The organism is Shewanella hanedai, from assembly GCF_007197645.1.
GTDB classification, from domain to species: domain Bacteria; phylum Pseudomonadota; class Gammaproteobacteria; order Enterobacterales; family Shewanellaceae; genus Shewanella; species Shewanella hanedai.
The window spans coordinates 1-115,343 of record NZ_VKGK01000016.1; the positions used below are offsets into that span (position 1 = coordinate 1).

Below are 115,343 nucleotides of genomic sequence, written 5' to 3' on the forward strand. Positions count from 1 at the left end.
ACTCGTGGTAATTTTTGTTTGGCGATAAATTTGATCACCAAATGCCATGAATGTTCCTCACTATTTCACCTATCTCATTATTTATTCATCTCTTTTTGTGGGGATTCGTCAGACTCAGAGTAGATCAACTTCTTATACTGATTGGTATAAGACTCGTAATACTGCGTTTTGTTTAGCTTATCTAAGTCACTCCTTTCAACTATCACTCCAACAAACCTATTTTATTACAGTTAAAACCAGTCTAAATAGCACGTTACCGATATATGACCATATTAGACAAACCGTGATGTAGATTAGACTATGGTAAAATATGTATGACAGAAGCATTTTGCTATGGTATCTATCGAACCCTAAAAATTTTCAATCGCCTTACAGGTAAATGAAATAAAACAATATCTTTAAAACAATTCTCAAACCTTTACTCCTCTCATTTTAATAGGAATAAAGAAGGGATGATTTTTGCTGGCAGCGTTTTATTACAGCAAATGACACATGGAGCAGGCTAAATGCCACTAGTGATAAACCGATTGAGTTTTAAAAATAAATTAATTTTATTTGCAGCTATTCCCATGCTGTCACTAACTCTCCTTGGTTCTATCATCATGATAGATCTATGGCACACCTATCAGGCCGCTCAAAACAATACGCTTATAATTGAATTCACCCAAGACATCGAAAACCTGGTCGATGAGCTACAAAAAGAGCGTGGACTCACCGCTGGTTTTATCAGTAGTAAAGGCGAGCAGTATCGCCAGCAGCTAAGCGAACAAGAGCAGCACACAGACAATCGACTGACGCAACTCCAGAGCAAGATCAACTTAGAAAAACTGTTTGATGCTAATACAGAGCAGATACTGTTGTTGACTGAAAATATGGACCGTATTCGGCATATCAATCAAGAACTGTTACTAGCTCGTCAAGACATCAAATCCTACAGCACAGATTCTTTCCAATTCTTTACTGAACTGATTAATCATCTTCTCATTCTCATTTCCCAGCTTCAGATACAGATCCAAGATGGCTCTCAAGCCAGTTCTTATCACACCCTTATCCACTTATTGCATATACAAGAGTTAGCGGGACAAGAAAGAGGCCTGGTCAATAGCTTACTTTCAGCAAAAGTAATCACAACCGATGCCTTTATCACTATGAATGCAGCAGAAGATGATTTGGAACTTGCGATAAATCAGACCCTATCAACCACGGAAGTGGCTTATAAGCTGTATGTAAAAGAATTATTGTCCAGCAGCACTAACCTAGAATACTTGTCGATGCGGGAGCAGATAAAATCTCAAATAGAGCTTATCAGACAGACAAAAGAGCTAACTTCTTTATTGGGCTATGGAGGCGTGATTCATCACTTTAAAAATTACCTTCTAAGAGGAGAACCTGAGTATGTTGAGCTCTTTAATAATAGTATTCAGCAGGCTGAGACTAAGCTATTACGGTTAAGGCAACATACGCTTACCGCTGAGCAGCTGTCAGCCATTGATCAAATATCCTATACCCTTAACCAATACCGTGAAAAGCTAACTCGACTTACCCAGCTCAAACATCAGGGAGTCGCGATCCAAATCCAAGCCCAAGATGCTCAAGTCCGCATCGATGATACGCCGATGCTCGAGTCACTCGCTCAACTGCAACACCAATCCCCCATCGTAAGCAGCGAAGAGTGGTGGAACACGGCGAGTCAACGAATCGAAAAACTTCATCAAATCAGCACTGACATTTCTTCTGATATTGCCCAGTTAGGCGAACTGCAAAAAAATAGAGCTCTAACTTATTTAGCTATAGGAGTAATATCCTCAATAATCAATGTATTACTAATGTTTCTCCTAGGCAGAGCTATGGTCAGAAACCTGGTTGGAAGCGTCTCAGCTATTGCCAGAGATATGCAGAGAATGACTCAAGACCCACACCTTGATTTAACGGTGACTGTAGAGGGAGATGACGAGATAGCCCAGATGTCCCAAGCACTCAATCAAATGTTAAAAGAGCGAGTTAAAGCCAACAGCCAGCTTAATTTAGCTGCTGCAGTATTTGAGTATTCAGCCGAAGGCATTGTCATTACCGATCACAATAACCTCATCGAATTGATCAACCCTTCATTTACTAAAATCACAGGTTACAGCTTAGACGAGGTCAAAGGTAAAGATCCATCGATACTGAAGTCTGACATGCACTCCAATGACCACTACCAAGCCATGTGGTCATCCCTGAATACAACGGATAAATGGGAAGGTGAGATCTGGAATAAGCGTAAGAATGGGCAAGTGTATCCTGAGTACCTCGCCATCACAGTGGTGCGAAACGATACTGGCAATATCACCCAACATATTGGCCTGTTTCTCGACATCAGTAATCATAAGAAATATGAGCAAGATATCTGGTATAAGACCAACTATGATGCGCTAACGAACTTACCTAACCATCACCTTTACTCGGCTCGATTACAGCAGGAACTCCTACTTACAAAGCAAAGGTCATCGCAACTCGCGATCCTGTTTATTGATCTCGACCGCTTTAAATATATTAATGATATCTACGGTCATACTCTCGGTAATGAGTTGCTTCATCAAGTCGCAACCAGACTTGAGCGCTTACTGGAGAAACATGACTTTATTGCCCGTTTTAGTGGAGATGAATTTGCCATTATTAAAACTAAGGTTGAGACATTAGATCAGATAAACACCTTAACCAATTCCATACTCAAGCATATCTCAGCTCCCTTTGAACTTGGCCATCACGAGCTAATGATCTCCGCCAGTATTGGCATCAGCCTCTACCCGAAAAATGGTGATGAGCCTGAACAATTAACACGCTATGCCGAAACTGCAATGTATAAAGCCAAGCGAGATGGTCGCAGTAGTTACCGTTACTTCTCACCAGAGATGAACGTCAGTATACTTGAACATATCCAACTAGAACAACGCCTCAGACGTGCAGTGCTTCAAGGTGAGTTCTTTCTCTGTTATCAACCTTTAGTTAATCTGAGTGATCGTAGCATTATCGGTGTCGAAGCATTAATACGTTGGCGAGACCCTAAATTTGGACTGATATCACCAGAACAGTTTATCCCGATGGCCGAGGAAACAGGCCTGATAGAACCTATTGGTGAATGGGTCATTGAGCAAGCGTTAATCGATCTTCATGTGTGGCATAGCATGGGATATATGATCAATATGGCAGTCAATGTCTCTGGTCGACAGCTTATCAATAACAATCAAACAGACTTTGATTTGGTTATTGATAAGCTATTGAAAAAATATGATATAAAGCCAAAGCATCTGCACATAGAGATCACTGAATCTATGCTAATGGACGACACTGAGCAGTGTCTGCACGCATTAAAAGCTATCCGTGACTTAGGCATGGATATCTACATCGATGACTTTGGTACTGGGTACTCTTCACTGAGTTATCTCAAACGTTTCCCTATCTCGGTGATCAAGATAGATAAGAGCTTTGTCGATAATATGTTGGACTGCCAATCCGACGCCAATCTGATTAAAGCCATTGTCATGATGGGCAAGAGTTTAGAGTTAAAGCTAGTCGCTGAAGGGATCGAAACCGAGGAGCAGTTACAGTTTTTGAAAAGTTTAGGCTGCGATTTCGGCCAAGGTTATTTGATATCTCACCCATTACCGAATCAGGAATTGACGGCTCTACTTGAAAAAAGCTATTTCCCTCAATTTCTGCACCATGACAATCTGGCAGAAATTCCGAATACCTAAACAGTAATAACTAGCTAAGAAGCGATACATTGCTTCTTAGCTAGCCAATGTTAGTGATACGGATTATTCGCTTGTCATCACACTTGCAGACTCTTTGATAGCCATCTGTGCTAGGTCTTTATCGACAAAGAATAACGCCTTACCATCTTCACCAACCAAACGAATCTTATCCACTACAGATTTGAATAATTTCTCCTCTTCGTGCTGCTCTGAAACGTACCATTGTAGGAAGTTAAACGTGGAATAATCTTGGTTCGTAAATGCTGCATGGGCTAATGCATTGATCTTACTTGTGATCATCTGCTCATGTTCATAGGTGTATTCGAACAATGCGAGTAAAGATGCAAACTCAGCTTGCGGCGCTTGAATCGTCCCTAACAGTGGCATTCCGCCAGTTTCGCTGACATAGGTAAATAAGCGATGCATATGCTGCATCTCTTCATCTGCGTGAACACGCATAAACTGAGCAGCACCTTCAAAGCCTTTGTCGTCACACCATGCACTCATCTGCAGGTAAAGATTTGAAGAGAAAAACTCAACATTAATCTGAGCGTTCAATTGATCAATCATAGTTTGTGCAAGCATGGTCCATCCTATCTACATATATTTAAACGATTAGAACCTGCAACTGACCGGTCAAATTCACTTAATCCGTGATTTTAAGGCCAACAAATTCATCAGTGGTACATTGTTATGAAGATAGACACAAAAATCAATGCAATTTACTTAAGCCACTGTTTTACAAATACAAATAATTCTCATTAAACGTTAAAAAACAAATAATCCGTTTGCATAAATTCTACTTATTCTTTGCATACGGGACAAAGATGACCGTTAAAATCAAAACTGCAGTTAAGATCATAGTCTTCTCCATTAGGCATGGCATAATGAAGCCCACGCTTGAATTTCTTAACCAAATTAGACTCCATTTTTAAAGGAAGCCAGATGCCAGCTAAAGCCGACCCCTGCTCTCAACCTAGTCTTATGCACCCAGATGAGGCGATAACACGACTTCTCGATCAAGTCACATCACTGGATGACTCCGAAGTCGTGCAACTTTCCCATTCACTAGGCCGTGTTCTAGCAGAAGACTTAGCATCAAGCATCGATCTCCCGCCTTTCAATAACTCGGCGATGGATGGCTATGCTTTTCGATTCGAAGATCTCGCCAATAATGAGAGCCTGACTCTCATCGGCCAATCTTTTGCTGGACACCCTTTCGAGGGAGAGCCAAAAACAAATACCTGCATTCGAATCATGACAGGTGCGCCAGTTCCTAATGGCTATGACACTGTGCAGATGCAGGAAAAAGTCCAAGCTAAAGAGAGCAAGATTTACATTGAAGCACCTAAAGAAAAAGGCGCTAACCTGCGTTATCAAGGCGAAGAAGTTAAGGTCGGTGGAAAAGTCCTGCTTTGCGGCACTCAAATTGGTGCAGCTGAGATGGGCGTGTTAGCCACTATCGGTATCAGCCAGCTTCGCGTGACTCGTCAGGTTAAAGTAGCCTTCTTTTCAACCGGTGATGAACTACGTCCAGTCGGCAGTGAGCTTGCGCCGGGTCAGATATATGATTCTAACCGCTATACGATTCAAGGTTTACTGAGCCGAGCGAATATCGAATGGATCGATCTCGGTGTGATTGAGGATGATCCAGAAGCAATCCGTCAGGCTTTCCGTAATGCTGCATCCTGTGCCGACATGGTACTGACCTCAGGTGGCGTATCGGTGGGCGATGCCGATTATACCAAACAGATTTTAGACGAAGAAGGTGAGATCACTTTCTGGAAGTTGGCCATCAAGCCGGGTAAACCATTCGCATTCGGTCATTTAGGAAAAGCCGTTTTCTGCGGCCTTCCCGGCAACCCGGTGTCATCGATGGTAACCTTCTACAAACTAGTGTGGCCACTGCTGCAAAAGATGCAGGGTTTACCACAAACTAAGCCATTAACCCTTAAAGCGAAACTCAAAGGCGATCTGCGTAAATTCCCCGGACGTGTTGAATATCAAAGAGGGATCTTAAGCTATAACGCCCAAGGCGAAGCTGAAGTCACCATGACGGGTGGGCAAGGTTCAGGTATGTTGACTTCCATGAGCCTAGCTAACTGTTTTGTTATCTTAGCCCAAGAGCAAGGCAACACACCTGACGGCAGCTTAGTCACCGTTGAGCCCTTTAACACCGTACTTTGCTAATCTATGCCTCAGGAAACAGACATGAGCTCGACCACAGATAACGATGAGATTTTATCCGACAGCGAAATTCTCAGATACAGCCGCCACATCTCCATTAAAGCCATGGATTTTGAGGGGCAAGAGAAATTAAAACTCGCCAAGGTACTCGTTATCGGTGCTGGCGGCCTCGGATGCGCAGCAACCCAATATATGGCGGTTGCTGGCGTCGGCATGATGACCTTGGTCGACTTCGATACCGTTGAATTATCAAACCTACAGCGTCAGGTATTACATCAAGATAAGAACATCGGACAGCCTAAGGTTGAATCAGCCAAGGAAACCTTAAGCGAGCTTAATCCGCACCTTCAGATAGACACCATCAATGGTGTGCTTGACGATCATGAGTTCGATAACTTAATCGCAAGCCACACTCTAGTGATGGATTGCACAGACAATGTCGCCGTGCGTGAACAACTGAATAAAAGCTGCTTCACCCACAAGGTGCCACTGGTTTCTGCTGCCGCTATCCGCATGGAAGGTACTGTTACAGTGTTTGACTATCAAGGTGAGACCCCTTGTTATCACTGCTTCAGCAAACTGTTTGGCGAGCAACACCTCACCTGTGTTGAATCAGGTATTCTCGCCCCTGTGGTTGGTATGATTGGTTGCTTACAAGCGGTCGAAGCGATAAAAGTGATCAGTCATATGGGTAAGCCACTCATAGGGAGAATATTGATGATCGATGCGATGACCATGGAGTTTCGTGAGATGAAACTCAGTCAACAAGCTAACTGTGAAGTGTGTAGCTCATGTTAAGCTAACAATCACCCTAGATCGAGTCAAGGTCAGTCATACAGGCGAATATGACTGACCAAGTGGGGTTAATTAATACACTGATAATCTTTAGTGATGATATACGTACGACACTCCTCATCACTACAGTGTTGAGTTTCAGTATCAAACGCTTTAGCACTTGAAAACCCCCAGTATCCACACCTTTGCTTAGCCAATGCTATTGCCTCAGGTTCGTCGGGTAAATAAGCCTTTGAAGCGACTAACTCATAGCGTAGAGTCACAACACCGTCACTCTTAGAGCCACTGACGGCCTCCCAATCACTTCGTGTAGCGCAACCTGAAACGACCAACATAACGCAGGTAGCAAATAGTAGTTTTGTTCTTTTTTTCATATCCAATGCCAATTTATCTTCATAAATAACGATTAGGGCATACTAAAGAAAGATGTGATGTAAACAACGACCCTTCTCAAAAAAGCAGCAAAAAATACAAATCCCCTCACAGATGTAACAAGTAGGTTTACATCACGTACCGACAAGCCATCACACTCGTTGATAAAATGTTATTTTTACTCAAGAAAACTCATCCCAAAGAAACGTTAACTCCAAAACGTGATCCTTAATCAGTATCAGAGAAAGTTATCAACCAGATAAAAAACCCTTTTTGCTGTTTAAGGCGTTATTATACAACCAGTATAAAGACCTGTTCACTGTCTTGTACCAAGTGATATTTATTCCACCTAGTTAATAACTCTACTCTTTTTTGGAGAATCGACGGATATGATTAAAATTACCTTTCTATCACTCATTTTCACAGCGACATTCGCACTCACCGGGTGTAACCCAAGCGAGCAAACGGCATCCTCTAACGCGGATAAGCAAGCCATGACCGAAGCTGTCGATATGGATAATCAAGCCACAAATTACTGTAAATCACTACAAGGGAAGCTGGCTCTAGACACTGGCGTCTGTACTCTTCCAAGTGGTGAAGCACTAGATCAATGGGCACTATTCAGACGTGATCATAAGCAGACTAAGCCAGCAATCGGCATGGCCAACCCAGCCGCTAAATATTGTGTATCTCTGCAAGGAAAACTCGCATTGGACACTGGCGTTTGTACCTTGCCTAGTGGTGAAGCGCTTGATCAATGGGAGCTATTCAAACGTGATAATAACAAGGCGACAACGGCTATCGGCATGGCCAGTCCAGCTGCTAAATATTGTGAGTCTCTGCAGGGTAAGCTAACACTCGACACCGGCGTTTGTACCTTGCCAAGTGGTGAGGCTCTTGATCAATGGGAACTGCTAAGACGCGATCATTAGTAGAGTCTATCTACTGTCGATTCCATGTCTTCAGTCACCAAATTGGGGAGCGTTACGCCTACGGCTAGGCTTCCCTGATTGATAAGATAATCAGCTAAAGGAATGGCTGATTTTGATTCTTTCAGCTGTCTCTGGCTTCAGCCATCAATAACCCCTTTTCCACCCATATCTTCACACTGATCCCCTTAACTTCAATAAATAGGGGCTGTTGGCCTTGAGATAACATCGGCAGTTCACCATATATTTTAGGATCATAGCCAACTTCATATAGAGTTACCTTCTTCCCTTCAGCAGTTAGAAAACGGATCTGCGCTGCCGTGACTCCCTGAATCGAACAGTACCGCCCTCCCAGCATCTTGTTATTCTGCTGAGTAAACAATGTTGAGTCGACGATGGAGAAATCCAGTTGAGTAAAGTAATCCTTTAAAGGCGATAGAGTCTCTGCTTTAAGCTCTAACGGCTTCATTTTTATATGATTCATTGCAACTTCATTGGCAATCAAATCAATCTTGGTTGGCTGCTGCAGATAAAAATTTAAGCTCACGATAAACAAGATCACCACACTGGCAGCCATCGCCATTAATCCTCCGACTCTTCTGGGTTGCTGTGGAAGCAGCTTTGAGTCTGGCTCGTGTCGCTCCGGCTCAACGTGCTCAGCAAAGCCACCGAGCAGATGTTCAAATCTATCTAGCTGTTCACTATCCAGTGTTTGTTGTTCAATAAAGCGTTTAGCCAAGCGCTTAAAAGAGCTTTGGTTTGACTCATGTTTTCTATTCATAAACTAACCTCAGAACCCTGCTCTTTCTTGTTGTCAGAGGCATTGGCAACCTTCTGCTTAATACGGTGTAATCGTGACAGAATGGTTCCTCTAGGTTGCATCAGATCCACCGATATCTCCGATGCTGTATACCCATAAACTGCCCATAAGTAGAGTACTTCACGTTCGGCAGTATTGAGTAAGCCAAACACATGCTCAATCAAATTATGCTGTATTTCAAGCTCCTCGATACAGATGTCATCTAGCAAAATAGGCGATCCCTCATCGATGGAATCAAAGGCAAGGATCTGATGTCGGCGGCAATCATCAACAAACTGATTACGGATAATTTTGCGGATATAGGCATGAGAGTGATCAGCGGTTTTATCAAGACGAAGCCATTTCTCCAGTGACGTTTGCAACAGATCTTCGGCATTCCTGCGATCAGTAGTAAGACAGTAGCAATAACGAAACAACCCCTGTAACTGCTCACGGCTCAACATATCTCGGCACCTTCACAATGAAAACCGCACACCCACCCTTGGCTAATCGCCCAGTTAAGTGACGTCATGTCAGCGCTCGACTCACTTATCTGAGCTAAGGTTTTGGATAAGCTTATATCACTCAAAATCTGGTACAAGGCCGAAGTGATACGTTGAACCTTAGGCTTAAATGGGTCTCGGTAGATGCAAAAGTGATAGGTTTCTGCGGGCTCACAGATATCCACAACCTCACTATCATCTTGATGTTTTACCCATAATTCATAAAGAGGATATCTGGAGCTAAGCACGTTGATATCGGGGCGCAATAGCATCACGACTTCAGCTTGCTGCTCTTCAGTGAGCAACTCAAGCAGTGAAAAAGGAGCACAAACCTGTGCATCCTCAGCGTAATAACTTCTTTGGAGTCGCCACTCAAGCTGTGCCAGATCGGCAAGGTATTCCAATCCCTCAAACTCTGAATGGGTTCCGATAGTCTCGACCAACAAATGAGGAAATGACTCACCATATTGGTTCAAATCACTCAAGGTTAAGGGATAGCATTGTTGATAATTCAAAGCTAACTGCTCAAAACAGCGCTCACCTAAAATGTTGTTACACATCGAAAAGGTCGTTCTCATGGCAGCGGTTAACGCTTGCTTACTGTTATTGCGGTAGACAGATAAACGACTCGCCTCCCTGGTATTCACCAGCGAAAGCAATGACTCCTCAGAACCATTCTCGCTAAGGGCGTTAACAAAAGCATCTTGCCATTCAGCTAAGCGCATGGTGCCCCTTTGAAATGGTGTTCTCGTGCAAGAGAGGAAGTAGAGACAGTCCCTTGGGTTGATAATAAAATCTCAGCGGCAATCGCTCTCTCTTGAAGTAAACGCTCCAGAGGAGGCAAATTGTTATCCCATTCAATCATGCTAGGAATGGGGCCATTTTGGGCCACAAAACACTCAAAAGCCTGCCACACTTTTTCATCGACAGGATGGTTATGGGCATCGAGTAAAAAGTCCCCTTTATCATGAAAGCCCGCTAGGTGTATCTGCTTAACCCGCTCAACGGGGATAACATCCATAAACGCCTGCATACTCTGATCAAGGTTCTTAGCCGTCACATAGGCATTATTAATATCGAGCAAGAGGTAGCAGTCAGCTTCTTTAGCAACAGCAGCGATAAATTCCCCCTCGGTCATTTCATTAAATTGGCAACTTAGATAGGTAGACACGTTTTCCAGCAGAATTCTTTCCCCCATAAAGTCCTGAACTTGAATGATGCGCTGACTCAGATGACTCACCGCTTCTTCTGTATAAGGTAAAGGCAGCAGATCTGGTACGGTTAACTGAGCATTCCCCGAAAAGCTAGCGTGCTCTGAATACCAGAGGGCTCCGGTCTCCTGTTTCAATATTTTAATTTGTTGAAGGTAATCGAAATCCAATAAGGGTTGGCCGCCTAATGAGAGCCCTACACTGTGGAGCACTAAGGGATATCGCTCACTCATCGCAAGCAGCATCTTCTTATTTAACCCTCCCTCGATCAACCAGTTATCCACTAAAACTTCGAACCAGGGAATATCCGTCTCACCCGCAGCTAAAATTTGCTGCACATGAGGGAGCCGCAGACCAATGCCTGCTCCCGCTAAACTCCCACCAGACATTAAGACTTCGCCGGTTTAACAGCTTTGACTTTTCCACCAGTGATCTTGTCGCAGGTACCCGCTGGCACATACACCCACTCATTAGGTGAGTTATTTTCCTTAGCTTGACCTGCGCACCCATGGCTAGCATCTAATGCACCACAGTCATTTGCACCAGCCTTGGCAATTCCGGCACATTTTTCCCACTGAGTAGGCTGTGCAGGCACCGCATTTGCTCCCACAGATAAACCCGCAGCCAAAATTCCCGCAACAGTTAAACCTAATGCTTTATTCGATGATTTCATTTCGTTTTATCCTTTATAGAAAGTGAAGTGTTCACCCCTATAACGAATGGCGCAGACGTTTGATTGCATTGATTGAAAAAAAGACGAAAAAAAACCAGCTGTAAAATGCAGCTGGTTTTTTAAATTAGGTCGGCAGACTAACCAATAACGCTCAAATAGCCTTTCAAGATAATCGCGTTAACGATATCGATAAAGAAAGCCCCCACGATAGGCACAACCATGAAAGCTTGCGGAGAAGGTCCAGTTTTAGCGACCAGCGCCCCCATGTTCATTACTGCCGTTGGCGTTGCACCTAAACCAAAACCACAATGGCCACCCGCCATCACTGCGGCGTCATAGTTACTGCCCATCATCCTAAAGGTAACAAAATAAGCGAATAGGGCTAATACCAAGGTTTGCACCAATAAAATGGCAAGTAGAGGTAAGGCAAGATCAAATATCTCCCACAGCTTTAAGTTCATCAAAGCCATAGCAAGAAAGAGTGACAAAGAAACCGTACCTAATACATCAACACTTTCACTCTTAATTTTATAGCCATGGGACAGCTCAGTAATATTGGAGATCACTACACCAAGGAAAAGAGCATAAACGAACTCAGGCATTCTTAGCCAACTAATCTCTGAATAAGCCACTAGAGCAGCAATCCACTTAGCACCTGCGACACATAGCAGCAGGATAAACAGGACTTCAAGAATACTCTTAGCCGTGACTCTGTCTTCCTCTAACTGATCATAAGTCACCAAATCAGGGTGATCTATATGGTGGTTACCACCGATACCATATGAAGAAACCAGGTTGTTTTTATTGATCAGTCTCTGGGCGACTGGACCACCAATGATGCCGCCCATCACCAGACCAAATGTCGCGGCAGCCATTGCAAACTCAAGCGTATTGACACCGTAGTCTTCCAGGAAGGTTTGCGCCCACGCAGCACCCGTTCCGTGGCCACCAGAAAGGGTGATAGAACCCGCTATCAATCCCATGAAAGGCTCTAAACCTAATGCGGTTGCCATACTCACGCCAACCGCATTTTGAACCAAAATAAACACTGAGGTGACTCCTAGAAATAGGAATACCTTAGACCCGCCTTTGAGCAGTAACTTATAACTAGCGGCAAGACCCACTGTACTGAAAAACATCAGCATTAAGGTATCTTGCATTGAAAGGGAGAACTTAAGAGATATCTGATTAAAATGCAGTATTGTGATGACTGCTGCAACGATAAGACCACCGACAATGGGCTCTGGAATATTATATTTTTTGAATAGCGAGACATGACGATTAATGGTGTGCCCGATAAACAGCACTAAAATAGCCACCAAAAATGACTCAAGCTCGCCTATTGAATAAACTGTGCTCATAAAACCTCTATTTAAAGACCCGCTGTTCACTAGTATCAATTTTTTATAGAACCGATCACCGATACTAAAACTCTGCCTTTCAGACGATCATAAAACAGCTCAACGTTAATGAGCTAATGATGAATATCGAGACAGCCCTAGATTCTGCCACAAGAGTTCAATTTTCCGATGATTCTAAATGGATAAAAAATAATAAGGTTCAACAAACAAGATCAAGATCACATATCCATAAGGTCGACATATATTGAATCGAATAATTTGTTGATATAAAAGATAAAAAAAACCAGCTACGCAACGTAACTGGTTTAATTTAACAACGAAATGAAGACAGATTTAACCAATAAAGCTCAAATAACCTTGAAGAATTATGGCGTTAACAATATCAATAAAGAAGGCGCCAACGATCGGCACTACCATAAAAGCTTGAGGTGAAGGTCCAGTTCTCGAGACCAGTGCCCCCATATTCATCACGGCAGTGGGTGTAGCTCCCATACCGAAGCCACAATGACCACCAGCGATAACCGCCGCATCATAGTTACTGCCCATCAACCTAAAGGTGATGAAATAAGCAAACAGCGCAAGGGTAATGGTTTGAACCAACAAAATAGCCAGTAGAGGCAGAGCAAGGTCAAATATCTCCCACAACTTGAGATTCATCAAAGCCATGGCTAAAAACAAAGATAAAGAGACGGTACCTAATACATCTACACTCTCACTTTTAATCTTATAGCCATGGGAAAGCTCAGTAATATTGGTGATCACCACACCAATAAATAGCGCATATACAAACTCAGGCATTTTCAACCAACTAACATCCAGAGTCGCGATAAGCGCCGCTACCCACTTGGCACCTGAGACACACAGAAGCAGAATGAACATCACCTCTAGAATGCTTTTAGCTGTGACTCTGTCTTCTTCAAGTTGATCGTAAGTCACAAGATCAGGGTGATCTTTATGGTGATTACCGCCCACACCGTATGAAGAAACCAAGTTATTCTTATTGATCAGTCTCTGAGCGACTGGGCCACCAATGATCCCTCCCATGACTAAACCAAATGTGGCCGCTGCCATCGCAAATTCTAAGGTGTTAATACCGTAATCTTCCTGGAAAGTATGTGCCCAAGCGACACCGGTTCCATGACCGCCAGAAAGAGTAATTGAACCAGCTATCAAGCCCATTAAAGGCTCTAAACCAAGCGCAGTCGCCATGCTGACACCCACCGCGTTCTGGATCAGAATAAACAGCGAGGCGATCCCGAGGAACAAAAAGACTTTCGAGCCCCCTTTAAGCAACAACTTATAGTTTGCAGCTAAACCTACCGTACTGAAAAACATCAACATTAATGTTTTCTGCATCGACAGAGTAAAATCAAGAGTGACATTATTGAAGTGTAGAATGGTAATAACCGCCGCGACGATAAGGCCGCCAACGATAGGCTCAGGAATATTATACTTTCTGAAAAAAGCGACATGACGATTGATTGAGTGCCCGATAAACAGCACTAAAATAGCCACTAAAAATGACTCAAGTTCGCCAATTGAATAAACTGTATTCATGAAACTCCTATTTGCAGAACCGCAGTTTTAACGTCACCATCACTATCGAATCAAAAAATCACCCGATAAATAGACACTAAAACTCCGCTCTCCATTCGGTGGTACCGAGCGTCCAACAGAAATCCTGCTCAGTACATGAGATGAGACAGCCGCACAAAGTGCAATAACTACTCGTGTTTACGATAATGCTCAAGCAGTAAATACTGCTCACTGCTTAATAGATTAAAATCATACAACTTAAGTAAGATGTCTAACCCCATAAAGGTTTAAGACAGGTATCTTACCGCTATTATCGTCATTGGATGTATTGATGCGAGGAGGGGTTAGCTCAGGCTCATATCTGAAATTGGGGCCATGTTGTTATCGGCCTCCATGATAAGAGCACGTTCAGCTTTAGAGATATATTTAGGTTTGTTACTCGAATGAAGTTTAGCGTTAGCTTTTTTAGCCTTGCCTTTCAATGTTTCGTTGATTTTCTTCTTTCTGTTCATCTCTAACCCACTCTATTTTGATATTTACTCAATCCATCAGGATAGAGTTAAAGGCCGCGTATTATAACGTATTTCAATCCCAGAATCGAAATTCAGAGCCTTTTTACCTTGGCCTTAAGTTGATTTAACACAATAAAATCAGAATTAAATATTAATGATTTAAAGCTAACCATTTAATAAACATCAGCAATGCCCTTTCAAGTACAAGGGAGAAACCAATATTATTAATCTAGATAAAAACCAATCTGACCAAAGTGGAAATCAGCGCTCAACAATAAAGATGAAAAAACACAGCTAAATTGCTGTGTTTTTAATCTACTTAAAGCCGCTTAAGCCCATTGAATCTGACAGCTATTTAGTCACAATCCAAAGCGCATGAAGCAAACCAGGGATAAAGAACAATAGACAGAGAATAATATTGATCAAAAGATCTTTGCCCACACCGGACTTCAAAAATACGGCCACGGGTGGCAGCAAGATGGCGATCACGACGAGTAACAGCTTATTGGTGTCCATTTACAATTTCCTTCTCAATTAATTAATTTTTGTTAGGCCAATCTAATCTCTCAGGCTCAGACCATATTTGCAACTGCTTTATTGTATCTTCAGCAGTAAAAAAAACGCCATCAGTAGGAGGAATCGTATATTTGTAGGCATGATCGCGAAAAACAAAGTCTAAACTAAAAGCGTGCAGGTAACCCCTATCGGCCTCCTCTCCACCATATAATTGGTCACCCAGAATTGGCACTCCAATACTCGCCAACGCCACTCTTAACTGATGCGTCTTACCACTGAGCGGTTTTAGCAGGTATAAACGCAATCCTTCAGCCACTGATTGAGAGAAAAATTGTGTCCTCGCGGGGTTTTCCATGGTTCGTAATAGCTTGTGCATACTGCGACGAGACTTAGCCATGTCACCCACAATCGAACCCTGTTTCTTTTTCGGCTTACCTTTAGCCAATGCGAGGTAGTATTTCTGCACTTTATGAGCGGTAAACAGTTGCGTGAATTCAGCAGCAGCCTGACTCGACTTTGCAAACAACAAAAGGCCAGATGTCAGCGTGTCGAGGCGGTGAACAGAGTAGAGTTTGATCGCTAAATCTTTCTCAACTGTCGCCATTACGCCAGCGGTGCCATCTTGGCTATGAAAATGAACATTATGGGACTTATCGATCACGATGAAATCAGTTTCATCGGCAATAATTTGATACATCGCTATCTCACTGGCTGTTAGCCTCAGCTCCAAATGATAAGGAGCTGGCTAATGTTAAACTGAGGAATGAAAAAACTAGAAAGTGATGCTGACAATTAACCCTGGCGTATTGTCCATCAAGTTAACCTTGGCATTGTGTCTCGCTAAAATCGCCTTCACCAACGACAAACCTAAGCCTGTTCCCTGATTGTGACGACTAGGGTCTAGCCGTACTAGACGCTCGAACACCCGCCCTTTCTCTTCATCGGGGATCCCTGGACCATTATCGCGGATCTGTATTTCATTGCCTTGCTGCACAATCTCAATCTTGGCGCCTTCGCCCGCATATTTAATCGCGTTATCGACCAGATTAAACAAAGCCTGAAACAACAGGTATTTATCGCCTGTCATCTGCACATCATCGGACGTGGTTAAAGTCAGCGTCTGCTCATTGCTTTCGGCCATGGCTTCCGCCATCTCATAGAGATCTTCACATAAGACTTTTAGACTAAAGTCTTGTAACTCTAATGTTTGCTGACCCTCTTCGATGCGCGTTAATGACAGCATGGCATCAAATGTCGCTAAGCAGTGATCTAACTTTTCAATCAAAATCGCGCAGGCTTCCGGTAGATCCTGTGAGGTTTTATCCGGTAACTGCTCTAAGCCAATTCTTAGGTGAGACAGAGGAGTTCTCAAGTCGTGAGCAATATTGTCTGTCGCGCCTCTTACGGCCAGTAAGTTGTTCTCTAAAGTGTCGAGCACTCGATTAAACTTACCCGCCAACATGTCAAACTCATCATGTCGCCAACTCACAGGGAGGCGCGTGGAGTATTCGCCCTTCTCAATCAATTGGCTAAGATGATTATATTGAACCAATCGACGTAAAATCGCTTTCGAAAAGAGATAACCTAGCGCCAGGGTTAAGATGATCGTTAACATTAACGCTGTAATGGCAGCATTCACAAAGCGGTCGATCAAAGTCGCAAGCTGATCGGTACGCGTCGCAATCAACACTGGACCGTAGCGCGTCATCACTAAACCGCCGGTCAGAATATGTAGCTTATCGGGACCTGCAGTTAAAATGGGAAAATCACGGGTTTTAGGTAACATCGGCATGTCATCGGGGATCAAGCTTAGTGCCCCGATAAGATCCAATGAGCTGCGCCAAACAATCAGAGCGGTCTTAGGATCTGCAGCCTTTACCTGAGCAGCAAAACTGCTCTTGTCTAAGGTCAGCGCCATCTGTTGATAGCGCGCTGTTTCTGCTGCTAAATGTTGGTTGGTTTGCAACTCCTGTTCGTTCATTAACTGTCGGTACATGCCAAGTAGCAAGGTACCAATAATGAGCGTAACCAGAGCTGAAAATATGATAGTAATGCGCCAAGCACTACTCTGATAGGGCTTAATTCCCTTGACGGAGACGATATCCAGCACCTCTGACCGTTTCGATCAGTTCTCCGAAACCAAGTTCTTCAAATTTACGTCGAAGCTTAGCGATATGAACATCAATCACGTTTGTGCGAGGATCAAAATGATAATCCCATACCGCTTCAAATAGCAGCGTACGGCTGATCACTTGGTTTGGATGCTCCATCAGATACTTCAATAACTGAAACTCTTTAGGCTGTAACATCAACTCATTACCGTTTAATGTCACTTTACGCGTGAGCAGCTCCATCATCAGGTTGCCAACGACTAGCCCGGTTTCTGCAGGTTGGGATAAACCACGCTGCATTAACTTTTCAGCTCTGACTAACAGCTCTGAAAAAGCAAAAGGCTTAGTCATGTAATCGTCGCCACCCGCTCTCAAACCTTTGACTCGTTCATCCACGTGGCTGAGTGCCGACAGGATTAACACGGGAGTTTGACTACCCGTCGCTCGCAATGCCGCTAATAACTTGAGTCCATCAAGTTGAGGTAACATACGATCCAGCAGGATAAGGTCATATTTCATGCTAGTTGCAAGCAATAAACCTTGGTGCCCATCTGAAGCGGTTTCAATATTATGTCCCTGCTCAGTAAAGCCTTTAACCACGTATTCAATAGTCGTGGCGTCATCTTCAACGAGTAATATCTTCATAAGTAACTTAATCCCAAGTTAGCAGTGGCAATGGACGTTGATTTTTTATATCGAAAGCCAGCCTGTGTTTGCCAGCTTCGTCGATAAGTTTAATTTCGAGATAACTGATCCCAAGATCATGATCGATTTGTGCTTCGACAATATGGCCATGACGACCATCCATAGCCTTGTGCACTAATGAATAGAAGCTCTGATTGATCTCTTCCATCAAGAGCACAGCTTGGAGACCATCTTTATCGTCAGCTTCTAGGGTTTCCACTTTTTGGTGGATCAGCTGACCATCTTTGGCTTTAAACTCGAATTCTGTGATGGTCTCATTCTCAGTATCAATAAGCGAGACTTCATAGATCAATTCACCTCTTTCGACGTCGATCTCAAATTCACTTATCACACCTGAATATTGCTTTTCGATCCTGAGCATTAAGGCCTGAGGAGAAAGGTTCTGCTTATCTAGTAACATGCCGAGAACCGACTGTTCAGCCAAAGTCTGCGCTGAAAAACCAACACTCGAAAAAAGCATTAAACCCACTAGCCAACGTGCCATGGCTCCCCCTTTAATCATCACTATAATCTTCATCTTATATCAATCGAAAAAAAACCGTTACTGTTCAAGCTATTCAGCTATATATTTTACGCAATTTGTCTGTACTAATGAAGCAAGCTACTTCACCTTTACCTTCTAAAGGTCTGAATTAAAGTCTGTATTTCAATTAACTCGTCACTAACGTCAAACTATCAATTTCAATTTCGATACCTTGCCAGTCATCATCGACTTCACCTCTAAGAATAACTTTATTCTCGCTGCTCACTTCAATGTTACGCCAAAGTGCATTATCAATCTCCACTTCAACATCACCCGTGTTATCACGGAACAAGTAATGCTCATCACCTAAACTTTTGACCAAGTAACCCGTCAACTCGACAGGCGCCTCATCTTTTGCGTTACTAGCATCTTTAGCGTTATTGACTAAGGTCTCAACACCAGGGCCTGTGTACGCAGCAAAAGCTGGCATGGTTAATACGCACGATAAAATAATTGAACCGGCTAACGCTTTAGACATCTGATGTCTCCATTGATAAGTAATCCCAAATTCTACGGGATTGACCATATTGTGGAGATGGAAATCAAATTAACCTTTGATCATTTATGTCCCAGCGTGCCATCAAGATTCTAAAATGTGAATCAACTCAGACTTAAGGGCGACTTCGGTCACGACACCAACAGCCAAGGCGATTTTATTGGCGTAATGTAGAGGTACCTCAGCATGTATTTGGTGTTTTACCCCTTTCACACTCGCGATTAGCCGGACGGTTTCTCCCATGGTTAACATGGAATCTATCGTGATCTCTAGCTTGTTAAAACTGCGACAGAGACGTCCTTGTTTGATCGAGTTAAAACGTATCCCTTGATTTGGGATCACCCAGCGCACTTTTGCACCGACCTCCAAACTCTCAAAGTAGGTACTGGCAATATGATGCTCGCCAAACTTGAGCCAAGTGATCTTACGCTCCTCTTCTTGAGCAATAACATGGGCGTCAAAGATATTCCTCAGACCCATTTGTTTAGCAACCGCTTCAGTACGTGGTCGCGTTAAGACTTCGTGTGGAACGCCTTGTTGCAACATCTTGCCTTGGCTAATCAAGATCATATTGTCAGCAAGCAGTAACGCTTCATTAAGATCGTGGGTCACCATGATAACCGGAATAGAGAGCTGTAATTTAAGGCGAGCAAGTTCTAAATAGAGTCGCTCTCGCGTTTCTCTGTCTACCGCAGAAAACGGTTCATCGAGTAATAACACCGAAGGTTCACGCGCCAATGCCCGTGCCAAAGCAACTCTTTGTCGCTGACCGCCAGATAAATTAGCAGGGAGTCGATCGGGCAGGCCATGAAGGTTCACTCGCTCCAGCCACTCTTTCGCTCTCGGCACTCGTTCAGCTTTGGGAATATGATCTAACGCAGCAACCACGTTGCCCAATGCGGTCAAATTAGGAAATAGACCAAAATGTTGCGGCACATAACCTAGATGACGTTGCTGCGGACTAAGGTGAACCTTACTTGAATCGTTAAACCAATCCCTTTCACCATAACGGATCACGCCGGACTCTGGATGACTCAATCCAGCAATCATGCGCAGCAGAGTCGACTTTCCTCCACCAGAAGGACCGACAACCGCAAGCACTTCACCCGCTTTACACACAAATTCGGCGTCTAGCTTGATATGTTTATCTTGTTTGATTTGACAATATAGATCACCGACGTCTTGAGACATGAGCGGCCCCCATACGTCGAGACAGACTGGTTGTGAAGGCCAATACGGTGACAGCAAAAATCAGTAAGACTAACGACATCTGTCCGGCACTGGCAAAATCGAACGCTTGCACGCTGTCGTAGATAGAAATCGCGATAGTCTTGGTCTCACCAGCAATGTTACCGCCCATCATCAACACCACGCCAAACTCGCCTAAAACATGTGAGAAACAGAGCACTAAAGCCGTTAATACACCAGGCCACACCATAGGTAATTCAATCTTAAACAGTACTTTCATTCGGCTCATGCCGCAGCAAGCTGCTGCATCCCGAACATCTTCAGGCACCGCTTCAAACGCACGCTGAATGGGCTGAATAGCAAAGGGAATATTCACCACAATCGAGGCTACAACTAAACCTGAGAAATTAAACACCAGTTGATGACCGAGTATTCCCTCTAACAGCTGCCCAAGCCAAGATTGACTGCCCAACCCCACGAGCAAGTAGTAACCGATCACGGTAGGAGGCAATACTAAAGGCACCATGATCAGGGCTTCAACCCATGACTTGCCTCTGAACTGACGATAGGCAAGAAAGCGGCTCACAATAATAGCAAAAGGGATCAAGAGCAGCACTGTGACACTACTGAGTTTCATCGATAACAGCAGGGCTTCCCAATCCATTAGTTACTCACCCGACTCAGTCAAGGTAGCTTTGGCAGGTAAACCAAAACCAAAGTCACTGAATACCTTACGCGCGGCATCGGTTTGCAGATAAGCATAAAACGCTTTGGCTGTCGCTCCCGCTTTATTGGTCAGCACCATACGCTGGTAAATGGGGGCGTGTAGTGATTCTGGTAACGCCTGATAATGCCCTATTTTTTGAAATTGTGGTGCGATGGCAAGTGACAACGCAATAATGCCGCCTTGCGTCGAGCCACTGACAGCAAATTGCGCTGCTTGAGCAACATTCTCGCCATAAATGAGGTGTGGGGTCAGTGACTCCCATAAACCAAATGTAGTTAAGAGAGCACGGGCTCGCTCTCCATAGGGCGCATGATCTGGATTGGCGATAGCGAAACGCTTTAACTCACCACTGTCGATTAAGGCCTTTAATCCCTTTAACTCAGGATCCAACTGCAGCGGTGAATTAATCGGAGCTGCAATCGCAAGTCGGCCCACAGCATAGAGCACACCATCGTCGACCGTCACACCTGATTTAGCCAACTGTTCAATGTACTTTTCGTCAGCTGACATAAACATCTGAAAAGGTGCACCATGTTTAATCTGCGCCACAAAATTTCCCGAAGAACCATAGGAAATCCGTACCTTCTCACCGGTATCTTGAGTAAATTGCTTCGCGAGTTCATCCAGTGCAAATTTAATATTTGATGCCGCAGCAATCACAGGCACATCACTCGCGTTAGCGTTGGTGACCGCCATGCTCAATACCAAGACAAGGCTCGCAACTGCCAGCGCGAATCCTCTTCTCAATCGAATCATGCTTTTCCCTTGTCACTCAAACTTAGGATTTATCCCACATTTTAGCTGCTTGCTCATCAGCATCTTTAGCTTCAACCCAATTTTTGCCTGTTTCACCGGCTTCCAGTTTCCAAAAAGGCGCTTTGGTTTTAAGAAAATCTATCAAGAATTCACAAGCTGCAAAAGCGGCTTTACGATGAGCACTGGTCACGCCGATAAAAACAATCTGTTCGCCTAAAGCCATCGTACCAACACGGTGTATTATGGTCACCTTGTTTAAAGGCCAACGCTCACGAGCCTCAACGGCTATTTGTTGCAGTACACCTTCGGTCATACCAGGGTAATGCTCTAAGGTCAGGTCCGTCACCACGCTGCCGTCATTAAAGTCTCTGACTTTGCCGACAAAAGTCACCACTGCGCCATCACTATTATCATCCGCGATTAGGGCGTATTCATCAGAAACACTAAAGTCCTGAGTTTGAACTACCACTTTACTCAACGTAGCCGACATGACTAACCCCCAGTGACTGGCGGGAAGAAAGCGACTTCATCGCCATCTTGAACTGGTGTGTCCCAACCACTGATGGTTTGATTGACCGCAACCAGCAATTTATCTGACACCAATACCTTGCCCCATTTGTCATCTTTCGATGCAAGAACAGCACGCAGTGCCTCGGCAGTTGTGGTCTCAGCTGTCGCTTCAACTTGTATAGAGCTCTCGCCGAGTAGTTCTCTCACCTGTGCAAAAAACAAAACATTAATCATAATTTATACCTTGAAATGACCTGACTTACCGCCGCGTTTTTCTAACAGGCGCGTCTGGGTGATCACCATATCTTTTTGAACCGCTTTACACATGTCATAAATGGTTAAGGCTGCAACCGAAGCGGCCGTTAATGCTTCCATCTCAACACCTGTTTTACCAGACAGTTTACATAAACTGGTGATACGCACTCGGCTATGTTCAGGTTGAGCCTCGAGCTCCACCTCAACTTTAGTCAACATAAGCGGATGACAAAGAGGAATGAGATCTGAGGTTTTCTTCGCAGCTTGAATACCAGCAATACGTGCGGTCGCAAATACATCACCTTTATGGTGACTGCCACTCATGATCATCTCAAGCGTTGCTGGAGCCATCTCAATAAAGGCTTCCGCGCGGGCTTCTCTTTCAGTGACTGCTTTTTCAGTCACATCAACCATATGGGCATTACCATCGGCATTGATATGGGTAAACTTATTGCTCATTTATTTAAACCTTATTGTTTCGGCAACGACTTTTCTAAATGTGTAGTTGCTCTTACGACTTAACGTTATTCAGACACGAGCTGCTTGAGATGCATGACGAAGTTGCAGGGACGATGCGTCGCATCCAATTGTTCTTTAATTAGCTTATTCCAACCCGTTCGACATGCGCCCGTTGAACCCGGCAAGCAGAAGACAGCGGTTTGGTTAGCGAAACCACCCAAGGCTCTAGATTGCACTGTCGATGTGCCGAGTTCGGTATACGTGATGTGGCGGAACAGCTCGCCAAAACCTTCAATCTCTCGATCAAACAAAGGTTTCACCGCTTCCGGCGTATTATCACGAACGGTAAAGCCTGTGCCACCAGTTGTTATAATGACTTGCACCTCTTTCGATGCAATCCATTCAGATATGACTGCACGGATCTGGTACTTATCATCTTTAATGAGCTTACGTTCAATAAGCTTATGTCCGGCTTCAATCAGATTATCTTCAAGGAACTGGCCTGAGGTATCTTGGCTTAAATTTCGGCTATCGGACAAGGTAAGAACAGCAATATTTAAAGGGATAAACTGGTTCGTGGTGCAATGGCCCATAATGGTTCTCTATTTAATCGTCACTTAAAGAATACTGAGAAATTATACCCATGAAATTCTGCAAAAAATTTGCACAAGATCATGGGACCGATTGAAATCAACCTCCGATAGAGGCTAAATGCTGAGTCACACCGGTAATGCCATCGTGGAGGAAATGCGTTTCTTTCTTCTGGGCAAGTTGTCCATGAAGACGCTGGATCAGTTCAGGTCTTTGGGATGAGTCTTGCAGCAAATCTCTGAGATCGACACCATTTTCAGTAAACAAACAGAGGTGTAGTTTACCGTTAGCAGATACGCGTAATCGATTGCAGCTGGCACAGAAATGCTTGTCATAAGGCATGATCAAACCAATACGCCCTTTATGATCGTCGCGGCTAAAGTTTTGCGCCGGGCCGTCATCCACAGCAGACTGGTCAAGTCCCCAACCATCAGCAATAAGCTGAGATCTGATATCTGAACCCGCTAAATGGTGTGCCTGGAAATAGTCACGACCCAGTCCAGTTTCCATCAATTCGATGAAACGCAGATCTATCGGGGTATTTTTAATCCAGTGCAGAAAACGTGGTAGGTCTTTATCGTTCAAACCTTTAAGCAACACGGCGTTGATCTTGACTCGTTCAAAACCGGCATCAAGAGCAGCATCAATACCACGCATTACTTCGTCGAACTTATTTTCACCCGTGATTTGATAGAACATCTTAGGATCTAAGCTGTCGACAGAGACATTGATACGTCTTAAGCCTGCGTCATACCACTCACGCGCATGCTTCTCTAAACGGTAACCGTTTGTCGTCGTCGCGATAGTTTTGATCTTATCGTTATCGGCAACAGCACGAATGATGTCAGTAAAGTCTTTGCGCAGCGTGGGCTCGCCACCAGTGATACGGATCTTTTGAGTACCGACTTCAGCAAAGGCAGCAATCAAATTTTCTATTTCACTGAGCGCCATAAACTTAGAACGACCATTTGGCCGGTATCCGTCAGGGAGGCAGTAAGTGCATTTGAAATTACACACGTCAGTCACTGACATGCGCAAATAGTGAAATCTTCGACCAAAATTGTCTTGTAGTTGAGACATGATCACCTTTCCAAGTAAGGGGAGGTGAGAGAATTTCTTATCACACCCCGGTGGCGTTATTGCCACGGCTTAGCGTCCATATCTGTTGACGTAGGACAAAAAGCTCGGAGAACCGTCAGGGAGCAATTATAGGCATATTTGCCCCCTGAACCCTAGCGTTAAAGCGCTATTTCTTACTCAGAAACCCTCAGACGTTAACATTTTGTGACACCGCTCACGCTCAAAAAGCACCTAACCTAGACTTAAGTTACTGTATAAACTCTGTGCCATTGTCTGATTTTGATGTAAGGTAGTTAGATGATTAAAACATCCGTTTAACGGGGAAATCTACCTAGAGGTGAAGTGATGGAACGCGAATCGATGGAGTTCGATGTTGTTATCGTTGGAGCAGGGCCAGCGGGCCTAGCGACAGCGTGTAGACTGATGCAAGTATCAAAAGACAGTGGACAAGAGATCGCCGTTTGTGTGGTAGAGAAAGGTTCAGAAGTTGGCGCCCATATTCTTTCTGGCGCAGTGTTTGAGCCGAAAGTTCTTGGAGAGTTATTTCCCGATTGGCGCGACACAGGTGCTCCGCTCCATACGTCTGTCGTGAGCGATGAAATTCACATGCTAAGCTCTCCATCATCGTCACGATTGATGCCCAACGCACTCCTTCCAAAAACCATGCATAACGAAGGCAACTACATTATCAGTGTCGGCAATCTTGCACGCTGGTTAGCCGAACGTGCTGAAGAACTCGGTGTCGAAATTTTCCCAGGCTTTCCAGCCAGTGGCCTGCTCTTCAATGAAGATCAAAGTGTTAAAGGCATACTCATCGGTGACATGGGCGTTGGGGCTGATGGTCAAGAAAAGAGTAGCTTTGAACCAGGCATGGAACTACACGCTAAATACACTATATTCAGTGAAGGTTGTCGCGGTCATCTCGGTAAGCAATTAATCGAAAAATATCACCTCGATAATGGTAAAACACCTCAACACTACGGCTTAGGCTTTAAAGAGATCTGGAAGGTTCCGAGCGAACAACATGAGCTAGGTAAAGTGGTACACACTGGCGGCTGGCCACTTAATGATGGCGCTTCAGGTGGCGGTTTCCTTTATCACCTTGAAGATAACCAGATAGCTGTTGGTTTAATTGTCGACCTCAATTATCAAAACCCTCATCTGAGTCCATTCGATGAGTTTCAGCGTTATAAGACACACCCTGTTATCGCCAAATATCTCGAAGGTGGTGAGCGCTTAAGTTATGGCGCACGAGCAATCACCAAAGGCGGATTAAACTCTTTGCCTAAAATGAGCTTCCCTGGCGGACTCATCATAGGGTGTAATGCAGGAACTCTTAACTTTGCCAAGATAAAAGGCACTCATACCGCGATGAAGAGCGGCATTCTCGCTGCGGAAACCATTGCACAAGCATTGTTAGCGGGTGTTGAAGGCGGTAAAGATCTCGATTGTTATGCTGAAAAGTTTGAGCAAAGCTGGCTGCAAGATGAACTTTATAAGTCACGCAACTTCGGCCCTGCCATGCACAAATTCGGAACGTACCTCGGTGGTGCATTTAACTTTATCGACCAAAATTGGTTTGGCGGTAAATTCCCTATTACCTTAAGGGATGAAAAACCTGACTATGCTCAGATGGCTGAAGTAGGGGCCTACAAGAAGATTGACTACCCTAAGCCAGACGGTAAGTTAAGTTTTGATAAAAACTCATCTGTTTATCTATCTAATACTTTCCATGAGGAAGATCAGCTTTGTCATCTCAAACTTAAAAATGACCGCATCCCTATCGATGTCAACTTAGTTAAGTTTGATGAACCTGCTCAACGATACTGCCCTGCAGGCGTTTATGAGGTGATAGAAGAGGAAGGCGAAAACAAGTTTGTCATTAATAGCCAAAACTGTATTCACTGCAAAACCTGTGATATCAAAGATCCAAGCCAGAATATCACTTGGGTCACCCCAGAAGGCGGCGGTGGACCTAACTACCCTAATATGTAGGGAATAGAACAGACAAAATGCGCTCTTAATGGGCGCAGTATTATTTTACAAGTGTGAATAAAACATTGCGATCATGTCAAAATATCACCATAATTGCAGCCTCTAATAAAGCGTGATTTCCATACCAACCGCTAGTTTCTATCGAAACACCAACACCCTACTTAACTCTCTACATAATGAGAGAAATTAATCGTCTACAGTCAGGGATTGCTAATTCCCCCCTTTATTTTGCCCACTGAGAGATAACATCAGCAGGTTGCTAACTATGAGATTAACTATGCTCACCATCAAACAAAAAATCATTCTTACTGTTACGCTTGCCGTACTCTTGTCGACTATTTTAGTCGGCGTGCTCAGCCAGCGTAGTGCAAAGCAAGTCATCGAACAGCGAATGCTGACTTCTGAAATGCCCAATATGCTGCAGCAAATCCGCAATAAGATTGAGCTTGATATCAATAGCTTAATGCATGCTGCTGAGCAACTCGCCAACAGTCCGATGCTGATTAATTGGTTAGAGAATGGTCGCCCTGCTGACACAGAAACCTTAGTGACCGACCAACTGACAAATATTAAAAACCAATACAAGCTTGCACAAGCCTCATTCGCAGACAGAGACACGGCAGCTTACTACACCCAAGATGGTTTTTTACGACTCTTGAATCCCTCTCAGGATGGCTGGTTCTTCGACTATAAAAACAGTGGTCAAGAACGCATGCTTAACGTGTTCACCGAAGATAATGGTGAGGTAAAACTGTTTATAAATTATCAACAACCAAGTGGCCGTGGACTGGTTGGATTAGCCAAATCTCTTGATGACATGGTCGCTCTATTAGCCTCATTTAAAATTGAAGAAACAGGCTTTGTCTATCTGGTTGATGCTGAAGGTGAGGTCAAATTACACCCTGATACCAATCAGATAGGTCGCGGAACACTGAACAACTTTTATCGCGACGGCAATACCAACGGCTTACTAAATCGTAGTGACTTTAGCATGCTAAAAACGGAAGTGGATGGTCAACAGATGTTAGTGGCCAGTAGTTATATTCCCTCTATGAATTGGTACCTTGTTGCTCAAGTGCCTGAATCTGAAATCTTCGCCCTACTGCAAGAATCCGCTTACCAGATCCTATTTTGGACTTTATTGATTGCCACAGCCTTTATTACATTATCCGTGTTTGTAGCAGGTTCGGTCAGTCGTCCTATCTCTGTGGTTGCATCAATGCTGCAGGATATTGGTGAAGGTGAAGGCGATCTACGTCAACGCCTCCCAGTAGAGGGCAACGATGAGCTCACTCTGCTGGCTAAAGGGTTTAATACCTTTATCAGTAAGATACAGAGTTCAATCATCGACGTCACTGAAGCCAGTGAACAGCTAAGTCTTTCTGCAAAAGATGTCGCAAATCAAGCACAACAAACACTGTCTGATAGTCAGCTGCAAAAAGATCAAACCATGATGGTGGTTGCCGCGATAAATGAAATGGGTGCAACAGTAAATGAGATTGCAGCCAATGCAGCCCAAGCCGCAGATACCGCAAGAGATGCCGACACAGGTTCTAGCTCTGGCCAAGTGGTGGTATTACGTGCGAGAGACACCATCAATCAACTCTCTGACGATGTCGATTCTGTTGGGGAAGTGATCGAATCCTTAGCGGTACACACTAAGTCCATTGGTGGGATTTTAGATGTCATACGCGCCGTATCAGAGCAGACAAATTTATTGGCGCTCAATGCAGCTATAGAAGCTGCACGAGCAGGTGAAGCGGGACGAGGCTTTGCCGTCGTTGCTGACGAGGTGAGAAACTTGGCATCACGTACAGCGACGTCGACCAATGAAGTACAGATAATGATAGATAAATTACAAGCCGAGGCCAGTAGAGCTGTCGGTGCCATGACCCAGAGCCGTTCACGCTCTCAAGAAGGCGTCATTGCCGTTGATGAAGCAAGTCAGTCATTATCGGGGATCAGTGAGCAGATAGGCCAGATCACAGACATGAACATTCAAGTGGCGGCGGCGACCGAAGAGCAGTCAACGGTTGTGGAAGACATCAATCGTAATGTCACTGAGATCAATGACATTACCCAGAGAACAGCGGACACCGCCGAAGCTGTCGCACAAGCGAGTCAATCACTGATCCATCTAGCACATCGTTTAGATACTTTAGTGGCAGGTTTTAAGGTTTAGATTTAAAGGCTTAATATGATTTGAGTCCTTAAGCATGAACGCTTAAGGACTTAAATAAGACGTTAACTACGCGGTTTTAAAAATTTAATCGTCATTGGGTATTTATAGCTTACCCCTTCACTGGCTTTCATCGCTGCAATGATAGTAAACACGATATCAACGATTGCCAGCACACCTATCAGAAGAAAGCCGATACCAACCAACATCAAAACCGCACTGATCATCATGTAGATCATTAAACTTATCTTGAAATTGATACAGTTACGGCCACACTCATCGACGAATGGCATCTCATCACGCTTCATCAACCATACGATGAATGGGCCGAGTATGCTGCCGAAAGGGATGTATACCCAAGCCACTTCAAAATGCTCATTTCAGAGCTCCCGTAGGATCGCTGAACAAGGCAGTGGTTGAGACAATGGTCATTCCATTAACGATACCGCTAACGCAGTGCAGCGGATCTACGGAAACTCCCGGAGGGCAAGGCGAGAAGTAACATGTTTCTGCGTTATAAAATATTGAATTAGAATAACTAGTCCAGCAATTTCATGCCTTGAACTCTGTCACTTCTCGACATGCTGAATTCTGCATTTAGAGGTTGTTTGGGTATAACTTAACCCGCAAAACTTGAGACTTGAACAGCGATGCCCATGTTGCGCTCATCTTGGCTCAGTGCTGGGTCCTGTTTTTGTATTAGTTCTTCTACTTGCACTTCTTCTGTCACTTTTCTCTCCTTGAATTAAAGACTTAAATTTTACTCGGACCAAACAAACGCATCTGCCAGTCCTCAATTTTCTGATGTTCTAATCTTCTCTGTAAGCTATTTACCCAAGCATTAGCCAGTCCCTCACAACTCGCGAGGCGATCATAAGCTTTAGCATCAAACTCAGGGGTAAAATAGATAACCATGGCATCTCTCACACTTATGTCAGTGCGACGCTCAATGAGGGATATACTATCATTTTGTTGAATTACACCTGGTTTGATCACTCGATAAAACCAACCACATAAGCCACTGGTTTGCATCGCCAGCGCAAACTCTTCATGACCAAACTGTCGATTTAATTTGAAACAGGGGGATCTTGGCTGAGTCACCTGCAGCACAACCTCGCCAATCGCAATGATATCTCCAATATTGACCTGAGTTTCATCCAAGCCAACGGTGCTGATATTCTCCCCCATAGAGGGCGCATCCCTAAAACCATTCATCATGTCCCAGCGACGATACTGACCATAATGCTCTCGGGGAAAGTGATGCAGTACTCGATCTAATCCACCATGATGTTTAGGATCAGCCTGTGCATCGCCTGAAACCGTTTCAAAATGAACTTCTAGTGTCGTGGCGGCTTTTTTATTGGCTATCCCGCTGGTAATGCCGGTCATTTGGCTGAGTTCTTCGCCCAAATATAAACCCGATAACTGTTTAACCAATAATTGCTCCGACATCAATCAACTCCTTAAGTCATTTCAAATTAACGATAAGCTAGTAGGCTAATACAAATCTTAGCCAGAGACTATCAACATCTTGTTGCTCTGTTTGTGTAAAACCTAACTTCTGTATAAGAGCTATTGATGCTAGATTTTCTCTCATCACATTGGCAACATAGTCAGTCACATTATATCTTTCAACACCAATTTTAAGGGCTGCACAAGCAGCCTCACTCGCAAAGCCTTTTCCCCATACGGATCTAAGCAATCTAAAGCCTAAATCAACTTCTTGAGTAACAGGATCTCTTCGTAGACCACAAAAACCGATATACTCCCCCGTCTCTCTATCAAGCAATGACCACCGTCCAAAACCATGTAAACGATATTCACAATAGGCATCAATAAAAGCGGCAGAGGCTTGCTCTGACTCGAAAGAAGTATCTCCGGTATATCGCATCACTTCAAGATCGGCATTAAGCCGATAGAAACCTTCAGCATCCTGCAGAGAAAACTCTCTCAGAATAAGCCTCTCTGTCTTAGTTACAATCAAATTAAGACCTCCTCTCTAATGAGACAAAACTACCTGATCTCGGCCTCTGTCTTTTGCCTGATAAAGCGCGACATCAACTCGGTTAATCAAATCGGCACTTGGCTCACCAGGGTTATACTGAGCAACACCAGAGCTTACCGTTATGCCAATCTCATGTTCATTGACGCTAATTTTACGTTGCGCAATCGTCTCTCGAATCCGCTCAGCCATATCGGCTGCATGACTAAGATCGACATTAGGCAGCAACAGTAAAAACTCCTCTCCACCCCAACGACACACAATATCTTGATCCCTCAACTGATGCTGGATCATATTGGCTACCGTCTTAATCACTAAATCCCCGATGCTATGACCAAAGCTATCATTGACCTTCTTAAAATAATCAATATCCAACAAGATGATCGAAACTGGAACGGCAGAGTTATCAGCGTTAAGCAGTGATTGAGTAAAATTAATTTCAAACATCTGCCGATTCGTAGCACCGGTAAGCTTATCAGTCGACGCCATCACCTCTAACTTTCTTTGGTATCGCCCTAACGTCAGATTCGCAATGACCAAGATAATGATGATCACCAACAAACCCAGCCCGATATTGACCCAGAAAGTATTTAATATCTTCTGCTCTCCCTCGGCCTCCTCCTGCTCAACCATCAAGTACCATTTAAACTCTGACACCATACGCGAGTTCAGGTAGACCGTTTTATTGTCTCTAACATAAGAGAGGGAAGCGCTTGGGCTAGTAAGAATACGGGTGGCAAGTTTTTCTAAACCAGGGGAGTCTTGTAATGTCTGACTGCCAGTGTATTGATCGCCGTGTAGCGTCACAACTCCCTCGGTATCGACAAAATAGACTCGACGGTTGTATCTCTTTTGGTAGAGTTTTATTAGTTTCTGGACACGTTCAACCGCTAATCCGACCCCAGTAACACCAATGAAGTTACCGTCGAAGTCATAGACTTTGTAATTGACGTAAACAACCGTTTGATTCTTGTTTGCGGTATCGGGATCGATATTCACTTCGTAGGGCTCTGAATCTGGTAGTGAGCGAACTCGGAAGTACCAGGCATCGATGGGGTCAGTCTCTTCGACCTTTTTCAGTACACCAGTAGAGTGATAGTAGTTTCGGCTTTTATCGGATATAAAAAAACTGGTCACGGTATCGTATTTATTCTGAATCTCTTTTAAATAACGGATCAGCAGTTTGGGATCTTGCTCATCATTAATGGTCCAATCCCTAACAAATGTGTCTTGGGCCATCAACGAAGAAATAAAAATAGGTTGCAACAAATCCTGCTGGATCTCTGAATAGATATTGTCACTGGTCAGGGGAAGGGTATTTTCTGAAATTTGCTCACTCAGAGAGTCATGAGCCACTTTATAGCTAATGCCACTGGTAAAAATAAACGCCGTTATCAGCAGAACCGACAGGATCCAGATAAACCGCTTTTTATCACTCCACACTCTATTTCCCATTAACAGCCACCCACATTATCAATTTAACCGGAAATAATTGCCATCAACCTAAGTTAACAACCTGTTAAATAATAACTTAAAAGTAGAAATGATGACATTGAATTTAAGTCACTAATGAAAAAAGAGCATAAAAAAGCCTCGCTGGGAGCAAGGCAAAGGCAAAACAGAGTAAGGATAGTGATTTACATTAAATCAGTATTGCCAATCTAACAGCCAAATATGAGGGTTTAATGACTGTTAGATAACAGATTTATGACACCAATTTAGTTACTCAAATATTGCTTTAATGCCTCTCCTGGAATGGAGCTGTGCGTAGCAACCGCAAAACCAGCCCATATTCCCGCTTCTTTCATCGACTCCACAATGCCTAACCCACTCGTCATCCCATGAATAAGGCCTGCAGCATAGGCATCACCCGCCCCCGTGGTATCGACGACCACAGATGGCACTGCATTCACATGCTGACAATCATCTCGAGTATAGAGATGAGCGCCATCTGAGCCATCAGTCACAATGAAATACTTAAGCGATGCTCCGGCGATTGTAAGCCCATATTCCCATGGAGATAATTGGCTACGTCCCTGCATATCGGTTTTAGATGCAATTAAAATGTCACAAGGTCTAGGGCGTTCATCTTTAGCCAACTGAGCTAACACTAAACAATTTTCCAGTGCGGTTTTAGCCCAACTCACACTGCCTTCGGCAGATGAATTAACATAGATCGCATCCCATTGACTCCAAACAGGAGGGGCTGCAAGTTCAAACACAGGTCTTTCGGGACGAATAATCGTACGCTCACCATTGGGGGTCATCACCAGCAACATCTCGCTGCTAATCTCTTCATGCCGTTGAATTAGCTGGCAATCGATTCCTTGAGCACTCGCTTCAGCAAGCAGCCAGTCTCCCACTTTATCGCTACCCACTTGGCTGACAAGTGCCACACGATGCTTGGCCCAAGCAAGTCCGATCCCGGTATTGGCACCACCGCCACCTAGGCGTCGACCACCATCTTTATAGTGAAATCGGCCTCCCATCTCTAACGGTTTATCAAGGTTTAGAATGCGATCACTGTTGAGATTAGCCACAAGAAGAATATTAGCCATAATAGCTCCGAAAAATAGGCGTCATGGTGTGAATAATAAAGGAATACTAACGAAACAGGTATTCACAAATTGACGCAAAAAGAGATTCAACTTAAGACTCCCTATTACCACTGCGCCATTCGGAGGCTAACATTGCATATTGATACTCGCAGCCCCAATCACCTTTAAAGAATACATTCTCAATAAAATGCGCTTCACGACGAAACCCAACTCGCTCCAGTAACAGCCAAGAGGGGAGATTGTCACAGTCAGTGGTTGCGATGACTCTATGTGGCTTCTGGTTAGAAAAAAGATAAGTTAATAAGCCTATTACAGCCTCGGATGCATACCCTTGCCCCTGAAAGTCTGGCGCAAATGTAAAGCCAATTTCAATCTGTGACTCATCGATAAAATGAACCGCAAGATCCCCCAGAAGTTGCTCCGACTCCTTGGTTAAAATAGCGAGTTGGTACCAGTTACCTAACGTGCCAAATTCAGACTTTTGCATCTTATCAAATAGCGCTTGAGCATCTTCAAAACTGTAATCAGACCAACTCTGATATTTGGCCACATCAGGCAGAGCTCGGTAGTCAGCAAACGCTTGTAGATCGCCTGATTCAAATTGGCGACAAGTAATACGCTCTGTCTGAAATAATACTTCCATGCACAACTCCATTTAATCACTCAGGGTAATAAGGCTTAAAACGCGTTAATTCGAACAGTCATCTTGCCTAACCTCTGATGAATATGCTGAATATATTTATCCAAAACTACCTTAAATGAAAATTTAAGCAAATTCCGCTAGAAAGAATTCAACCTGAACAGACAGACCAATACGCTCCGTTCACTCACTCTAACGCCAGTCAATATGTAAGAGATCTCTCAAGCTGTTGTCAGACAAACGTCCACCTTAAATATCCACTCTAAATTTAAATATGTAACTACCTGTATTAAAACAGATAATTTTATTTATTGAAATGGAGTGATAAAATTTACCTAACCATCCCTTATTTAGGGCTATTCATACTTGGTAAAATTCACTAAACATCAGGGAGATAAGGATTATTGAATGGAATCGATAATTAGCATAGATGAGTTACTCGGTAATATAGGGACGCCTGAACATAGGCTAAAGCGGTATCAGGCATGTCTTAATGAGTTTGACCAACTCAACTACGATGATCCTTTTATCAGGCAAATACGCGCTGAAATGATCATTTTGGAGAAAAAAATTCAAGATCCAAAATCACCTAAAACTTGGTTTTCTCTTAAAAAATAATTTGAATATCTACATTGATTGACACTACCAAGACTCTCGAAAATAGTCGATGAAAGCTCGAGTTTTTCCTGGCAAATAAGCCAGTTGTTGGTAGTAACCCCACATGACATAAGGCCTACTTCTAGTGTCGTTGAAAATGGGAATTAGCTCGCCTGAAGCTAATTCTCTATCAATGATCATATGTGGAATATACGCTATCCCCATTCCTTGTACCGCGGCTTGTATAATCACCTCAGTGTTATCACTTACTAGCACGCCTTTCACTTCGACACTCTTCCCACTTAACTGCCATTTGTAGGCTTTGTTCTCTTTTCCATAACAGAGACAACTATGCAGGCTTAACTCCGCTATTTTTTCTGGCATTCCCTGCCTTTCAATGTAATCAGGTGCAGCAAACAAGCCATTTCGATATTCACATAAAGGTACCCCCACAAATGCCCCTGAATCAAAATCCTCTATATGCCTTGCTAGGGAAATATCAGCGTTGCGTAGAGGCAAGTCACCATAATCCACCGATAGCAGTTCCAACTTAATTTCAGGAAAACGAGTATTAAAACCTTGTAACATAGGCATTAGAACCCGATTCAATATTGGTGCAGGGGCAGCCACACTCAAACGACCACTGGGTGTCTCTCCCAAGGAAGCGGTTTCATCGATTAGGGATTGCCAGCGGCCACCGAGTTCTCTTACCTCCTGATAGAAATGCTCACCCGCCTCAGTGATAACAATACTCCGTGTTGAACGCTTAAGTAATTGCACCCCCAACTCTGACTCAAGCTCAGCTAAACGTTTACTCACCGCTGACGGGCTAATATTCAGCGCCTTAGCGGTAGCTACCATAGAACCAAGTTCAACGATTAACTTAAACAATTGCGCCTTTTCAAATGACCCCACATTATTTCCAATTTAGAAATTAACTATTCAAATAACCGTAGATTATCTACTTATAAATAACAATTAAACTCTCTACAAATTCAGAAAAGTGACTTAAGGAAGATAATCGATGTATATAGTGGAAACCGTTAGTTGGGTAGCTAAAGCCGGCGTAGACACACAACAGGTGATAGATGCAGTAACGCTTATGCTACCGGATCTGCAAAAAGTACCGGGGTTCAAATACCAATCCCTCTCACAAAAAGAGATCAAGCAGGAGACTAGCAACACGGACTCAGCCTGCCAGTGGCTACAACTCTATTATTGGGACACCGTTAAAAACGCACACAACTCCAACGAAATCATGGCGCCTACCGCTTCACTGGCTCACTTAATCAGCTTGATAGAGCCAGAAAGCATCGCGATTGATATCTTCATTCCCCAACAACAATCATCAAGGCTAATGTTAGATTAACAGCCCCTAAACATGGGCAAAAAAAAAGGTTGAAGCTAAGCTTCAACCTTTTAGTATCTAACTTTAAAATAGACTACATGTCACAAGGCTTTAATGGCTGACGCAGCTGAGCTCGAACATTATCCATTCCAGAATAGAACTCTTTCATCATCAAAAGCCCCATCATCTTGCCGTTATCAGTAACGATTAAGTTATCAGGATCAATCGGATCATTTTTAATCGCGCCAATCACCTTCATCGAGGTCATCTCTTTAAACAGTGCCGTATCTAAGTTCACACCGAACGTTTCACGGAAATATTTACGAGATAAACGGCCAGAGAACATGCCAAGTAAGAAGCGATACTGCATCACATCTTTCTTACTGTAATTTTTCTGCTGCTCAACGCTCATGCGGCCAGCAGCGATATTCTCATGGTACTTTCGAAGTGAGAAATTATTAACATACAAGGTGTCGTTCAAAAAACTAAATGACCCAGATCCAATCCCAAGATACTCATCATAATCGATGACGTATTCATCGAAACCTTCATTGTCAGTCTTACCAAAGGCCCATGCAGACAGTTGATTGTATTGTCCGTTTAAACTATTCAGGATTTGACGATACTGGCGTGCCATATCTCCTTGAGATGCCGCTAACTTACCTTTCACGCTTTTACGCGTCTGGTGAGTGGTCATCAAAGGGTAAGTGGTGATCTGCCGAGGATCTAATTTAGACGCCATGTCTAAGTCATACTGAATTATTTCGTCAGTTTGACCACGAAAGCCGAAAATCAGATCCACGTTGATAATAGGAAATAGCTCTTTCGCTGCCATGATCTTATCGAACGTCTGCTGACCTGAACCAAACTTATCCAGTCTGTCAGTCATCGCTAAAATATCATCGTTGAAGCTTTGTACCCCAATAGACATGCGATCAACTAGGCCTTCTAGTTGCTTAAACTCAGGACTATCAAGGTGTTGTGGATCGGATTCACAGGAAACTTCTTTGATATTTGGGAACAGTTTTTTAGCATGCTCAATCGTACGAGCAAGCTCATCTTCTAATACTGTCGTAGTACCGCCGCCGATATACATAGACTCGAAGTCGTAACCCAGCGCCTTTACCATATCCATCTCTTTTCTCAGTGAGATAAAATAGGCACGGGCTTTGTCTTCCTTAAATAGGAAGCGATGGAAGGTACAAAAAGAGCAAAGTGTATGACAAAAAGGAATATGGGCATACAGCATGTACTTCTTACCCTCGACAGGCGACGGCATCATATCAGCCGACTGAGTATCGAGTCGTAAATTCTTATCAACATAGAACTGCATCACTCGCTCCATAGAGCTAAGCATCCAGTTTGGAACAGTAATATCCGCCTGATAGGGCTTAATAATTTCACTGCCAGCTGATTGAATAATTGACGACATAAAGTTCCTTAATGAGCAGTTATATAGTTTACCAACCGCGGCTTAACGATGAGTAATAAGCATCCACGGGCGAAGTGTAGATGATAAAAATACCACTTTAGAGTTATCCAAAATGTGAACTGGCTTTAAGTTACTGTCACCTAACAGGGAGAACGCAGAAATTTTGTTAAGCAAGTCATGTTTTAGGGCTTGTGCAACAAACGACATAAAATCAGAAGGCTACTATTCTTCAGTCATAAAAAAGCACCCTATCAGTAACCTAACAGGGTGCTTTATTAGCATTGAGCATGGACTCTAGTCGTCCATAGTCTAAAGATTACTCTTTATACTTCAACGTACCGTTTTCTTTAATTTCGTCAAACCAAAGATTGTGGTGTTGGCTTGCCCAAGTTTCATCACAGTATCCAGAAACCATACACTCCATACCACCTTCAGACATAACCGTAGCCATAAAGATATGGACGATAGAGAAAGCAGTAATAATGATGGCACTGACAGAGTGAAGCACTAACGCTATCAAACTTAGCGTACGACTAGGCTCGAACAAGTTCGGGAATAGCAGTAACATGCCTGAGGCTGAAATGATTAGGCCAAATAGTGCAAATGCCCAGAACCATAACTTCTCACCAGCGTTAGCAAAACCAGCATCTGGATGCTTACCTTTAAATGGACCGAAGTTGATGTAACCACCAACTACCATCATCCACTTAATGTCATACATTTTAGGTAGCTGATTTTTAGCCCAAAGTCCGACCATTAATGCCCAACCGAGCATAAATGGAATAGCCATGAAGTCATGTATCTGTTTTGCGCCGTAGACCAAACCAGCCCACACGCCTTCGCTTATGTAGGGTTGGAAGAAGTAACGCCCCGCCAATAACACAAGACCTGTCAGTATCAATAACAGACACGGAATAGCCCCAAGCCAATGGATAGACACATCGAATTTCGACCAGCGATACACCAATCTTCCTGAGTAACCGCCGTGAAGTTTAGAGATACCATTCACTTTGATAAACAAGATAAAGATGATGATCATACCAAATAGCGCAGCCATCAAAGCCGGTGCTAATAAATCACTACGCAGTTCAAACACGCGTAGATCATAGGTATTAATCGGCTGATTATGGAACTCACTTTGAGAGGTCGTTACACCAGTAACGCCCGCTTGCAGTTGAGACCAAATTTGACCATCTGTTACGACAGGCTGCTCTGTTCCTTGTGGAGAACCAGCTTGAACCAGACCAATAGCACTAAACATCAGCACTAAGGTTAGGCCTATCTGTTTGAACCAATTGTTCATATTACATCCTTAATTACCACACCATGAGAACATGGTGTGGATTTTTGGGCTGAATACAGACTAGGGATTAACCCCAGATTGCATTTTTAGAGCCGCGGTATGCAACACGCTCACGGAAGATTGAAGAGATAATCTCAGCATCACCCGCAAGTAACGACTTAGTCGCACATAGCTCAGCACACATAGGTAACTTACCTTCAGCAATACGGTTAGAACCGTACTTCTGACGCTCTGCTTCAGAGAAGTTCTCTTCTGGGCCACCGGCACAGAAAGTACACTTATCCATTTTGCCACGGCTACCAAATGCACCCTTTTTAGGGAACTGAGGAGCACCGAAAGGACAGGCATATAAGCAATAACCACAACCGATACAAGTATCTTTATTGTGTAGTGTTAAGCCATCTTCAGTCGTGTAGAAACAGTTTGCCGGACATACCGCCTGACAAGGTGCATCTGTACAGTGCATACATGCCACTGAAAGCGACGCTTCACCAGGCATACCATCATTGATGGTTACTACTCGGCGACGTTGGATTCCCCACTCTAGAGCAGAGTCGTTTTCGTTCTTACATGCAGTGACACAACCATTACATTCGATGCAACGCTTGGTATCACATAAAAATTTCATTGTAGCCATAACGGCAATTCTCCTAGCTTATTCTGTGCTTATGCTTTTTCGATCTGACAAAGCGTTGCCTTGGTTTCCTGCATCTGAGTCACAGGGTCATAACCATAAGTCATTGCAGTGTTGCAAGACTCGCCGATAACATAAGGAACAGTGCCTTCAGGGTAGTTTGGCGCAAGGCTTTCACCGTGCATAACACCCGCAAAGTGGTACGGCATCCAAGTCACACCTGGTTTAACGCGAGGCGTTACCATGGCTTGAAGCTTAATACGACCACCTTCAGCACCCTCTAGCCACACAGTGTCGCCGTTACGGATACCACGATCAGCAGCATCACCAGGGTTGATTTCAACGAACATCTCCTGTTGAAGTTCCGCCAACCAAGGGTTAGAACGAGACTCTTCACCACCACCTTCGTACTCAACCAGACGACCAGAAGTCAGACCAAGTGGGTACTTAGCTGTCATATCACGGTCTTGAATAGTCTTGTACAGAGTCGGTAGACGATGAACTTGCATGTCATCATAAGTTGGATACTTAGCCACAAGATCACGACGAGGCGTATATAACGGCTCACGGTGAACAGGTGCTTGATCTGGGAAGTTCCACACGATACAACGCGCTTTAGCGTTACCAAATGGGATACAACCGTGCTTAATCGCAACACGAACGATACCGCCCGATAGATCGGTCTTCCAGTTCTTACCTTCTGCTTGAGCTTTCTCATCTGCAGTCAGTTCATCCCACCAGCCAAGCTGCTTAAGCATCGCGGCAGAGAATTCTGGATAACCATCAGTCAGTTCACTTCCTTTAGAGAAGCTGCCTTCAGCCAGTAAGTTGTCACCCTTATATTCCACACCATAACGTGCACGGAAGTTACCACCACCGTCTTTAACGTGTTTGCTTGTGTCATACAGAATTTGAGTACCAGGATGCTTCTGCTCTGGTGTACCCCAACATGGCCAAGGTAGACCGTAAGTTTCGCCTTTAGCTGGACCGCCTTCAGCCTGAAGTGTCTTATTGCTAAACGTGCCCCAGTTTTGAGTGTGTAGCTTCAAACGCTCAGGACTTTGACCTGACATACCAATTGTCCACATACCGCGGTTAATTTCGCGAGTAATGTCTTCAATAACAAGCATGTCTTTAGAATCTTTAGCGATACGCTTAGTGTATTGCTCAGCGAAACCAAGTTTCTGAGATAGACGATACATGATCTCTAAGTCAGTTTTAGATTCGAACAAAGGCTCGATAACCTTCTCACGCCACTGCTGACTACGACCAGAGTTAGACACTGAACCTTCAGTTTCAAACTGAGTTGCTGCTGGTAGTAGATAAACACCATTCTGACGACGATGCATAACACCCGCCATGGTTGGGAATGGATCCACAACAACCACAGTGTCCATCTTGTCTAGTGCATCACGCACATCACGTTGACGAGTTTCGGTGTTAACCGATTGGCCCCAGAAAAACGCCATTTGGATGTTGTCTTTCTGTGCAAGCTTGTCTTTATCTTCAAGCACACCATCATGCCAGCGAGAACAAGGGATACCTGGTGTAGTCATAGGCTCACGGCCTAAATAAGTACCTTGATCGAAGCGGCCTTTCATCCACTCCATGTCAAGATTCCACACATTGGTCCAATGGTTCCAAGCGCCAGTAGTCAAACCGTAATAACCAGGTAGGTTATCGAACAGTAGACCTAAGTCAGTTGCGCCCTGTACGTTATCGTGGCCACGGAAAATGTTAGTTCCGCCACCAGATACACCCATGTTTCCTAGCGCAAGCTGAAGAATACAATAAGCACGAGTGTTCGCGTTACCAACGTGATGCTGAGTACCACCCATACACCAAATCACAGTACCTGGACGGTTGTCTGCCATAAGCTTAGCCGCTTGGTAGACTTCCTCTTCGCTACAACCCGTAACGTGAGTGACTTCTTTTGGTGGGAACTTCTTCGCTTCTCTGCGAATGGTTTCCATCTCAAATACACGCTCTTGGATGAACGCTTTATCTTCCCAACCATTTTCAAAGATGTGCCAAAGCATACCGTAGATGAATGGAATATCAGTACCTGGACGTAGAGCACAATGAAGGTCTGCGTGAGCTGCGGTACGAGAGAAACGAGGATCAACAACAATCAGCTTGGCGTTGTTTTTCTCTTTTGCGATCAGAATATGTTGCATAGCAACAGGATGCGCTTCAGCCGGGTTTGCCCCGATGAAGAAGATTGCATTTGCATTCTGAATGTCGTTAAAAGAGTTAGTTTGCGCACCGTAGCCCCAAGTGTTAGCAACACCGGCTACCGTGGTAGAGTGACAAATACGTGCAGAGTGGTCGACGTTGTTCGTGCCCCACATAGCTGCAAGTTTACGGTACATGTAGCAGCCTTCGTTCGAGAACTTAGCACTACCCATAAAGTAAACAGAATCAGGACCAGACTCTTTACGGATATCTAGCATCTTGTCGCCAACTTCGTTGAAAGCTTGCTCCCAAGATAATTTCTTCCACTTGCCATCAACAAGTTTCATTGGGTATTTAAGACGCTTCTCACCGTGACCATGTTCACGTAATGCAGCACCTTTAGCACAGTGACCGCCAGCGTTAAATGGGTGATCGAAAGCAGGCTCTTGACCTGTCCAAACGCCATTTTGAACTTCAGCATACAGACCACAACCTACCGCACACGCACTACATACAGTACGTTTGATTTCAGTTGGTACATCGTGTGGCACATCTTTGGCCTGTGCTTTACGCATCATGCCTGTACCTAGGAATGAAACTGCAGCAATACCACCAGATGTGATACCAGCATGCTTCATAAACTGACGACGGCTAATACCCAGAGTCTTTTTCTCGACTTTAGGTGCCTCGTTGGATTTGCGAGTTAATTGCATCGCTCGGACTCTCCTAATTTAGCTGCGCAGGCTATTGTAATAACTGCGAATATGATTTGTTTCGTGATAGCCATCAGCACTTTTAGCGCTAACATTGCTCTCGGTTGCTTGCACAGCACTAATACCTGTAGCGGCAAGGGCGACTGTCGCCGTTCCACCGATGGTAAGTGCTTTCAGCAAAGATCTGCGATTCAGATCAGGCTGTTGCTTTTTCATTCTTGCTCCTGGTATGAAAGGAATATTCTTTATTAGAAATAGTCAGGTCACCTTTTCTATTCACTCATAACGGGGTCACTTGTTAATCAAGTGTTATCATCAAACGAGTGCGTAAACATAAAGTGATTGTTATTAAAAACATCCATAATTTTCTTGGACAATATATGAGAAAAAGGCAGTAGAAAAATTGATCTGAATCCGATTCAGTATCCGAAAAAATCATCGGCAACACTAAAGTGTTAACTTGGTCATGTTTTATAAAATATAGGGGTGTAGGAAGATCAAGTTCAGCGAAAAGTGGTGCAATCAATTGTTAATAATTATAGTAACTTAAGGAATATTTAATTAAGTTTGAATGCAACTTATTCTCATGAATAACGAAGCATGAAAAGCACCTTGAAAAGTGCTTCAAATGGGACAAGATTATTGTTCAAGGTAAATCCAGTAACACCAACATTATTCCCCAAAGTTCAGATAAAAAAACGCCCCAGCTTTTCGGCTAAGGCGTTTCTATTTACAGCTTACAGTTTAAGACTGAGCGTTCATTATTTCCGCTTAATCTTTATACTCTAAGGTGCCATTTTCTTTGATTTCGTCATACCAAAGGTTGTGGTGTTGCACTGCCCAGTTCTCGTCACAGTAACCCGATGTCATGCACTCCATACCACCTTCACTCAGTACTGTTGCCATCCAGATATGTACTATCGTAAAACCTATGATGATAGTCGCACTGATACCATGGATAAGCAGTGCTGCCATTGACGCTTCACGAGGAAGATCAAGCACTGGTAGTACTAACATGATGCCGGAAATACTGATAAATAGACCAAATATAGCTAAGGTCCAAAACCACATTTTCTCACCAGCATTGGCAAAACCACTATCCGGATGTTTACCCTTAAATGGCCCGAAGTTGATGTAACCACCTACCACAAGGAACCACTTTAGATCGTACATCTTAAGTGTCTGCAACGGCATCCACTTAACCACAGATAGAAGCCAAGAGATGATAAACAGCGGGCTGACATAATCATGGATAGTCTTACTACCATAAATCAGTGCCGACCATACACCTTCGCCGACGTAAGGCTGCAGAAAATATCGGCCCAACATGATAGTGATACCCGTGAATATTAATGCTAAACATGAGATAGCTAATACCCAATGGATAATCAGATCGGCCTTCGACCAACGCAATACCATCTTGCCAGAGAACCCTTTACTCAACTTAGAAGGGCCATTGACCAAATAGAAAATTAAGAACGCACCGAATACGCCTAATACCACCATTCCCATGGCAGGATTAATGTACTCAATCTTAATATTCTTGCCCTCATTACCAGCGACATTAATTAATACGTTGGCTTCAAGCCCCTTTGCTACTGTGTATCCAGGATCCCCTGCTTTAACCGCACGCCAAAGATCAGCTTCACTGGTTGTCGCATTCTCAATCTGCTGACTCGTTTGATCATCTCCGGCCAACGCTGATGTACTCAGCCCTATGCCCATCAAGACAACGAGTGGTAAAACAAGCGAGACAAATAGGCTGCGTAGTGATGTTAATTTCATAGTCACTCCTTTAAGAGTTGAGTTGCGAGCTAAGCTCGCAACTCAATTCACTTACGCGCCAACTTTTGGAGTGTAACCCCAAATAGCACCAGGATTACCACGTGCAGCAACACGCTCACGGTAGATGTTAGAGATCACACCAGCATCTCCAGCGAGAAGCGCTTTAGTGGAACACATCTCTGCGCATAACGGTAACTTGCCTTCTGCAATACGGTTTGCACCGTACAACTCACGCTCAGCTTCTGAGAAATCTTTCTCAGGGCCACCAGCACAGAAAGTACACTTATCCATCTTGCCACGGCTACCAAAAGCCCCTTGTTGAGGGAACTGCGGTGCACCAAACGGACACGCATAAAGACAGTAACCGCAACCAATACAGGTTTTCTTGTTGTGTAAAACAATACCGTCGTCAGTGCGATAGAAACAATCCGCAGGACATACAGCCATACAAGGTGCATCGCTACAGTGCATACATGCCACTGAGATTGATGCTTCACCTGGCTCACCATCGTTAATTGTCACAACACGGCGACGTTGAATTCCCCACTGTAAAGCGGAGTCGTTTGAGTTCTTACAAGCAGTGACACAACCGTTACACTCGATGCAGCGTTTGGTGTCACACAAAAATTTCATGACTGCCATAATGGCTTATCTCCTCATCAAGTTCAGTTAGGCTTTTGTGATTTGACACAAAGTGGCTTTGGTTTCTTGCATCTGTGTCACCACGTCATAGCCATAGGTCATTACAGTGTTAGCGGCTTCGCCAATCACGTAAGGAACCGTGCCTTCGGGGTAGTTCTTCGCAAGACTTTCGCCTTCGAAAACACCCGCGAAGTGGTATGGCATAAAGCACTCTCCCGCAATCACACGTGGAGTCACCATGGCCTGAACTTTAATTTTGGCGCCTTCCGGACCGTGAACCCATACTTCATCACCGTTTTGGAGCGCGCGATCCGCTGCATCGGCTGGGTTAATCTCTATGTACATCTCTTGCTGAAGTTCAGCAAGCCATGGATTAGAACGTGTCTCTTCACCACCGCCCTCATACTCAACAATACGACCAGTAGTCAGTGCTATCGGGAAATCTTTAGCAAAGTCCTGTTCTTGAATCGTTCTGTATAGGGTTGGAAGTCGAGCAACCATCCGGTCATCATAAGTCGGATACTTAGCAACGAGATCACGACGTGGCGTATAGAGCGGCTCACGGTGCAATGGAATATCATCAGGGAAGTTCCACACGATACAACGCGCTTTTGCGTTACCGTAAGGGATACAACCATGCTTAATTGCTACGCGCTGAATACCACCTGAAATGTCAGTCTTCCAGTTTTTACCTTCCGCATGCTTCATCTCTTCAGCGGTGAGATCGTCCCACCAGCCAAGCTGCTTAAGCATGTCTGCAGTAAATTCAGGATAACCGTCCTCAATTTCACTGCCCTTAGAGTAAGAACCTTCGGCAAGAATGTTAGTACCGTCATGTTCCACACCGTAACGAGCACGGAAATTACCACCACCGTTCTTCACTTCACGACCAGTGCGATACAAGATCTGTGAACCAGGGTGCTTCATCTCTGGTGTACCCCAACATGGCCAAGGTAGACCATAGGTTTCGCCCTTCGCTGGGCCACCAGGTGCTTCGAGAGACTTAATGTCGAAGGTGCCCCAGTTTTCCTGATGCATCTTCAAACGCTCAGGGCTTTGGCCTGTGTAACCAATGGTCCACATTCCTTTGTTGAATTCACGCGTCAGATCTTCAATCAATGGCTCATCACCGTTGACCTTAATGTGCTTGAACATCTCTTGCTCGATGCCCCACTTCTTCGCCAGCTTGTACATGATTTCATGATCTGGCTTAGACTCAAACAGAGGTTCAATAACGCGAGAACGCCACTGCAGTGAACGATTAGAAGCAGAAACGGAACCATAGGTTTCAAACTGGGTACACGCTGGAAGTAGATACACACCATCGGTACGGTTATGCATCACACCCGCCATCGTTGGGAATGGATCGACAACGACCACAGTGTCCATCTTATTTAGCGCTTCACGTACGACTCGACCACGGGTTTCGGTGTTAACGGATTGGCCCCAGAAGAAAGACATACGAATGTTGTCTCTTTGAGCAATCTTAGACTTATCTTCTAACACACCATCTTGCCAGCGAGAACAAGGAATACCGGTGGAGTTCATTGGCACCTGACCAAGATGTTCCTCAGGATCAAAGCGGCCTTTCACCCACTCGTAATCAATGTCCCATACGTTACACCAGTGCTTCCAAGAACCTGTTTTAAGGCCATAGTAGCCAGGTAATGTATCGAACAGTAAACCGAAGTCGGTTGCTCCTTGAACATTGTCGTGACCACGGAAGATATTAGTACCACCACCCGACACACCCATGTTTCCGAGGGCAAGCTGGAGGATACAATAAGCACGAGTGTTCGCATTACCGATATGATGCTGAGTACCACCCATACACCAGACAACGGTGCCCGGCTTAGTCTCTGCCAGCAATTTTGCAATACGCTTCATCTGCTCGCCGCTAACCCCCGTCACCAACTCAACTTCAGCAGGATGCCAGTTAGCCGCTTCTTCGCGGATCCGTTCCATGCCATAAACACGTTGGTCGATGAAAGTTTGATCTTCCCATTTATTCTCGAAGATATGCCAGAGCAGACCATAAATAAACGGAATGTCAGTGCCTGGACGAATATGAGCATATTCATCTGACTTAGCTGCTGTACGACTGAATCTTGGATCAACCACGATGATTTTCGCACCGCGTTCTTTACCCGCCAAAATGTGCTGCATTGCAACAGGATGGGCTTCACATGGGTTAGACCCAATGAACATCATCGCTTTTGAATTACGGATATCGTTAAAAGAGTTAGTTTGCGCACCATAGCCCCAAGTGTTTGCAACACCGGCTACTGTGGTAGAGTGACAAATACGCGCAGAGTGATCGACATTGTTAGTGCCCCACATTGCGGCGAGTTTGCGGTATAAATAAGCTTGTTCGTTTGAAAATTTAGCACTGCCCATAAAGAAAACTGAATCTGGACCAGACTCTTCGCGGATGGCTAATGCTTTACTACCCACCTCTTCAATGGCTTGATCCCAAGAGATCTTCTTCCACTTGCCGCCTTCGAGCTTCATTGGGTACTTCAGGCGCTTTTCACCGTGCCCATGTTCACGTAGCGCAGCCCCTTTAGCACAGTGGCCACCCGCGTTAAATGGATGATCAAAAGCAGGTTCTTGGCCAGTCCAAACACCGTTTTGAACTTCAGCATACACACCGCAGCCCACTGAACAATGAGAACAGATAGTCCGAACTGTTTCGGTTGGTGCATCAAAAGGCACCTCTTTCGCCTCAGCTTTACGCATCATTCCTGCGCCAAGCATTGATGCCGCAGCAATACCACCAGTTGCAAGACCTGCAGACTGAAGGAACTGACGGCGATTAAGACCTAAGGCTGGCTTTTTGGCCACATCCACCTGGTCTTTTTTGCGAGTTAGTCGCATCACACACTCCTCATATTATTAACTTAAGCTATTATTTCTTAACTTGAATATTGGATTTTTAATGTTCAGGTTAGTTAGTCTTTTAAAGACGCGTAATAGCTACGCACGTGATCAGTTTCCTGATAGCCGTCATTTTTAGTGACAACGGGTTCTTCATTTGATGATGCCGCCACAGCTTGTCCGCTAACGGTAGCAACAGCGCCTGCTGCACTACCAATAGCCAATGCTTTTAGCAATTGACGACGACCCATATCGGAAGCTTGCTTCTTCATAGTGTCTCCTAGATATTGATTTAAATAGGCCAACCAGATATTGGCCCGATGATTGTTGAAGGTTACCCTTCGGTTTTACGCCACCTGTTTTATCGAACGTAAAGCAGGTGTAATGACTACAAACGCCTTATGAAGCGAGTGTATTAGGTGAAATTTTTTCTACTGCGCTATCGGCAGCCTTCTTTTCAGCTTCTGATCCCGGACAGTTGACTGGAATATCCAGTTGCAGCTGTTCGAATTCACTCTGCTCAAGCTCGAAAAACGATTTAGCCAACTGAGCTACAGTGGCATAAAAAGCCGCACTCGGTGCTTTTGCTAATGACTCACAGAATCGATTGATCCAGCTACCAATATGACGTTGATAGAAAGCCAACTGACGGTAACTCGGTGCTTCCAGAATCAATATGCCCATCACTTCACACAGTGCTGCGACATGATCTTCTGGCTCTTTAACATTGTCTTCGCGTTCAAAGCCGAGCTGCATCAAATCCTGCCGTAATAACGCAAGCGGCTTGTCCATCAAAGAACCTGTCATAAACCAGCTGCCGTAAGGCATGATCTCACCACTACCCACACCGTAGAAGATACTGAAATACTCATCCTCTAACTGATCATTGCTGAACTGGTTGGCAGCTAACTTCAAAGATAACCAAGCTTTGGTCATCTCACTGTCGTCGTTGGTATCGATCTCAAGATTGGCTAGAAACTGCAACAGTTCAGGGCTTGGATGACTGCGTAACAAAGCAGCTAAAAGCTGGTAAATATCCGCTCTTAACTGATCATTTTCTGATACTTCTCTTACTAATTCGGTCATAGCTAAACTCTTATCGAAGTTGCTTTTCAGGATCTTGAAGGATGTCTTCAAACATATCTTTTACCCGGCAGTCGCTGCACATTTTTAATCTTTCGATATTTGCACTAAAGGCACTATGGCCTCCGACGACTTCCAACATCCGCTGAACCATGGATTGGGTGGCGAAAGGCGTTCCACAACGAATACATTCGAATGGGTCTTCCTCTTTTAAGGTTTGACGTTTTTGACGCTCGGCCTTATCAAAATTGATTTGTGCAGTAAGACTGATGGCTTTTTCAGGACAGGCTGATTCACACAGACCACACTGAACACAATCTTGCTCAACAAAATGCAAAGCAGGCTTATCACCGCCATCAGTTAACGCTTGAGTCGGACAAGTCGACACACATGACAGGCACAAGGTACAGCTGTCGGTGTTGACGTTCACCATACCGTAGGGAAGATTGCTCTGGCTTAAGCAAGTGTCCACAGACGCAGCTTGCTCGTTCAGATGATCGATAGCAGCGTACAAGGTATTACGCTTGGTTGTTGCAGCAAATTCACCAGGCACAATAACAGGCCAGCTCGCGCTTACTGCTAATAGATTAGTCAAATCACCAATGCTTGTTTCATCGATAACAGAGATGCGTTGTGGTTGACCCATCTCATCAAGAATGTCGTTAGCTAGCTTATGCTCACCCTTCAACATCTGCGTTAACGTAGGTGCGGTGGCATCAGTATTTAGCACTAAAATCTGACGAGCTCCCCACGCTAAAGCTGACATCCAGTGGTCCATACTCGCCACTGTGATCTCTTCCAATTCAACTGGGATAACACTACCTGGTAAGTCTTCACCCACAAGGGCAGCACCATTAGCGGCATCATGGAATAGGATAACTGGCGCCGTTTGCGCTTGCTCGCGAAAACGGGTCACTAACTTATGCAGGTAAGAGTGTAGGGCTTGCGGTGTCGGTAAATCGTAGCTTATCGCGCCCGTAGGGCATGCGTTAGTACAACTGCCAGCGCCATGACAAAGATATGGGTCTATCTCAATCATCTTATTAATACTTTGAATCGCATCAGCAGGACAGAAATTTAAGCAGCGATTACACCCTTCTATGCCGTTACGATTATGAGCACAAATCTGACTGTTTACTTTTACGTAGCGCGGCTTATCAAACTCACCAATCAAATCTGGAAGCTGAGCTATCGCTTCTTCCAATTTGGCTTCATCTTGGCCGACATAAAAATAACCAGGCGGGAGCATCTCTAGGTTGATGCAAGGTGTATGGCTTAAATCTAAGATGAGATCGAAGTGAGCTTTACGTATCGCAGCCATACTTAAATCAACAGCGCTTGTTTCAGATGCAGCAAGTGCATCTGACTCATGTTCGACTTTAACTTGAAATTGACCTAAGAAACCTTTGATCTCGATAAGCTTATTATAAAAGCTCTCAACATCTTCAGCCGTGGCCATCACTTTTTCTAGATGGGCTTCGTCTTGGTTGGTGATCGACTCATTCGCTAAAATGGCCAGTTTACCCATGTTGGTTAGCTTACCTGCTGCTAAGCGAGCAAGATCTTCCGGCCCAATAACGAGCACGTTTCCTTCAGTGGTGTAGCTCACAGTTGGCGGGATCAGATTTTGAAGGATCTGAGTCTTGGCCAGCACCTCTTGTCGAACTTCTTTGAGTTCAACTTGATTATCATTATTCAAATGTTTGCTCACGTTGCGTTCCCGAACAGTTTTGGCTGTTTCTGTCAGCTAGGCTGTTATATTCTGATAGTGCACGAGATTACAGCTGCACTAACCTGCCTATTTTCAAATGTAGGGTCATCATTCCCAACATCTTTATGCCGACGACTTTGCTCATCTTTTCTTATGCTATTCGCATTTTATTAATATGAAAGACAGCAATTCACATACCATAGTTATGGTTATTAAACTTCTCTAGAGTGACGTTAAGAAACAGCTTGCTTCGTATCGTCAACAGACTCTGGTTCATTTTGGGACACCTCATTGATATTGGCGTCCAAAATGTCCTCAGTTGTATCAGCGAGTAAATCGGTATCAGTCTGCTCATCTTGAGCCAATTCAACCGTCTCTTCCTCAGCCTCTTTATCCTCATCTTTCGTCACATAACGGAAGACTTTCTTAGCTATTTCAGCTGAATGTTCAGGGGTCAATTTAGGCTGATTGCTATAATCGAGGGCATACTCAAGTAGACCATCGATCTCACTGTATTGCGGTTGCTTCCACAACGCTCTAAGTGCTGCAGATCTGGCACTCGGGTCGACATTGGCACTCATAAAACTGGCAAAGCTACCACCAATCTCAATTTTATCTGGATCCGGTAACTCGTCAGCCGTAAGCAGCTTGCCCTCTTCTACAGGCTCAGCCTGTAATTCAGAAGATGACTCAGTGGTAATTTGCGCTTGATCCTGCTCGGCGAGATCTTGAACTGGCTCAGCTTGATCAGCCACAAGTTCAATCTCGTCAGCCAGTTTCTCATCTTCTACCTTTTGGCGACGAAGATTCCAGCGTGATAAAAATCCACTCATGAGCCGATCTGCCCAAATTGACTATTATTACTCGGGCCTTCGTTCTTACGACGGTTAACATGTTTACGACGATGAGCACATATTTCCACTTCGCCATGGCGAGTAATATACGCTTCAATCCAACAAGCTATCGCTTTGGGCATCAGCAAGTTCAATACAGGGGTATCGCCTTCTAAGCAACCAGCAGCAACATTTTGGTCGGCGGAAATCATGGAAGGGATCCAGGTGCCGTCTTCGAGTTCATCACAGACGATGTACAACATGGCGTTGTCCATATCCAGATTTATACGGTAGCTTCCGCGCTCATCTTTATGCAGCTCAAGCACGATAATTTTAGAACCCTCGGGAGCATCATGGGTTGCAGGTAGGAACTGATCGAGCTCCCAGTTTACAGACGTCCAACGTCCGACTTGTTTCTCGATTCGTTTTAAAGAAACGTGCATAGGCCATAGGCTTTCGGTATGTTGCATTCAATCTCACCTTAACGTGTAGCTAGCGAATCATCACATAAGACCAGCCAGCTAAATAACGAGTATTTACGCGCTTTCACCACACTTCAACCATACCAAGCAATATATGTGCCACCCCGAATGTTACTGTTATTTGAGCTGGATCATTAATTCCACATTATAAATAGGACATTTTGTCCAACTACTCTTTGTGGTTAGGACATAAAAGGGCTATTTTCCCCGTTCCAAAAACAGAAAATGCGAAAGATCACGCATTCAACTAAGGAATCTAAACCTAGGAACAAAAATTGCTATGCTGTTATCGTCCATAGTCTAATCATGAGTCTCTAGCCTTGAGCCAGCATAAACCTAGCTTGATAAAAACCAATGCAGAAGTCCCGTTAACGATCTCTGTGAGTGCCATCGATGAACATGGTGAGCAAGTTGAAAAACACATCGCTTGCGAGCGTCCCCTAACGGTTTATCTAAACTGGCGTCCTATTGTAACGCTGATGACATTAGGTGCTAGAGCTGAGGCACTTGCTTTAGGTTATTTAAAGAATCAGGGATTTATCTCGGATCTTAAGCAGTTGGAATCTGTGATTATCGATTGGGATGTTAGCTCTGCTGCTGTCATTACTACAGAAGTCACCGCTGATATAGAAAAGAAGCTCTCAGAAAAAACCGTCACCACAGGTTGCGGTCAAGGCACTGTATATGGCGGCTTCATGGATGGGCTCGATGAGATAAACCTCCCCCAACCTCACCTAAAACAAAGCATGATTTACAGCTTGCTTAACAACATCAGCGCCTACAATGAAACTTACAAAAATGCAGGTGCAGTACATGGTTGCGGCCTCTGTCAGGACGACAAAATTGTTGGTTTCGTCGAAGATGTTGGCCGCCATAATGCAGTCGATACTCTCGCCGGTGAAATGTGGTTAAAGCAAGATGTTGGCCACAACAAAATGTTTTACACTACGGGGCGTTTGACCTCAGAGATGGTAATAAAAATTGCCAAAATGGGGATACCTGTCGTGCTATCCAGAAGCGGTGCAACCCAGATGGGGCTTGAACTTGCTCAGAAATTGGGCATTACCATGATCGCCCGTGCTAAAGGCAAACATTTCCTGATTTATCACGGCGCCGAGAACATTGAATTCGATGCAATTCCCCCTAAACGTCCTAATAGAAAGGTTGAAAACGTTTAAATGAACCAAACACTAAATCAGCGTGATGTGACTAGGAAACCAAGATGACCGAGCCAAGTGAGCTCATCTATATGAGTGCCAAACAGGTTGCCGAATACCTAGATCTTAATGAAAAGAAAGTCTACTCAATGGCCAATGACCGAGTATTGCCAGCGACAAAAATCACTGGCAAATGGTTGTTTCCTAAGATTCTCATCGACCGTTGGATCATGGATTCATGTCACAGTGGCATGCTATCCGATCGCATGCACATTACTGGCAGCGACGACCCTTTACTCTCCATGTTAGTGTCACGCTTGATGACCCAGATAGGCAAAAGCGATCTGGTCAGCTACAGCTCAACAGGTTCACGCATGGGGTTGGACTTATTGTCCCGCGGTTATGCCGATGTCTGCACCCTGCACTGGGGCAGCGTCGACGAACGTAATGTGCGCCACCCCGCGCTGCTTAAAAGCTACCCCAACCATCAACAGTGGGTCATGGTACACGGCTATACCCGCAAACAAGGGTTAATGATGCGCAGTGACATGCTGCACCAATGTCAGGAGGAAGATAAAATCGTCTCCCTCCCTTGGCGCTGGGTTGCTAGACAAGCTGGAGCGGGTAGTCAGCAACACCTGGAGCATTGGTTAATGAAGCAAGGCGCGGCTCTCACCCACCTTAATGCCAATGTCACCGCTTACAGCGAACGCGAACTCGCCGCCTTTGTGGCTCGAGGTGATGCAGACATTGGTTTTGGTTGCCAATCCGTTGCCATGGAAAGCGGCCTCAGCTTTATTCCCTTGGTCACCGAATCCTTTGATTTCGTGATGCCACAGGGGATCTACTTCCGTCGTCAGTTACAGCACCTTTTTGATATGCTCGGCAGTACGCAGACTCGCCAATTAGCCGCCACTTTGGGCGGTTATGACCTGACGGATTGCGGTCAGTTGCTTTGGAATCCAAATTAGGGGGATTGTCGGTTAACAATCTGCTTAAGTAACGTTTATTGTTGAGTCTGGGGTTATTGGTACTTAGCAAGTTTGATTGATAACCATGGTCTTATGGTTATCAATTGCTTGAAGCAATCTTATGCACAGATACTTTTACGAGATTTATGAGCTGATAAGATCAAGCTTTTATCTTTGTTGATACTTGTTAGATGCTCGGTACTCAGACCTTCATTTATACCTATAGCCTACGGCTCGCTGAATGTGCAGCTACTTCAGCGAGATGCCGCAAACACCTCGACTGCCATGAATGGTGGAAATACAGAAAAATGTTATAGGGACAATCCACAAGCTTGAAACTTCTAAACCAAACAATTAAAAACTTATAGCCAGAGTTCATCTACCAGAGAGAACATCAAAAATATCGCTATTGTCAGCTCCAGAAACCGCCAGCGATCTCCTCCAATTGATCCGATGACATAGCTAAAATTCATAATAAACATCATGCTAAAAAGAGCTATTAGGCCACAAAGAAACCAAATTATACTTACCATAGCAAAATAAGGCATGGCACTCGCCCACATCTCTAATGCACTACTTTCATTAAAAATTCTAATCAAATATTTAGCTATTACTGCAGCCGAACTTGGCACTAATGCTATAGGAATGCACTCTAGAAAACGGGGGGATCTTGTGTGGAGGTTCTGGAAAGGACTTAACAACCATGGATGAAGGTACAATGTTTCTTCTGGAAGTTGCTTTCCTGTTGCCTTCAGCTTATCAAAGGCTTGATCTATTTTTAAAGATAGTCTCGCTAAATTCCAATAACCTAAAAAAACAGCAATAAATGCCACATAGAATATAAGGTCACTTGGTATTTTAACGCTAGCGATAACCAAAGGAACTTTGGTTATCGCAGTCGCTACCATTAGCAATAATATTGAGATTATATATAGGGTATTTCTTTGAATTGCATCTAGAAGCCCATGAATATATTGATCAACATGTATTCCACGAGAAGAATCATCCATAAAGATTCTCAAAATATCTAAGCCTTTGTACAAGGTTAATTATCACCTATAGTTAATCATTAACTCCTTATATTCAAGATCTGTTATCTATCTTCGCCACTTCATCGGCATTATCTGTACCTTGGCTAAAGTAGATAATACAACTAGCTATCTAACAGACTTATCACTATCACCTGTGATGCCTCAATAGCTGTCAACTTAGCATCAAGCTGAGCTACTGAACTTCGCACTAGCGTCCCCGCTGAGACAGTCTCATTCGCCAGCGTGACGCTGCCGTCACTGACATAGATAAGGGCTGAGCTTGGCAAAGTGATCTCATTTCCTGCGTTGAGATTGGCAACGCTTATCTGAGTTCGACTATCGAAGCTTTGCTCTGCACCGCCATAAACAGGGGTGAGTTCACCATGATTAGGGGAATACAGTTGATAACCTGCAGGTTCACCTAAACGCTCGGGCATGACCCACAATTGAATCATCTGATTCTCGATACTGTCAGGGTTAATCTCATTATGAGAGAAACCTTCACCGCCAGCGCGTTGCACTTGTACCTGTTTGGCCTGTATAGACTGACCATGCTCTAGGGAGCCTTTGTGATCTATCCGCCCCTTGACCATGACAGAAATCACATCGACCTCTCTGTGACCATGCATCATGGTCTGCCCTTTCGGCATAAATCTCGCATCAGCTAGGTAGACAAAATGACCCATACCATCCCACGTTTGTGGCTCCTTACCCGAACCAAACACACGACTGTCCATCACAAAACGATGCTCTTTTAAGCCTGCAAAACCGCCTTCTCTAAGATCAATTTTTGATAATTTTTCCATGACTTGAGCCTCTTCGTTCAATACAAAAGCTATCCAATGAAGCTTTGCTGATAAACTAGATTAACTTGTCGTAAAAAGGAGATAAACAGGATAAATCGAAAGTTATTGTTCCGAAAGTGAGAACAATAATAATGGTCCATACATATAGGATGGCAGCTTAATTCAAGTCTTGTTCTGGAGCTGATAGCAATGTAATAAGAGCGAGTAAACTATAGGCTAAAGCTTAGGAATTATGGGCTCAGGATGTGAAGCTCTTCAGGCGAGAAGATTAGGGGGACTCAATGGCATCCTGCCACTACAACCTTAAATATCCCTATACGCTAGACCCTATAAATAAGGGAACAGATACACACTAAGCCTACAATGAATAAGATTCAATATGTAAAAGTCAGAATAGTTTTCGAACTTAGCTCAATAACAATCTCTGATGTTTATACGGTCAATGATGTCGACGATCTGTCCAAGATTATATGAGAATGCGCCGTCATCCATATTGATATAAGCATTTTCTAAGCCTCTTGCAGCTCTTCTTAGTGAACGATCACCCTCCATTTCCGAAATCATACCGACGACACTCACGACTTCGCCCAGCATCATATCCTCTGCGCTGCCTTCACGAATTTGCGAGCCAAAATCAAACTCCGCCTGAAGCTCATCTAAGTCGTTAGCAAGCTCTGATAAGTCACGGCAGCTTAACTCAGGAGTCGCTATTGCACATGAACTCATTAAAAATGAAAGAACGATGGTTATCGCTAATGAAAGATTTTTATACATATTACTCTCTATGTTTTAGAACAAAGAATTAACATATCGTCTTTCAGAATTATTATCCAACATTCGGCGCCAATGTCAGGATACATAAGGATACAGAGCCAATTAACAGTTAGATCATCCAAACCAATATCTCTCTAGTGGTTTGCTACACTTTGAAACCTAATGTCGATAAGAGCCTAAAACGCCGATCTCTTCAATCATTCCTGATACACATTTGGCTTCCAAACTTGCATCAACGCCTCGGGATTCGGCACCTGAGTAAAACCAAATTGCTCATACAACCCATGGGCATCACGTGTCGACAACACCATGCGTCTCAAGCCTTGCAGATCCGGATGGGAAACAATGTTGGTCATCAATGCTTTACTTAGGCCTAGACCTCTATATTCATCGACAATAAACACATCCGCAAGATAGGCGTAAGTCGCCCTGTCGGTGATTAAACGGCCAAATCCGACTTGTTGATTGCCACTAGTAAATACACCAAAACAAAGCGAATGAGCTAGCGCTTTTTGCAACACAGGTTTAGGAATATCTTTAGCCCAATAACTTTTCGAGATAAACGCATGAATAACATCGATATCCATCTCACTTAACTCGGTACTAATCCTATACCTTCGCATCAACCTCTCTCCCAAAAGCCACAAGTAATTCTAAAGCACCAGCATAACTTGTTACACGCTCATAACAATAGAAATTTGCAACGATTAATTTAAAGAGTGAAGAACTCACTCTTTATAATTAATGAGATGAAGTGTAACCATGAAAGTTTATATAAGAACCAAATGAACTCAGACGCTTAACCTTTATATTTAGCCCCTGTATTTTGCCCATAATCCTCTTTGTGACGGAGTTAAAAAGCTCCAGGCCAACACACGAGTGAGCTTATTGCCTTGGGCCATATCGATAGTCTTAACCGTAACAGCACCCGCTTTTTCAAGCGCTGCGTAAGAGGGTTGAAGGTTCTCTTTCTTCGACACTAAACTGGTAAACCACAAACATTGAGTCGAAAAATCTTTGCTCTCGCGGATCATATCCGTAAGAAAGCGTTTTTCGCCCCCCTCACACCAGAGTTCAGCTTTCTGGCCACCGAAGTTAAGCTCAGCGCCTTTCTTAACGAGCGGCACCTCTTGTGCTTTATGTCCTTTCGCAACTCTATTCGCAGCTAAGTTTTTCACTTTGCGCTGAGTACCTTCACTCGCCTCAGCCAACGATGAATGGAAAGGCGGATTACACAGAGTAATATCGAATCTGTCGTCGGCTTGGATGATCCCGTGAAAGACTTTTTGATGATCGGTTTGCAATCGAGTTTCTAGCTTCCCCTGCAAACAAGCATTAGCTTCAACAATAGTATTGACGTTAGCTAATGATAAAGGGTCAACATCACTTGCCACAAAACGCCAACCATAGACCTGAATACCTAAGAGCGGATAGATACCATTCGCCCCAGTACCGATATCTAATGCTTTAATTTTCAGCTTGTTAAACTTAGCGTCAAAGGTACCCGTAGATATGGAGTCATCACCTTGATTACTATTATCAGCCGCTTCAATTCCAATCAAGAGGTCGGCAATATAATGAAGATAATCGACTCTGCCGGGAATAGGCGGGCACAGAAAACCTTGAGGAATGTCCCAAGCGTCTATCTGATAATCAAGTTTCAACAACGCTGAGTTAAGGGCTTTTACCGCCAGAGGATCAGCAAAATCGATAGAAAGATTACCGTAAGGATTAGGTCTCACGTAGGGCGTGAGTGCAGGACTTACCTCTACCAGTTTGTCGAAATCATAACCATTGCGGTGCAAGTTGCGTGAATGCAAACCCGGCTTTTGAGTATTAACTGCACGAGTTTCCTGAGCCTTCCCCTTATTAGTACCAGCACTATTTCTGTCTGTTCTCTTCTTAGGGGATCTGTCTTGCTTAGCACGCGGATTTCGACTTGGTTTAGAGCTTGACTTTATCATGATATTTAATATAACTGACATTATGCCGTTAACCTAAGGGCTAACGGCAATAGATAGGAAGGGAATTAACAGTACTTGTACATTAACCCGTGGCTAATCATAAAGGTACTTAGTAAAGAGCATGTTAACAATCAATGGCTTGCCTGTTTCCCGCTCAATAAGTCGGTTAAGCGCCTCATAGCACTCTCGGCGGATCTCTTCACGCCCAGTGAGTGATTTAACTTTATCGGAAGTTTGACTACCTAGTATCTCGATAATCGCGGCACGTAACAGGGGATCATGATGCTCAATAGCCACAAGATCTGCTGGGTCTTTTACCATCAATTCAACACTAATCCTAACAAAGCCTAACTTTCTTCCACTGGCAAGATAGTTAGTCACAATTTCAGGCTCGAAACCATAATAAGCATACTCAGCCAACGTCTGATCTTCTTGCTCCTCAGGCGCCTCGTCTTCAGCATTAGCACCTAGGCTAAAAATACTGATCGAAACAATGAACATTAAAGAAGCGAGTCTTTTTATGAATAGAGTGTAATTGTCACATTTTGTCATATCGAAATTTTCCATTTCAAGCGTATTTATACAGAGCATTGTATGCAATTCATCAAATACCTGTGCTCGCGGGTCTTTCAGACTTATACTAATTACATGCTAGACTGCACCAGTTTGCAAGTCAGGATTGTACCGAGAATTAAATGAGTGTAACTAAGTTAAGCTTCCCGTATGGTGAATCAATTCAGTGGCTTTCGCCAGATAAAATTGACCAACTTCCCAAGTCACCCTTAACAAACTGGTTAATGTCTAATGAAAGTTTAACTCAAAAGTTGCGTTCACACTGCGTTGAATTTGAAGTTGTTGTACTTGGTGAAGGCAACTTAGCCCCTTTTAACGGTGAGTTCCCCTCTCAAAGCCAGGCCTGGGCACGCGAAGTATTGCTTTGCCTCGATGGGATCCCTTGGGTTTTTGCCCGAACGTTAATCCCTGGCAGCCTACTACAGCAAAAAGAATCTGATTTTCTAACCTTAGGAACCAGACCTTTAGGTGAGCTATTGTTTTCCAGTGATGAATTCTCGCCGGGAAAAATAGAAATCGCTCACTTTACGCCTTGCCATAAGCTGGCTAACTTAATGACATCGCTTAAACAGAACGTCGAACAAGAGTTATGGGGACGACGTCGTTACTTCTCCTATAACGGCGAGGAGCTTATCGTCAGCGAAACTTTCTTGCCCGCTGCACGTAGATTAATAGAAGAGATGTAATACCAATTACATTAAATATGTTATCAATTCAGAGGCGCTCAAACTTTTCAATTCAAGGCGCATTGACGAAAGAATGGCTATTCCCTTGTAAGTCAATGCAAAGCAGAAGTGGAATGTTTGAGAGCCTCCCGTAGGGCGGGTTTCAAAGCCCTGGATGCTGTGTTGAATGATTTAGATATAGAATAACTATTAGCTTCAATCATCCGCCTTGCCTTCAGCGCTTTGAATTCTCGCTGAATGAACAGATACTTAATGTAATTGGTATAATACCCGCTAATCAAAAAACGCCCATTTAGGGCGTTTTTAGTATTCAAGTCCAATAAAATTTACGTTAATTCCCCCTTCTAAATCCTAGTAATCCCAGCAGGCATAGCGTCAACCAACCAAGGCTACCACCACCAATACCATTTGATGCCACAAGAGGCACAGTATCAGCCACACTAAGGGAACTACTCTTGCTACTGACCACGTTTAAACTATCAGTGACCGTCAACTTCACCGTATAAGTACCTGCCGCAGCATAAGTATGGCTTGGAGACAGCGCAGTGCTTGTCTGCCCGTCACCAAAGTTCCATAAGTAAGTCATAGCGCCTTCACCACCTGTAGTGGTATTTGTAAACGTCACCTTAAGGTCATCAGCGGTCGACGTAAAGCCAGCAACTGGAGGGATAGGTAGAGAAACCGTCACAGTACCCGCCTTCTCAACACTCGCTCCTGAACCATCGGTCACCGTGAGTTTTACTTGATAGGTTCCTGATGCTTTATACACATAAGTCGGCGTTGTCTCTGCACTGGTGGCACCATTATCACCAAAGTTCCACAGGTATGAATAGTTACCATCACCACCTGTTACTGTCGCAGTAAAGGTGACGGTTCCAGCCACTTGCTGACTGATACTAATACTGGATGTGAGATCTGATGTTGGAGGCCCTGTTGTCGAGCCACCATAGTTAAACCTCACTGTTGCATTAGATGAGTCACTACTCTGAGCCACGACTTCCATGGTCAAACCGAGTTCAGGCAAGATAATGCCCGATTGAGGCTGAGTTGGTGCACTGTAATCTTGGCTGTCATCAAACATTGAAATAGATGACAGGTGACTGTCTCCGTTATAGCTGGATTGATTAAACATACTAAAAGTGGCGTCACGCACTTGGCTGCTCGTTGCAGAGTCACGATTACCCTTCTCACCGATAAAGTTCTGATCGGCATCAATGACACCAATCAAACCTGCACCAGCATGAGTACTAGAATTATTATCAGAATAGCCAAGGTTTTCGAGCCACATCAGCACACCAGGCTCATAAGTATGACTATCAAGACCCGCATCTACGCCATTGTGGCTTCTCAGTTGAACGACATAACGGCTAGCAGCCCCTGGGCGTTCATCATTAATACGTGAAAAACCGTTAAGCACCATGGTGTTTGCCGTTTCAGCATTGTCGCTATGAACCACCGTAGCACCATTGGTTATTTGCAGGTCATCAAACACGAAACCATAATTGCCCTCAGCCTGATCCGTTTTATAAATAATACTGATTTGAGCATTATCTCTCCCCGCATAAGCACTCAAGTTATATTCAAGATCAACCCAATTATTTGTCCCCTCGGAGCCCGAAATGCTGCCCGAATTTCCAGTGATAATCTCTCGAGCAGAGTTAACGGTATTGCTCGCTTTGGTGTAATCCCCTGAGATCACCACACCATCAACCATAACTTGGGCATAGTCATAATCAATTTCGATATTCCAATGAGCCTTCATTGTTAACGTTAACGGTGTCGAACTTGGAAGATCCACTTCAAATGACAGAGCATTATTGAGCAAATGCCCTTGACCAGAATAGTACTGATACTCTCCGGCATAGGGCTGCTTAAAAGGAATCGTTGCCGAAGGCAATGGAATAGATATCTGATTAACCAGAGAATGATTAACCGCCTCATTAATAATCACGTCCAAACCAGATTTGCCAATGCTTGTCAGTAACACCTCTTGTTCATTAATCCAACGTCCTTTGAATTTATCCTGCAAATAAGAGCGGGCATAGGGACTAAAGCCTGATGGCACTGTGCCAGGTATCGCGCCTGTCCAGCTACCTCCGGCCATGACAGACCAAGACGCTACAGGGGAACCATCACCTTCATTTGTCGTATCATATTCATCAGGCAAGCCAAGATCATGGCCAAACTCATGCACCACTACGCCTGCAGCAGCATCAATAGGTTGAACGGTATAACCAAAGACTTTTTTGCCTGTACCTGGAATGGTATACCCAGGTTCGTTACCTGTGTAGACAAAGAATCTATGTGACCAAATCGCATCTTTACCTTCGTTACCGAGTACGCCACCGCCAGCTTCTTCGCCGATGCTGGAATGAAACAGCATCACATGATCGATGTCACCATCGGGCTCATCAAGATTACCATCACCATCGGCATCAAAAGGATCTTCCACATCATAACTCGCCAGCTCAGACGCAGACATACCAGCGACGGCTTGAGTCACAGCCTCTTTAACGAGCTCAGGCACCGCTTTGTCATTGTCGTTATCTGTACTGTCATTCCCACCATAGAAAGCAGCATTATTGGCAGCAGTAAACCAACCTTTTACATTACCGGTAAAGAAAAAGCTTTCACCTGATACCGCTTGATAATATTGATACCCGGTTAACAGGTTTTGCTGCTGTGGCCCAGTAAATCCAGTGGTTGAGAACATCATGTTCTGATAATGAGCAGTGGGGTAATTTGGGTAATACATGGGGGTATCACTGGCTGAAAGGCGATTGTTATCGTGGGGGAGATCCGGAAAGTCGATCAACACGCCTAACACTTTGACTGTTTTAGTCACTTCGCTATTGGCCTGAGCTTCTGATTTACGCGCTGAAGCGCTCAAACCCGATTTGTTTCTCTTACTCTGACGCAGACTGGCTTCTTTTAATCTTTTCTGCTCAAACTTAGCACTGAGTAGATCCCCTTTGTTCTGGACCCCATTAACCCGATGCGAGTAGGCATTAACCGCCGCTAGCTTCTCTTCGTCTGTGGCATCAGACGAAACCTCACCGCGTTTAATCAACCAATATAAAATCTGATCTTTGTTGATGACTCCGGCATCTGCCAACGTCGCTTTTGATGTCTCAATCGGTTTAGCCACTAATCCTGGGCTCATAAAAGAGAGGATGACTGAGAGGCAAATACTTGAAAGCGCCCCGCTATTTTTATTTCGTTCCATAGCCACTATTTCCTTCCGATTTATCAGGCTAAACGTCATTTAAGTGAGAGATGTAAATCCAACTCTCTGCCTATTGAAGTAGCCCATATTGTTAAGCTTAGACCTAATTCACTTATCGACAGGTTACGGAAGTCGATACCAAGCAAATTCAGCTAAAAATGTAAGCCGCAATGTTAAAACTGATTTGACTAAAATCGTTTTCAACATCAAAAAAACAGCCTTTCAATAACAATTCGATATCAAAACAATATCAGCATTTAAACCTAAACAACAGAAGAAAGAGCTAACAAATAACCATTAGAGATCATTAGTGCAACCTAAGCTACTAAGAGGTGAAGAATTAGCCACACATACCGTATGCACGGCTAATTGGAGAAAGGGATATCACAAATATCTTGGTCGAAAAGTGCTATTTATCTAACCAAGTCTTATAAATTATCAGTAAAACAGAGGCTGACCAGCTGAAGTTGTTACAATGTAAACCTTGGCCTGTAATGGGATCATAGTTTTCCCGAATAGGCTCCATTCCTAAAATACCTTCACCATTATTAACAAGTTTACTGGCAAGCAGCTCGGCCTCAGTATTAAAGCCATAACGTTGCAGACCTTGCAGTCCAAATAGTGCTTGATCTAACCATACTGGACCGCGCCAATAGCGCTGAGCCTGAAAGTGCGGGCTATCGGCACTCACTGTCGGAAAGGGGATTTTAGTGGCAAATGCCTTGGGGGTAAGATGCTGTTCGACCAATGTATTGGCTTGGGCTTGTGAGGCGACACCCGCCCATAATGGGATCCAACCTTCAACCCCTTTACCCGCTTCAGTCATCATCTCTCGGCCAGTGTCATCAAACCTAACATCATAAAAGAAGCCACTTTGAGCATCGAACATCTCTGTCTGGATCTTAAGCTTGAGCTGTTCGGCCTGAGTAGACCAAACGATACTGTCTTCACTGCGGCCGAGAACGGCTGACATTTTAGCCAGCAACACTTTCTCTGCAAACAAGTAAGCATTCAGATCAACGGACTCCTGAGAGAGGGAATAGCCTAATAGCAACCCTTCACTATTGCGGTTTTCAAGCACTAAAACGGAACCGTCATCATCGAATCTGGGAGCATTATCCATACCAGACTCCCAAGCCGCCGCTTCGATAATAGCGGCGCGATCAGGTTTGCCTTCTTTAATATGTGCCGGATGCACGTTCGCGCCATACTCCGCTAAACCATTGCCATTATGATCTCGGTTGCGGTACCACCAGTTATGGTAGGCAACTAACTTAGGGTAGAGCAGCTCAACAAAAGCGGTATCCTGACTTTGCTGATAAATCGCCCATACAGCCCATGTCGCTAGAGGAGGCTTACCATTACGTTCATTCCAATTGCCTCCCTCTCCGCCTCGCGCGTTGTCTTTATTATAAAAAATAGCGTCGGGCAAGTTGCCCTCATCCTGAGGTCGGACACTGTCTTTAGCGGTAAACTGATAATCAAACATCGCCAACACATTAGATTTAGCCAATTCAGCATCAAAATAGGCAAGGGCTACCGCTTGCTTCCAACTATCCCATGCCCACACACCGTTGAACCATTTATAGGTTACTGAGGGCGTCACCACATCTCGCAGTAACGCACCGGCGGGACTGCGCCAGTTGTGTATCAAGGTCAGCATGCTTTTAACGGCCATACGTTGATATGCCAGATCACCTGACGAGATAAGCCTATCCAGCCGCTGCTGCCATATCTGTTGATTACTGGCTAAAGCAGTGTCAACTTGAGTCCAATTTACTGCTTTATGTTGAATGCCCTCTTTATGAGTATGAAAATATCGCTGGGCACTCAACACGGAAAGCTGGCTCTTCGCCGCCACGCTAAGTGTGGAAGTCGTCGCTCGGTAGCCATTACCCTCAAGCGCTTCTATCTTCATATCTCGGTCAAACCACAGCTCAAACTCGGCATCGGCTAACTGCATCTGCCACGTATTCATAATGGGGTTGAGTTTCCATCTCACTCCCTGCTTCCATGTTTCCAACTCACGAATTAATGCATGCTGAGGAAGTTTAAGATGGTGAGTAAATGGCTTTCCCGACCAAGTTAAACGCCAATGCTGAGGCGTTTGCGTGTGATTGACGAGTCGAGTGGTGAATACTGAGGTGCGATCATCACTGTAACTAAGCTTAAGTTCGAGGGAATACTCAGGCCAATGAAACTGCTGCACCAACCCATCGGGACGACTGTATCGCTCAATGCGCTCAGCTGTCGTTAGCGACAGCATCTCGCCACTGTCCACGTTCTCGATAATCAGTTTTTGCAGGTTGTCGCTAAAATCTAATGTGTACTCTTGGGCAATAATCATAGGGCCTGTAAACCCCGCATATTGCTCGACACTGTCTGGTAGGTAGAAACCGTGCCAAGCCCCTTTATCGACATAGGTTGAAGGGATTTTTAAATTGCCCCGCTTATCTCTCTCCTCCATCGAAGTCGGCGTACCTTGATAGGAAAGCAGATCACGGTAGTCGACGGAATCAAGCGACGATAGAGATGAAACACACAGGAGCAAGCAAGATAGCATCGAAACCACACACAATTGAATACAATATCCAGATTATGTCGATAAGTCAGTTTTGATGCAAGTACAGCAACGAAAGGTAATTGATTTTGAAGAGGTTCCTAAGACTAGGACTTAGGAACTCGAATCTCTACGGAGTAGACTGGCTCATGTGCGCCATGTAATTTGCGATGCCATCGAGGAACATCTGCACAGAGATCATAACCAGCACCATCCCCATCAATCGTTCTACCGCTGTTAGGCCTTTTTCTCCCAACACCTTAGTGAAGACTTTATAGAACAACAAAATAACGGCGCTCACACCCCATGCAGCCAATAAAGCGATGGTCCAATCTAGCATACGATCGCTGTCTGTATGGGCTAGTAAAATAAGAGCCGCTAATACCGAAGGACCCGCCATTAATGGAATCGCCATAGGAACAATAAATGGTTCTTCACCCGCCGCAAGCCCAACAACCCCGCCAGGTTGAGGGAAGATCATTCTGATCGCGATTAAAAACAGAATAATGCCACCAGCAATGCTGACAGATTCCGTTCTCAGATTGAGAAAATTAAGAATAGCCTCACCAGCAAACAGAAACGACATCATAATGATCAGCGCAAACACCAACTCTCTGATCAACACTCTGCGTCTTTTCTTAGGTTCAATATGACACAGAATGGATGAGAAAATAGGCAGGTTTCCCAATGGATCCATAATAAGAAACAACATTACTGCGGCAGAAAAGGTATCCATAAAAAATTAACGCCTGTCTTTTGAGTGCAAGAGATATCACTCATTCTATAACCATTTGGAAACAATCAGATAGGCAAATCACACAAAAAACCAACAAAACAGACAAAGGATGGCCGATAGTGATCGATATATTGCGTTTTAAATGACATACAGAGGCTGCTTAACCAGTAAATGTGGTCACACTTGATGTAAATAATGCGACCTTAACTGCTAAATTTTCAGAAACTGGTATACTAGCCCGTCTTTTTTTAAAGTCCCAGCTAAGCGAATCATGCTCTATCTATTAGCCAGTTGTATTGCTCTATTATTAGGCCCTATTTTCTATCGATATCTTTCGACCGAAAACGGTCTACAAAAAGGTCTAGACGGATTTATATTCGTGTCACTAGGCGGCTTAGTGCTGGTTCATATTTTACCTGAGCTGCTGGAACACGGTGGGTTTCTGGCAATCATCTTCGTGATCATCGGTCTTTGGGGACCTACTGCCAGCGAAAAGCTGTTCCATCGCTACTCAGAAGTCACCCATAATCTCACACTGACTTTAGGCATCGCCGGACTGCTGCTCCATACCATCACAGATGGTAGCGCCATGGTATTAGCGCAACACGATGAAAATTCAATACTGCTGGCTTTAGGGGTGATATTACACCGCCTACCAGTAGGATTAGCCATCTGGTGGCTGCTCAAACCTCAGCTAGGCGCACGTTGGGCCATGGCGGTATTAGCTGCAATGATGGTACTGACTGGCTTTGGCTATTTCGCAGGCGAGCAACTATTAACTCATTTAAGTTTAGATAACACCGTCTACTTACAGGCCTTTGTTACAGGTTCAATCCTGCACGTGGTGCTGCATCAGCCCCATGGTGAAAGTAATGAAGATAAACAAGGTAAATACGAGTATCAAGCCGGTATCGGTAGCTTACTTGGCATAGGATTACTCTGTCTGCTGTTGATGATGGACTCAGGTGGACACGAAAGCCATAACCACAGCCACGGTAGCGAACAACTCGCAGACTGGTTGCTGACGCTTGCGCCTGTTTTACTGCTTAGCTATGCCGCCGCCAGCCTTAGGTATCGATTGGGTTTATCCCCTAAAACCCCCTCTTTAGCCCAGCGGTGGTTACAACGCCTTGCCGGACCTGAAGCCTTGATCATCACAGCATTATTGCTGGGTCCTATGTTTGCCTTCTTGCAACTAGTGGGACTGCTGTTGATTGGCACCTTGCTGACATGGGCTAAAATAGAGCCGACAGATCCTCATACTCACGTACCTCAATCAGCGTTGCGTTTCGGCTTTTCATATTTAGTCGACCGCAGTGCTCCGTGGGTAATTCTCAGCTTGATTCTAGCCAACTTAATTGGCCATCCTTCGGTGCCACTGGCGAGCCCTATTACTCAGGTTGCGGTACTTTTATTAGTATTCTTACCAATGCGGTTCTGTAACTTAGGCGGGGCAGTGCTAGCGCTATCTCTTGCCTATAGTGGCTGGAGTAATGAAGCCGTCTTACTGGCTTTACTGGCTGCACCTATCTTTAATCTCGCTCAACTAAAGCTAATGAATTGGACTCAACGAGGGCTGCTGTTTGCTTTGATATTGGCAAGTTTAGTGGCGATCAGTTTGATTCAGCCACAATGGCACTCTTTGATGACGATACCAGCGAGCATAAACACCCTATCGTTAACCGCATTAGCCTGCCTTTTTGCGGCTAGCTTGTTACGCTTGGGACCAAGAAAGTTTATGGCCAGAATCATGCATCTGAAACCTAAAGCCCATGATCACGCTCATAACCACAGTCACGAGCATGGCCATAAGCATTAAATGTATAGCATTCAATTTAAATCCAGTTTAAATTCTAAGCATCACTCTTTAAATCAAACCGCCTATGTGCATCTTGTTCATCGCGCTGAAGCAACACCCTAAATATCCACTTATCGTCTGTGCCAACCGTGATGAATTTCATCATCGACCAACAGAGCAAGCTCATTTCTGGATGCCAGAGAACCAAATTCTCGCAGGTAAAGATCTTCAAGCGGGAGGAAGCTGGCTTGGCATCAATCGGCAAGGGAACTTTGCAGCACTGACTAACTTCCGTCAGCCTCAAGCTCAGCAAGATGGAATGAAAAGTCGCGGAGAGTTGATTTTAAACGCCTTAAAACCTCAAGTTCCTATCACCACGGCCTGGTTAAGGGAGCATAGCCAAAACTACAACCCCTTCAATCTGGTATTTGGTCATCGCGATGAGCTCTACTGTTATAGAAGTACCGATAAAACCCTAACTCCACTTACCGCTGGTTTTCATTCCATCAGTAATGGTGATCTCGATGATATATGGCCGAAGATGGCACGAGGCACACAAGCATTAGAGCAAGTGATATCAGAATCTGATGAGCCTGATATTGAGGCTTTACTGGCGATTATGAAAGATGAAACTCGAGCCGAAGAGAGTGAACTTCCTCAAACTGGAATAGCACTAGAGTGGGAACGTCTACTCTCCTCCATCTATATACGTCATCGTGAATATGGCACTCGTTCCACCAGCATCATTCTTCAGGATCACCAAGGTCATACCCGTTTTATTGAGGTCAGGTATGACGGCAAAGGACGTCACTTAGGTCAGCAAGAGTTCAACCTAAGAAAATAAACAGATACCAATTGCATTTGGGATTTATTCATTCGGCCATGATTTAATCAGAAGTGTGGTCGTGTGTAATAACCCAACGATCATCAATCTTTTCAACTAATAGCGTAAACACACCATGGGGCTGATCTTTCGCTCGGGTAAGCTGCCAACGGCCAACTACCATTGCAGCATAGTTACTTAGCATCTTGATATCCTTGATCGTGAACTTCAAGGTACCCAAGGTGGCTTTATCTGGGTAGTTTTTCTTATAAGCAGCTAACGTACTTTCCCAACCGTAGCGAAACTTATCACCGGAGACGAAACGCATCTTGTCGTTATTCCAGTAACCTTGCATATACCCATCAAGATCACCACGATTCCAAGCCGCTTCCTGCTCCTGTATTACCTGAGAAATATCGTCGGTGGGTACTGCGGATGCGCTAAAAGCCATCAGTATCAATAGCGCGAAAAGTCCTTTTTTAATCATGATATATCCAGATGTTGGCGATTGCCTGTTGTGAGGTATACTAACCTAATTCATGATCTTGCGCCTCGACATTATCATTTTTGAGGCCTATTTCAATATTCGACGCTGAGAGTTTCCCTATATGTTTCAACAGTTTTGCAAATTAGCGTTAAAATTAGCCGGCTGGAAGGTCTCAGGTCTACTTCCTACTGACCACCAGTATGTGGCTATTGTCGGTCCCCATACCAGTAACTGGGATTTCATTATCGGCGTGCTCGCCCGTGGTGCTTTAGGATCTAAAGTTAATTTTCTCGGCAAGCATCAGCTCTTTATCCCACCTTGGGGCTGGTTCTTCAGAGCGATTGGTGGAACACCTGTCGATAGACGTAAAAATAACAACTTAGTTGATGGTGTCGTACATCTATTTCAGGATAACCCTAAATTCTCACTCGCTTTAGCCCCTGAAGGAACCCGAAGCCCTGTTAAGCGTTGGAAAACAGGCTTTTACCATATCGCCAATAAAGCCAATGTTCCAATCGTCACCGTCGGTTTAGACTTTGGCAACAAGACAGTCCTTATCGCTGATGGGTTCGATACCACTGAAAATATGCAGCAAGATATGGATAGAATTATCAGCTTTTACCGTTCAATCAACGGACGCCATCCTAAAGTGATCCCTGATTTTACTCCTCATTAATACCAATTGCATTAAGTATGTAATCAATTCAGAGTGCCTCAGGGTTTTCAATTCAAGGCGCATTGATGAGGTAATGGTTATCCCCTTTTAAATCAATGCAAAGCAGAAGTGGAAATCCTGAGTCGCTCACACAGTGCGGGGTTCAAAGCACTTTATGCTGCGTTTAGGGCTTTAGATATAGAATAACTATTAGCTTCAATCCCTAGCCTTGCCTACAGCGATTTGAACTCCCGCTGAATGGTCAGATACTTAATGCAACTGGTATATGATACAAATTTTGGCTCTTCAGTACAAAGTAGATTAATTGGACTAGTCAATCGTGTCGCCGCTCGTTATAGTTCCGACACAACTCAGCTTATTTCATACTCTCTATGCTCTTTGATACTTGGCTACTCTACTTCTTCGCTGTACTTCTTATCGCGGTTTCTCCCGGCACCATGGCTGTGCTCTCTATGAGCCATGGCATTCATTACGGTAAGAGCCGCTGTTTAGCGACAGGTTTGGGCAGTGTCACTTCGGCATTGATTCTGATGGCTGCATCAGCGGCAGGACTCGGCGCCTTATTAAGCGCAACTGAGTATGGCTTTACCATTTTAAAATACTGTGGCGCGGCTTATTTATTGTTTCTGGGGATTAAACTCCTACTCACAAAACCCAGTGCCAAGGGCTTAGACCTGCAACACATAAAAGGAAAAGGCAGCCCAAAACAGATGTTTAAGCAGGCGTTTTTAGTCGGGATCAGTAATCCGAAAGATCTGCTTTTCTTTGGTGCACTATTTCCACAGTTTATCGACATCACTGCGCCCCAAATCCCGCAGTTAGCGATTCTAGCAGCCACTTGGGCAATCGTAGATTTCAGCTTTGTGATGATCTACGCCAGCATGGCCAATGTATTAGCACCAAGACTGAAATCTAGCAATAAGCTGCATTGGTTCGACAGAACCAGCGGCGGTGTGTTCCTCATGCTAGCAGCCATCTTGGTCACTCGCGAGAATTAACTGCAAGCTTGTTCACAATGACGATACCCGGACATAAAAAAGCCTCTGGGGAATATTCACCAGAGGCCTCTAGTTATGCTTGGCAATTCCCGTCGCTAGCTATCCATTTTCAAACTTCTGATATCGGTACCTGTTGGTCCCTGGAAAACCCTCAAGCCAAACTCTGGCAATATAGCAAAAATATGATCGAATATATCGCCCTGAATCTCCTCATAGTTATTCCAGCGAATATCGGTAGTGAACACATAAACCTCGATTGGAACCCCTTCAGAGGTCGACGCCAACTGGCGGACTAACAAGGTCATATCATTATGAATTAGGGGATGTCGGGTCACATACTCGATCAAGTAAGCCCTAAAAGTACCAATATTCGTCAAGTGGCGGCTATTCACCAACATATCCGAATCCTCAACACTGGTATTGAACTCAGCAATCTCCTTACTCTTGTTGGCAAAATACTCTTTCAAACAGTTAACCTTGCTTAATCTGGACTGCTCCTCTTCTGATAGAAAATGGATACTTTCCATATCGATAGAAACCGAACGCTTAATACGTCTTCCACCAGATTCAGACATGCCGCGCCAGTTCTTAAACGCATCTGACACTAAGGCATAAGCCGGGATCATCGACAGGGTATTATCCCAGTTCTGTACCTTTACCGTGGTCAACGACACTTCAACAACTGAACCGTTGGCACCATATTTATCCATTTCAATCCAGTCACCCGTACTCACCATACGGTTAGCTGCTAACTGAATTCCAGCCACAAAACCTAAAATCGTGTCTCTAAACACCAACATGACCAAACCAGTCATGACACCCAAGCCACTCAGGAAGTAGACTGGAGATTGATCTGCAAGAACCGAAATCGAAATAATAACAGCAACAAAAAAGAGGAAAAGCTTGAAGAGCTGCACAAAACTCTTAATCGGCAAGCGCCTGCTCACATGGTTATAGTCGGCAATATCATTAGCGGCATCCAATGCACTATAAATAGCACGCACCAGCATCACGATAATAAAGACACTCAAGAGGCGATCAATCAGCGAACTCAGCAGTACATGATCTTTCATCACCACGGGGATCAACAGATTCATGACCAGCGCTGGCACCACATAAGAGAACTGCTCTAGTACCTTACGACGCATAAAGATGTCATCCCAGCTCGCCTTAGAGCGGTGGATAACGATATTCATCGCGCGTACAACACCACGCCTGACAAACAGATAAGAAACTATGGATAAAATGAGGCTAGCGATCACCAAAATGGTCGTTGAGATATCATCTGACGGCATGATGTTAATTCCCCAGTCTGTTAACCACTGAGAAATCCGCAATCTTAGTTCTTGATCCACTATTTAAGCCTCCTTATAAAACATTAGCCTCGCGGCTGGGTCTATCTCATGAAATTGGTATTATATACCCAAGCTACTTGGAAGTGCAGGATTCAGTGAGCATTCTCAAGTTTGGGTATTTACTCACTAAAAATAATATGTACGGTATCCCCAGCATTTCAACATAAGCAACGCCATTACGTCTATCCGAAAAAAGTGCTGAATCAAGGTAACGCCCCCTCGACTTATATACCCAAGCTACTTGGAAATGCAGAGTCATGCTAACAATGGATAAAATGCCAAAGGTTTTCGATGAAACTGCTTAACTTTATGTTTATGCTAGTGGCAACTTATCTCATTTGGTTCGAACCTATGCGTAAAACATTCAAGACCCTAACTGGCCTCGCACTTTTTATGTTGGTGCTCCCAGCTATGGCAGCTGAACTCACCACAATCACATTAGACAATGGCGCTAAGGTTAAGCTCAACGATGACTTTACTTGGGAGTATGTGATCTTAGAGACCGTGCCTTCAGCTCCAGAAGTAGTTATTGTCGCAAGCCCAATCGACAGCTCATCACAAGCAGCTCAAATAGCCGCTCCGGCCGCAGCTATTACCAGCACGCCAACCCTAACGGCTAACGCAATGTCACAAGCAGCGCTGCTCAAAGTGACGGCAAAAGATGGCGTAAAAGTCAGTTTTCTTAATAGCCAATGGGATGAAGATGGTCGCCTTGGCCTTACTTTCGATCTCGCCAGCACCAGTTCAGAACATTACGTATTAGTTGAACTCGCCGTCACCCTATTCGACGACACTGGTAAGTTATTAAAGACTGAAACCATCAAAGTGTGGAGAGCGATTTTCAGAATGCCTGACACCTACTTGCGTAAAGGTCAGCAGCGTGAGAGTAAAACATTCTGGATTGAAGGCATCGACCCGAATCTATGGACTAAAGAGATACTCAGCCTGAAAATCGGCGAAATGGATTCAAGAATGTAAGCTTCTAGGAGCTAGGAGCCGAGGACCTTCGTAAACTCACAGCGAGAGCGCAGCAAGCGGCTTCTAGGCTTGATTATTAGCAGGTTCTAGGTTCTAGGTTCTAGGTTCTACACATCATTGTTAAACGAAAAGCCTGAAGGCTGTACTCCCTTCAGGCTTTTTCATTGAAGTTCAGCTTTAACCACCAGTCCTGATGCGCTAATGGCCTTCGACAATTCACTGGGGTATTAGGACAAAAGCTTACTGCAGGTAATAGGTGACATTGAAGGTAAGCACAAACAGTAGTTACCCAATAACAACCCCCTAAAACCAGACAACAAAAAAGGGCCCTAAGGCCCTTCATATGATCATGGGTTAATCGATAGCACTCAACTAAGCAACAAAGCAACAAAGCAACAAACCAACTAACCAACTAACCCAAAGACATTTTAATCTAGTTTAATTAGAAACTAGCTAAAATTCCTGCTGGCAGATAAGCGTTAAAGCTCGCTGTCAGCAGTAAGTCATTTGATGCTTCGATATCTGGACCGAAGAATCTGTCCTTGTCGTAATAGGCTACCACTTCACGTAATTCAGCTTTTGCCTTAGCAACCGCAACACTTGGTTGTAGCGGCGTACGGAAATCGAGCCCCTGTGCTGATGCCAATAACTCTATCGCTAATACGCCACGAGTGTTTTCAGACATATCACGCAAGCGACGTGCTGCAAACGTAGCCATAGACACATGATCTTCTTGGTTGGCTGATGTTGGCAAGCTGTCTACTGACGCAGGATGCGCGTAAGTTTTGTTCTCTGAAGCCAATGCTGCAGCCGTAACCTGAGCAATCATAAAGCCAGAGTTAACGCCGCCATTTTCAACAAGGAATGGAGGCAGTTTAGACAAACTAGAGTCAATCAAAAGTGCGATGCGACGTTCGGCAATTGAGCCTAATTCCGCAAGAGCAATCGCTAAGTTATCGGCAGCCATAGCCACTGGCTCAGCATGGAAATTGCCCCCAGAGATGATGTCGCCGGTATCTTGGAAAACCAGTGGGTTATCGGTCACACCGTTAGCCTCAGTTCCCAATACGTCAGCAGCATGACGAATTTGAGTTAAACACGCTCCTAGTACTTGTGGCTGACAACGCAATGAATAAGGATCTTGTACCTTTTCACAGTTAACATGATCTAAGCTAATCTCTGACTCATCGCCCAATAGGTGACGGAAAATAGCCGCTGAATCAATCTGGCCTTTCTGACCACGTGCAGCATGAATACGCGCATCGAACGGGCTACGACTACCCATTGCAGCCTCAACGCTCATCGCGCCGATAACTGAACTCGCTGCAAACAAGTCTTCTGCATTAAACAAACCTTCAAGTGCGAGTGCTGTCGAAGCTTGTGTACCATTAAGTAGGGCTAAGCCCTCTTTAGCGGCAAGTTCGATAGGCTGTAAGCCTGCAATTTCGAGTCCTTCAGCAGCCGTTAAAATCTGGCCTTTGTAGCTCATCTCGCCTTCACCAAGTAACGGCAGGCACATATGCGCTAATGGTGCTAAGTCGCCCGATGCGCCAACAGAACCTTTTTCAGGTACGCAGGGATACACTTCGGCGTTAACGAGAGCAATAAGGAAGTTGATCACTTCTAAACGGATGCCTGAGAAGCCACGGCTCAGTGAATTGATTTTGAGTACCATCATCAAGCGCACTGTGGCATCTTGCATGTATTGCCCGATACCAGCAGCATGAGACAACACAATTGAGCGCTGTAATAATTGCAGATCTTCAGCGATAATTTTGGTGTTAGCCAATAGCCCAAAACCGGTATTGATACCATAAACGGTGCGATCTTCATCCAATACACGCTGAACTAAACCAGCGCTGGTATGGATCTCTGCTATCGCACTTTGTGCAAGCTCTAAGCTCACTTTACCACGGCTAATTTCGCGGATTTGAGACAGGGTAAGAGTCCCTGGGTTTAATACTAAATGGCTCATTTTTACTTCTCCAGCATCGGCAGATCTAAGTTCTGCTCTTTTGCACAATTCTTAGCAATATCATATCCAGCATCGGCGTGACGCATCACACCCGTTGCAGGGTCATTCCACAATACACGGCCAAGACGCGCCGCTGCATCGTCAGTACCGTCAGCCACTATCACCACTCCTGAGTGCTGACTAAAGCCCATGCCGACACCACCACCGTGATGCAAAGATACCCAAGTCGCGCCGCTTGCAGTATTGAGTAGCGCATTCATTAATGGCCAATCAGATACCGCATCAGATCCATCGAGCATAGATTCTGTTTCACGGTTAGGGCTGGCAACAGAGCCAGAATCTAGGTGGTCACGTCCGATAACGATTGGGGCAGAAAGCTCGCCATTTTTTACCATCTCATTAAAGGCTAATGCCAGACGAGCACGATCTTTCAAGCCAACCCAACAGATACGTGCAGGCAGGCCTTGGAAGGCGATACGCTCACGCGCCATATCTAACCAGTTGTGCAGATGTGGATTATCAGGAATAAGCTCTTTCACTTTAGCGTCTGTTTTATAGATATCTTCTGGATCACCTGAAAGCGCGACCCAGCGGAATGGACCTATCCCTTCACAGAAAAGAGGACGCACGTAAGCTGGCACGAAACCAGGGAAGTCGAATGCATTCTCAACACCCTCTTCCAATGCCATTTGACGAATATTATTGCCGTAATCGGTTGTTGCAGCGCCGGCAGCTTGAAGTGCTAGCATCGCCCGAACCTGAACCGCCATAGACTGCTTAGCTGCCTTAACGACTGCCGCTTCATCGGTTTTACGCATCTCAATCGCTTGCTCAATCGTCCAGCCCTGAGGCAGGTAGCCGTTTAATGGGTCATGGGCTGAAGTTTGGTCAGTCACCACATCCGGCGTGATCCCGCGCTCAACCAACTCAGCGAATACATCTGCTGCATTACCAAGTAGACCAACAGAAACAGGCTTACCGCTCTTATTGGCTTCATCGATCATGGCCAACGCTTCATCAAGAGAAGTCGCTTTTTTGTCGACATAACGGGTGCGCATACGGAAATCGATACGCGTTTCATCCACTTCACAGGTCAGTACTGAGTAACCTGCCATCGTACCCGCTAGAGGCTGAGCACCGCCCATGCCACCAAGGCCGCCGGTTAGAATCCACTTACCAGCAGATGAACCACCAAAGTGTTGATTCGCCATGGCAACAAACGTCTCATAAGTGCCTTGAACAATACCTTGAGAGCCGATGTAGATCCAAGAACCTGCGGTCATCTGGCCGTACATAGCCAAGCCTTTCTTGTCTAACTCGTTAAAGTGCTCCCAGTTTGCCCAATGCGGCACTAGGTTAGAGTTAGCGATAATCACACGCGGTGCATTGCTATGAGTCTTGAATACGCCAACGGGCTTACCCGATTGCACCATCAAGGTTTCATCTTCTTCAAGGCGCTGCAGTACTTCAATTATTTTGTCGTAGCATTCCCAATCTCGGGCTGCACGGCCAATACCACCATAAACAACCAAATCTTCAGGACGCTCGGCAACATCAGGATGAAGGTTGTTCATCAACATGCGCATTGGTGCTTCTGTCATCCAGCTCTTACAGCTAAGTTGTGTGCCATGTGGTGCGATAATATGGCGACTAGGGTCGTGTCTCTTATCCATCTTGCTAAACCTCATTTCAATTTGTTTGTTTCTTCATACTCTTTTAAAGAGCTTTAGTTATATTTGATTTGTTGTTTTCATCTTGGTTTCTAACTTGTATATACAATCTTAGAACGTAAGATGACCACCCAATCTAAAGCGACTACCTGGGTGTATTAACTTGGCAAAACTCACCACACCTTGGCGTGACCAGGTACGGCGTAAAATTTGTAAGCAGGGCTCAGAAGCCGGAATATTTAACGCTTGTTGATTATGTTTGTTGGCTATCACCGCCTCTAAGGTATGACGCGCTTCGGTCAACGGGGCGACTTGAGACAGGTACTCGTGGGGGGTTTGGCTGGTAAAGTCTTGCACTAAATATTCTGGAACCAACTTAGGATTAACGAAACGCTCCTCCAGTTGCAAAGGCACCCCATCCTCGCAATGGACCAACACAGAATAATAAACCTGACTGCCGGCTTCTAATCCAAGTGCTATCGCGATAGGAGCGATAGCTTCAATGCTGGTCAACTCAAGCTGCTTAACACTATAGCCGTGGCCCCTGTCTTTAATCTCATCGGCAATATTACGGATAGCCATCATGGAAGATTGAGACTTAAGTTCAGCAACAAAGGTACCCAAACCTTGAGTACGCTCAAGTACTCCGCTATCCACTAGCTCAGTTAAAGCACGCCTAGCTGTCATTCTGCTGCACTCAAACTGTTCAGCCAACTGATTCTCAGAAGGGACACGGGTATGCTCCTCCCACTCACCAGATTCAATACGGGCTAAAATAGACTGCTTGATCTCAGCAAATTTGGGCGTGGCCACAGGCGCTCCTTAAACATGAATATTGCACTAAGCTAATAAAAGCAGCTATCTCGTGCCTCACCACTCAATCTAGGTTAACGATTTTGGTGGTTCTAGCTGATTATGTCTCTCAAGAAGAGACAGCACTTTCCAAACGATTAACATTACCGCTATAATCCTAGCTTGTATATACAAGTAAATACAAGTTGGATCACACTTTTATTTTCTTTAGAATGAATTGATACCCAAGCCGTTTGGGTGTATCACATAAATAAGAGAGCACATCATGTCTTGGGATCAGGTCTGGATCGACGTCAACGTAGCAAGTATGGACCCAGCTGTATCAGCACCTTACGGCGCAATAGTCGATGCAGCAATGGCTGTAAAAGATGGCAAAATTGCCTGGGTAGGGCCAAGAGCTGAACTGCCAGAATTCGATGTGATGTCCACGCCCCTCTACCGAGGTAAAGGTGGCTGGATCACCCCAGGTCTTATCGACGCCCATACTCACCTTATCTTTGCTGGTAATCGTGCAAACGAATTTGAGAAACGCTTGCAGGGCGCAACTTACGAAGAGATAGCCCGCAGCGGCGGTGGTATCATCTCAACGGTTAACGCTTGCCGTGAAGCCAGTGAAGCAGACCTATTTGAACTGGGACGCAAGCGCCTTAACGCTTTAGCCAAAGAGGGCGTGACCACAGTCGAAATCAAATCAGGCTATGGTTTGGACACTGAAACAGAATTAAAAATACTGAGAGTCGCTCGCGAACTCGGTAAACATCATCACGTTGATGTAAAAACCACGTTCTTGGGCGCCCATGCTATTCCACCTGAATACAAAGATGACGTCGAAGGCTACGTTGATCTGGTGATCAACGAAATGCTCCCCGCAGTACTTGCAGAAGATCTAGCAGACGCCGTTGATGTATTTTGTGAAAACATCGCTTTTAGCGTTGAACAGACAGAGCGGGTGCTAACAGCCGCCAAAAATGCCGGACTGGATATTAAACTTCATGCAGAGCAACTGTCGAACCTAGGCGGCTCAGCCATGGCTGCCAAACTCGGCGCTAAGTCTGTGGATCATATCGAATATTTAGATGAAGCTGGCGTTATTGCCCTAAGCAAAAGCGGCACCTGCGCGACTCTGCTCCCTGGCGCTTTCTACTTCCTGCGTGAAACCCAGATGCCACCAATCGACCTACTGCGTAAACACAAAGTCCCGATGGTGCTAGCCAGCGACTACAACCCCGGCTCATCACCCTTATGTTCAAGTCTGTTGATGCTCAACATGGGCTGTACCCTATTCCGTCTTACACCAGAAGAAGCACTACAAGGCGTGACCGCTAATGCAGCCAAGGCATTAGGAATCGAAGATAGAGTTGGCGTGTTAGCAGCAGGTATGCAAGCCGATTTTTGCTTGTGGGATATCACCACACCCGCAGAGCTTTCTTACTCATATGGCGCAGGAACGTGTATTGAAGTGGTTAAGAATGGGCACCTAGTACACCAGTGATTTATCACCTCTCTTACGATAGAGGTTAGCTCGTTTTGAATGGTTTCATTTGCCATTGTGGGTACTTGGTAGTTTTATGGTGCCCATAATCTTGCTGTAATTTATAACCTGCGGTTCGCTGAATCTGTCGATACTTCTGCGAGGCGCTGTGAAGCCATCCCTGGCCGCTTTACGGTTTCATCCTTGAAACCGAAACTCGCAGCAGCCTCTACACTGGGGAATCAATCTCTTCGACTTAGTTTTTAAGAAAAAAGCTTAGGCTCCCAAGATTTTTACTTACGTTAGCCTTTAATCGACTCCAGATACCATTGGTTAAGTTCATCATATCCATCCTTCTCTCCATCGATAATCCCACCTATCTTTTTGGATACAAAACGGCCTTGTGGATCAAGCAACATTAAAGTGGGGTACCCCATCACTCCAACTTCATCAATAAATGATCCAGCTTCAGATAATACAGGTAGAGTTAACCCAGTCTGTTTGACAAATTTCTTTGTGTCCTTTAATTCATCAAAGGTAACAGCCAGAACATCTACTGTGGGGTTATCTTTCACAAAACGATTTAGAATAGGTACTTCATAGATACAGGGAACACACCCAGCGAAAAAGAAACTGACTAATGTATATTTCCCATTAGCAAAGGACTCAACAAGCCTCTTACCCTCTATATCTACTCCCTCAGCAGGAGGTGTCTCTTTGCCAGTGTGTTCAATACTCAAATTCGTTGGTTCTGGAATTTTGAAAGAAGCTGGTGCAGTGCGAATAATAATAGCACCGTCATCCAACACCTCTTTCATGACAGGATCTCCCTCTGCCAACAAACCTATAAAGACTTTAAAATCAATAACATTACCATTTTCATCTTGGTAGGATACATTCTTGCCTTCCAACATCATTTGACCCTTAAACTCCTCCTCGCTCACCTGTGCAACTTCAGCCATTAATGGCTGATGTAAAAGACTCCCCAGTACCACACCTAACCATAGAGTTAATTTTAGTTTCATTAGTTATCCCTCATTAAATATCCTTAGGCAGTCCTATACTTACCCATCGTTTAAAAAGCAAATAACGCACCAACTATTCAAACCTTTAAAATCAACAAGTTAAAATAAATAATTTTAAAAATTACCGATTTGAGCATCTATCTTTCCGCAAATAGGGATTATCCATTAATCGGAAAATAGTCTCTATAGAGTTGGCTATGAAATCTAGAGCATTAAGTCGTAGTCCCTGTTCGCCGTCTAGCAAGACTATTTAGGCCGTAAACCAAGAGTACTGATATTGATGCTGTAACTGATGATATCGTAGATGCGCTACTTGCAAGCGAGCTTAAATCAAAAGATGGACGTAAAAGATAGAGGCTGATGTAGGTAATGGGTAACTGCATCAAGATTGCAGAAAACAGATCGTCTGGCAGTGTTGAGAGAAACTTTCGATAGCCGAAATAAACAATTGCAGAGAGGATGAATAACAAGCTAACGTCATGCAATATCAGCCATAGATACTGAATACTGTTGGCATTGAGATCCACAGCTGAGATTAGATATCTCAGCATGTAGTTTGCAGCATAGCTCAACAGAATCAGGCTTAACTGAGCTAGTAAAAGACCAACAGCAAGTGCTGGTAAATATCGAATTAATGTTCTGACTCTCACTCCTTAATCCCAACTATGTTCGGAAGCACTTAAAATCAGTAATGCAAACGGATTCAGAATTGGAACTTCATGGATGCAGGGAAATTTCCTATTCGTAAAAGACTCTACTAGCCTCTAGCACTCAAGATCAACTCCCTTTTATTAATGGGAAATGAAAAACCTTTCCAGCATTAAAACTAGCTATAGAGTTAATTTTAGTTTCATTAGTTGTTTATATTTAAAAAACTAAACTTAACTCCTTAAAATAGTCATAGAACTTTATAACTATATGAGTACAACCATACCAATCATTCTTACTATATAAAACCATAATAACATCCTGTTAGTCTTAACTGTAGACAAGGTTAAAATTTAGAAAACAGCACGACCTACTTAACAATAAAATCAGCTTTTTAAAATTAATAAAAAAATAATTTAAAAACAGATTTAACTGCAAGGTAAACTAAACGCATTTAAAATCAGTAAAAAGGGAAATTTATGAATAAGAAAATATCTTTACTTTTAATTGGCGTTGGTATGAGTGTTGGCATGGCAACAGCAACGGCTAATGACCGCCAATGCCAAGTTGCAAGAAACAATGCAAACTACTATTGCAATGTCGCAGACAATAACGAACTTTGTCGGTATTGGATAAATCAGGTAAGGCATTGTGGACCATTAGAAGTGTAAGTAATAAAATAATAGTTCTAGGTGTAACCCCCACACCTAGAACTATATAAAATAAAACCAGAAGTATACCTTAGCGACAAAGACTTACACATAAAAATAATTATAGTAATAAAGTATAAATAGATATGTGATTTTTGTAATTTAATTTTATCCACCACAGTTAATATATATAAAAGCATTACTCATTAACTAAAAAATACTTTATTTATACCATATGATATATCATCGCACTGGTAAGCAAATAACCGTCAAATGATGAGTATCTTGCCGACATACGTCGGCAATAATAATAAACAAGCCAGCCAGCCAGCCAAAAATACTCACCACTAAAAGAGGATCTTAAAATCGATAATGCAGACCGATTCCATATTGAACTAAACTAATGTCGGCAAAATAATCATTCAACTCACTGTGTTCTGGCTCTGTTTCACTGATCTCATAAAACACTCGTAACGCTAAGGACTCCATTAAGCTCATGTCCACCCCAGCGCCGAATAGCCAGCCAGTGCCTTGGTAGTTTTCATTCACGTCATCGTCGTTACTGTATGTTCTATTGAGTACCAGCCCGACTTTCAAATACCCAGTAACACTGTCAGTAAATGCATGCCGCACTACTGGTGAAATCGTCATAGCAGCTATACGAAAATCCATTTCGTCGATAAAACTATCGGTCGCAAAAATGCTCGCCTCAAGTCCAAAACTGTCATTGAAATTATAACCACCATACACACCAAGCCCTTTAGCTGACTCATCAAAAACACCGATATTGTCCTCTACGGAAGTGTTATTAACTTGGGCACCCAGGTAAAAACCGAGATCTTTAGCGGCAAAAGCAGGTGTAGCCATAGCCAGTAACATAACAGTGGCTAACAGAGAGTTGAGTTTCATTGATATCCTTATATGTGCGAATTTACCGTCTCTATTTAACAGTAAACGTCCTTAAAAACGCCGATATGTTAACTTTTTACTAACGTAAAAACAAAGCATTATCTTGGAAAACCTACTTATGTCGGCGCTGTTATCTTATTTTGAGTCAACTGTGTCTGCAGCCAGTTGCGAACTTTGACGATGCCTGGCTCCGCTAATCGTTGCCGATGGCAACTAAAGAGGAATTCAAAGCCAGTATGGATATCTGGCCAAGGCAATGCCACCAGTCGCCCTTGCTCGATATCTTTCTCAACCATAAAGTCCGAGGCTAAGGCAATACCTAAGCCCGCGATAGCAGCTTCGATCGCTAACAACACATGGCTGACCACTTGGTGAGTAGCCCCTTGATCAAAGTCTAATTGGTTAGCTTCACACCAGCGGGGCCAATCCAATCCCCAAGGTCCCTCATCGACAATAAGCAGCATATATTGCTGAAAGTTACTGATAGCCATCGGTGAGTGCTGCTCGGCGAAACTCGGACTACAAACTGGAATAAGTCGTTCTTGTAAAAGGCATTCATGATGAAAACCTCGAGGCACTTTCTGCCCTGTAATTAAGATGTCACATTCTAAACTCGCAAGATCTGGATCTTGACTGACCATTTCTAAACGCAATTTAACCTCTGGGTGATGCCGATTAAAGTCGGCAAGACGTGGAATCAACCACTTAACAGCAAATGAGCTGTAGACCACTAAGGTTAAATCTTGACTCGGTACTCCTTGCGCCTGCTGACAAAGATTAGAGAGCTCATTGAACTCCTGCTCGAGTCCTTTGGCCAGTTGTGTCCCTTTGGCTGTCAGCGTTAATTGGCGGCGACTACGGTCAAATAGATGAGTACCAAAATATTGCTCAAGTACTCGAATTTGATGGGATACAGCACTCTGACTAATGCATAATTCAGCACCAGCTTGAGAGAAGTGTTGCAGTCTAGCCGCCGCTTCAAAAACTTGTAGCGATCTAAGGGGAGGAAGCTTTCTCATGTCAATTTCACCTAAACCTTATCAATCTAAACTTTCACTAATTTCATACTAGATATACTTTGTATGAATTTAAATCATGAGTTGGCAAAAAACATCATTTTTAGGCTTAAGCAGTGATCGATATCATAGCGGCTTAATCTTTGATGGACGTTAACAATGAAAAATAAGGTACAGCTGGGCTTACTATTACTGATCGCAGGGAATCTATTCAGCGCTTTGTATGATGTCAGTATTAAATGGCTGCCCAGTGATACTAATGCCACCACTTTTCTATTGGTGAGACAAGTTACCTCAATCTTTATACTCGCACCATTGTGGATCTGGGTTGGAAAGCCTCAACCTGAACGCTGGGGAATTCATTTTTGGCGAGCGAACATAGGCGCACTTGGTGCGTTAGGTCTGGTTATAGGTTTGATGGCATTGCCACTGGCCAGTGTTAGCGCCCTGTTTTATAGCGCACCTTTAATGATCATGGTACTAGGTTACCTCTTCTTAAAAGAGCGAGTAACAAAAGGGCAATGGTTATGTGCGGTATTAGGAATGGTGGGGGTGCTGTTGATATTAAAACCTGGCTCGATGGCATTTGCTGGAGGAGCGGTATTATTTAGCGCATTAACTTTTGCTATCTGTCAGTTGAGCTTACGTAAACTGTCTTTCAACGATCACCCAATTTTGCCTTTAATACTCTATAACCTACTAGCTTTACCAATGGTAATGTTAATGGCTGGAATTCAAGGCGTAGCAGGGTTAAGTTGGCAGCTATTACTCGTCGCCTTAGCCAGCAATGTTTGCTTATTGGTATATCACTGGTTTTGCGTGCTAGCTTATCGTCAAGCTCAGGCAGGAGAGATTGCCATTGCCGAATATTCAGGTTTACTGTTTATCGTGTTTATGGGCTGGTTGCTCTTCGATGAATGGCTGGATAATCTAGCGTGGCTGGGCGCGGCATTAGTCGTTTTACCTTCAATATTGCAGCCCCAAGCAAAAAAACTGTACCTGTATTTGTTGGTTAAAACGATGATTCGATCCGATATTCAAAAACATTAACCAAAAACGTTAATCACGTACATATTGGGCTATTGTAAGGTTGCTATCACTTGTGAAAACAACCTCTTTTAATCCCTAAGAGTTAAATATAGTACTGGGTCGCTCTGCGACAGTAACGCTGCTCGAAACTAAATGGACTCATCTTTAGAGTACGAATAGCATCAACCCAGCCCACAACCATAGGCACTAAAGTCCAGCTAAAGACTAAGTACAAACTGCCTTTTACGTATTGACCTAAATAGAATCTATGTAAGCCTAAACCACCAAATAAAAAACCAAACCATACTGTAAGATTCTGATTTTTAATATGGACTTCGGGATCAACTCCAGCAAGCGCTTCTAAACCTTGTGCAGCATGACATTGGGGGCAAATGACCGCATTAAGGTCAACTTGATGGCTGCACTGTGTGCAATCTATGTTTTTCACTGCTAACTCCAAAGTCATATTGCTGATGACTCATTATGCGTACAAGCGTGCGCTGAAATATAGAGTTATAGTTCACATAAATAAAATAAACAGTAAAAATAGAACAAGCATATTTATAGATTGGCAGCACAACCGCCAAGTGCAATCATCGAACCTCGCTATTAAAAACTATCGATACTAAACACTTTACGTAACAACTGCACTTGTCGACGGCTTACGTCGATCTCCTGTCCGTTATTCATATGCACTTGCAAGCTTCCAGATGCCATCCCTTCCTCAATTTTTTCAATTTGATCAACGCGCACAATATCACTACGACTAGCTTTAAAAAAAAGAGTGGGATCAAGCCTTTTTTCTACTTTAGACAGGGAGATATGAAGGTAGGATTTCCCTGAGTCAGAATAAACTGCAACATGATTTCCCAAAGACTCAAAACGAAAAATTTCATTTATTCTGACAATTTTATAATCAGAGCCAAATTTAAGAAGTAAACCATGATTATCAGGTAAACACTGAATATCGTCTGACTCTGTCTCATCATGAGACTCTTGTACAAGTCGTACTTTATTCAAAACCGCTTCTAGTCGATCTGGCATTATTGGCTTAACAATGTAATCAAAAGCATTCAGTTCAAACGCATCGACGGCATGCTCACTAAAAGCAGTACAAAATACCAAGTGAAACTGCTCGGATTCGGCCTGTTTGGCAAACTCCAAGCCATCCATCTCAGGCATCTGTATATCAACAAAGACTAAATCAACAGATGTTTTTTTTAGAAGTTCAAGCGCCTGGTGGCCATCTTCTGCCTCACCAACTATCTCAATATCTGCATGCATACTCAGCAGGCGGGTTAGCTCAATTCGGGCTAAGTACTCATCATCAACGATTAACACTTTTAGCATGGGGAAGCTCCATTGAAACAGTAAATAACTCATTGTCTAACGCACTTGAAAACTTATATTGTCGTGCAAACATCAATTCAAGTCGCTTTTTGACATTATGTAATCCAACTCGAGTACCTGGCTGACTTTTGCTTGAATAAACAGTGTTTGTCACTGATAATCGCCACATATTTGATGTCAAAGACTGACTCTCTATACGAATAAACCCAGGTTTACTACTAGTTGAAATACCATGTTTGATGGCATTCTCAGCTAACGTCAACAGGGTCAATGTCGGAATTGATTCGCGTAAAGTACTCTCATCAAGATCAACGATTAATTCTAATCTTTTATCAAAACGAACTTTTTCAATAGACAGATATTTAGACGTCAGTAACCAGTCTTGCTCAAGCGTTGACTGAATTTTAATTTGTGATTGCATCTGACTTCGTAGTAAATCAGATAAAAGAGTCAGTACTTCAGCCGCTTTTTCTTGATCTGCAAAAATTAATGCCCTGATGCTATTTAACGTATTAAACAGAAAGTGTGGGCTTAATTGATTGGTTAACTGTTGTATTTGACTCTCATTAACCTGTACTTGTAACTCTTTCTTATTTTTATGGAAATGCCAAACTAAGTAAGCAACACTCCATAAAAATAGCGTCGCAAATGACTCTAAGCAGCCAATAATAACAATGGCTAACAAGGTCACTTCTCCCCCCATCTTGCCCTTTTCCGTAACCACTTGGATCTGGCTGATGTCAGTGCCCTTTAAGAAGCTCATTTGCCCCATGCTATAAGAGATTAAAAAATAGATAAAAGAGATTAAAGCAACGTACAGCAAGCCTTTAAATGTGCTACGAAGATCCACACTTGAACCAATCAAGTTCATTCTGAGATAGGGGCGAATCAAACAGTGACATACCCCCACTAATAAAGCAGCCTCTAAAAAAGAGCGAAGAATAATATCGTTATAATGACGATCAGGAACCTCTATTAATGAGAGCATCACTGACCAAGTCAAAATAAAATGCAGCCAAAACATAATAAGCATGGCTGCACGGTAGCTTTTACTGGTATTACGACTATTTAAATAAAAATTTAATAACCACTTAGGCTCAGTGGTACTACTCATAGCGTAAGGCATCGATAGGATCCAATTTTGACGCTTTAATTGCAGGTGCAATACCAAAAACAACACCAATTATTCCACTAAAGCCTAACGCAAGCCAAATTGCCCATGCCGGCACAGTTAAAGAACCAATAACAGGCATAAACATAAAAACAACTCCCGCTAAAAGATAACCTAATAAAATACCAACCACGCCACCGAAAAGTGCTAAAACACTAGCTTCAACTAAAAATTGAGTCAGAATAATTCTAGATGTTGCCCCTAAGGATTTTGCGATCCCTATTTCTTTTGTTCTCTCAGTTACAGATACAAGCATGATGTTCATAATCCCTATGCCACCAACAATCAAACTAATACCAACAACCCCAGCAGCTACATAGGTAATAGAATCAGTAATATCACTAAATTGTTTACGTGTTCTTTCTGCTGTTTCAAATTCAAAAAAGTCTTGTTCTGGCTCAGTTAATCGATATTTTTTTCTTAGTAGGCTACGAATCCTATCATTTAGCAGAGCCAAATCGACCCCAACTTCTGGACGGAAAACAATATCAATATTATTAGTTCGATCCGTTCCATTTAATGAACGTATCGTACTGAAAGGCGCGATAATATAATTATCTTGATCAAATCCGAATAAACTTCCTCGAGTCTCTGCAATACCGATAACTTTAAACCACTCTTCGCCCAGTAATATAAATTCACCAACTGGATGAGAGGGAAGGTTTAACTTTTTTAACACAGAACTACCAACAAATACAACTCGCCGGCGCTTTGCATCATCTGTATTCGAAAGGAAACGACCTTCTACAGGAAATATGTTAACAACATTTTGATAATCACTCTCAGTGCCTATCACTTGTGTATGAGTGCTGTATTGACCAAAACGAGCTTCAGAGCCAAAACTAAATGCTCGCATTTTTGCTGCAATATCTTTAATCCCCAGCACTTTGCTTTTAATTAATAGGTAATCATCATAGGTAAGTTGATTTGTCACACCAAGCATCTCCAGCTCTGTATTGGTATGCGCTTTTATCGTAACCATATCACTGCCTAAGTCTTTAAGCTGATTCCCAACTCCTTGACTCAACCCCTCCATAATTGAAACCACTGTGATAACGGATGCCACACCGATAATAATACCTAACGTCGTAAGTGCACTTCGAAAGCTATGGGCAAAAATAGATTCAATCGCGGCAACAGAGCCTTCATATGCACTATGAAATATTCGGTTTAACATGCCAGCCCCCAGCTAACTCTTTCTTTTGAAACATCAGATGCAAGTAATCCATCGACTAACCTAACCTCTCGTTGGCAGTGATCTGCAATATCTTGTTCATGGGTGACTAACACAACGGTTTGCCCCTGTTCATGCAACTGGTCAAACAAAGCCATGATCTCTTGTGTTGTCTTGCTGTCCAAGTTTCCAGTAGGCTCATCACCCAACAATATTTCAGGCTCGGTGACTAAAGCTCTGGCTATCGCAACTCTCTGTCTTTGGCCTCCTGACAACTGACTAGGAAACGAGTTAACTTTATCTCCTAGACCAACTTTATCTAATGCACTCAATGCTCGGCGCTTACGTTCAACAGATGACATTGAGCGGTATTTTAATGGATGAATAACATTCTGTAGTACGCTTTGACGGGGTAACAAATTGAAACTTTGGAAAATAAATCCTATTGAATGATTTCTAACATGGGCCAATTGATCTTCATCATAGTTAGCCACATTTTGGTTATTCAACTGATACTCACCATTTGTAGGAGTAGACAAACAACCAAGGATATTCATTAAAGTCGACTTTCCTGAGCCCGAGGGGCCTGTAATCGCAACAAACTCATTGTGATTGATTGTCAGATCAATCCCTTTCAGTGCCACATAACCTTCATCACCGATTTGGTAAGTTTTGCTCACGCCTTTTAGTTCAATGATCGCATTAGATTGACGCATGATAGCTCTCCTTATGTTCCACCTCAGTGCCATTTCTCAATGCTTTTACTTGGCGACTTGGGCCAACAATGACCAACTCTTTATCTGCGAGCCCAGACAAAACAATCTGCTCAGTATCCGTAGATAAACCAAGTTGCACGTTACGTCTAACGGCTTTATTCTCTTCAACAACCCACACAAAATTTGCACCATCAAGCTGTTTTACAGCCGCTATTGGTATAATTAATTCGACACCAGAGCGGGCCAGAACAATCTCAGCACGACAGCTCATTCCTGGGTACACAACATCCCCTTTCTGAAGAATAACCTCAACCTTGTAGTAGAGTCCTTTGTTAATTCCGTCCTTTTTTGCTGAAGTACTAATAGAAGATATCTGACCTAAAGATGCTTTTTGCGGTGTTGCTGCAGCAAATACCTCGACTTCTTGACCGATCTCGATATTGGAAACATCTGCTTCATCGACTCTGATTTGGGCAACATAAGAGTCAACATCAGCCAAGGTCATTAAAGGACTGCCAACTATGTTGGTTGTGCCAGCAATTACCGTTTCCCCCTCTTTTATATCTACTGTAGAAATCAGCCCATCTATCGCAGCAAGAAAACGAGATTGATCTAAACGATTCTGACTTTGAGTTAACACCGCTTTATATTGCTCCAGCCCCTGTATTGCGGATTTCACATTAATCTTCGCCACTTTTAATTGGCTTTGTAGTTGTGCAGCAGTATCTTGATCCGTTAAACCTTTGCCCAACAACTCTCGGTACTGGCCTGCTCGACGAGAAGCTTCATTAGCTATCTCTTCTAAACGCTGAATCTCAATTAATTGAATTTCAACAGCAGCACGAGCTCTACGAACTTCAGCGATAAAAATTTTAGGATCCAGCTCCATAAGCAACTCACCTTTTTTTACAAGCTGCCCCTCCTTTACATAAACCCTATTAACAATTCCTGTCACTTCAGAGCGTATTTGTATTTCACTAGCAAACCTTAAGTTACCAGATGCCAAGATGGTGTCATTAATTCTGTCTTCTGAAACAACATGAGTATCAACAACAAGGCTATCGGATAACGACTTCTCCTTACTTACCAAGATCAAAAGAGAGACGCTAAATAAAATAAAAGCAAATGATAATATTTTTTTCATCTTAAACTCCAAGCTCTCATTAAGAGCAAGCTAAACAAATAGAAACCAGATACCAAAGAATGCAAAATATGGAAAAGCAGAGATAAATACCGCCATCATTGGCTTCATGTTAAAGCACTTCCTCAAGCCTAAAATTGAGATAGTTATCGACCAAAGCAAAAACAGGTTAAGTGAGGTAAGCAATCCATATGCAGAATCATTGCTACTCAAGTTGAAAAATAGCTGATCTAAAGATGCGTAGTGAATTAACGATAGAGGTAAGTCTGATGTTGAAGAGCTCAAGAAAAGAAATGAGAATCCAACATAGTTAACTATCCAAGGTAGCTGACACCACGAGATAAAATAGAACCAATCTCTAAAAGTGAACTTACCTATACCAATACTCGATACCTTTGCCAAAAAAGTAAAAAAAACACTTAATCCTAAGACTGTAAAAAGGTGAGCCACAATGGTCATGCCACCAACAAATGCCCAGGTATATGGCAAAGTTTTCATCATCATATCCTGTGCAATCTCTCGCTCTTGAATGCTCAATTCACCAACTTGATCCAACTGTTGAGCTAATAACCACTCATTCGTCATCCCGCCAAAGAACAAGTAATAACTAACTAGTATCAAGCCAGACAAAATCACTAGCACAATACTGCTTTGCCGCTGGTTATATTCAAACCTTTCAAATAAAGCACTAGGTGCAACAAATGCATCCAATACTGTGTTAACTGTTGTCATAAGAATTCTCTCTCAACTAAAAGTACATAAAGGAAAAGTAGCAAGAACGATGCAACTCAACGCATGAAAAGTGATAAACGGTCACATAAGAGGATTTTCGGTAAACTTTTAGAAGATGTGAGAGCAGGCAAAAACACTTGGGGGGTTAGCGATTAAATATAAAACAAAAATAAGGGAGTAGCAGGTTACTATTGATGTGAGTAAGCGCCTAAACTACACATTCAAGTTTAAGCGCTTACTGAAAATAGATTCAATACTTTACCTTATCCCTACCTGAAATAGCCCAGGCTAGAATACCAAACCAAACTATCCAAGATATCCCCGCAGGAATGTTTGCAGCCATAATCTTTCCTTTATGCTGACGGTTAAGCAATACAGCAATAATTGATGGTAAAAAATAGATAGCAAACAGTAGTGGTAGAAGTAAAACCATTTTTCCAGAACCAAAATTTGAAATAAACATAATATTATCCTCAATAAAATTTATTAAACTAAACCTAAAATAGATTGATGTTGACGACTAAGTTCAGCAACGAGCTTAGAGTTTGACTTAATACCTAGAGACTCCAGTAATTCGGATTTTTTATCTGCTTCACTTTCAACAGAAACTAATGCTTTAACAGCTCTGAATCTATCTTCTTCAATGCAAGTACTTCTTGCATAGCGCTCCATAAACTCACGACTTCTATCATTCCTCATCTCAGCAATAAGGTGCAAAACAGGCTCAACAGATGAATTCGAAGTGACTGTGCTATTGGCGATTCTTGAACAGGTCTCATCAAATACATATTGAGGTCGTAAGTGAGCAAACATAGTTGACGGCATGATGTTTAAAGAGACGGATAACTCATCAGCAGGGAGTTGATTATGCACATCTTTATAAGCTCGATATAGCATAACTTCGCCTTCAGTTAAATTCTTGCGCTCAATAAAACGCAAGTCTACAGGCTCACCGGGATAGCCGATAACATCATAGTAATCATATTCATAGTAGTCACTTGCGTAACCAGGACCTGTATATCCTGAAGTTAGAAAGCTAAAGTTATGATCATGTGGCACATGATAGAAAAAGGATTTTTCACCTGATATCGTAAGTAATGGGTCATTTTTTGCTAACCAGATATTCGCTCTCATAAAGAAGTTAATACCTTTAGAGGCAGGCTTTAGCATAATAACTTGTGGGGTATATTTATTGGTTTTCTTTTGAACATCACAATGCTTTTCAAGCTCAGCCATTAATATTTCTGGTAAAAAAGTCTTGTTGTTATTTAACTTTTTCAAAATAGGAGCAACAGTTTGAAAGCTCTCATCATCTGACGAATCAAATTTACTTTCTACCAGCTGCTCATAGCAGTCATCTAGCTCTATTGACTCTGTAATATTACTCAATTCAAATTTCAACGGCATAATAATTCCCCTTACTTTTATTGGTTAATTACAGAAACGTTCAAACAAAAAAATTAACGATTAATCTGTAAATTTGGATTAATTAAAGGTTATCAATCATTGTTGACTCATATGGCTGGAAAGTGAAAAACGGTCTATTTAAATGATTTTCGGTAAAGAGAATTTTAGATGGCATATCTAGGAGACAAAGCATATAAAGTAAATATTGTGTAACCCACTATAATAACCAATAAAATTTAGATACTAGATACTAGATACTAGATACTAGATACTAGATACTAGATACTAGATACTAGATACTAGATACTAGATACTAGCAATGAAGAAACAGAGGCGCAGCCACCAATGTAGCCGCATTTTCAATCAAGATTCTACTAATGGAAGCTAGTTAAGATGCCTTTTTCAGTAACTGTTGCTGGACTAGGTTCCAAGTTTGTGTGGCTGCAAAACGCACCTCTTCATGAACATCTGATTTAGCCATAAACTCCAACTCCTCTAGGACTAAAAGAGCATCCAATCCTAATAACTGCTGCATTGCATACCAACGTATGTAATGTTGAGGATGTGATAAAAACTTCTTAATTGTGGGCACAGCATCAATATAGTTCATCGACTTTAACAGAGAAATATGAAGCTGTACTCTAGAATCAATTTCATCTGATGGATTTTGAAACTTCAACTTATAGTCATAAGCTGAGAACATTAAACTTAATGGAGAGCTATTTCTCTTTACCTCCAAAGAGATGACTATAGAGTTATCAGTTGATGACTCGAACATATAAGTTTCGTTTGCTTTTTTGTAAACAACATCACCATCGTTAACTATTTTATTTCCATCAAATTGACAACTAGCACCTTCAAGCTTTTTAACTGGTGTATTATGTGACCAGTTGGATATATTCATACCTCCGGACTTTATAAAATAAGTAACAGTCTCTCTACCATAGAATGAAACACCTCTCTCTTTTAGGTTCATCTTACTCTGTGATTTATATTTACTTAATAGCCCACTATCTATAATATCAAGACTTAAATCAAAGTGGTCATTACTATCTATAATTATTCTTTGTGCGAAAGATGTAGTATGCCCAGCAATAGGATAAACATAAAATTCATCAGCCTCCATATTACTGATCCCTTCAGATATAATGCTATTAATAACAGCACTTGACTTATCTCCAATAATAGATGAGATCTTGTCTATATCCACGTCATTTCCCTCAATCATGACCTCCCTTAATTTATGTACAAGATCGAAATCAAGATTAGATTTACGGCTTTTCTCCATACGATGAACAGTACTCTCCCAGTTCGACGGATTAGTCATAAACGTCTCTAACTTTTTATTAAATTTCATCTTATCTCTTCCTTATATTAAATATTAGAGTGAGGGGGGAGCCAACTTGAATACAAGATACAAACACAAGTCGGCGACCCATATATAATTTAAAATTGAATCAACACAACCATTACACCGATACAGATTGGGCCACCAACCACTTGAAGTTGAGAGGTTCCAGCTACACCAAATTGTGATTTAAGTTTTTCTGTATTTTCAATTTTCATTTTTATTTCTCCTAGTTAAATAATTAAAATATAATTAAAATAGACATAACAGCGTTACAGATTGGGCCACCAACCACTTGCAGTTGAGAGGCTCCTGCTACACCAAATTGTGATTTAAGTTCTACTGTATTTTCAATTTTCATTTTTTCCCTAGCTAACTTATTAAAATGTGATTAAAACAACCATAACACCGATACAGATTGGGCCACCAACCACTTGCAGTTGCGAGGTTCCTGCTACACCAAATTGTGATTTAAGTTCTGCTGTATTTTCAATTTTCATGTTCATTTCCCCTAGTTAACTTATTAGAATGTGATTAAAACAACCATAACACCGATACAGATTGGGCCACCAACCACTTGCAGTTGCGAGGTTCCTGCTACACCAAATTGTGATTTAAGTTCTGCTGTATTTTCAATTTTCATGTTCATTTCCCCTAGTTAACTTATTAAAATGTGATTAAAACAACCATAACACCGATACAGATTGGGCCACCAACCACTTGAAGTTGAGAGGTTCCAGCTACACCAAATTGTGATTTAAGTTCTGCTGTATTTTTAATTTTCATTTTATTTCCCTTAGTTAATTTATTAAAACCTAATTAAAACAACCATAACTCCGACACAAATTGGGCCACCAACCACTTGCAGTTGAGAGGTTCCAGCTACGCCAAATCGTGATTTAAGTTCTGTTGTGTTTTCAATTTTCATTTTATATTCCTCATATTGAAAGTTATTTAACACCTTACTTATAGTTCTATTTAAACTAAGCTTTCGCTTGAGTTAGATAATATTAAATAATTAGATATATTTTGTTAAAATATGACAAACGGTAAATAAAAGTGATAAACGGTAAAATGCTTTTTCAAAGCGACTATTCATCTCAACCACACCAATTATTACGAAAATCAATAGTAAGTTCATATAAGCTGATGAATAACTTCAGAGTTATAGGAGTATAAGCATAGGGCACAATTCACTAGCAATAGACGCCGTTTCGGCTTAGGATCTGAGCAGTGCAAATATGAGCACTTAACAGAATCAGATTGTGGAGTAAGCAGACATTATGGGTATCAGAGCCATAGTTGTAGATACAGCAGGTACGACAACCGACCTTAATTTTATTAAAGACACGCTTTTTACGTATTCAGCTAAAGCTTTACCCGACTTTCTAAAAGAAAATGAGTCTAATGTCCTAGTCGACAACTGCATCTGTGATGTTAAAGATATTGCACTTGAACCTGATGCTGATTTGGATCGCGTGGTTGAGATCCTGCAACAATGGGTTGAAGAGGATCGTAAAGCAACACCATTAAAAACTCTGCAAGGCTTAATCTGGAAGCAAGGTTATGCCCGTGGCGAATTTACCGGTCATATCTTCCCTGATTTCATTGAAGCCATAGAGCGTATCAAGCAAAGCAATATGCGCATCTATAGCTTCTCATCAGGTTCTGCAGAAGCACAAAAATTACTGTTTAGTCATAGCGACGCTGGTGATTTGACTCCTCATTTCGACGGCCATTTCGATACTCGTACCGGTAATAAGCTGTTTAAACAAGCTTACTGCAACATCATCAACACCATCAGCTTGGCGCCTAAGCAAGTGCTGTTTATCTCTGATGTAGTAGAAGAGCTAAAAGCCGCTGAAGAAGCCGGTATGCGCACGATGCAAATGGTGAGAAGCCAAGATCAACGTACTGGCTCACATAAGCAGATAGCAAGCTTTGAAGAGCTGACGTTCTAGTCTACTCATCAAGCCAAAAAAGCACTCTAAACAGAGTGCTTTTTACTATGACTTGTTCGGTAAGATGCTATAACGCTCCTTTAACCTATCCCAGTTCGCTGTCTGACGAAAATACTCCTCTTCACAATAAAGATCTCTTTCAATAGAAAGCTGCTCTTTCGGAATAATGTCAGCGTATTTTTCTGGATCACTGCCATAAATTAAGCAGAGGGTACTGAAGTAACGCTGGGCATCTAAGCTATGTTCATCCCAAAAATGATCATCATCAAACTCATCTATATCTCCATCTTCCAGAGAAAACAAATCAGCCGCACTTAAGGCGATATCAGTACCATTTTCGAATGAATGGATAAGCAGCAGAGTCGCTAACGTATCGGCAGCATCCTCCTCTTTTCCTAGCACCACAACTTGATTAGCAAAAATAAATGCATGGCCATATTCATGACCTAAAGTATGCAAAATAGCATCCTGTGTCGCTTCAATAGGTGAAACACTGGTCTCTTGGTAATTATCTTTCTTAAAACGGGTAAGCACCTCAGTCACAAACTCATAGGGAATGTGCACCTCCATCAATTCAGGATCAAAAAAGGGTCCCTCTTTAGCACCGTATTTAATCTGAAGGTTTGACTCTATCGGCAATTCATCCACAAGGATCTGTATTTGCAGCTCAACCGATTTAATCACCTCTTGAGCACGTTTATCAGCATCACTTGAAGCAGGAAGATAAGTTTGTATCGTTTTAGCTGATAGATTAGAAATTGAAATAACACAAAGTATTGTTAGTAATAGATAAAATCGTTTCATTCTTTTCACCTTATAACCTAGCTTGTTGCCACTATGCCATCCTGTTATGCTAAACCCAAGTCAAACACATGTTTGAATACCGACTAAATGACGAGGCAAAAAGATGGATGACTTTATCGAGCAACACCCTATCCACACTGAGATACCTGTTGCTTGGGGAGAGATGGATGCACTGCAACACGTCAATAACGTCGTATATTTCCGCTATTTCGAATCGGCTCGCATCGATTTTTTTACTCAAATAGGCCTTTTCAAAGAGTTGCAAACGGCCAGTATCGGTCCAGTCTTAGCTGATAATAATGCACGTTATAAACGCCCAGTCACCTACCCAGACAACTTGCTTGTTGGGGTCACGATTAGCGATGTGCAGACAGATCGATTTATGATGCACTACACAGTATTTAGCAAAGCTCAGCAAGCTGTGACTACCTTAGGTAGTTCACTGGTTGTTATGTTTGATTTCAAAACAGGCAAAAAATCAGTGCTAAGTGGTGAGCTGCTAGCATCACTCAAAAGCCATGAAAAGCAGGTTTAGAGATTATACTGATTGGTCTTAGGCATTAACTGGAGAATTATGATGACCGACATTAACGTGTTACACCAGCCAGATTTAAATCGGTTTGTCATCAATATCAATGAACAACAGGCTGTATTAACCTATCTACTTTATGATGACCGGATCGATTTTAATCACACTTTTGTGCCCGACGAATTACGCGGTATGGGGCTGGCAGAGAAGCTGGTTCGTCATGGTCTAGACTGGGCTAAGCAGCAAGATAACAAGATTGAAGCCAGCTGTTGGTATGTGCAGAAGTTTCTATAAATCTATAAAACTAAGCGCCTGTCAGTTGAGATAACTGCGCTTTTACATCGTCAGAGATAGCTTGGCTCTTATCGATGGTGTAATCGTAGTGCACTAATGTTGTCTTAGCTTCGGCTGTTTTCTTACCTTGCTGCCAACTCTCCTGCGCCACTTCAAAGCTACTGTTACCAACACGGCTTATCCAAGTCTTCACCAATACCGGCTTACCATAGTTGGTTGGTGAGGTATAAGCGATGGTAAAACCTGCAACAATCAAATTCCATTTAGTCAGATCTAGACTGGGGTTAAAAATCTCAAATATAGGCTCACGCGCTGCTTCGAACCATACTGGGATAACAGTATTATTGATATGACCTAAACCATCGGTTTCATTAAATCTTGGCTGGATCTCTAAGTTAAAAAAAGTCTCTGGCACGTCTAAATATCCTCTTATTGTTGTTATTCTCTTTATACCAATTAACGTCACGCAGTGACATCAATAGAGATGCGAAGCAGATCTATTTGCAGACGTTAGCGAAGTTTTTAGTGAGATGCAATCAACACGGTAAAAGCAAAAAGGATGCCTAAGCATCCTTTTTGTTGTTTATATGGGAGCGTTATCTCGCATACATCTTATCGATTTCACGGGAGTACTTGTTGTAAATCACCTTACGTCTTAGCTTCATTGTCGGCGTAATAAGTCCCGCTTCCATAGAGAACGCTTCTGGCAATAAGGTAAATTTCTTAATCTTCTCAAATCCAGCAAGGTCGCTTTGTAGTTCCACAAGTTGCTGCTCATAATGTTCAATCACGCGAGGATTACGCAGTAAATCCATCGGTGATTCATAATGAATCCCCTGACCTTTTGCCCACGATTCCAATACTTCAAATGCAGGAACAATCAAGGCTGACACATAGTTTTTACCGTCAGCAACGATGGCTACCTGTTCAATGAGAGGGCAACAACCCACCTTACCTTCAACGCGTTGCGGCGCGATATACTTACCGTTAGAGGTTTTCATCAACTCCTTGATACGGTCAGTAATAAACAAGTTGCCCTGTTCATCGATACGGCCTGCATCGCCAGTTTTCAACCAACCATCTTCAAAGGTTGCTGCAGTCTCTTCTGGACGATTATAGTAACCGCGCATCACAGTATCACCACGAACCAAAATTTCGTTATCTTTGCCTAGCTTAATCTCAACATCAGGCAAAACCTGACCGTTAGAACCCGGTACACGGTTAGCTAAGGTATTACAGGTCGCGGTCGCAGTGGTTTCTGTCATGCCATAACCACACAGTACTGGCACATCGATACCTTGGAAAAAAGCACTAACATTCGGATCAAGTGCAGCACCACCCACAGGCATAAACTTCAAACGCCCACCTAAAACCTGCTTCAATTTACTGAAAACCAGTTTATCAGCCAATTTCCACTGCAAACTTAAGCCCAGTGAAGCTTTATGTCTGCCTTGACCCACTTCAGATTGCTTATGTCCTACAGACATAGCCCAAGTGAACATTCTTTGTCTAAGTTCAGGAGCTTTAATCACTTTATCCTGTACTGCACTATACACTTTTTCTAAAAATCTTGGCACAACACATAAGGTGTGTGGACGAACTTCAACAATCGCCTCTTTAACCGCCATCGGATTTTGCAGATAAACGTTGTGCCCGCCTCGACAAAGCACGTAAAAAGTCCAACCTCGTTCAAATACATGGCTCAAAGGAAGAAAAGCCAGTGATACATCACCTGAAGTGAAAGGAAGCAATTGGTCATGCTGGCGCACCATAGAAGCGATATTACGATGATCTAACATCACGCCTTTAGGATCGCCCGTGGTACCTGAGGTGTAGATAATCGTCAGTAGATCGTCGAGGGTAGCATCATCCAAACGTTGATTTAACTCAATCAAGTCATTTGAAGAGTAGGTGTTCTCAATAAGATCATCTAAATAGTAGTGGTTAGGCTTATCTTGCAACTGAACACTTTTATCAAACACTACGATGTGTGTGATGCTTTCACATTGCCCAGCTAATTCACAGGCCATCTTGTAGTTGCCAGCATCACCGACAAAAACTAATTTGGCACTAGCATCATCGACGATATATTTGGCTTGCTCAAAGGTGCTAGTTGGGTAGATAGGCACAACACTTAGACGTGATTTTAGACTCGCGACATCGGCACAGGTCCACTGAGGACAGTTCTGCGATAGGATCACTGTGCGATCTTGTACTTCCAGATCAAAATGGATGAGAGCCAGAGCTATTTGAGTGCTGATTCGCTCAAAATCCTGCCAGCTAACCTGATGCCATGGGGCAGCCATTTCGAATCCTTCGAGCGCGATTGCATCACCCATTTCATGGCTTTGCTTTTTAATTAAACGTGTTACGTGATATTGCTCGAGAGACATAATTTGGGACCTTTTAAGCGTACAGGTGTACCTCTTTTTTCCATTTTACTTTAGAAAACAAAAAAAAATAAGAGTATTTGCTCAAACTTTGCAATTTCGATCACAGATATAACTGAAAAGATTTATTATAAAACATCACCTTGCCAGAGCTTTTGTCTTCCCCACCAAATGGTTACGATAGAAACAAGCGCAAGAAGAACATCGATACCCAGTATCAGCCAAATACTTCTTCCATCGCCAGAAACATCGAAAGAGGTTGATATCCATACTGAATGACAAATAATAATCAACATAAGAGCAGAAAGCTGCATTGGGGTTTTACAGGCACTGCCGACAGCTAAAATAACACCACAACCGAAAAATGTACTTAACATAAGGTGCAAACAAACCCATATCGTAATTTCAGGGTTAAATAAGCTAATCAGTCCCGAGGTTAATCCCATCAGGCCAACCAATATCATCAGCAGCTTAAACTGACTCCGATTAAACGCATCTATCATTCCTTGTTTACCGTCAAATCCCGGCAACATATAGAGTGCTTCTACGGCTCGCCAGCGATGAATACGACTCCAGTGCACCATAGAGCAAGTCACACAACTAAACTGAGTAAACAGAAACAGTGCTGGAATATCCAAGCCTAAAACCTTAGAGAGCACTGCGGCGGTTAATGTCAGTAACGGCATCATTAAAATAAACATACTGAGCAAGGGGCCCATAAAAAAATTTACAGGGTGCAACCAGAGTTCCAATTTAGCCAACAAGGGATTCGACTTAAAGCTTGGAAGCCACACGCCACCCATCTCTTGTGCATTAAGATAAACCGTTCTGGCCTGCGGATGCCAAGGATTCGAACTCGTCCTTTGCCATAAAAGCCAAGCTAACACTCCATTAGCAATAAACAGAGGTAAATTTATCTCTTGAGGAAGTTGGCTAGCTAAAGATGAAAGAAATAAAAGGAAAAGATAGAGCACTACAGACCAATAGTAAGTTTGCACTTTAACCAAACACAGGTAGATAAAAATTAACCCCGCAGCAGTGGCTAGCTGTAATTGAACAAGGCTCCCCTCAATGCCTGAAACAAGTGATATTAACGTACACACAATAAAGGAAAAAATAAGCAGACTTGCCGCCTGAAACTGCAGATTTTGTCGGTATTGAGGGAGCAGTATCGACCACTCAGTGGCGGCTAATCGATTTAATTGCCAAGCGACAGAGATTGAGACAGAGACTTGGAACATGCTCAGCATTAATGAAACGACTTCAGATTTTTCAAACCAGAAAACAGGGATTAACATGACCATCCCAAGTAGCGCGACGCCCATAAAACTGGCACTGACTACGTCGCAGAACCAGATCCTCGACATGCCATTGAATCGGCTAAGCACTCTTTCTAGCTGAGTTGGCTTACTATTGGGTTTGTCAGTGGCCAGATTCATTGTGGCGTCTCACTGCGGTGCAGTGCCACAAATAACTGTTCTAAATTCAGCGATTCAGCCTGCATATTGGGACAACGTGCTGCTGAATAGTTGTCCACCAGCACCTTGTTACCTTGCTTATTCAATACTCGCACCTCATCGGCAATGGAATCTCCCTCCGCTAAAGTCAGTAATTTTACCTCCTCGCGAACGCTATCCATTTCCTTAAAAAGCACCAGTTCCCCTTTTCTCATTAGGGCTAAATGACTCGCAACTCGCTCAAGATCAGAAGTGATATGGGATGAAAACAGTACTGCAGAGCCTGACTCTATGGCTAAATCAAACAGATCTGACATGAATTTTCGACGAGCGATGGGATCTAAACTGGCTACGGGTTCATCAAGAATTAACAGCTTAGGTTTGTATGCCATTGCCATCATTAAAGCCAAGGATTGACGCTGACCAACAGACATTCTCTGTACTTGCTGGTCTTCATCCAAATCAAAACGCAACAACCAATCAGCTTCCAGCTCACTATCCCAGTTGGGATAAAAACTACTGTGTAGTGCTAAGGCTCTGGAAACCGTGAAGCCTTCATAACCGAAGGGCTGCTGTGGTACATAACCTATTTGCGTTTTGGCTTCGGAACTCAGTTGATGAACAGGCTCACCTAAGGTGGTTATCTCACCGCTACTTGGTTCAATAATCCCGAGAGCACAACGCATCAAAGTCGACTTCCCTGCGCCATTTTGGCCAAGCAAACCGACCACCATACCTGGATATAACTGGATGCTCAGCTTACTAATCGCGGTTTTATCGACAAACTGTTTAGTCACATCACAAAATTCGAGGAGCGGTGCTAGCGGCATATCCATACTTCAATCCTTTGTTTATTATTCTACTTATTGCGACTCAAGCTCATAACCAACAAGCATCTATCAATTTTTTTAGTTCATCCTGACTAATACCTAACTGCTTAGCCTGAGCCAGCAGTTCGGTGACTTGTGGCTTTAACAATTGCACACTGGACGTGCTGTCACTGGTTTCGCGATTAGCAACTCGAGTCGCTTGGCCACGTCTTCGTTCCAACCAGCCCTGCTCCACAAGCTGCTGCACCGCCCTTGATACTGTCATAGGGTTTACAGAAAGATGTTCAGCCATCTGCCTTACCGAAGGTAACACCTGTTCAGCTTCAAGTTGGCCACCCACAATCAAACGCACGATCTGTTCGCTTAATTGTCGATATATCGGTTCGCCACTACTGGGGTTGACATTTATTTGTTCTAACATTAGCCTTTAGACACTGTATTAATACATTGATACACTACTGCAGTTAATTTAGCATAGATAAGATATATTTCAACAAAGGATATAAGCATGATGCATCACGGACTGCAAATGGGAGGTGACTCTCTCCTCTCCCATATTCGCCATAGAAGGATTCCTGTCACTCGATTAATCAGTGCACTAGTGATCACAGGGCTTGTTATGAGCCTTCCAGCATTTGCTGATGACACAGCGTCAGGTACTCCAAAGGAAAGTGACCAGAGCAGTTGTTACTTAGACGGCCTATCTGAACAGCTCACCTGTGGCTATATCACCGTTCCAGAGAATGCCAATAAGCCTGACGGCAAACAGATTCAAATTCATTATGCCGTGCTGCCCGCCATCAAAAGCAGTGGCCACAGTGAGGCCTTTTTGGCGATTGCAGGCGGACCGGGCCAATCAGCCATGGACAATGCCGCTTTTTTTAATCGCACCTTCAGTAAAGTCAGGCAGCAAAGAGATATTTTACTGATTGATCAGCGCGGCACCGGGCGCTCTAACATTCTAAATTGTGAGGCAGAAGGAGCCGAAAATGCCCTTGCAATCAATGAAGCCGATTTTGACACCACTAAAGAAACCCAGACTTGCTTAGATAACCTAAGTGATAGCGATGTCACTCAATATGGCAGTCTCAATGCGCTAGAGGATTTCGAAGCAGTTCGACAGCATCTTGGCTATCAAAAACTGCATATTTACGGCATCTCCTATGGCACACGCATGGCTCAACTTTATATGCGCCATTACCCTGAAGTACTCTCAACTGTCACCATCGATGGTGTCGTGCCTATGCAGCAAAACGTATTGGTTATCGGGCAAGCGATTAGTCGCGCTTTCGATCTTCTCCTTCAAAATTGCGCTGACAATGCTTTATGTAATAACCAATTCCCTCAACTTAGAGCGGAGTTAGAATCCGTCGACGCTAAGCTGGCCATCGCACCGATAATCACTCAGGTACGGGATCCGCTTACAGGCGACAGCACTCAACTGACCATGACTCGTGCTAAGTTTATGGGCGCCATCCGTATGGCGTTCTACTCATCTAGCATACGTGCGCTTCTGCCTCACGCTATTCACCAAGCAGCGAATGATAACTTCCAAGCTATCATGGGTTTGTATGCCCTAAATCTCGATAGCACAGGGATTGCAATGGGAATGCATGCTTCAGTGGTTTGTGGCGAAGATTGGCAAAGAATGACCCCAAGCGAACGCGAAGAGGTCAATAGCACCTATTTTGGTCAAGAGATGATTAAGGGCTTTGAGCAATCATGCTCAGTCTGGAACGTACCCGCAGTTGATGAAAGCTTCTCTGCTCCGATCAGCAGCGACATTCCCACACTGGTTTTATCTGGTCAAGTCGACCCAGCAACACCGCCAAGCTGGGGAAAACTGGCGATGGAAAAACTCACTAACGCCAAACATTTTGTTGCCCCTTATGCCACCCACGGTGTTGCTGGTCAATCCTGTGGCAACGATCTTGTCGCACAGCTTGTCGAGACGGGAGGTGTAAGTGAATTAGACGGTGAATGTCTAAATAAAGATGTTCGCCGTAACTTCTATCTCAATGCCAGCACAGTAGAAGCCATTCCCGTTGATAATTCAGAGCAAACTGTTGAGCAAGGAGATAGCCATGATTAAGGTCTGCGATCTGTCGAAGAAAATCGGCGATGTTCAAGCACTCAATAACTTAAGTTTCGAGGCCAAAGATGGCCAAATCACCGGACTACTTGGGCCTAATGGCGCTGGAAAAACCACGTGTTTACGTACCGTATTTGGTCTACTGCAAGCAGACAAAGGGCACGCTGAGATAGATGGTATTGATGTAGCTAAATCCCCAATCGAAGCTAAACAAAAACTGGGATTATTCCCTGATCCATTTGGTCTGTATGAACGCCTCACACCAAGAGAATACGTCAGCTACTTCGCTGAGCTAAATGGCTTATCGCGACAAGAAGCCAAAGCTGCAACTCAAAAAGTACTGACTCAACTGCACATGGATGATATTGCCGATCGCCGCTGTAAAGGATTCTCCCAAGGTCAGCGCATGAAAACCGCATTAGCGCAGGCGATAGTCCACCAGCCAACCAACATCATTCTCGATGAGCCAACACGCGGGTTAGATGTGATGAGTACCCGAGTGCTCAGAGATCTATTGAAGGAGCTTAAAAACCAGGGGCACTGCGTACTGTTTTCAAGCCATGTGATGCAAGAGGTCGCCGCATTATGCGACCAAGTAATCGTAATGGCTGAGGGGAAAGTTGTCGCGGTCGGCAGCCCTGATGAGCTTTGCCAGCAAACAGGAAAGGATTCTTTAGAAGACGCCTTCATTCAACTGATCGGCACCGACGAAGGAATAGCAGCATGATAAGCAATATTATGACCATGGTCAGAAAAGAGCTGATAGACGCAGCCAGAGACAAGCGATCTGTGATGGCAGGACTCTATTATGCCATCGGCACACCCTTGATGATGTGTGGCATGTTTATGCTGTTGATCGGACAGATGACCAGCCCTGAAGATCTAAACATCAAGATTGAAAATAGTGACAATGCACCAGATCTAGTTAAGTATCTTTCCAGTAAAGGGATCACTCATGGTGACAGTCAAAGTACCAATGACAAAGGTGATCAACTGGATGTTAAAGATATCCGCTTGGTGATCAGTGATGATTACGCCGCACAAATGGCTAAAGGCCTAAGTGCAGAGATAACGCTTATTGCAGATAACTCTAACGAGAAACTGCAAAAGTCTATTCGTCGCCTTGAGCGAAACCTGCAGACATATAGCGCAGAGATGGGCAGCTTACGATTAATAGCTAGAGGAATAGATCCCAGAGTTGTTCAGCCCATCAAGGTCAATGTCGAAGATGAAGCCACTGCTGATTCTAAAGGTGGGGTGATATTAGGTGTCGCGACCATGACGATGATCTACGCTGTGTTTATCTCAGGAATGAACCTGGCCATAGACACCAGTGCTGGAGAGCGTGAACGAAATTCATTAGCCCTACTGCTTAGTCATCCGGTTTCGACCCGAAATATCGTACTCGCGAAGGTTTTTTCTGTAACTGTGTTTGCCATGATAGGCCTACTATTAACCCTGATTATGTCCAAGATATCCTATGCATTTGTCCCCTGGCAGGAGCTTGGATTTACCGTCACAATCAGCACTGAGTTTATCTTACTCATGCTATTGATTGGCCTGCCCATCGCATTAATGGCCGCCAGTCTGCAGCTCTTTGTCTCCTTTATGGCTAAGAGTTTTAAAGAGGCTCAGTCTTACCTCACCTTAGTGCTAATTGTTCCCATGATGTTGTCGATGGCTGCCAGTTATAACATTGCACCAGATACCTTGCAGTGGCTACCCGTATCCGGTCAACAACAAGCTTTAATCGCCTTTATCAAAGGCCGTGAAATCCCCATGCTACAGCTTTTACTGTCTTCAGTTACCACCTTAATCATCGCCATAGGCCTGACTTTAGGCATGGAAAAATCACTTAAGAGTGAGAAGATCGTATTCGGTTTATAAATAAAACCCCAGAGCGAACATCGCTCTGGGCCTACATTCAAAAAGGAGAGAGAAATGGAATTTATAGATAATATTTTAGCCCAGGAAAACACTGCTTTTATGGTGTTATTAGCCATTGGAGTGCTCATCATCTGGTTTCTTCCGGCAATGCTGGCACTCATCTTCAACCGTAAGCATTTCAAGTTAATTCTACTGGCTTGTATTCCTGCAGGGCTGTCATTCATTGCTTGGGGCGGCGTGATGGTGTGGGCGACCACAGGAAAGGTTGTCGATAAGTACGCTAAGAAAGCTAAAACAGAAAGCTAAAACAGAAAGCTAAAACAGAAAATTAATAAGGAGTTTATGATGGATAAAGAGATCATTATTATGATTATTATGCTGGCACTAATCATCAGCACAGCAATTAGCGAAGGCCTTAAACACTACTTCAGAATGAAGAAGGTCACGAAGGCTGATATCAAACTCGATGAATTGGAACTGCTACGTAAGCAGAACCGCCATCTCGAAGCCAGGGTACAAACACTCGAGAAGATAGTGACAGATAGCAGTTACGATCTAAAACAGCAGATAAATGCCCTTTAAATTGACAAAGGTGTTCAGAGCTAACAGCAAGCTTGGGTATTAAACTTCTGCCGATAAGCGCGGGGAGAGAGGCTAGTCAGTTGGATGAACAACTTACGAAATGAGCTCACATCTTCATAGCCTACTCGCCCAACTATCTGCTCAAGGCCTAATTCAGTCGTTTCAAGTAGGCGTTTAGCCTCATCAACCCGCAAACGCTGCATGTAACTGGCCGGCGTTTCATTTACCGCTCTCTTAAAGCGCCTAATCAAGGTCCGTTTACCCACGGCAAACTTATCGGCAATATCATCGAGCAGAAAGCTCTGCTGTAGATGCTGCTGCATCCAGTCTTGAATTTTCGTCACAAGCTCATCCCTATGATTATGACCATCAACGGCTAAAGCCATGGTCATATAAGGTTGTTGCGAGCTTCGATTGGGGTCAATCAAAAGTATTTTAGCCATCTGATTGGCTAACTGCTCACCAGCAAGCAAACTAATAATGTGCAACGCCAAGCTCAAGTTTGATGTTGTCGCCCCAGCGGTATGCAGATGACCATCAGAAACTACCAACCTATCCAAGCTCAAGCTTACCTTCGGAAAATTACGTTCAAACATCTCACTCAACCACCATACCGTGGTCGCCTGCCTTCCATCTAACAAGCCTGATGCCGCCAACATCAAAGTACCAGAGCAGTATGCTGCTAGCGGTTTTTTGCTTGTGCTAAACAGCTTCAGCGGGATAAAAAGTGGTTTAAAATCTTCAAGGTAGTGTTGAAACTCCTCTCTATTGGTCACAAATGCAGACGCTAAGATAACCGCATCAGCCTCTAAGATACCTTCCGGTTTATCTAACCCTATTGCGGGCACTTTTATGCCTTGATTGGTATTAACCGGTTGACCATCGGGTGAAATAACATGGCAGTGAAATAGATCTTCATTGGCATCTGGGTTGATACGTCGCCAGTAGATATTACAGAAGCTAAACACATCCAAGAAACTAATAATGCCACCAGCAACAACATTGCCCGCTGCTAAGATATAGATCTTCTTCATTTTCAACCTCGCTAATCCAGACTAACCAAACAATGTCACTTATCACCCATATTCTGTCAATAATGACACTTCTAGCCTGTTTGTCTTGTTTATATACTAAATACAAGTTGAAGCGATAAGCTTTCTAGTCGGAGGATGTATGAGAAAATCAAAGAACTATCTATTAAGTTTTGGCTATTTAACCTTAAGTTGGGCACTACTTTTCTGGTTAAACTTCAACACTGAACCCAATGTATTCGCTCATTTAGTCGCGATACCAAGTCTGTTAATGTTCACGGGATTTAGTGCCTATCATTTAGCACGAAAGAATAATCACTGTTGTTAACTAAGTTCTTCATATCAGATGATTGGGAAATAAACTTAACTGTTCGACGATATCAAAACGGTACCGCCGAACAGGGGTTAAGCAGACATTAATAACTAGATTTTAAACTGTCCAACTAACTCATCTAACCGGCTGGCCATTTCAGCGAGTCGTTCACTCTCACTTGATGTGGTTTTAGCACTCGTCGCAGTTTGTTCAGCAGCATTATGAATATTCACGATATTAGTATTTATCTCTTCTGATACAGAACTTTGCTCCTCGGCAGCGGTGGCTATTTGAGTATTCATATCGGTAATTTTACTGATTGAGGAAGTCATGAGCTTCAGCATATCGCCGGCAGACTTAGCATGTTGCACACTGTCATTGGCATATACGCGACTTTCAGACATCACTTTAACGGCCGTTTCTGCCCCCAACTGCAGCTTTTCAATCATAGATTGAATCTCTTGCGTCGATTCTTGAGTACGGCTTGCTAGCGTTCTGACCTCATCGGCAACCACGGCAAACCCACGTCCTTGTTCACCCGCTCTTGCCGCTTCAATGGCAGCATTGAGGGCTAATAAGTTCGTTTGCTCTGCAATGCTTTTTATCACATCTAAGATAGAGCCAATTTGCTTACTGTCCGTTTCTAGATTCTGGATCACGCCACCAGCTCTTTCAATTTCAGTAGCTAATCCAACAATGGTCTCAATAGTGCGATTAACGACTATCATCCCCTCTTTAGACTGCACATCGGTGTGATCGGCAGCTTCAGCAGCGTCATTGGCATTTCGAGCCACTTCAATGACTGTTTCGGTCATCTCATTCATCGCGGTAGCAACCATATCCAGCTCATGTTGCTGCTGCTCTACAAAGCCAGAAGCTTCAGAGGTGATTCTAGCCATATCATTAGATGATGTAGCGAGCTCTTTTGAGGTTTCAGAAACATTTCTCATGCTGGATTGAAACTTATCTAGCATGAGATTAAATGATTGAGAAAGCTGACCAAACTCGTCTTTTGACACGATGTTAATTCGGCCAGTTAAATCTGAATCTTGTTGGATGCCTTCAATCGATACTCGTAATGTATTTACACCAAACAGAATATCTCTTGTCACCCAGAAAAGAATCAAGCCACCGAATAAAAATGACCCTAAAGTGAGTCCGATTAACTGAAACCTCATCTCAGACATTGCATCAAACATCGCTTGCTCTACTGACACCATATAGTCAGATTCAGCTTTCTCTAATCGTTTAAAACTCACTCTCGCTTTATTCGCAACAGGCGAAGCCCCTTCCCGATAGGATAACCAAGCACTGTTAAGTACTTGAGGCGTTCGCTCGACAGACTCAAGTTGCTTAACACGTCGATACCCATCTTCTAAAAATGCTTTAGTGGTGTTCCGAGAGTTTGCCGTCAATGCCATAAGCTCATTTCTAGTCCCTGCATCAGTAATTTGATTGAGTGCAGATTCTAGGTTGTCAAAATGCTCATAGATATCACTTATCCTCTTCTTCATTAGCCCGAGATCTTTTTCAAAACTGCCACCCAGCATGATGCTTCGTGTCAGTCTGGAAACATAATTCATATCACGACTTATGGATAACATGTACTTCTGGCTGCTTACACCAGCATGATCATATTCATCAAATTTTTGTTCGACATAGTCAGTATTGATAATGACATCAACCAGGATAGCGATCCCAGCAATACCAAAAACAAACATGACCGTAATTAGCTTTTTTTTGATGCTCCATAAAGATAACAAACCCATCTCTTACTCCTCGTTAATCTTTCAATGAAATACCGAGTCATAATAAATCAGGGATTGATAATAAAATACTGTTAAATAACAATAACTTTCAACAACAGAATATAATACCGCGCTTTTATTGCTTCCCACATACAGGAACTGCAAAAAGAGTTTATGAACACATTAACCATTTGATAATGATGTGAATATTGGTATAAGAGGCTCTTCCCTATCAAAATGATACGAAATAGCAGAGGATAAGGGATACAAAAGGGATGATAAAGCGTGTATTCGAACACGCTTTACTGACTAACGGTTAGTGGTTACTTAGCTTTCGGGCGAAAAGGCTTAATCACTGACTCGTCACATTCTAGAAATGGGCCATCCATAAGATCGATACAGTATGGGATAGCTGGGAACACAGCGTCTAAGCATTCACGAATCGACTTTGGCTTACCCGGTAAGTTAACAATCAAAGAATCGCCACGTAAACCGGCTGTTTGGCGTGAAAGAATAGCGGTAGGCACAAACTTCAAAGATTCTGTACGCATTAGCTCGCCAAATCCAGGCATCATACGATCGCACACAGCTTCAGTTGCTTCAGGCGTTACGTCACGCTTCGCAGGACCCGTGCCTCCCGTAGTCACGATAAGACTACAGTTTTGCTCATCGGCCATCTTAATCAATGTCGCTTCAATCACATCTTGCTCATCAGGGATCACCTCATAAACAGGCTCCCACTCAGAGGTGAGGTATTCGTTCAATACATCGATTATCGCTTTACCAGAAAGATCTTCATAAATACCAGCACTGGCTCTATCACTCACTGTCACGATACCGATTTTAGCTTTAGTCATCTTAAATCCTACTCAAATGTAATTTATGGGCCCTTAAAAAGACTCAATTAGTTGTATCTAAACTAACATGATTGTTCGTTATTATATCTGGCTTATCATTAAAAATGAGAGCTGTTTCACCCACTAAGATAGTTGATACTACAAACGTCTCGATTGCCAATACTTCTGTTTCCAATAACTATTATCCAAACTAGAGATCATCACACCTTGGCTCGTCGAAGCATGTAAGAAACGATGTTCACTCAGATAAACCCCCACATGCCGCGTAGACCACCCGGTTTTAAAGAACACTAGATCACCAGTTCTCAAGTTACGTTTTGTCACCGACTTTCCCAAGTTACTCTGATCTTCTGTCGTCCTAGGTAACTGCTTCCCAAAAATATCCCTATAGGCCAGATAGACGAACGCGGAACAATCTACGCCTTGCTTGCTCATGCCACCATAACGATAGGGCACACCTTCCCACTCATGATGGAAAGCCATTAACTGTTTTTCTAACGTGAGTTGTCTAACCTCGACATTCCTCTTCTCGCCTGCGGGACGAGGCGGAGAACTAGAGCAAGCAGTCACCAGTAATATCAGCAGTAAACTTAAGAGTGGTTTTAGCAAAAATATCCATCCAAGATAGAAAAGGCTTAGTAGTGAGAATACTACACAAAGATTACCTGCTGTAACTTATGCAAATCTCATACATCAATAATTTTAACCGTTTACTTAGCACCAAAATAAACAATAACTTATTATTACCATAGATTGGTTATCATTAGATAACAGTTAAACCGCCAGCCCTGCGGCAACACCTGAACTCCATGCCCACTGGAAGTTAAATCCACCTAGCCAACCGCTGACATCCATTACTTCACCAATAAAGTACAAACCTGAGACGTTTTTTGCTTCCATGGTTTTTGATGATAATTCGTCAGTATCAACGCCACCTAAGGTCACTTCTGCAGTTCGATAACCTTCTGTGCCATTCATCAAAATCTCCCAAGACTCAAGCTCGACCGCTAATTGTTCAAGCTCGCTATGAACCAGCTGATTCATCGCCTTGTTAAGCAGGTTTTCATCAAAAAGCGCTTCAACTAAACGTTTAGGTAGCCAATGGCTGAGAGTATTGCGTAGGCTTTGCTTCGGGTGATTAGCTAACTCCAACTCGATAGCGGCACGGGCATCTACACCTGGCAGTAAGTTAATGCTGATTGTTTCACCTGGCTGCCAGAAGTTTGAAATCTGTAAGATTGCAGGCCCTGACAAGCCACGATGAGTAAAAAGCAACGCCTCACTGAACTGAGTACCATCTTTGGCGGTAATGGTACTAGGAACTGCAATACCTGAAAGAGGTTCAAATTTCAGCTTTTGTTCTGCATGCCAAGTAAAAGGAACCAGCCCAGCATAAGTTGGCAATATCTTGAGACCAAATTGCTTAGCAAGGTTATAGCCAAAGGGGCTGGCACCGAGTTTAGGCATTGAAAGTCCACCGGTGGCTATCACTAGAGAATCACAGGTCAAACTGTCTTTATCCGTCGTCAGTTCAAATAGACCAGAGTCTAGCTTGACGATTTTACTGATCTCGGTTCTCAGCTGAACCTTTGCACCCGCCCACTCACACTCGGTCATCAGCATAGTCACAATCTCTTTGGCAGAGTCGTTACAAAATAGCTGGCCATGGTCACGCTCGTGGTATTCGATACCGTGACGCTCCACTAATTCGATAAAATCACTCGAACGGTAACGGGCTAAAGCTGATTTTACAAAGTGGCTATTACCACAGAGAAAATTATTCGGCTCAACCTTCTGATTGGTAAAGTTACAACGGCCACCACCGCTGATCAGTATCTTACGACCTGCTTGCTTAGCATTGTCGAGAACAAGTACATCACGGCCACGATAACCCGCGCTAGCTGCACACATAAGCCCAGCAGCACCTGCACCGATAATAATTACGTCATGATGTTTCACTACTCACTCCAAACACAGCTAAGAAACCTGATCTTCACTAAGAAAACCAAGCATAAAAAAAGGATGCTATTTTAGCATCCTTATTTCAGACCTTACACACAAAACACTAGTCAGCCAATGTTTCTGACTTCTGTTCTCTACCAAGCAGCGCTATTGCAGCTTCATGTGGGGTTCCGCCTTGATACAGAACCTTATAGACCTGTTCAGTGATTGGCATTTCGACACCGAGTCGATTAGCTAATGCGTAAACTTCCTTGGTATTTCGATAACCTTCTACCACTTGACCAATTTCAACTTGCGCTTCTTCAACGCCTTGGCCTTTGCCTAACGCTAAACCAAAACGACGATTACGAGATTGATTATCGGTACAGGTCAGTACGAGATCGCCAAGACCAGCCATCCCCATAAAGGTCGACGCTTTAGCGCCCATGGCTTCACCTAAACGCGTTAACTCAACTAAACCTCGAGTGATTAACGCTGTACGGGCATTAGCACCAAATCCAATACCGTCAGACATACCTGCGCTAATCGCGATAACATTCTTAACCGCACCACCAAGTTGTAAACCAATAAAGTCATCATTTTCATAAACACGAAGACGTTTTGGACTATGGAGCAACTCAACAAGATCTTTAATGAACGTTACGTCGGTACCCGCAATAGAGATGGCTGTAGGTAATCCAGCAGCTAACTCCTTAGCGAATGTCGGTCCAGATAATACGGCCAGTGGATATTTGTCACCGACGATATCCCGAGCAACCTCTTGCAGTAAACGCCCAGTCTCAGGCTCAAGGCCTTTGGTCGCCCAAATAATACGAGCATCGTCACGTAGTAACGGCTTAGCTTGTTCAAGTACAGTGCCAAAGACATGACTAGGAACAACCACTAAAACATTGTTAGAGGCAGCAAGGGCTGTCGCTAAGTCGGCTTCAGGAATAAGTAAGTCAGGGAGAGCAATACCAGGTAAAAACGCTTCGTTAGCGCGATCGCGTTTGAGGTTGGCTATATGTTCAGGGTTATGACCCCAAAGCAAGGTTCGGTGGCCGTTGCTGGCTAAAGAAATAGCAAGGGCGGTGCCATAAGACCCCGCCCCTAATACCGTAATATCGGCTGTGTTTTTCATGTTAACTACTCACTTGTAGGCTAATTCACCCGATACTGTTTATCGAATGAAGTAGCCTCTATCTGAGCAGCGACATCAACATGCTGAACAGATACTTTTAACTCGCGATTAAGCGCTTGCTTCTTCAGTCTTTTCAGTTTCAGCAGCTTCTGCACCAGCTTGACGCTGATTAACATACTGAGCGAATAGAGCGTCAAAGTTTACTGGAGCAAGGTTAAGCTGTGGGAACGTACCACGACCAACTAGGCTACCAACTGCTTCACGAGCATATGGGAATAGAATGTTAGGGCAGTATGCACCTAGAGAGTGAGCAAGTTGCTGCTCAGTCAAACCGTTAATCGCAAAGATACCAGCTTGCTGAACTTCACATAGGAATGCAGTTTCTTCGCCATTTTTAGCTGTAACAGTAAGAGATAAAACAACTTCGAATACATTGTCAGCTAGCTTAGCGCTACGAGTATCAAGATCTAACTTAACTTCAGGCTTCCACTCTTTCTGGAATACAGCTGGGCTGTTTGGTGTTTCGAAAGAGATATCCTTAGTGTAAATACGTTGAATATTGAATTGTGGATCTTGTTGTTCGTTATTAACTACTTCAGCCATGATTTCCTACCTATTCAAGTTATTGGTTTCTAAATTGAAACCTATTCTTTAAGGGCTTTTGTTACTTGAGGTTTGTCACCCCAATCACCATCCCGGTTTTTTAGTTATTTCATTCTAAAGGTATAAAAGTGGTGTATTCACAATACTTTTATACCTTGAGTGATTTTTTTAAGAGATGACACTCTAATCAAAAACACCTTTGAAAAGCAATTATTACCTTTGTATCTACTTCTTACTCTTAGATACAGGCAGATTATTTGACTGCCAGTCACCCATGCCGCCTTTGAGATTATTAACAGATTCAAAACCTGCTTTAACCATCAATTGCGCTGCTTGAGATGAAACCATACCAGCATTGCATACCATTATAATGGGACTGGCTTTAAACTTTTCAAGGGCAGAAATTTGATTATTTTTAATTTCCGAAAGAGGAACGTTGATCGCATCGATGATATGACCCTTCTTAAACTCCGCTTTTTCCCTTACATCTATCACTTTCGCATCTTGTTTGTTGATCAACAAAGTTGCCTGTTGATGATCAACCGTGGTCACTTTTGAGATGCTTGACTTGAACACGCTAACGACAAGACCAATGAATAGACCTATCCAGGCTAGGCTAAGCATTGGGTTAGCTTTCAAAAATTCAATATATTCTTGCATGGTAAACTGCCTACTTCTAAGGGGCTGAAATTACAATAAGGGCACAGAGTATACCATCGCAGTGCTAGATTGCAGCAAGTTGTTCCCCTCAATAATCTCTCTGTAAATAGACACTAATTCAAGCAAAGCTAATTTCGATAAGCCCAATCTAGGTAAATACCTTTTTCCACCTTGTGTTACGTAGTAATATTTAACCAATTCAAATTTAAATTATCCACTTTATCAAACTTAAAGGTACTAGTATGACGACACGCAAACGCCCTTTGGCATTGCTGATCCTCGATGGCTGGGGTTACCGTGAAGATACGCAGAAGAATGCGGTATATCACGCGAACACTCCAGTCTTAGATCGACTCAACGCCCAATACCCAAATAGCCTAATTTCAGGTTCAGGCCTCGATGTCGGTTTGCCCGATGGACAGATGGGTAACTCTGAAGTTGGCCATATCAATATCGGCTCAGGCCGTATTGTTTATCAAGAACTCACTCGTATTGGCAAGGCGATTGATGACGGTGAATTTGACACCAATCCAGCACTTATTGAAGCCATAGACAAAGCCATTGCTAACAATGGTGCTGTCCATATTATGGGACTAGTTTCAGCCGGTGGAGTTCATAGCCACGAGAGCCATATTGAAGCCATGTGCAGCTTAGCGGTTAAGCGTGGAGCGAAGCAAGTTTACCTGCATGCCTTCCTCGATGGACGTGATACACCGCCTCGTAGCGCAAAATCCAGTTTGGCTCATTTTGATGATCTTTTTACTACATTAGGCACTGGTCGCGTCGCATCAATCATTGGCCGTTACTATGCAATGGATCGAGACAATCGCTGGGATCGTGTTTCACAGGCCTATGACTTAA

115 protein-coding genes and 1 riboswitch (1 of these 116 running past the window's edge) are annotated in these 115,343 nt (G+C 43.4%); of the genes, 29 read left to right on the forward strand and 86 right to left on the reverse strand.

From position 1 onward, the window contains the following. Positions 1-506 precede the first annotated feature (506 nt). The gene (locus tag FN961_RS13545; RefSeq protein ID WP_144040713.1) at positions 507-3,734 is read left to right on the forward strand and encodes an EAL domain-containing protein; all 3,228 of its coding nucleotides are present in this window, start codon (positions 507-509) and stop codon (positions 3,732-3,734) included. 63 nt (positions 3,735-3,797) lie between these two features. On the opposite strand, the gene ftnA is transcribed toward FN961_RS13545, so the two are convergent. Beyond that, the gene (ftnA, locus tag FN961_RS13550) at positions 3,798-4,319 is read right to left on the reverse strand and encodes a non-heme ferritin (protein WP_144040714.1); all 522 of its coding nucleotides are present in this window, start codon (positions 4,317-4,319) and stop codon (positions 3,798-3,800) included. A 360-nt stretch (positions 4,320-4,679) separates the two neighbouring features. On the opposite strand from ftnA, the gene moeA reads away from it, so the two are divergent. Both moeA and moeB read left to right on the forward strand, forming a co-directional pair. After that, on the forward strand, positions 4,680-5,924 hold the full coding sequence (gene moeA / locus FN961_RS13555) for a molybdopterin molybdotransferase MoeA (protein WP_144040715.1): 1,245 nt from the start codon (positions 4,680-4,682) through the stop codon (positions 5,922-5,924). Positions 5,925-5,945: 21 nt separating this feature from the next. Further along, positions 5,946-6,719: a molybdopterin-synthase adenylyltransferase MoeB gene (gene moeB / locus FN961_RS13560; protein ID WP_144040716.1), complete on the forward strand. Its 774-nt coding sequence runs from the start codon at positions 5,946-5,948 to the stop codon at positions 6,717-6,719. 65 nt (positions 6,720-6,784) lie between these two features. Here the strand turns inward: moeB and yecR are convergent, their stop codons facing one another. Continuing rightward, on the reverse strand, positions 6,785-7,090 hold the full coding sequence (yecR, locus tag FN961_RS13565; protein ID WP_144040717.1) for a YecR family lipoprotein: 306 nt from the start codon (positions 7,088-7,090) through the stop codon (positions 6,785-6,787). Positions 7,091-7,477: 387 nt separating this feature from the next. On the opposite strand from yecR, the gene FN961_RS13570 reads away from it, so the two are divergent. Continuing rightward, positions 7,478-8,020, forward strand: a complete 543-nt coding sequence (locus FN961_RS13570; protein WP_144040718.1) for a putative hemolysin — start codon at positions 7,478-7,480, stop codon at positions 8,018-8,020. Between the two features lie 121 nt (positions 8,021-8,141). On the opposite strand, the gene FN961_RS13575 is transcribed toward FN961_RS13570, so the two are convergent. The 22 genes from FN961_RS13575 to moaA form a co-directional block, all read right to left on the reverse strand. After that, positions 8,142-8,798, reverse strand: coding sequence for a DUF3379 domain-containing protein (locus FN961_RS13575; RefSeq protein ID WP_144040719.1), 657 nt, complete (start codon positions 8,796-8,798; stop codon positions 8,142-8,144). After that, positions 8,795-9,280, reverse strand: a complete 486-nt coding sequence (locus tag FN961_RS13580) for an RNA polymerase sigma factor (protein WP_185972791.1) — start codon at positions 9,278-9,280, stop codon at positions 8,795-8,797. Before FN961_RS13580 ends, FN961_RS13575 begins: the two co-directional genes overlap by 4 nt. Further along, positions 9,274-10,044 (reverse strand): HvfC/BufC N-terminal domain-containing protein, encoded by a 771-nt coding sequence (locus FN961_RS13585; protein WP_144040720.1) that lies wholly within the window; start codon positions 10,042-10,044, stop codon positions 9,274-9,276. Before FN961_RS13585 ends, FN961_RS13580 begins: the two co-directional genes overlap by 7 nt. Continuing rightward, entirely contained in the window at positions 10,035-10,919 is an 885-nt protein-coding gene (locus FN961_RS13590; RefSeq protein ID WP_144040721.1) for an MbnB/TglH/ChrH family RiPP precursor modification enzyme, read from the reverse strand. Before FN961_RS13590 ends, FN961_RS13585 begins: the two co-directional genes overlap by 10 nt. Further along, positions 10,919-11,203 carry a BufA1 family periplasmic bufferin-type metallophore gene (locus FN961_RS13595; protein WP_144040722.1) on the reverse strand — a complete coding sequence of 95 codons (285 nt, stop codon included), beginning with the start codon at positions 11,201-11,203 and terminating at the stop codon, positions 10,919-10,921. The genes FN961_RS13590 and FN961_RS13595 overlap by 1 nt, the downstream gene beginning before the upstream one ends. A gap of 137 nt (positions 11,204-11,340) precedes the next feature. Further along, positions 11,341-12,564 carry a sodium/glutamate symporter gene (gltS, locus tag FN961_RS13600; RefSeq protein ID WP_144040723.1) on the reverse strand — a complete coding sequence of 408 codons (1,224 nt, stop codon included), beginning with the start codon at positions 12,562-12,564 and terminating at the stop codon, positions 11,341-11,343. A gap of 333 nt (positions 12,565-12,897) precedes the next feature. Then, positions 12,898-14,121, reverse strand: coding sequence for a sodium/glutamate symporter (gene gltS / locus FN961_RS13605; protein WP_144040724.1), 1,224 nt, complete (start codon positions 14,119-14,121; stop codon positions 12,898-12,900). Positions 14,122-14,444: 323 nt separating this feature from the next. Next, positions 14,445-14,612 (reverse strand): DUF2986 domain-containing protein, encoded by a 168-nt coding sequence (locus FN961_RS13610; protein ID WP_144040725.1) that lies wholly within the window; start codon positions 14,610-14,612, stop codon positions 14,445-14,447. A gap of 351 nt (positions 14,613-14,963) precedes the next feature. Beyond that, positions 14,964-15,128: a YqaE/Pmp3 family membrane protein gene (locus FN961_RS13615; protein WP_144040726.1), complete on the reverse strand. Its 165-nt coding sequence runs from the start codon at positions 15,126-15,128 to the stop codon at positions 14,964-14,966. A gap of 22 nt (positions 15,129-15,150) precedes the next feature. After that, positions 15,151-15,825: a TIGR01621 family pseudouridine synthase gene (locus tag FN961_RS13620; protein WP_144040727.1), complete on the reverse strand. Its 675-nt coding sequence runs from the start codon at positions 15,823-15,825 to the stop codon at positions 15,151-15,153. Positions 15,826-15,900: 75 nt separating this feature from the next. Further along, a complete protein-coding gene (locus FN961_RS13625) occupies positions 15,901-17,124 on the reverse strand; it encodes a sensor histidine kinase (protein ID WP_185972792.1) in 1,224 nt (407 codons plus the stop codon). An 82-nt stretch (positions 17,125-17,206) separates the two neighbouring features. Continuing rightward, positions 17,207-17,884, reverse strand: a complete 678-nt coding sequence (locus FN961_RS13630) for a response regulator transcription factor (protein WP_144040728.1) — start codon at positions 17,882-17,884, stop codon at positions 17,207-17,209. 7 nt (positions 17,885-17,891) lie between these two features. Beyond that, the gene (locus FN961_RS13635) at positions 17,892-18,428 is read right to left on the reverse strand and encodes a PepSY domain-containing protein (RefSeq protein ID WP_144040729.1); all 537 of its coding nucleotides are present in this window, start codon (positions 18,426-18,428) and stop codon (positions 17,892-17,894) included. A 166-nt stretch (positions 18,429-18,594) separates the two neighbouring features. Further along, positions 18,595-18,945, reverse strand: coding sequence for a NirD/YgiW/YdeI family stress tolerance protein (locus tag FN961_RS13640; RefSeq protein ID WP_144040730.1), 351 nt, complete (start codon positions 18,943-18,945; stop codon positions 18,595-18,597). Positions 18,946-19,047: 102 nt separating this feature from the next. Further along, positions 19,048-20,154 carry an ABC transporter ATP-binding protein gene (locus tag FN961_RS13645; RefSeq protein WP_144040731.1) on the reverse strand — a complete coding sequence of 369 codons (1,107 nt, stop codon included), beginning with the start codon at positions 20,152-20,154 and terminating at the stop codon, positions 19,048-19,050. Next, positions 20,135-20,815, reverse strand: coding sequence for a molybdate ABC transporter permease subunit (modB, locus tag FN961_RS13650; protein WP_144040732.1), 681 nt, complete (start codon positions 20,813-20,815; stop codon positions 20,135-20,137). The genes FN961_RS13645 and modB overlap by 20 nt, the downstream gene beginning before the upstream one ends. Before the next feature lie 3 nt (positions 20,816-20,818). Then, a complete protein-coding gene (modA, locus tag FN961_RS13655; protein ID WP_144040733.1) occupies positions 20,819-21,634 on the reverse strand; it encodes a molybdate ABC transporter substrate-binding protein in 816 nt (271 codons plus the stop codon). 22 nt (positions 21,635-21,656) lie between these two features. Further along, positions 21,657-22,124 (reverse strand): molybdopterin synthase catalytic subunit MoaE, encoded by a 468-nt coding sequence (gene moaE / locus FN961_RS13660; RefSeq protein ID WP_144040734.1) that lies wholly within the window; start codon positions 22,122-22,124, stop codon positions 21,657-21,659. A 2-nt stretch (positions 22,125-22,126) separates the two neighbouring features. Next, on the reverse strand, positions 22,127-22,378 hold the full coding sequence (gene moaD / locus FN961_RS13665; RefSeq protein ID WP_144040735.1) for a molybdopterin synthase sulfur carrier subunit: 252 nt from the start codon (positions 22,376-22,378) through the stop codon (positions 22,127-22,129). A gap of 3 nt (positions 22,379-22,381) precedes the next feature. Then, a complete protein-coding gene (gene moaC / locus FN961_RS13670; RefSeq protein ID WP_144040736.1) occupies positions 22,382-22,858 on the reverse strand; it encodes a cyclic pyranopterin monophosphate synthase MoaC in 477 nt (158 codons plus the stop codon). Positions 22,859-22,923: 65 nt separating this feature from the next. Then, positions 22,924-23,451, reverse strand: coding sequence for a molybdenum cofactor biosynthesis protein B (gene moaB / locus FN961_RS13675; RefSeq protein ID WP_144040737.1), 528 nt, complete (start codon positions 23,449-23,451; stop codon positions 22,924-22,926). A 97-nt stretch (positions 23,452-23,548) separates the two neighbouring features. Then, the gene (gene moaA, locus FN961_RS13680; RefSeq protein ID WP_144040738.1) at positions 23,549-24,529 is read right to left on the reverse strand and encodes a GTP 3',8-cyclase MoaA; all 981 of its coding nucleotides are present in this window, start codon (positions 24,527-24,529) and stop codon (positions 23,549-23,551) included. After that, positions 24,517-24,651, reverse strand: a riboswitch (molybdenum cofactor riboswitch). It overlaps the preceding gene by 13 nt. Positions 24,652-24,874: 223 nt before the next feature. Between moaA and FN961_RS13685 the strand changes: the two genes are divergently transcribed. Both FN961_RS13685 and FN961_RS13690 read left to right on the forward strand, forming a co-directional pair. Next, positions 24,875-26,524, forward strand: a complete 1,650-nt coding sequence (locus FN961_RS13685) for an electron transfer flavoprotein-ubiquinone oxidoreductase (protein WP_144040739.1) — start codon at positions 24,875-24,877, stop codon at positions 26,522-26,524. A 265-nt stretch (positions 26,525-26,789) separates the two neighbouring features. Beyond that, complete coding sequence (locus FN961_RS13690) at positions 26,790-28,706, forward strand: methyl-accepting chemotaxis protein (protein ID WP_144040740.1); 1,917 nt, start codon at positions 26,790-26,792, stop codon at positions 28,704-28,706. A gap of 62 nt (positions 28,707-28,768) precedes the next feature. On the opposite strand, the gene FN961_RS13695 is transcribed toward FN961_RS13690, so the two are convergent. The 6 genes from FN961_RS13695 to FN961_RS13725 all read right to left on the reverse strand — a co-directional run bounded on the left by FN961_RS13695 (position 28,769) and on the right by FN961_RS13725 (position 33,906). Next, a complete protein-coding gene (locus FN961_RS13695) occupies positions 28,769-29,068 on the reverse strand; it encodes a DUF4870 domain-containing protein (protein ID WP_144040741.1) in 300 nt (99 codons plus the stop codon). A 388-nt stretch (positions 29,069-29,456) separates the two neighbouring features. Next, complete coding sequence (locus tag FN961_RS13705) at positions 29,457-30,155, reverse strand: MOSC domain-containing protein (protein WP_144040742.1); 699 nt, start codon at positions 30,153-30,155, stop codon at positions 29,457-29,459. A gap of 37 nt (positions 30,156-30,192) precedes the next feature. Beyond that, positions 30,193-30,687, reverse strand: a complete 495-nt coding sequence (locus FN961_RS13710) for a GNAT family N-acetyltransferase (RefSeq protein WP_144040743.1) — start codon at positions 30,685-30,687, stop codon at positions 30,193-30,195. A gap of 15 nt (positions 30,688-30,702) precedes the next feature. Continuing rightward, on the reverse strand, positions 30,703-32,160 hold the full coding sequence (locus FN961_RS13715) for a sensor domain-containing diguanylate cyclase (RefSeq protein WP_144040744.1): 1,458 nt from the start codon (positions 32,158-32,160) through the stop codon (positions 30,703-30,705). Between the two features lie 263 nt (positions 32,161-32,423). Beyond that, a complete protein-coding gene (locus tag FN961_RS13720) occupies positions 32,424-33,263 on the reverse strand; it encodes a PfkB family carbohydrate kinase (protein ID WP_144040745.1) in 840 nt (279 codons plus the stop codon). Between the two features lie 91 nt (positions 33,264-33,354). Further along, on the reverse strand, positions 33,355-33,906 hold the full coding sequence (locus FN961_RS13725) for a GNAT family N-acetyltransferase (RefSeq protein ID WP_144040746.1): 552 nt from the start codon (positions 33,904-33,906) through the stop codon (positions 33,355-33,357). 405 nt (positions 33,907-34,311) lie between these two features. On the opposite strand from FN961_RS13725, the gene FN961_RS13730 reads away from it, so the two are divergent. After that, positions 34,312-34,521: a hypothetical protein gene (locus FN961_RS13730; RefSeq protein WP_144040747.1), complete on the forward strand. Its 210-nt coding sequence runs from the start codon at positions 34,312-34,314 to the stop codon at positions 34,519-34,521. A gap of 24 nt (positions 34,522-34,545) precedes the next feature. Here the strand turns inward: FN961_RS13730 and FN961_RS13735 are convergent, their stop codons facing one another. Further along, the gene (locus tag FN961_RS13735) at positions 34,546-35,415 is read right to left on the reverse strand and encodes a LysR family transcriptional regulator (RefSeq protein WP_144040748.1); all 870 of its coding nucleotides are present in this window, start codon (positions 35,413-35,415) and stop codon (positions 34,546-34,548) included. A gap of 109 nt (positions 35,416-35,524) precedes the next feature. Between FN961_RS13735 and FN961_RS13740 the strand changes: the two genes are divergently transcribed. Then, entirely contained in the window at positions 35,525-35,869 is a 345-nt protein-coding gene (locus FN961_RS13740) for a hypothetical protein (RefSeq protein WP_229814706.1), read from the forward strand. A gap of 73 nt (positions 35,870-35,942) precedes the next feature. Here the strand turns inward: FN961_RS13740 and FN961_RS13745 are convergent, their stop codons facing one another. The 13 genes from FN961_RS13745 to FN961_RS13805 all read right to left on the reverse strand — a co-directional run bounded on the left by FN961_RS13745 (position 35,943) and on the right by FN961_RS13805 (position 51,506). Then, the gene (locus FN961_RS13745) at positions 35,943-37,280 is read right to left on the reverse strand and encodes a coproporphyrinogen III oxidase family protein (protein WP_144040749.1); all 1,338 of its coding nucleotides are present in this window, start codon (positions 37,278-37,280) and stop codon (positions 35,943-35,945) included. A gap of 316 nt (positions 37,281-37,596) precedes the next feature. After that, complete coding sequence (locus FN961_RS13750; protein ID WP_144040750.1) at positions 37,597-38,583, reverse strand: formate dehydrogenase subunit gamma; 987 nt, start codon at positions 38,581-38,583, stop codon at positions 37,597-37,599. A 67-nt stretch (positions 38,584-38,650) separates the two neighbouring features. Further along, complete coding sequence (gene fdh3B, locus FN961_RS13755; protein ID WP_144040751.1) at positions 38,651-39,220, reverse strand: formate dehydrogenase FDH3 subunit beta; 570 nt, start codon at positions 39,218-39,220, stop codon at positions 38,651-38,653. A 29-nt stretch (positions 39,221-39,249) separates the two neighbouring features. Further along, complete coding sequence (locus FN961_RS13760; protein WP_144040752.1) at positions 39,250-42,105, reverse strand: molybdopterin-dependent oxidoreductase; 2,856 nt, start codon at positions 42,103-42,105, stop codon at positions 39,250-39,252. An 18-nt stretch (positions 42,106-42,123) separates the two neighbouring features. After that, positions 42,124-42,321: a formate dehydrogenase gene (locus FN961_RS13765; RefSeq protein WP_144040753.1), complete on the reverse strand. Its 198-nt coding sequence runs from the start codon at positions 42,319-42,321 to the stop codon at positions 42,124-42,126. A 555-nt stretch (positions 42,322-42,876) separates the two neighbouring features. Continuing rightward, positions 42,877-43,890 (reverse strand): formate dehydrogenase subunit gamma, encoded by a 1,014-nt coding sequence (locus FN961_RS13770; protein ID WP_144040754.1) that lies wholly within the window; start codon positions 43,888-43,890, stop codon positions 42,877-42,879. A gap of 51 nt (positions 43,891-43,941) precedes the next feature. Next, positions 43,942-44,532, reverse strand: a complete 591-nt coding sequence (fdh3B, locus tag FN961_RS13775; protein ID WP_144040755.1) for a formate dehydrogenase FDH3 subunit beta — start codon at positions 44,530-44,532, stop codon at positions 43,942-43,944. Positions 44,533-44,559: 27 nt separating this feature from the next. Beyond that, positions 44,560-47,409, reverse strand: coding sequence for a formate dehydrogenase subunit alpha (locus FN961_RS13780; RefSeq protein WP_144040756.1), 2,850 nt, complete (start codon positions 47,407-47,409; stop codon positions 44,560-44,562). Positions 47,410-47,483: 74 nt separating this feature from the next. After that, complete coding sequence (locus tag FN961_RS13785) at positions 47,484-47,681, reverse strand: twin-arginine translocation signal domain-containing protein (protein ID WP_144040757.1); 198 nt, start codon at positions 47,679-47,681, stop codon at positions 47,484-47,486. 127 nt (positions 47,682-47,808) lie between these two features. Beyond that, a complete protein-coding gene (locus FN961_RS13790; protein WP_144040758.1) occupies positions 47,809-48,495 on the reverse strand; it encodes a TorD/DmsD family molecular chaperone in 687 nt (228 codons plus the stop codon). A gap of 10 nt (positions 48,496-48,505) precedes the next feature. Beyond that, the gene (locus FN961_RS13795; protein WP_373293420.1) at positions 48,506-50,191 is read right to left on the reverse strand and encodes a 4Fe-4S binding protein; all 1,686 of its coding nucleotides are present in this window, start codon (positions 50,189-50,191) and stop codon (positions 48,506-48,508) included. A gap of 245 nt (positions 50,192-50,436) precedes the next feature. Then, positions 50,437-51,036, reverse strand: coding sequence for a DUF3306 domain-containing protein (locus FN961_RS13800; RefSeq protein ID WP_144040760.1), 600 nt, complete (start codon positions 51,034-51,036; stop codon positions 50,437-50,439). Further along, complete coding sequence (locus FN961_RS13805) at positions 51,033-51,506, reverse strand: DUF3305 domain-containing protein (protein ID WP_144040761.1); 474 nt, start codon at positions 51,504-51,506, stop codon at positions 51,033-51,035. The genes FN961_RS13800 and FN961_RS13805 overlap by 4 nt, the downstream gene beginning before the upstream one ends. 332 nt (positions 51,507-51,838) lie before the next feature. Here FN961_RS13805 and FN961_RS13810 point away from each other — a divergent pair, with 332 nt between their 5' ends. Both FN961_RS13810 and FN961_RS13815 read left to right on the forward strand, forming a co-directional pair. Beyond that, the gene (locus FN961_RS13810) at positions 51,839-52,696 is read left to right on the forward strand and encodes a formate dehydrogenase accessory sulfurtransferase FdhD (protein ID WP_144040762.1); all 858 of its coding nucleotides are present in this window, start codon (positions 51,839-51,841) and stop codon (positions 52,694-52,696) included. Between the two features lie 44 nt (positions 52,697-52,740). Next, entirely contained in the window at positions 52,741-53,646 is a 906-nt protein-coding gene (locus FN961_RS13815) for a helix-turn-helix transcriptional regulator (protein ID WP_144040763.1), read from the forward strand. Between the two features lie 362 nt (positions 53,647-54,008). On the opposite strand, the gene FN961_RS13820 is transcribed toward FN961_RS13815, so the two are convergent. The 6 genes from FN961_RS13820 to FN961_RS13845 all read right to left on the reverse strand — a co-directional run bounded on the left by FN961_RS13820 (position 54,009) and on the right by FN961_RS13845 (position 58,722). Beyond that, the gene (locus FN961_RS13820) at positions 54,009-54,656 is read right to left on the reverse strand and encodes a hypothetical protein (RefSeq protein ID WP_144040764.1); all 648 of its coding nucleotides are present in this window, start codon (positions 54,654-54,656) and stop codon (positions 54,009-54,011) included. A gap of 143 nt (positions 54,657-54,799) precedes the next feature. Beyond that, positions 54,800-55,483 carry a pirin family protein gene (locus FN961_RS13825; protein WP_144040765.1) on the reverse strand — a complete coding sequence of 228 codons (684 nt, stop codon included), beginning with the start codon at positions 55,481-55,483 and terminating at the stop codon, positions 54,800-54,802. Between the two features lie 411 nt (positions 55,484-55,894). Next, positions 55,895-56,257, reverse strand: a complete 363-nt coding sequence (locus FN961_RS13830; protein WP_144040766.1) for a hypothetical protein — start codon at positions 56,255-56,257, stop codon at positions 55,895-55,897. 197 nt (positions 56,258-56,454) lie between these two features. Further along, positions 56,455-56,880 carry a GNAT family N-acetyltransferase gene (locus FN961_RS13835; RefSeq protein ID WP_144040767.1) on the reverse strand — a complete coding sequence of 142 codons (426 nt, stop codon included), beginning with the start codon at positions 56,878-56,880 and terminating at the stop codon, positions 56,455-56,457. A gap of 189 nt (positions 56,881-57,069) precedes the next feature. Next, positions 57,070-58,221 carry a 23S rRNA (adenine(1618)-N(6))-methyltransferase RlmF gene (rlmF, locus tag FN961_RS13840; RefSeq protein WP_144040830.1) on the reverse strand — a complete coding sequence of 384 codons (1,152 nt, stop codon included), beginning with the start codon at positions 58,219-58,221 and terminating at the stop codon, positions 57,070-57,072. Between the two features lie 93 nt (positions 58,222-58,314). Continuing rightward, complete coding sequence (locus FN961_RS13845) at positions 58,315-58,722, reverse strand: flagellar basal body-associated protein FliL (protein WP_229814705.1); 408 nt, start codon at positions 58,720-58,722, stop codon at positions 58,315-58,317. Between the two features lie 194 nt (positions 58,723-58,916). Between FN961_RS13845 and FN961_RS13850 the strand changes: the two genes are divergently transcribed. Then, on the forward strand, positions 58,917-59,480 hold the full coding sequence (locus tag FN961_RS13850) for a chorismate--pyruvate lyase family protein (protein ID WP_144040769.1): 564 nt from the start codon (positions 58,917-58,919) through the stop codon (positions 59,478-59,480). Positions 59,481-59,811: 331 nt separating this feature from the next. On the opposite strand, the gene FN961_RS13855 is transcribed toward FN961_RS13850, so the two are convergent. From FN961_RS13855 to FN961_RS13865, 3 genes are all read right to left on the reverse strand, one after another. Beyond that, complete coding sequence (locus FN961_RS13855; RefSeq protein WP_144040770.1) at positions 59,812-62,706, reverse strand: immune inhibitor A domain-containing protein; 2,895 nt, start codon at positions 62,704-62,706, stop codon at positions 59,812-59,814. 409 nt (positions 62,707-63,115) lie between these two features. After that, positions 63,116-65,269 (reverse strand): MGH1-like glycoside hydrolase domain-containing protein, encoded by a 2,154-nt coding sequence (locus FN961_RS13860; protein ID WP_144040771.1) that lies wholly within the window; start codon positions 65,267-65,269, stop codon positions 63,116-63,118. A gap of 127 nt (positions 65,270-65,396) precedes the next feature. Then, on the reverse strand, positions 65,397-66,002 hold the full coding sequence (locus tag FN961_RS13865) for a YhgN family NAAT transporter (protein WP_144040772.1): 606 nt from the start codon (positions 66,000-66,002) through the stop codon (positions 65,397-65,399). 271 nt (positions 66,003-66,273) lie between these two features. Between FN961_RS13865 and FN961_RS13870 the strand changes: the two genes are divergently transcribed. Further along, positions 66,274-67,821 (forward strand): ZIP family metal transporter, encoded by a 1,548-nt coding sequence (locus FN961_RS13870; RefSeq protein WP_144040773.1) that lies wholly within the window; start codon positions 66,274-66,276, stop codon positions 67,819-67,821. Between the two features lie 64 nt (positions 67,822-67,885). Next, positions 67,886-68,644, forward strand: coding sequence for an NRDE family protein (locus tag FN961_RS13875; protein ID WP_144040774.1), 759 nt, complete (start codon positions 67,886-67,888; stop codon positions 68,642-68,644). A gap of 43 nt (positions 68,645-68,687) precedes the next feature. On the opposite strand, the gene FN961_RS13880 is transcribed toward FN961_RS13875, so the two are convergent. Beyond that, complete coding sequence (locus FN961_RS13880; RefSeq protein ID WP_144040775.1) at positions 68,688-69,110, reverse strand: YybH family protein; 423 nt, start codon at positions 69,108-69,110, stop codon at positions 68,688-68,690. 121 nt (positions 69,111-69,231) lie between these two features. Here FN961_RS13880 and FN961_RS13885 point away from each other — a divergent pair, with 121 nt between their 5' ends. Both FN961_RS13885 and FN961_RS13890 read left to right on the forward strand, forming a co-directional pair. Beyond that, positions 69,232-69,786, forward strand: a complete 555-nt coding sequence (locus tag FN961_RS13885; protein ID WP_144040776.1) for a lysophospholipid acyltransferase family protein — start codon at positions 69,232-69,234, stop codon at positions 69,784-69,786. A 371-nt stretch (positions 69,787-70,157) separates the two neighbouring features. Further along, positions 70,158-70,784, forward strand: coding sequence for a LysE family translocator (locus tag FN961_RS13890; RefSeq protein ID WP_144040777.1), 627 nt, complete (start codon positions 70,158-70,160; stop codon positions 70,782-70,784). A gap of 95 nt (positions 70,785-70,879) precedes the next feature. Here the strand turns inward: FN961_RS13890 and FN961_RS13895 are convergent, their stop codons facing one another. Then, a complete protein-coding gene (locus FN961_RS13895) occupies positions 70,880-72,139 on the reverse strand; it encodes a mechanosensitive ion channel family protein (protein ID WP_144040778.1) in 1,260 nt (419 codons plus the stop codon). Positions 72,140-72,430: 291 nt separating this feature from the next. Between FN961_RS13895 and FN961_RS13900 the strand changes: the two genes are divergently transcribed. After that, on the forward strand, positions 72,431-73,117 hold the full coding sequence (locus FN961_RS13900; protein ID WP_144040779.1) for a DUF3157 family protein: 687 nt from the start codon (positions 72,431-72,433) through the stop codon (positions 73,115-73,117). 442 nt (positions 73,118-73,559) lie between these two features. Here FN961_RS13900 and hutH read toward each other — a convergent pair whose 3' ends face one another. From hutH to hutC, 3 genes are all read right to left on the reverse strand, one after another. Beyond that, complete coding sequence (gene hutH / locus FN961_RS13905; protein ID WP_144040780.1) at positions 73,560-75,092, reverse strand: histidine ammonia-lyase; 1,533 nt, start codon at positions 75,090-75,092, stop codon at positions 73,560-73,562. A 2-nt stretch (positions 75,093-75,094) separates the two neighbouring features. Continuing rightward, positions 75,095-76,765: a urocanate hydratase gene (hutU, locus tag FN961_RS13910; protein ID WP_144040781.1), complete on the reverse strand. Its 1,671-nt coding sequence runs from the start codon at positions 76,763-76,765 to the stop codon at positions 75,095-75,097. A gap of 108 nt (positions 76,766-76,873) precedes the next feature. Beyond that, the gene (gene hutC / locus FN961_RS13915; protein ID WP_144040782.1) at positions 76,874-77,575 is read right to left on the reverse strand and encodes a histidine utilization transcriptional repressor HutC; all 702 of its coding nucleotides are present in this window, start codon (positions 77,573-77,575) and stop codon (positions 76,874-76,876) included. Positions 77,576-77,840: 265 nt separating this feature from the next. On the opposite strand from hutC, the gene hutI reads away from it, so the two are divergent. Next, complete coding sequence (gene hutI, locus FN961_RS13920) at positions 77,841-79,067, forward strand: imidazolonepropionase (protein ID WP_144040783.1); 1,227 nt, start codon at positions 77,841-77,843, stop codon at positions 79,065-79,067. A 281-nt stretch (positions 79,068-79,348) separates the two neighbouring features. On the opposite strand, the gene FN961_RS13925 is transcribed toward hutI, so the two are convergent. Further along, on the reverse strand, positions 79,349-80,071 hold the full coding sequence (locus FN961_RS13925) for a TlpA family protein disulfide reductase (protein ID WP_144040784.1): 723 nt from the start codon (positions 80,069-80,071) through the stop codon (positions 79,349-79,351). 212 nt (positions 80,072-80,283) lie between these two features. Continuing rightward, positions 80,284-80,721, reverse strand: a complete 438-nt coding sequence (locus tag FN961_RS13930) for a hypothetical protein (RefSeq protein ID WP_144040785.1) — start codon at positions 80,719-80,721, stop codon at positions 80,284-80,286. A 477-nt stretch (positions 80,722-81,198) separates the two neighbouring features. On the opposite strand from FN961_RS13930, the gene FN961_RS13935 reads away from it, so the two are divergent. Further along, positions 81,199-81,390, forward strand: coding sequence for a hypothetical protein (locus FN961_RS13935; RefSeq protein ID WP_144040786.1), 192 nt, complete (start codon positions 81,199-81,201; stop codon positions 81,388-81,390). Between the two features lie 339 nt (positions 81,391-81,729). Here FN961_RS13935 and FN961_RS13940 read toward each other — a convergent pair whose 3' ends face one another. Beyond that, positions 81,730-82,278, reverse strand: coding sequence for a porin family protein (locus FN961_RS13940; protein ID WP_144040787.1), 549 nt, complete (start codon positions 82,276-82,278; stop codon positions 81,730-81,732). 116 nt (positions 82,279-82,394) lie between these two features. After that, a complete protein-coding gene (locus FN961_RS13945; protein ID WP_144040788.1) occupies positions 82,395-83,297 on the reverse strand; it encodes a LysR substrate-binding domain-containing protein in 903 nt (300 codons plus the stop codon). A 156-nt stretch (positions 83,298-83,453) separates the two neighbouring features. Here FN961_RS13945 and FN961_RS13950 point away from each other — a divergent pair, with 156 nt between their 5' ends. Then, a complete protein-coding gene (locus tag FN961_RS13950) occupies positions 83,454-84,344 on the forward strand; it encodes a DMT family transporter (RefSeq protein WP_144040789.1) in 891 nt (296 codons plus the stop codon). An 82-nt stretch (positions 84,345-84,426) separates the two neighbouring features. Here FN961_RS13950 and FN961_RS13955 read toward each other — a convergent pair whose 3' ends face one another. The 10 genes from FN961_RS13955 to FN961_RS14000 all read right to left on the reverse strand — a co-directional run bounded on the left by FN961_RS13955 (position 84,427) and on the right by FN961_RS14000 (position 93,371). Further along, the gene (locus FN961_RS13955; RefSeq protein ID WP_229814704.1) at positions 84,427-84,771 is read right to left on the reverse strand and encodes a TM2 domain-containing protein; all 345 of its coding nucleotides are present in this window, start codon (positions 84,769-84,771) and stop codon (positions 84,427-84,429) included. A gap of 161 nt (positions 84,772-84,932) precedes the next feature. Next, positions 84,933-85,673: a LytR/AlgR family response regulator transcription factor gene (locus FN961_RS13960; RefSeq protein ID WP_144040791.1), complete on the reverse strand. Its 741-nt coding sequence runs from the start codon at positions 85,671-85,673 to the stop codon at positions 84,933-84,935. Then, entirely contained in the window at positions 85,651-86,799 is a 1,149-nt protein-coding gene (locus tag FN961_RS13965; protein WP_144040792.1) for a sensor histidine kinase, read from the reverse strand. Before FN961_RS13965 ends, FN961_RS13960 begins: the two co-directional genes overlap by 23 nt. Continuing rightward, positions 86,780-88,021: an ABC transporter permease gene (locus tag FN961_RS13970; protein ID WP_144040793.1), complete on the reverse strand. Its 1,242-nt coding sequence runs from the start codon at positions 88,019-88,021 to the stop codon at positions 86,780-86,782. The genes FN961_RS13965 and FN961_RS13970 overlap by 20 nt, the downstream gene beginning before the upstream one ends. Continuing rightward, positions 88,015-88,734 (reverse strand): ABC transporter ATP-binding protein, encoded by a 720-nt coding sequence (locus FN961_RS13975; RefSeq protein WP_144040794.1) that lies wholly within the window; start codon positions 88,732-88,734, stop codon positions 88,015-88,017. Before FN961_RS13975 ends, FN961_RS13970 begins: the two co-directional genes overlap by 7 nt. Beyond that, the gene (locus FN961_RS13980) at positions 88,721-89,878 is read right to left on the reverse strand and encodes an efflux RND transporter periplasmic adaptor subunit (RefSeq protein WP_144040795.1); all 1,158 of its coding nucleotides are present in this window, start codon (positions 89,876-89,878) and stop codon (positions 88,721-88,723) included. The genes FN961_RS13975 and FN961_RS13980 overlap by 14 nt, the downstream gene beginning before the upstream one ends. 30 nt (positions 89,879-89,908) lie before the next feature. Beyond that, positions 89,909-90,607, reverse strand: a complete 699-nt coding sequence (locus FN961_RS13985) for a YIP1 family protein (RefSeq protein ID WP_144040796.1) — start codon at positions 90,605-90,607, stop codon at positions 89,909-89,911. A gap of 250 nt (positions 90,608-90,857) precedes the next feature. After that, positions 90,858-91,070: a superinfection immunity protein gene (locus FN961_RS13990; RefSeq protein ID WP_144040797.1), complete on the reverse strand. Its 213-nt coding sequence runs from the start codon at positions 91,068-91,070 to the stop codon at positions 90,858-90,860. Positions 91,071-91,093: 23 nt separating this feature from the next. Continuing rightward, positions 91,094-92,008 carry a transposase gene (locus FN961_RS13995; RefSeq protein WP_144040798.1) on the reverse strand — a complete coding sequence of 305 codons (915 nt, stop codon included), beginning with the start codon at positions 92,006-92,008 and terminating at the stop codon, positions 91,094-91,096. A gap of 394 nt (positions 92,009-92,402) precedes the next feature. Next, complete coding sequence (locus FN961_RS14000; protein WP_144040799.1) at positions 92,403-93,371, reverse strand: hypothetical protein; 969 nt, start codon at positions 93,369-93,371, stop codon at positions 92,403-92,405. A gap of 1,274 nt (positions 93,372-94,645) precedes the next feature. Here FN961_RS14000 and mtnC point away from each other — a divergent pair. Beyond that, complete coding sequence (gene mtnC, locus FN961_RS14005; RefSeq protein WP_144040800.1) at positions 94,646-95,323, forward strand: acireductone synthase; 678 nt, start codon at positions 94,646-94,648, stop codon at positions 95,321-95,323. Positions 95,324-95,368: 45 nt separating this feature from the next. Here the strand turns inward: mtnC and FN961_RS14010 are convergent, their stop codons facing one another. Further along, the gene (locus FN961_RS14010; protein ID WP_144040801.1) at positions 95,369-96,127 is read right to left on the reverse strand and encodes a DUF4344 domain-containing metallopeptidase; all 759 of its coding nucleotides are present in this window, start codon (positions 96,125-96,127) and stop codon (positions 95,369-95,371) included. 103 nt (positions 96,128-96,230) lie between these two features. Between FN961_RS14010 and FN961_RS14015 the strand changes: the two genes are divergently transcribed. Together FN961_RS14015 and FN961_RS14020 are read left to right on the forward strand one after the other, a co-directional pair. Continuing rightward, positions 96,231-96,662 carry an acyl-CoA thioesterase gene (locus FN961_RS14015; protein WP_144040802.1) on the forward strand — a complete coding sequence of 144 codons (432 nt, stop codon included), beginning with the start codon at positions 96,231-96,233 and terminating at the stop codon, positions 96,660-96,662. 42 nt (positions 96,663-96,704) lie between these two features. After that, a complete protein-coding gene (locus FN961_RS14020) occupies positions 96,705-96,950 on the forward strand; it encodes a GNAT family N-acetyltransferase (protein WP_144040831.1) in 246 nt (81 codons plus the stop codon). A gap of 10 nt (positions 96,951-96,960) precedes the next feature. Here the strand turns inward: FN961_RS14020 and FN961_RS14025 are convergent, their stop codons facing one another. From FN961_RS14025 to FN961_RS14045, 5 genes are all read right to left on the reverse strand, one after another. Beyond that, a complete protein-coding gene (locus FN961_RS14025) occupies positions 96,961-97,365 on the reverse strand; it encodes an acyl-CoA thioesterase (protein ID WP_144040803.1) in 405 nt (134 codons plus the stop codon). Positions 97,366-97,546: 181 nt separating this feature from the next. Beyond that, complete coding sequence (locus tag FN961_RS14030) at positions 97,547-99,343, reverse strand: AMP-dependent synthetase/ligase (protein ID WP_144040804.1); 1,797 nt, start codon at positions 99,341-99,343, stop codon at positions 97,547-97,549. Positions 99,344-99,468: 125 nt separating this feature from the next. Further along, positions 99,469-100,779, reverse strand: a complete 1,311-nt coding sequence (locus tag FN961_RS14035) for a hypothetical protein (protein ID WP_144040805.1) — start codon at positions 100,777-100,779, stop codon at positions 99,469-99,471. Beyond that, complete coding sequence (locus FN961_RS14040) at positions 100,776-101,633, reverse strand: ABC transporter ATP-binding protein (RefSeq protein ID WP_144040806.1); 858 nt, start codon at positions 101,631-101,633, stop codon at positions 100,776-100,778. Before FN961_RS14040 ends, FN961_RS14035 begins: the two co-directional genes overlap by 4 nt. A 43-nt stretch (positions 101,634-101,676) precedes the next feature. Further along, positions 101,677-102,048, reverse strand: coding sequence for a GntR family transcriptional regulator (locus FN961_RS14045; protein ID WP_144040807.1), 372 nt, complete (start codon positions 102,046-102,048; stop codon positions 101,677-101,679). 90 nt (positions 102,049-102,138) lie between these two features. On the opposite strand from FN961_RS14045, the gene FN961_RS14050 reads away from it, so the two are divergent. The 5 genes from FN961_RS14050 to FN961_RS14070 are packed head-to-tail and all read left to right on the forward strand — an operon-like array spanning position 102,139 to position 106,188. Then, positions 102,139-103,719 (forward strand): alpha/beta hydrolase, encoded by a 1,581-nt coding sequence (locus FN961_RS14050; RefSeq protein WP_373293419.1) that lies wholly within the window; start codon positions 102,139-102,141, stop codon positions 103,717-103,719. Next, complete coding sequence (locus tag FN961_RS14055) at positions 103,712-104,446, forward strand: ABC transporter ATP-binding protein (RefSeq protein WP_144040809.1); 735 nt, start codon at positions 103,712-103,714, stop codon at positions 104,444-104,446. The genes FN961_RS14050 and FN961_RS14055 overlap by 8 nt, the downstream gene beginning before the upstream one ends. After that, on the forward strand, positions 104,443-105,606 hold the full coding sequence (locus FN961_RS14060; RefSeq protein ID WP_144040810.1) for an ABC transporter permease: 1,164 nt from the start codon (positions 104,443-104,445) through the stop codon (positions 105,604-105,606). The genes FN961_RS14055 and FN961_RS14060 overlap by 4 nt, the downstream gene beginning before the upstream one ends. Positions 105,607-105,660: 54 nt before the next feature. Then, positions 105,661-105,912, forward strand: a complete 252-nt coding sequence (locus FN961_RS14065; RefSeq protein WP_144040811.1) for a superinfection immunity protein — start codon at positions 105,661-105,663, stop codon at positions 105,910-105,912. A gap of 39 nt (positions 105,913-105,951) precedes the next feature. Next, entirely contained in the window at positions 105,952-106,188 is a 237-nt protein-coding gene (locus tag FN961_RS14070) for a phage shock protein B (protein WP_144040832.1), read from the forward strand. Between the two features lie 20 nt (positions 106,189-106,208). Here FN961_RS14070 and FN961_RS14075 read toward each other — a convergent pair whose 3' ends face one another. After that, a complete protein-coding gene (locus FN961_RS14075) occupies positions 106,209-107,222 on the reverse strand; it encodes a GlxA family transcriptional regulator (RefSeq protein ID WP_144040812.1) in 1,014 nt (337 codons plus the stop codon). 139 nt (positions 107,223-107,361) lie between these two features. On the opposite strand from FN961_RS14075, the gene FN961_RS14080 reads away from it, so the two are divergent. Then, entirely contained in the window at positions 107,362-107,547 is a 186-nt protein-coding gene (locus tag FN961_RS14080) for a hypothetical protein (RefSeq protein WP_144040813.1), read from the forward strand. Positions 107,548-107,642: 95 nt separating this feature from the next. Here FN961_RS14080 and FN961_RS14085 read toward each other — a convergent pair whose 3' ends face one another. From FN961_RS14085 to FN961_RS14115, 7 genes are all read right to left on the reverse strand, one after another. Next, positions 107,643-109,301 carry a methyl-accepting chemotaxis protein gene (locus tag FN961_RS14085; RefSeq protein WP_144040814.1) on the reverse strand — a complete coding sequence of 553 codons (1,659 nt, stop codon included), beginning with the start codon at positions 109,299-109,301 and terminating at the stop codon, positions 107,643-107,645. Between the two features lie 302 nt (positions 109,302-109,603). Further along, on the reverse strand, positions 109,604-110,137 hold the full coding sequence (gene mog, locus FN961_RS14090) for a molybdopterin adenylyltransferase (RefSeq protein WP_144040815.1): 534 nt from the start codon (positions 110,135-110,137) through the stop codon (positions 109,604-109,606). A 138-nt stretch (positions 110,138-110,275) separates the two neighbouring features. Continuing rightward, positions 110,276-110,746, reverse strand: a complete 471-nt coding sequence (locus FN961_RS14095; protein WP_144040816.1) for an NlpC/P60 family protein — start codon at positions 110,744-110,746, stop codon at positions 110,276-110,278. A gap of 165 nt (positions 110,747-110,911) precedes the next feature. After that, the gene (locus FN961_RS14100; protein ID WP_144040817.1) at positions 110,912-112,096 is read right to left on the reverse strand and encodes a BaiN/RdsA family NAD(P)/FAD-dependent oxidoreductase; all 1,185 of its coding nucleotides are present in this window, start codon (positions 112,094-112,096) and stop codon (positions 110,912-110,914) included. Positions 112,097-112,202: 106 nt separating this feature from the next. Beyond that, a complete protein-coding gene (gene gpsA / locus FN961_RS14105) occupies positions 112,203-113,219 on the reverse strand; it encodes an NAD(P)H-dependent glycerol-3-phosphate dehydrogenase (protein ID WP_144040818.1) in 1,017 nt (338 codons plus the stop codon). A gap of 108 nt (positions 113,220-113,327) precedes the next feature. After that, entirely contained in the window at positions 113,328-113,822 is a 495-nt protein-coding gene (secB, locus tag FN961_RS14110; protein WP_144040819.1) for a protein-export chaperone SecB, read from the reverse strand. A 225-nt stretch (positions 113,823-114,047) separates the two neighbouring features. After that, positions 114,048-114,482 (reverse strand): rhodanese-like domain-containing protein, encoded by a 435-nt coding sequence (locus FN961_RS14115; RefSeq protein ID WP_144040820.1) that lies wholly within the window; start codon positions 114,480-114,482, stop codon positions 114,048-114,050. A gap of 242 nt (positions 114,483-114,724) precedes the next feature. On the opposite strand from FN961_RS14115, the gene gpmM reads away from it, so the two are divergent. Next, positions 114,725-115,343: the 5' portion of a 2,3-bisphosphoglycerate-independent phosphoglycerate mutase gene (gpmM, locus tag FN961_RS14120; RefSeq protein WP_144040821.1), read on the forward strand. Its footprint extends 926 nt past the window's final position; the window shows 619 of its 1,545 coding nt (coding positions 1-619); the start codon lies at positions 114,725-114,727; the stop codon falls past the right edge of the window.

What these genes read in the sequence shown, in the direction of transcription:
- FN961_RS13875 (WP_144040774.1), top strand. Translation starts at nt 67,886, where the DNA reads ATGTGCATCTTGTTCATCGCGCTGAAGCAACACCCTAAATATCCACTT.
- FN961_RS13785 (WP_144040757.1), bottom strand. Translation starts at nt 47,681, where the DNA reads ATGAAGAAGCAAGCTTCCGATATGGGTCGTCGTCAATTGCTAAAAGCA.
- FN961_RS14070 (WP_144040832.1), top strand. Translation starts at nt 105,952, where the DNA reads ATGGATAAAGAGATCATTATTATGATTATTATGCTGGCACTAATCATC.
- hutH (WP_144040780.1), bottom strand. Translation starts at nt 75,092, where the DNA reads ATGAGCCATTTAGTATTAAACCCAGGGACTCTTACCCTGTCTCAAATC.
- hutI (WP_144040783.1), top strand. Translation starts at nt 77,841, where the DNA reads ATGTCTTGGGATCAGGTCTGGATCGACGTCAACGTAGCAAGTATGGAC.
- moaC (WP_144040736.1), bottom strand. Translation starts at nt 22,858, where the DNA reads ATGAGCAATAAGTTTACCCATATCAATGCCGATGGTAATGCCCATATG.
- yecR (WP_144040717.1), bottom strand. Translation starts at nt 7,090, where the DNA reads ATGAAAAAAAGAACAAAACTACTATTTGCTACCTGCGTTATGTTGGTC.
- FN961_RS13715 (WP_144040744.1), bottom strand. Translation starts at nt 32,160, where the DNA reads ATGGGAAATAGAGTGTGGAGTGATAAAAAGCGGTTTATCTGGATCCTG.
- FN961_RS13725 (WP_144040746.1), bottom strand. Translation starts at nt 33,906, where the DNA reads ATGGAAGTATTATTTCAGACAGAGCGTATTACTTGTCGCCAATTTGAA.
- FN961_RS14035 (WP_144040805.1), bottom strand. Translation starts at nt 100,779, where the DNA reads ATGAATCTGGCCACTGACAAACCCAATAGTAAGCCAACTCAGCTAGAA.
- FN961_RS13970 (WP_144040793.1), bottom strand. Translation starts at nt 88,021, where the DNA reads ATGTTAAACCGAATATTTCATAGTGCATATGAAGGCTCTGTTGCCGCG.
- FN961_RS13580 (WP_185972791.1), bottom strand. Translation starts at nt 9,280, where the DNA reads ATGTTGAGCCGTGAGCAGTTACAGGGGTTGTTTCGTTATTGCTACTGT.
- moeA (WP_144040715.1), top strand. Translation starts at nt 4,680, where the DNA reads ATGCCAGCTAAAGCCGACCCCTGCTCTCAACCTAGTCTTATGCACCCA.
- gpsA (WP_144040818.1), bottom strand. Translation starts at nt 113,219, where the DNA reads ATGAAAAACACAGCCGATATTACGGTATTAGGGGCGGGGTCTTATGGC.
- FN961_RS13805 (WP_144040761.1), bottom strand. Translation starts at nt 51,506, where the DNA reads ATGCAACATACCGAAAGCCTATGGCCTATGCACGTTTCTTTAAAACGA.
- FN961_RS13890 (WP_144040777.1), top strand. Translation starts at nt 70,158, where the DNA reads ATGCTCTTTGATACTTGGCTACTCTACTTCTTCGCTGTACTTCTTATC.
- FN961_RS13950 (WP_144040789.1), top strand. Translation starts at nt 83,454, where the DNA reads ATGAAAAATAAGGTACAGCTGGGCTTACTATTACTGATCGCAGGGAAT.
- FN961_RS13965 (WP_144040792.1), bottom strand. Translation starts at nt 86,799, where the DNA reads ATGCCTTACGCTATGAGTAGTACCACTGAGCCTAAGTGGTTATTAAAT.
- FN961_RS13815 (WP_144040763.1), top strand. Translation starts at nt 52,741, where the DNA reads ATGACCGAGCCAAGTGAGCTCATCTATATGAGTGCCAAACAGGTTGCC.
- FN961_RS13625 (WP_185972792.1), bottom strand. Translation starts at nt 17,124, where the DNA reads ATGTACCGACAGTTAATGAACGAACAGGAGTTGCAAACCAACCAACAT.
- FN961_RS13845 (WP_229814705.1), bottom strand. Translation starts at nt 58,722, where the DNA reads ATGTTCATTGTTTCGATCAGTATTTTTAGCCTAGGTGCTAATGCTGAA.
- FN961_RS13730 (WP_144040747.1), top strand. Translation starts at nt 34,312, where the DNA reads ATGGAATCGATAATTAGCATAGATGAGTTACTCGGTAATATAGGGACG.
- FN961_RS13885 (WP_144040776.1), top strand. Translation starts at nt 69,232, where the DNA reads ATGTTTCAACAGTTTTGCAAATTAGCGTTAAAATTAGCCGGCTGGAAG.
- FN961_RS13595 (WP_144040722.1), bottom strand. Translation starts at nt 11,203, where the DNA reads ATGAAATCATCGAATAAAGCATTAGGTTTAACTGTTGCGGGAATTTTG.
- FN961_RS13745 (WP_144040749.1), bottom strand. Translation starts at nt 37,280, where the DNA reads ATGTCGTCAATTATTCAATCAGCTGGCAGTGAAATTATTAAGCCCTAT.
- FN961_RS14050 (WP_373293419.1), top strand. Translation starts at nt 102,139, where the DNA reads ATGCATCACGGACTGCAAATGGGAGGTGACTCTCTCCTCTCCCATATT.
- FN961_RS13855 (WP_144040770.1), bottom strand. Translation starts at nt 62,706, where the DNA reads ATGGAACGAAATAAAAATAGCGGGGCGCTTTCAAGTATTTGCCTCTCA.
- FN961_RS13830 (WP_144040766.1), bottom strand. Translation starts at nt 56,257, where the DNA reads ATGTATAAAAATCTTTCATTAGCGATAACCATCGTTCTTTCATTTTTA.
- FN961_RS14085 (WP_144040814.1), bottom strand. Translation starts at nt 109,301, where the DNA reads ATGGGTTTGTTATCTTTATGGAGCATCAAAAAAAAGCTAATTACGGTC.
- FN961_RS14010 (WP_144040801.1), bottom strand. Translation starts at nt 96,127, where the DNA reads ATGAAACGATTTTATCTATTACTAACAATACTTTGTGTTATTTCAATT.
- FN961_RS13720 (WP_144040745.1), bottom strand. Translation starts at nt 33,263, where the DNA reads ATGGCTAATATTCTTCTTGTGGCTAATCTCAACAGTGATCGCATTCTA.
- FN961_RS14020 (WP_144040831.1), top strand. Translation starts at nt 96,705, where the DNA reads ATGACCGACATTAACGTGTTACACCAGCCAGATTTAAATCGGTTTGTC.
- FN961_RS13940 (WP_144040787.1), bottom strand. Translation starts at nt 82,278, where the DNA reads ATGAAACTCAACTCTCTGTTAGCCACTGTTATGTTACTGGCTATGGCT.
- moaE (WP_144040734.1), bottom strand. Translation starts at nt 22,124, where the DNA reads ATGTCGGCTACGTTGAGTAAAGTGGTAGTTCAAACTCAGGACTTTAGT.
- FN961_RS13860 (WP_144040771.1), bottom strand. Translation starts at nt 65,269, where the DNA reads ATGCTATCTTGCTTGCTCCTGTGTGTTTCATCTCTATCGTCGCTTGAT.
- FN961_RS13640 (WP_144040730.1), bottom strand. Translation starts at nt 18,945, where the DNA reads ATGTCTAAAGCGTTAGCCGGTTCAATTATTTTATCGTGCGTATTAACC.
- FN961_RS14040 (WP_144040806.1), bottom strand. Translation starts at nt 101,633, where the DNA reads ATGGATATGCCGCTAGCACCGCTCCTCGAATTTTGTGATGTGACTAAA.
- gltS (WP_144040723.1), bottom strand. Translation starts at nt 12,564, where the DNA reads ATGAGCACAGTTTATTCAATAGGCGAGCTTGAGTCATTTTTGGTGGCT.
- FN961_RS13835 (WP_144040767.1), bottom strand. Translation starts at nt 56,880, where the DNA reads ATGCGAAGGTATAGGATTAGTACCGAGTTAAGTGAGATGGATATCGAT.
- FN961_RS14045 (WP_144040807.1), bottom strand. Translation starts at nt 102,048, where the DNA reads ATGTTAGAACAAATAAATGTCAACCCCAGTAGTGGCGAACCGATATAT.
- FN961_RS13880 (WP_144040775.1), bottom strand. Translation starts at nt 69,110, where the DNA reads ATGATTAAAAAAGGACTTTTCGCGCTATTGATACTGATGGCTTTTAGC.
- FN961_RS14015 (WP_144040802.1), top strand. Translation starts at nt 96,231, where the DNA reads ATGGATGACTTTATCGAGCAACACCCTATCCACACTGAGATACCTGTT.
- FN961_RS13980 (WP_144040795.1), bottom strand. Translation starts at nt 89,878, where the DNA reads ATGAAAAAAATATTATCATTTGCTTTTATTTTATTTAGCGTCTCTCTT.
- FN961_RS13610 (WP_144040725.1), bottom strand. Translation starts at nt 14,612, where the DNA reads ATGAACAGAAAGAAGAAAATCAACGAAACATTGAAAGGCAAGGCTAAA.
- FN961_RS13645 (WP_144040731.1), bottom strand. Translation starts at nt 20,154, where the DNA reads ATGTCTCAAGACGTCGGTGATCTATATTGTCAAATCAAACAAGATAAA.
- FN961_RS13615 (WP_144040726.1), bottom strand. Translation starts at nt 15,128, where the DNA reads ATGGACACCAATAAGCTGTTACTCGTCGTGATCGCCATCTTGCTGCCA.
- FN961_RS13575 (WP_144040719.1), bottom strand. Translation starts at nt 8,798, where the DNA reads ATGAATAGAAAACATGAGTCAAACCAAAGCTCTTTTAAGCGCTTGGCT.
- FN961_RS13865 (WP_144040772.1), bottom strand. Translation starts at nt 66,002, where the DNA reads ATGGATACCTTTTCTGCCGCAGTAATGTTGTTTCTTATTATGGATCCA.
- FN961_RS14030 (WP_144040804.1), bottom strand. Translation starts at nt 99,343, where the DNA reads ATGTCTCTCGAGCAATATCACGTAACACGTTTAATTAAAAAGCAAAGC.
- FN961_RS14000 (WP_144040799.1), bottom strand. Translation starts at nt 93,371, where the DNA reads ATGAAATTTAATAAAAAGTTAGAGACGTTTATGACTAATCCGTCGAAC.
- FN961_RS14060 (WP_144040810.1), top strand. Translation starts at nt 104,443, where the DNA reads ATGATAAGCAATATTATGACCATGGTCAGAAAAGAGCTGATAGACGCA.
- FN961_RS13820 (WP_144040764.1), bottom strand. Translation starts at nt 54,656, where the DNA reads ATGGATGATTCTTCTCGTGGAATACATGTTGATCAATATATTCATGGG.
- FN961_RS14055 (WP_144040809.1), top strand. Translation starts at nt 103,712, where the DNA reads ATGATTAAGGTCTGCGATCTGTCGAAGAAAATCGGCGATGTTCAAGCA.
- FN961_RS13620 (WP_144040727.1), bottom strand. Translation starts at nt 15,825, where the DNA reads ATGTATCAAATTATTGCCGATGAAACTGATTTCATCGTGATCGATAAG.
- FN961_RS13690 (WP_144040740.1), top strand. Translation starts at nt 26,790, where the DNA reads ATGAGATTAACTATGCTCACCATCAAACAAAAAATCATTCTTACTGTT.
- FN961_RS13570 (WP_144040718.1), top strand. Translation starts at nt 7,478, where the DNA reads ATGATTAAAATTACCTTTCTATCACTCATTTTCACAGCGACATTCGCA.
- FN961_RS13945 (WP_144040788.1), bottom strand. Translation starts at nt 83,297, where the DNA reads ATGAGAAAGCTTCCTCCCCTTAGATCGCTACAAGTTTTTGAAGCGGCG.
- FN961_RS13790 (WP_144040758.1), bottom strand. Translation starts at nt 48,495, where the DNA reads ATGACCGAATTAGTAAGAGAAGTATCAGAAAATGATCAGTTAAGAGCG.
- FN961_RS13740 (WP_229814706.1), top strand. Translation starts at nt 35,525, where the DNA reads ATGTATATAGTGGAAACCGTTAGTTGGGTAGCTAAAGCCGGCGTAGAC.
- rlmF (WP_144040830.1), bottom strand. Translation starts at nt 58,221, where the DNA reads ATGATAAAGTCAAGCTCTAAACCAAGTCGAAATCCGCGTGCTAAGCAA.
- FN961_RS13760 (WP_144040752.1), bottom strand. Translation starts at nt 42,105, where the DNA reads ATGCAATTAACTCGCAAATCCAACGAGGCACCTAAAGTCGAGAAAAAG.
- FN961_RS14080 (WP_144040813.1), top strand. Translation starts at nt 107,362, where the DNA reads ATGAGAAAATCAAAGAACTATCTATTAAGTTTTGGCTATTTAACCTTA.
- FN961_RS13960 (WP_144040791.1), bottom strand. Translation starts at nt 85,673, where the DNA reads ATGCTAAAAGTGTTAATCGTTGATGATGAGTACTTAGCCCGAATTGAG.
- FN961_RS13630 (WP_144040728.1), bottom strand. Translation starts at nt 17,884, where the DNA reads ATGAAGATATTACTCGTTGAAGATGACGCCACGACTATTGAATACGTG.
- FN961_RS13750 (WP_144040750.1), bottom strand. Translation starts at nt 38,583, where the DNA reads ATGAACAATTGGTTCAAACAGATAGGCCTAACCTTAGTGCTGATGTTT.
- FN961_RS13870 (WP_144040773.1), top strand. Translation starts at nt 66,274, where the DNA reads ATGCTCTATCTATTAGCCAGTTGTATTGCTCTATTATTAGGCCCTATT.
- FN961_RS13990 (WP_144040797.1), bottom strand. Translation starts at nt 91,070, where the DNA reads ATGTTTATTTCAAATTTTGGTTCTGGAAAAATGGTTTTACTTCTACCA.
- moaA (WP_144040738.1), bottom strand. Translation starts at nt 24,529, where the DNA reads ATGTCTCAACTACAAGACAATTTTGGTCGAAGATTTCACTATTTGCGC.
- secB (WP_144040819.1), bottom strand. Translation starts at nt 113,822, where the DNA reads ATGGCTGAAGTAGTTAATAACGAACAACAAGATCCACAATTCAATATT.
- FN961_RS13590 (WP_144040721.1), bottom strand. Translation starts at nt 10,919, where the DNA reads ATGTCTGGTGGGAGTTTAGCGGGAGCAGGCATTGGTCTGCGGCTCCCT.
- FN961_RS13985 (WP_144040796.1), bottom strand. Translation starts at nt 90,607, where the DNA reads ATGACAACAGTTAACACAGTATTGGATGCATTTGTTGCACCTAGTGCT.
- FN961_RS13800 (WP_144040760.1), bottom strand. Translation starts at nt 51,036, where the DNA reads ATGAGTGGATTTTTATCACGCTGGAATCTTCGTCGCCAAAAGGTAGAA.
- FN961_RS13900 (WP_144040779.1), top strand. Translation starts at nt 72,431, where the DNA reads ATGAAACTGCTTAACTTTATGTTTATGCTAGTGGCAACTTATCTCATT.
- fdh3B (WP_144040751.1), bottom strand. Translation starts at nt 39,220, where the DNA reads ATGGCTACAATGAAATTTTTATGTGATACCAAGCGTTGCATCGAATGT.
- hutU (WP_144040781.1), bottom strand. Translation starts at nt 76,765, where the DNA reads ATGGATAAGAGACACGACCCTAGTCGCCATATTATCGCACCACATGGC.
- fdh3B (WP_144040755.1), bottom strand. Translation starts at nt 44,532, where the DNA reads ATGGCAGTCATGAAATTTTTGTGTGACACCAAACGCTGCATCGAGTGT.
- FN961_RS13635 (WP_144040729.1), bottom strand. Translation starts at nt 18,428, where the DNA reads ATGGCACGTTGGCTAGTGGGTTTAATGCTTTTTTCGAGTGTTGGTTTT.
- moeB (WP_144040716.1), top strand. Translation starts at nt 5,946, where the DNA reads ATGAGCTCGACCACAGATAACGATGAGATTTTATCCGACAGCGAAATT.
- FN961_RS13935 (WP_144040786.1), top strand. Translation starts at nt 81,199, where the DNA reads ATGAATAAGAAAATATCTTTACTTTTAATTGGCGTTGGTATGAGTGTT.
- moaD (WP_144040735.1), bottom strand. Translation starts at nt 22,378, where the DNA reads ATGATTAATGTTTTGTTTTTTGCACAGGTGAGAGAACTACTCGGCGAG.
- FN961_RS13685 (WP_144040739.1), top strand. Translation starts at nt 24,875, where the DNA reads ATGGAACGCGAATCGATGGAGTTCGATGTTGTTATCGTTGGAGCAGGG.
- FN961_RS14065 (WP_144040811.1), top strand. Translation starts at nt 105,661, where the DNA reads ATGGAATTTATAGATAATATTTTAGCCCAGGAAAACACTGCTTTTATG.
- FN961_RS13545 (WP_144040713.1), top strand. Translation starts at nt 507, where the DNA reads ATGCCACTAGTGATAAACCGATTGAGTTTTAAAAATAAATTAATTTTA.
- moaB (WP_144040737.1), bottom strand. Translation starts at nt 23,451, where the DNA reads ATGGGCCATTGCACCACGAACCAGTTTATCCCTTTAAATATTGCTGTT.
- FN961_RS13825 (WP_144040765.1), bottom strand. Translation starts at nt 55,483, where the DNA reads ATGGAAAAATTATCAAAAATTGATCTTAGAGAAGGCGGTTTTGCAGGC.
- FN961_RS14115 (WP_144040820.1), bottom strand. Translation starts at nt 114,482, where the DNA reads ATGCAAGAATATATTGAATTTTTGAAAGCTAACCCAATGCTTAGCCTA.
- modB (WP_144040732.1), bottom strand. Translation starts at nt 20,815, where the DNA reads ATGGATTGGGAAGCCCTGCTGTTATCGATGAAACTCAGTAGTGTCACA.
- gltS (WP_144040724.1), bottom strand. Translation starts at nt 14,121, where the DNA reads ATGAATACAGTTTATTCAATTGGCGAACTTGAGTCATTTTTAGTGGCT.
- modA (WP_144040733.1), bottom strand. Translation starts at nt 21,634, where the DNA reads ATGATTCGATTGAGAAGAGGATTCGCGCTGGCAGTTGCGAGCCTTGTC.
- FN961_RS13765 (WP_144040753.1), bottom strand. Translation starts at nt 42,321, where the DNA reads ATGAAAAAGCAACAGCCTGATCTGAATCGCAGATCTTTGCTGAAAGCA.
- FN961_RS13585 (WP_144040720.1), bottom strand. Translation starts at nt 10,044, where the DNA reads ATGCGCTTAGCTGAATGGCAAGATGCTTTTGTTAACGCCCTTAGCGAG.
- FN961_RS13770 (WP_144040754.1), bottom strand. Translation starts at nt 43,890, where the DNA reads ATGAAATTAACATCACTACGCAGCCTATTTGTCTCGCTTGTTTTACCA.
- mog (WP_144040815.1), bottom strand. Translation starts at nt 110,137, where the DNA reads ATGACTAAAGCTAAAATCGGTATCGTGACAGTGAGTGATAGAGCCAGT.
- FN961_RS13850 (WP_144040769.1), top strand. Translation starts at nt 58,917, where the DNA reads ATGAGTGTAACTAAGTTAAGCTTCCCGTATGGTGAATCAATTCAGTGG.
- ftnA (WP_144040714.1), bottom strand. Translation starts at nt 4,319, where the DNA reads ATGCTTGCACAAACTATGATTGATCAATTGAACGCTCAGATTAATGTT.
- FN961_RS13780 (WP_144040756.1), bottom strand. Translation starts at nt 47,409, where the DNA reads ATGCGACTAACTCGCAAAAAAGACCAGGTGGATGTGGCCAAAAAGCCA.
- FN961_RS13705 (WP_144040742.1), bottom strand. Translation starts at nt 30,155, where the DNA reads ATGTCGGAGCAATTATTGGTTAAACAGTTATCGGGTTTATATTTGGGC.
- FN961_RS13925 (WP_144040784.1), bottom strand. Translation starts at nt 80,071, where the DNA reads ATGAAACTAAAATTAACTCTATGGTTAGGTGTGGTACTGGGGAGTCTT.
- FN961_RS13975 (WP_144040794.1), bottom strand. Translation starts at nt 88,734, where the DNA reads ATGCGTCAATCTAATGCGATCATTGAACTAAAAGGCGTGAGCAAAACT.
- mtnC (WP_144040800.1), top strand. Translation starts at nt 94,646, where the DNA reads ATGGGTATCAGAGCCATAGTTGTAGATACAGCAGGTACGACAACCGAC.
- FN961_RS14075 (WP_144040812.1), bottom strand. Translation starts at nt 107,222, where the DNA reads ATGAAGAAGATCTATATCTTAGCAGCGGGCAATGTTGTTGCTGGTGGC.